Below are 89,307 nucleotides of genomic sequence, written 5' to 3'. Positions count from 1 at the left end.
CTGTTGCCGGTGCCGTTGAGCGCCGAACCGAGCAGCGTCAGGTTCTCGAGGTTGGTGCCCAGGGTGTAATCGATCGAGGCCATGACGGTGTCGATACCGGCGTCTGCCGTTTCGATAACGGTATCGCCGACATTGTCGACGTAATAGGTGTCGTCGCCTTTGCCCCCTGCCATGGTATCGGCGCCTGCCATACCGTTCAGGGTGTTGTTCAGGTCATTACCCGTCAGTATGTCGTTGAACGCCGAGCCGACGGCGTTTTCAATTTTTGCACCGTAGGCAATCGCCAGGCCGTCTCTGATTGCCGTCTGATTGTTCAGGTCAACAAAAGCCTTGCCGATCTCGCTGTACGAACCCTCATTCAGATTGATGGCAACAGAAGCCAACTGGTTGCTGCCATCAATCGTGTCATTGCCACCGGCATCCCAGATGGTTTCGAAAATCGACTGGTTGGCATCCCACTTGTAAACGTTGTTGCCGGTCTGCCACAGCATGTTGGCGCCGTACAGACTCTGCATCGCGATGATGTCCAGAACCATCGGCGTCGTTGGCTGATAGGAGTAGTTACTGTTGTAACTCATCACGGTGAAGTGGACGTCGTCGAGTGTCGGATCAAGCAATAGCTTGTTGGTGTTACTCGCGTCGAAAGGATGTTTGAGACCCAGCGCATGGCCGATTTCGTGGACGAAAGTCAGGTAGTCGTAGCTACCCTTGCCCGGATTGGGATCATTTGTCTGCGGTCCGATCCAGACGTCGCCCGCAGTCGGCGTATCGGCAGGGAAATAGGCCCAGGCTGCCGTTTTGTCATCCATCAACCGGTATGCGCCAAAGCGCAGGTCGCCAACGTTGAACAGGGTATCGGTAGTCAACGTGAAATTCAGGTTGGCGACGGCGCTCCATGCATTGAGCGCGCTGGTCACCGCAGTCTTTTGACCGGCCGTCAACTCATACAGGGCGTTGTATTCATTGTCAGGGCTGTAGTTGGTGATGAAGTACGAAGTCACCGGAGCCATGAAGCTGTAACTGAGGTTGGTCGGCCCTTTGGGCGTCCAGTTGGAACCCAGCCAGAAGGTGCCGGAGATCAGACTGTCGACAAGGGCATTGCCAGTCAGGGTTGCAGTGAAGGTAGGGGAGTACGTCTTGGGCGTCGGCATGGGATTTCCTGAATGCGCTGCGGCCCTTCCTGAATGCGACCGCTACAAAAAAAGCGATTTTGCACCAGATTTTTTACATTTGACATCATTGAGCCATCATTTTCCGATTGATGGCGTCAAATTACTGACCCGGCGATCTGTATCGGCCTGTGGAGTAGAATCCTTAGCCAATGCGTATTGCCGTCTGTCGAGGATTTATATGTCTGCCCCAAGTCCTGCGCTTCTGCGCGAAACCTTCCCCGTCGGCCCCTTGCAGTGCAACTGTACGATCATCGGCGACCCGATCACCAAAAAAGCCATCGTCGTCGATCCGGGCGGCAATCCTGACCTGATCATGGCTCGCCTTGACGCCCTGGGCCTGAAAGTGGTCAGCATCATTCACACCCACGCGCACCTCGATCACTTCCTGGCTTCCGGGCAGATGAAAGAGAAGACCGGCGCGACCCTGCATCTGCATAAAGAGGATCAGTTCCTGTGGGACAACCTCGAGATGCAATGCCAGATGTTCGGCGTGCCCTACACCCCGGTGCCGTCGCCGGATCGCTGGCTGAGCGACGATGAAGAGCTGGCCTGCGGGTGTGGCGTTGCGCTACACACGCCGGGGCATACGCCAGGTTCCATGAGCTTCTGGTTTTCCGAGGCTAAGCTGTTGATTGCCGGCGACACGCTGTTTCGTCGCGGAGTAGGACGCACGGATTTGTGGGGCGGCGATCAGGCGACCATCGTGCGATCGATCAAGCAGCGGCTGTATACCCTGGATGAGGACGCGACTGTTGTGGCCGGGCATGGTCCGGATACGCGTCTGGGGGATGAGATGCGCGAGAACCCGTTTGTGCGTGCCTAAACATTTTGTCACGGGTGTGCAGCGGAATTTTTGTGCATTGTCATGATCCAACGCCCGCACGGGCCAATTGCCAATGGCCGCTGCACCACAGAATGCAAAATGTAGGAGCACTCCATGTTCACCACGCGTCGTTTGATTATTGTCGCTACTGCCGTGGCCGTCTTGTCCGGCTGCGCCTCGCCCAACCCGTATGACAATCAGGGTCAGGCCGACGGTGGCTCCCAGGGCATGAGCAAAACCGCCAAGTACGGTGGCCTCGGAGCACTGGCCGGTGCGCTGGCCGGCGCCGCCATCGACCACAACAACCGCGGCAAGGGTGCGCTGATCGGCGCAGCCGTTGTCGGTGCCTCCGCCGCCGGTTACGGCTACTACGCCGACCAGCAAGAGAAAAAACTGCGCGCCAGCATGGCCAACACCGGCGTTGAAGTGCAGCGTCAGGGCGACCAGATCAAGCTGATCATGCCGGGCAACATCACCTTCGCCACCGATTCGGCGAACATCGCTTCCAGCTTCTATCAGCCGCTGAACAACCTGGCCAACTCGCTCAAAGAATTCAACCAGAACCAGATTGAAATCGTCGGCTACACCGACAGCACCGGCAGCCGTCAGCACAACATGGACCTGTCCCAGCGCCGTGCGCAGAGCGTGGCGACCTACCTGACTTCGCAAGGCGTCAGCGGTGCCAACCTGAGCGCCCGCGGTGCCGGCCCGGACAATCCGATCGCCAGCAACGGTGACGTCAACGGCCGGGCGCAGAACCGCCGCGTCGAGGTCAACCTCAAGGCGATCCCGGGCCAGCAGTACGGTGGTCAGCAACAACCGGGTACGGTTCAGCAGTACCCATAACCGTCAGCCACAAAAAAGCCCCCGGACAAGTGATTGTCCGGGGGCTTTTTGTTGGCACGAAGGCTGATTACTTCTTCAGGCCGTAATGCTCGTCGAGCATCCCCGGCGAGTTCGGGGTCTTCGGCGCGTAGTCACGCGGCGGTTCCTGATCCCGTGGTGGCGTCAGGCGTTCCCGTGGAGCCTGTGCCGCTTCGGAGTGCAGGGAAGCCAGCAGACGCTGACGGGTCTGTTCGTCCAGGGCCAGGCGGTTGGCGCCCTCGGCGAGGTGATCCTGCACTTCCTGATAGCTCTGGGTCAGTTTCTTGACCAGATTGGCGGTGCTGTTGAAGTGGGTCACCACTTCGTTCTGATAACTGTCGAAACGTTCCTGAATATCATCCAGTTGACGCTGCGTGCGGCTGGGCGCGGCGTTCGGCGCAACACGAGCGATCAGGAAACCAATGGCGACACCCACAACCAGGGCAAGAGTCGGTAACAACCAAACTAAGAGCGAGTGTTCCACGAGTCCTTCCTCTATAAACGGCTTTGCTTTACGTTAACGGCTCGAACCTGCGCTGTATACCGCGATTCACTCGCAATAGACTGGCACAGACAATTTGCTAGACGAGTCGACCCGATTCGAGGTCACGGAGTTCCTTCCTTGCTGATGCGTGAAACCCCTGTAGTGATTGATGGCCCGGTGGGGCAACTTGAGTCTTTGTATCTGGACAACGAGCAGCCACGCGGCATCGCGCTGATCTGCCATCCCAACCCGGTGCAGGGCGGCACCATGCTCAACAAGGTCGTCTCGACCCTGCAGCGCACCGCGCGCGACGCAGGCCTGATCACCTTGCGCTTCAACTACCGCGGCGTCGGTGCCAGCGAAGGCTCCCATGACATGGGCACCGGTGAGGTCGACGACGCCCAGGCCGCTGCCGCTTGGTTGCTGGAAAAACACCCGGACCTGCCGCTGACCCTGTTCGGTTTCTCCTTCGGTGGATTTGTTGCCGCAAGTCTCGGCGGCCGTCTCGAAGCCCAAGGCATCACGCTCAAGCACCTGTTCATGGTTGCGCCGGCGGTCATGCGCCTGGGCGATCAGGATCAGTTGCCGCAGCAGGGCGAGTTGACCGTGATCCAGCCGGAAACCGACGAAGTGATCGATCCACAGCTGGTCTACGACTGGTCTGAAAAACTCCAGCGCCCCCATGAGCTGCTGAAAGTGGCAGAATGCGGACACTTTTTTCATGGCAAGCTAACCGATCTCAAGGATCTGATCCTGCCGCGTCTCTCGAATTGATTGCAGTCTGACAAGCGATTACCCATGACGAACCGTACCCGCATCCTCACCGGCATCACCACCACTGGCACGCCGCACCTGGGCAACTACGCCGGCGCCATCCGCCCGGCGATTCTCGCCAGCCGCGACAGCAATGCCGACTCGTTCTACTTCCTGGCCGACTATCACGCCCTGATCAAGTGCGATGACCCGCTGCGCATCCAGCGCTCGCGTCTGGAAATCGCCGCGACCTGGCTGGCCGGTGGCCTGGATGTGGACCGCGTGACCTTCTACCGTCAGTCCGACATCCCGGAAATCCCCGAGCTGACCTGGTTGCTGACCTGCGTCGCCGCCAAGGGCCTGCTCAACCGTGCCCACGCCTACAAGGCTTCGGTGGACAAGAACGTCGAGACCGGCGAAGACCCGGATGCCGGTATCACCATGGGCCTGTACAGCTATCCGGTGCTGATGGCGGCGGACATTCTGATGTTCAACGCGCACAAGGTGCCGGTCGGTCGTGACCAGATCCAGCACGTGGAAATGGCGCGGGACATTGGTCAGCGCTTCAACCACCTGTTCGGCCAGGGCAAGGAGTTCTTCACCATGCCCGAAGCGCTGATCGAGGAAAGCGTGGCCACGTTGCCGGGTCTGGACGGTCGCAAAATGTCCAAGAGCTACGACAACACCATTCCGCTGTTCTCCAGCGCCAAGGAAATGAAGGACGCGATTTCGCGCATCGTCACCGACTCCCGCGCGCCGGGCGAAGCGAAGGATCCGGACAACTCGCACCTGTTCACCCTGTTCCAGGCCTTCTCCACGCCGGCGCAAGCCGACGAGTTCCGCAGTGAACTGCTGGGCGGTCTGGGATGGGGCGAGGCGAAGAACCGTCTGTTCCAGTTGCTCGACAACGAGCTGGGCGAGTCCCGCGAGCGTTATCACCAGTTGATCGAACGTCCGGCAGATCTGGAAGACATCCTGCAACACGGCGCCAAAAAGGCCCGTGCGGTGGCGACGCCGTTCCTCAACGAGCTGCGCGAAGCAGTTGGCCTGCGTTCCTTCGTGAATCAGGTTCAGGTGGCCGCGACCACCAAGAAGAAAGCCGCGAAAGCCGCACGTTTCGTCAGCTTCCGTGAAGACGACGGCAGCTTCCGTTTCCGTCTGCTGGCGGCCGACGGCGAGCAACTGCTGCTGTCACGCAACTTCGCCGACGGTAAAACCGCCGGTCAGGTGACCAAGCAGCTGCAATCGGGTCAGGCGCTGGATGTGCGCAGCGAAGACCTGAGCTTCAGCGTCTGGCTGGAAGGCGAGTGTGTCGGCGGCAGCCCGGCGTTCGCCGACGTGGCTGCGCGGGATGCGGCCGTCGAGGCCCTGCGGATCGCTCTGACACCGGTTCAGGAATAATCAACGGGCCGGCCCGACCAAGGGCCGATTGCCATTCCCACGGGCCATCGCTACAGTGACGGCCCGTTTTTGTTGCCTTGCTAACGAATTATGACGCCCCTAGAACGATATCAAGCTGATCTGAAACGCCCGGACTTCTTCCATGACGCCGCGCAGGAAACTGCCGTTCGTCATCTGCAACGCCTGTACGACGATCTGATCGCGGCGGAGCAGAACAAGCCGGGTTTGCTGGGCAAGCTGTTTGGCAAAAAGGATCAGACGCCGGTCAAGGGCCTGTACTTCTGGGGCGGCGTGGGTCGCGGCAAGACTTACCTGGTGGATACCTTCTTCGAAGCGCTGCCATTCAACGAAAAGACCCGCACTCACTTCCACCGCTTCATGAAGCGTGTGCACGAAGAGATGAAAACCCTCGGCGGCGAGAAAAACCCGCTGACCATCATCGCCAAGCGCTTCGCGACTGAATCGCGGGTCATCTGCTTCGATGAATTCTTCGTTTCCGACATCACCGACGCCATGATTCTCGGCACGCTGATGGAAGAGTTGTTCAAGAATGGCGTGACCCTGGTCGCTACGTCGAACATCGTGCCGGACGGCCTGTACAAGGACGGCCTGCAACGCGCACGCTTCCTGCCGGCCATCGCGCTGATCAAGCAGAACACCGAGATCGTCAACGTCGACAGCGGCGTCGACTACCGTCTGCGCCACCTCGAACAAGCGGAGCTGTTTCACTTTCCGCTCGACGAAGCCGCCCACGAAAGCCTGCGCAAGAGCTTCCGCGCACTGACGCCTGAGTGCACGGCGGCGGTGGAAAACGATGTGCTGATCATCGAGAACCGCGAAATCCGCGCTCTGCGCACTTGCGATGACGTGGCCTGGTTCGACTTCCGCGAGCTGTGCGACGGCCCGCGCAGCCAGAACGACTACATCGAGCTGGGCAAGATCTTCCACGCCGTGCTGCTCAGTGGCGTGGAGCAGATGAGCGTCACCACCGACGACATCGCCCGACGCTTCATCAACATGGTCGACGAGTTCTACGACCGTAACGTCAAACTGATCATTTCTGCCGAAGTCGAGTTGAAAGACCTGTACACCGGCGGGCGCCTGACGTTCGAGTTCCAGCGTACCCTCAGCCGTCTGCTGGAGATGCAATCCCACGAATTCCTGTCCCGGGCACACAAGCCTTAAGCGGATTCGGCAAACAAAAAGGGCCAGCAGATGCAGGCCCTTTTTTGTGTCTGGTCGAATCGTCAGGCAGCTTGCTGGAACTGCTGTCGGTACTGGTTCGGCGACAGTTCGGTGTGCTGGCGGAACAGCCGTGCGAAGAAGCTCGCATCGTCGTAGCCAACTTCGTAGCTGATGGTCTTGATGCTCTTGCGGCTGCCGGACAGCAAGCCCTTGGCGGTCTCGATGCGCAGCCGTTGCAGGTAATGCAGCGGTTTGTCGCCGGTGGCGGTCTGGAAGCGACGCATGAAGTTGCGGATGCTCATGCCGTGCTCGCGAGCGACGTCTTCGAAGCGGAACTTGTCGGCGAAATGCTCTTCGAGCCAGTGCTGGATCTGCAGGATGATCACATCCTGGTGCAGCTTCTGGCCGCCGAAACCGATGCGTCCCGGTGCATAGCTGCGCTGCACTTCATAGAGAATGTCGCGGGCCACCGCCTGGGCCACATTGGCGCCGCAGAAGCGCTCGATGAGGTAAATGTAGAGATCGCAGGCTGAGGTGGTGCCGCCGGCGCAATACAGGTTGTCGGCGTCGGTCAGGTGCTTGTCCTGATTGAGATAGACCTGCGGGAAGCGCTCGGCGAAGGCGTTGAAGAAGCGCCAGTAGGTGGTCGCTTCCTTGCCGTTGAGCAATCCGGCCTCGGCCAGCCAGAACACCCCGGTGGCTTCGCCGCAGAGCACAGCGCCCCGGGCGTGCTGTTCGCGCAGCCACGGCAGGATCTGTGGATAACGCTGGCACAGCGTATCGAAATCGTCCCAGAACGCCGGAAGGATGATGACGTCGGCGTTTTCCAGGCCGCCGTCCACCGGCATGACCACGTCACTGAAGCTGTTCACCGGTTTGCCGTCGGGGCTGACCAGGCGGGTTTCAAACGCCGGAGTCAGGCCGTGGCCCAGTTGTTTGCCATAACGCAGGCTGGCCAGATGGAAGAAATCCTTGGCTTGCATGAGGGTGGAAGCGAAAACCCGGTCGATCGCCAGGATGCTGACGCGCCGCAAAGGCGTGGAGACTTGCTTGGACATAATTCAACTTTTGTTTTTATAAGGGAAAGTGGTCACCAGACGGCTGGATCGTCTTATTTTTTGTCGGATGTGTCCAGTGTCCTGTATCGGAAGCGAGGCTTAGTCTCTGAAGGTCTGATCCCTCCAACAATAAAGAAAAGGTGCCGCATGATTCCCAGAACCTTGTTCAGCTCCGAGCACGAATTGTTCCGCGACAGCGTACGAACATTCCTCGAAAAAGAGGCCGTGCCGTTCCATGGGCAATGGGAAAAACAAGGCTACATCGACCGCAAACTGTGGAACAAGGCGGGGGAGGCGGGGATGCTCTGCTCGCACCTGCCGGAGGAATACGGCGGGTTGGGGGCGGACTTTCTTTACAGCGCAGTCGTGATCGAAGAAGTAGGGCGGCTGGGTCTGACCGGTATAGGTTTTTCACTGCATTCGGACATCGTCGCGCCGTACATCCTGCATTACGGCAGCGAGGCGCTGAAGCAGAAATACCTGCCGAAGCTGGTGTCCGGCGAGATGGTCACCGCGATCGCCATGACCGAACCGGGCGCCGGTTCAGACCTGCAAGGGGTCAAGACCACGGCGGTGCTGGATGGCGACGAATATGTGATCAACGGATCGAAAACCTTTATCACCAATGGCTTCCTGGCGGATCTCGTGATCGTCGTCGCCAAGACCGATCCCAAGGCCGGCGCCAAGGGCACCAGCCTGTTTCTGGTGGAGGCAAACACGCCGGGCTTCGACAAGGGCAAGCGCCTGGAGAAGGTCGGAATGAAGGCCCAGGATACGTCGGAATTGTTCTTCCAGGACGTGCGCGTGCCGAAAGAGAACCTGCTGGGTCAGGCCGGGGCTGGGTTTGCCTATCTGATGCAGGAGCTGCCGCAGGAACGTCTGACCGTGGCGATTGGCGGTCTGGCTTCAGCCGAGGCGGCGCTGCAATGGACGCTGGATTACACCCGTGACCGCAAGGCGTTCGGCAAGTCGATTGCCGACTTCCAGAATACCCGCTTCAAACTGGCGGAAATGGCCACCGAAATTCAGATCGGCCGGGTGTTCGTCGACCGCTGCCTGGAGTTGCACCTGCAAGGCAAACTCGACGTGCCGACGGCGGCGATGGCCAAATATTGGGGCACTGACCTGCAATGCAAGGTGCTCGACGAGTGCGTGCAGCTGCATGGCGGCTACGGTTTCATGTGGGAATACCCGGTGGCCCGGGCCTGGGCGGATGCGCGGGTGCAGCGGATCTATGCCGGCACCAATGAAATCATGAAGGAGATCATTGCGCGGTCGCTTTGAATTTTGTGGTGAATTGACTGGCCCCTTCGCGAGCAGGCTCGCTCCCACAAGGATCACGCTGTACCTGTGGGAGCGAGCCTGCTCGCAAAGCTTTTAGCGGCTGATTACGGTGCCGGGTTCGGATGATCCTTGTGAATCGCTTCGATCCCTTCCAGTACTTCCTTCGACAGTTTCAGCTCGTAGCTGGCGATGTTGCTGTCCAGTTGCTCCAGTGTCGTCGCCCCGATAATGTTGCTGGTGACGAACGGTTGTTGGTTCACAAACGCCAGGGCCATTTGTGCCGGATCCAGACCGTGTTCACGGGCCAGTGCCACGTAACGGCTGCATGCCGCTTCCGATTGCGGGTTGAAATAGCGGCTGAAGCGGCTGTAGAGGCTCAGGCGGCCTTTCGGCGGGCGCGCCCCACCTTCGTACTTGCCCGACAGGAAACCGAACGCCAGCGGCGAATAGGCGAGCAGGCCGCATTGTTCACGGATGGCGATTTCCGCCAGACCGATCTCGAAACTGCGGTTGAGCAGGTTGTACGGGTTCTGGATCGACACGGCGCGCGGCCAGCCACGGGCTTCGGCCAGGGCGAGAAAACGCATGGTGCCCCACGGGGTCTCGTTGGACAGGCCGATGTGGCGGATCTTGCCGGCCTTCACTTGCTCGTCGAGCGCTTCGAGGGTGTCTTCGAGTGGCGTCAGGTTGGCTTCGGTCTGGTGCTTGTAGCCCAGTTGTCCGAAAAAGTTGGTGCTGCGCTCTGGCCAGTGCAATTGATACAGATCGATGTAGTCGGTCTGCAGGCGCTTGAGGCTGGCGTCCACCGCTTCGGTGATGTGCTGGCGGTTGTGGCGCAGGTTCTTGTCGCGGATGTAGTCGATGGTGTTGCCGGGGCCGGCGATCTTGCTGGCGAGGATCCAGTCGGCGCGGTCGCCGCGGCTCTTGAAGTAATTGCCGATGTAGCGCTCGGTGGTGGCGTAGGTTTCGGCTTTCGGCGGTACCGGGTACATCTCGGCGGTGTCGAGGAAATTGATCCCGGCCTCTTTTGCCCGTTCGATCTGGGCGAAGGCTTCAGCTTCAGTGTTTTGCTCGCCCCAGGTCATGGTGCCGAGGCAGATTGCACTCACGTTCAGGTCGGTACGGCCTAGCTGGCGATAGTCCATCGGGTGCTCCTTGGGCAAAACAAGCATAAAAGCAGGTTGAAATTTTTTTCGCAATCTGCATAATTGCCGACCTCTTTCTGCAGTGGAAGTGATGCGCCGCCGCCGAAGAATCTTGCCGTTGAACGGACGCGCCGACCCGAGCCCCCGAAAGCGTCTGTATCCGGCTGCCTTTGACTTGTCAAAGTACGCACTATTCAGTAAGATCCGCCGTCTTATTTACAGGCGGCCCCTGAGGCTATAAAGAATGAAAACTTTTACTGCTAAACCGGAAACAGTAAAGCGCGACTGGTTTGTCGTCGACGCTGCTGGTCAGACCCTGGGTCGTCTGGCCACCGAAATCGCGAGCCGTCTGCGTGGCAAGCACAAGCCTGAGTACACTCCTCACGTTGACACCGGCGACTACATCGTCGTAATCAACGCTGAGCAGATCCGTGTTACCGGTGCTAAAACCACTGACAAAATGTACTACTCCCACTCCGGTTTCCCGGGCGGCATCAAGTCGATCAACTTTGAAAAACTGATCGCCAAGGCCCCTGAGCGCGTGATCGAGACCGCGGTTAAAGGCATGCTGCCTAAAAACCCACTGGGTCGCGACATGTACCGTAAGCTGAAAGTCTATGCGGGCGCTGCACACCCTCATACTGCTCAGCAGCCCCAAGAACTGAAGATTTAACGGAATAGTTCATTATGTCGGCGACTCAAAATTACGGCACTGGCCGTCGCAAGACCGCAACCGCACGCGTTTTCCTGCGTCCGGGTACTGGTAACATCTCCATCAACAACCGCTCCCTGGACGCGTTCTTCGGTCGCGAAACTGCCCGCATGGTAGTTCGTCAGCCGCTGGAACTGACTGAGACTGTCGAGAAGTTCGACATCTACGTCACCGTCATCGGTGGTGGTGTAAGTGGTCAAGCTGGCGCAATCCGCCACGGCATCACTCGCGCTCTGATGGACTACGACGAAACCCTGCGTAGCGCTCTGCGCAAAGCTGGCTTCGTTACTCGCGACGCCCGTGAAGTTGAACGTAAGAAAGTTGGTCTGCGTAAAGCGCGTAAGCGTCCGCAGTACTCGAAGCGTTAATTTCGCTTCCACGTTCAAAAAGAACGCCCGATTCCTCACGGAACCGGGCGTTTTTTTATGCGTGCGATTTCTTGAATAATTGCGCTGTGACAACTTGCCACATTCGTAGACCCCCTATACTACAAGGCTTGAGGGCCAGCCCTCCGGGTAATTACCTTGTCAGAATTGGGGGTTTTCATTACCATTCGGCAAAATTTTTATAAGTACATAGTTTCAATTTAGTAGATGCCTGATTTAACAGGCCACAAAGCTGATGGGAGAGGACTGAATGAGCAATGACGGCGTGAATGCAGGCCGGCGTCGCTTCTTGGTAGCAGCCACATCCGTGGTGGGTGCTGCAGGAGCGGTGGGGGCTGCGGTCCCGTTCGTGGGGTCATGGTTTCCCAGTGCCAAGGCGAAGGCTGCCGGAGCACCGGTGAAAGTGAATGTCAGCAAAATCGAGCCAGGGCAGCAGATGATTGCTGAATGGCGCGGCCAGCCGGTGTTCATTGTCCGCCGTACCGAGGAAATCCTGGGGAATCTCAAGAAGATCGAGGGCCAGCTCTCCGATCCGACCTCCAAAAACTCCACGCAACCCACTTATGTCGACCCTGAAGTGCGTTCGATCAAGCCGGAAATCCTCCTGCTGATCGGGATCTGCACTCACCTGGGTTGCTCACCGACCTTCCGTCCCGAAGTGGCACCCGCGGATCTGGGCAAAGACTGGGTAGGCGGCTATTTCTGCCCTTGCCACGGTTCCCACTACGATCTGGCTGGCCGCGTCTACAAGTCGCAACCTGCGCCTTTGAACCTGCCAGTACCCCCGCATTCCTATGAGACCGATGACCTGATTGTCATTGGCGTCGATACGGAGAAAGCGTGATGAGCAAGTTCATGGATTGGGTTGATGCGCGCTTCCCCGCCACCAAAATGTGGGAAGACCATCTCAGCAAGTATTACGCTCCAAAAAACTTCAACTTCTTCTACTTCTTCGGCTCGCTGGCATTGCTCGTTCTGGTCAACCAGATCGTCACCGGTGTCTGGCTGACCATGAGCTACACCCCGTCGGCGGAAGAAGCGTTCGCTTCCGTCGAATACATCATGCGCGACGTCGAGTACGGTTCGATCCTGCGCCTGCTGCACTCCACCGGCGCTTCGGCGTTCTTCATCGTGGTCTATCTGCACATGTTCCGTGGCCTGCTCTACGGTTCGTACCAGAAGCCGCGTGAGCTGGTGTGGGTCTTCGGCATGCTGATCTACCTGGCGCTGATGGCTGAAGCCTTCATGGGTTACCTGTTGCCGTGGGGCCAGATGTCCTACTGGGGTGCTCAGGTGATCATCTCGCTGTTCGGTGCGATTCCGGTCATCGGCAACGACCTGACCCAGTGGATCCGTGGTGACTACCTGATTTCCGGGATCACCCTGAACCGCTTCTTCGCCCTGCACGTGGTTGCGTTGCCGATCGTGATTCTCGGTCTGGTGGTGCTGCACATCCTGGCGTTGCACGAAGTCGGCTCGAACAACCCGGACGGCGTGGACATCAAGAAGCACAAAGACGAAAACGGTATCCCGCTGGACGGCATCGCCTTCCACCCGTACTACACCGTGAAAGATATCGTCGGCGTCGTGGTGTTCCTGTTTATCTTCTGCTTCATTGTGTTCTTCTTCCCGGAAATGGGCGGTTACTTCCTCGAAAAGCCTAACTTCGAGCAAGCCAACCCGTTCAAGACGCCTGAGCACATTGCACCGGTCTGGTACTTCACACCGTTCTACGCAATCTTGCGTGCGGTCCCTGACAAGCTCATGGGCGTGATCGCCATGGGTGCGGCGATTGCGGTGCTGTTCGTCCTGCCGTGGCTCGACCGCAGCCCGGTCAAGTCGATGCGCTACAAAGGCTGGATGAGCAAGATCTGGCTGGTGGTGTTCTGCATTTCGTTCGTGATCCTCGGCATTCTGGGCGTTCTGGCCCCGACGCCAGGCCGTACGCTGCTGTCGCAGGTCTGCACCTTCCTGTACTTCGCCTACTTCATTCTGATGCCGTTCTACACCAGGCTCGAGAAGACCAAACCGGTTCCGGAAAGGGTGACTGGCTGATGAAAAAGTTATTTTTTGCTCTGATTTTTGCTGCTCTGCCAGTGCTGTCTTTTGCGGCCGAACACGGTGGTCCGGAACTGGAAAAAGTCGACATCGACGTTTCCGACAAGGCTGCCCTGCAGGATGGCGCGCGCACGTTCGCCAACTATTGCATGGGTTGCCACAGTGCCAAGTTCCAGCGTTACGAGCGTGTGGCCGATGATCTCGGTGTTCCGCACGAACTGATGCTGGAAAAACTGGTGTTCACCGGCGCCAAGATCGGCGATCACATGAACATCGGCATGCAGCCGGCTGACGCCAAGACCTGGTTCGGCGCAGCGCCGCCAGACCTGACGCTGGTGGCTCGTGTTCGCGGCACCGACTGGCTCTACGGTTACCTCAAGTCGTTCTACGAAGATCCGGCGCGTCCATGGGGCGTGAACAACAAGGTCTTCCCGAACGTCGGCATGCCTAACGTGCTGGTCGGCCTGCAAGGTCGTCAGGTCGTGGGTTGCAAACAGGTACAGATCGTCGAAGACGGCAAGAAGCAATATGATCCGCTGACCGGTACGCCTCTGACTCATGAAGCGTGCGATCAGCTGACCATCGTGCCGAAAACCGGAACCCTCAACGAAGAGCAGTTCGATGAGAAGGTCAAGAATCTGGTAACCTTCCTGGCTTACTCGGCTAACCCGGTTAAGCTGCAACATCAGCGCATCGGTACCTACGTCTTGCTGTACCTGGCGTTCTTCTTTGTGTTCGCCTACTTGCTCAAGCGTGAATACTGGAAAGACGTGCACTGATAACGCTTCAAGCAATTGCTGTTAATCGCGCGCGCCCAAGGGCGCCTCTGAAAACGCAACGCCTGGTTCGCCAGTTGTTGCGGGAGGCGTCCTCTGGGCGCGCGTGTTTTTCCGGCTCCGACTATTTCAACAAGCGAGGAGGATCGCCATGGGCGTGACCAATCGGTTGGCCTGTTACTCCGACCCCGCCGACCACTATTCCCACCGAGTGCGCATCGTGCTTGCAGAGAAGGGTGTCAGCGCCGAAATCATTTTTGTAGAGGCTGGTCGTCAGCCGCCTAAACTGATTGAAGTGAACCCTTACGGCAGTCTGCCCACGCTGGTCGATCGTGACCTGGCGTTGTGGGAGTCGACCGTGGTGATGGAGTACCTGGATGAGCGTTACCCGCATCCGCCATTGATGCCTGTGTACCCGGTGGCGCGTGCCAATAGCCGTCTGCTGATTCACCGCATTCAGCGTGACTGGTGTGGTCTGGTGGATCTGATTCTGGATTCGCGCACCAAGGAAGCGGCCCGGGCCGTGGCGCGCAAGGAATTGCGCGAAAGCCTGACCGGCGTGTCGCCGCTGTTTGCCGACAAGCCGTTTTTCCTCAGTGAGGAACAAAGTCTGGTGGATTGCTGCCTATTGCCAATACTCTGGCGTTTGCCGATTCTGGGTATAGAACTGCCGCGGCCCGCCAAGCCGCTGCTTGATTATATGGAGCGTCAGTTTGCGCGTGAGGCTTTCCAGGCGAGTCTGTCTGGTGTCGAACGCGACATGCGCTAAGGCTTAAGGAGCCGCTATGAACTCCAGTCGACCTTATCTGGTCCGCGCGCTCTACGAGTGGATTGTGGATAACGATTGCACCCCGCACATGCTGGTCAATTCCGAGTACCCGGCGGTGCAGGTGCCACAGGGATTTGCCAGTGACGGGCAGATTGTCCTGAACATTTCGCCAAGTGCCGTGCGGCACTTGCACATGGACAACGACGTTGTGACCTTCGAAGGTCGCTTCGGTGGCGTTCCGCACAGTCTGTACGTGCCGATTGCTGCAATTCTGGGGATCTACGCCCGGGAAAACGGTCAGGGCATGGTGTTCGATCTGGAGTCGCCGATGGATGACGAAGACGAGATCGAGCAGGATGATGATGTCCCACCACCGGACAGCGAGCCGCCGCGCCCAAGCGGCCGGCCAAGCCTGAAAGTGGTGAAGTAATAAAAAAGGCGATCCGGTTGGATCGCCTTTTTTGTGCCTGCGAGCTGCGAATCAGTCGATGTACTCGAACAGCTTCACAATCTTCTGCACACCGGAAACACCCTGAACCAGGTTGGTTGCCTGGGCGGCTTCCTGTTTGGTCAGCAGGCCCAGCAGATAGACGATGCCGTTCTCGGTCACGACCTTGATGCGCGAGCCGGGAATGCTGGCATCGGCGAGCATCTGGGTCTTGATCTTGGTGGTCAGCCAGGAGTCGTTCTGACGGGCAATGAAGCCTGAAGGAGCGATCACTTGCAGTTCGTTATGGACCTTTTTTACGCGCTGAACATTGGCGGCGGCCTGTTCGGCTTTCTCCTTGAGGTCCGCGCGTGGAGTCTGGCCGGCCAGCAGCACGACGCCGTTAAAGCTGGTGACGACGATGTGCGAGTCGTTGTCCAGGGCCGGATCGGCCTTGGCCACGTTGACGCCGACTTTGGTTTCGATCAGCGAGTCATCGATCTTGCTACCGAAAGTGCGGGTGCCGCGGTCGTCTTCGATCGGCGCTTCGCGGCTGGCATTCACCACCGACGTGCAGCCGCTGATGCCGAGGCACAGGGTCAAGGCCAGAAGGCCAAGGCGATTAGGGGTCATTCTTCACTCCCGAACAGTTGGCTGTCGATCAGATCGCAAAGGCAATGGATCGCCAGCAAGTGGACTTCCTGAATACGTGCGGTGACGTTGGCCGGTACGCGAATCTCGACGTCTTCGGGCAGCAGCAGCGAAGCCATGCCGCCGCCATCGCGTCCGGTCAAAGCTACGACAATCATTTCGCGATCATGTGCGGCCTGGATCGCCTGAATAATGTTCGCCGAGTTGCCACTGGTCGAAATCGCCAGCAATACGTCACCCGGCTGGCCGAGTGCGCGGATCTGCTTGGAGAACACTTCGTTGTAGCTGTAGTCGTTGGCGATCGAGGTGATGGTCGAGCTGTCGGTGGTCAGCGCGATCGCCGGCAGGCTAGGGCGCTCACGTTCGAAACGGTTGAGCAGTTCCGAGGAGAAGTGCTGGGCATCGCCGGCCGAGCCGCCGTTACCGCACGAGAGCATTTTGCCCTCGTTGAGCAGGGCGTTGACCATCACCTGGCTGGCTTGCTCGATGTGCGGTGCAAGTACGTCCATCGCCTGTTGCTTGGTGTCGATGCTGGCCTGGAAAAGCTGGCGAATTCGGGATTGCATGTCCATCTGTGTGACCTTAATTAGCGCGGCTGTCCGGCACGTGAATGTGCAGCCCGCAAAGCAAAGAGCAAAAGTGTTGAGTGAAAGTGTCCGGGTCGGAGCAGGCGGTCAACTGTCGAACGCATTCTGCAACCAGTTCAGCTGACCCTGGTGGCTGTCGATGGCCACCACGTCGAAGCGGCAGGGGGAATTGGCCCAACGCGACTCGCGCTGAAGAAAAAACTGCGCGGCGAAAATCAGTTTCTGCCGTTTGCGCCCATCGATGCTGTCGAGTGCGCCACCCCATTGAGTGTTCTTTCGGTAACGGACTTCGACGAATACTACTGTATCGCCATCAAGCATGACCAGATCAAGCTCACCGCGTTTGCATGACCAGTTCTGCGCCAGCAGGCGCAGACCCTGATGTTGCAGATGCTCGAGCGCTTGGCGCTCGGCATCCTTGCCGCTTTGCAGGTGTGACCTGTCGGGCATCAGCGTGGAGTGTCCGGCAGGCGCTGAACCTGACCGCTGACAAACTGCGCCCATGGCAACTGACGTACGACGCGTTGGGACTGAGTCATGCCCAGGCTGCCCGACTGACCTTCGATGCGGCTGTCCGGCAGAGCCTTGAGCTGGTCCAGGCGTGGCGCCAGGCGATAGGCGTCGACGCCCATTGCGTACAGGCGTCCCAGGCTGCCGGCAGCTTGCGGCCATTGCGCGGTGACCTGCTGGCGCAGCGGATCGCTGGTTTCCAGCAGCCATGGGGTTTCGCAGAAGCGCACGCCGTTCATGTCGTTGTACTGGTTGACGTCACCGCTGGCGCTGAACACGTGGGAAGTCGCGTAGACAGGCACGTCACCGGCGTACTGGAAATTCAGGGTCGGCTTGATCTGCTGCGCCTGTTGCGGGGTGGCGGCGAGGAAGATGAATTCGATGTCCTGGCGACGCGAAGGCTGGGCTGCGACATTGGTGCCGGCAGCATTCTGAAGGCTCTTGGCGCGGGCTTCGCTCTGACGCAGCTGGAACATGTCGGCGATCTGCTGGGCCAGTTGCACCGGCTGATCGACACGTTCGGTGGCGACGATGCTGCCGCCGTTGGCTTGCCAGTCCTGGCTGAAGGCGCGCAGGACGCGGTCGCCCCATTCGCCTTTCGGCACCATGATGGCGGCGCGATGCAGGCCGTCGGCACGGGCGCGGCGGGAAACTTCGCGGGCTTCGTCTTCAGCGGCCAGACCGAACTGGAACAGCTGCGCCGGGCCTTGATCACCTTCGCTGTAGTTGAGGGCGAGGGTGGTGATCGGCAGTTGCGGGCGGGTGCTCAGCTGTTTGACCAGCGGCTTCTCCAGTGGGCCGACGACCAGTTGCACACCATCGGCCTGGGCTTTGCGATAGAACTCGTCGAGATTGGTCAGTTTCGAGCTGTCATAGAACTCGATGGCCGGTGGTTTCTGGCCGGCTTGCTGAGCCTGATAGTGCGCAGCCATGAAACCGTCACGCAGAGCCTTGCCGACCGAGGCCAACTGGCCGTCCTGCGGCAGCAGCAGGGCGATCTTGCTCAAGGGTTGGCTGGCCAGTTCCTTGAGTTTGGTCAGGGGCAGCGGCAGGTTGATTGCAGCTGGGTGTTTCGGATGCTGGTTGCGCCAGTTGTCGATGGCGGCTTGCTGTTGCTCCAGGGTGCCGGCGGTTTTCACGGCCAGAGCCAGGCTCATCCAGCCGCCGAGGTCATCGGTGGTGTTCGCTTGCAGTTGATCGGCCGGCAGCGACGCAATCAGGGTCCAGATCGCTTCATGGTTCTTGCTGGCGGCTTCGCCTTCCAGCATCGGCGCGATGAAGATGCGCTCGCGGGCGGCAGCCAGGGTCTGGCCGTCGGCTTCAAGGGCGCGGGCGCGAACAGTGCCGGCGCGAACTTGCAGAGGTACCGACATTTCGCTCAGGCGTTGCAGGCTTGGATGGCTCAAGGCAGTCAGCGCGGCTTTCGGCTGATTGCGAGTCATGGCCAGTTCAGCGGACAGCGTGCTGGCAAATGCCTGCTGGCCCGGCTGGAGTTGTTCCATTGGCACTTGCTGCAGGATTTGCGCGGACTGCCCGGCATTGCCCTGGCGGTAAGCCATGTCTGCCGCACTCAGGCGCAGCAGCGCAGCCTTGTCCGGCGATTTGGCCTGGGCAGCCTGTTCGAGCAGTTGCTCGATGGTGGCATCCGGGGTCCGTGGAAGTTCGCCAAGGCTGGAGGAAGGGGAGCTGGCGCAAGCCGCCAGCAAGGCAGCGAGGCAGAGGGCAGTGAACAGCCGCAGGCAAGCGATCATGTAAGTGTTCCTGATACTCGATCAAATTAGCGTCGAATTGTACCCAAGCACTGGCCGGGGCGCGATGTTACTGGCGTGAAACCGTCAATTTAGCTGATACAAACAGTGCGCAGCCTCACAATGGTGCGACAAACCGTGTCCGACCCGGACGCATCGTCCGGCGCGCGACGCGCTACAATGGCGGCTTTTACCGATCATGAGGTGTGCGCTTTGACTGCTCCAGGTCCTTTGAATTCCGCTGCGGGCTCGCTTTATGTGGTGGCGACGCCCATCGGCAACCTGGATGACATCAGCGCCCGGGCGTTGAAGATCCTGCGCGAGGTGGCGCTGATCGCCGCCGAAGACACACGCCATTCCCAGCGCCTGATGCAGCACTTTGGCATCTCCACGCCGCTGGCAGCCTGTCATGAACACAACGAGCGGGACGAAGGCAGTCGCTTCATTACCCGTCTGCTGGCGGGCGACAACGTCGCACTGATTTCCGACGCCGGTACGCCGCTGATTTCCGATCCGGGTTATCACCTGGTGCGTCAGGCGCGTGCCGCCGGGATCAATGTGGTGCCGGTGCCGGGTGCGTGCGCGTTGATCGCGGCGTTGTCGGCTGCAGGTTTGCCGTCCGACCGTTTTATCTTCGAAGGCTTTCTGCCGGCGAAGGCCGTGGGACGCAAGGCGCGCCTGGACGCTATCAAGGAAGAGCCGCGCACGCTGATTTTCTATGAGGCTCCGCATCGCATTCTGGAATGTCTGCAGGATATGGAAGAGGTGTTCGGCGCTGATCGTCCTGCATTGCTCGCTCGTGAAATCACCAAGACCTTTGAAACACTCAAGGGATTGCCGCTCAGTGAGTTGCGGGCATTCGTCGAGGCCGACAGCAATCAGCAGCGTGGCGAATGCGTTGTGGTGGTGGCGGGCTGGACTGCGCCGGAATCCGAAGACGCCGTCAGCAGCGAGGCGATGCGCATCCTCAATCTGTTGCTGGAAGAGATGCCGCTCAAGCGTGCGGCGGCCCTGGCGGCGCAAATCACCGGTGAGCGCAAAAACGTGCTTTATCAGGTGGCGCTGGATCAGCAAAAAGACGCGTAACCCGTCGCGCAGACCGGTTTGCGGGCTATTAGCGCTTGTTCTTCGGCCGCTCTGCCGTTAACCTGCGCGGCGGAGAGTCGATCGGACAGTCGCTGCCCTCTATGAAAATTAGGGGGGGGAGGAAAGTCCGGGCTCCATAGGGCGAAGTGCCAGGTAATGCCTGGGAGGCGTGAGCCTACGGAAAGTGCCACAGAAAATAACCGCCTAAGCGCTTCGGCGCCGGTAAGGGTGAAAAGGTGCGGTAAGAGCGCACCGCACGTCTGGCAACAGTTCGTGGCTAGGTAAACCCCACTTGGAGCAAGACCAAATAGGGTCCCAAGGCGTGGCCCGCGCTGGGACCGGGTAGGTTGCTAAAGATGTCCAGTGATGGCCATCGTAGACGAATGACTGTTCAAGACAGAACCCGGCTTACAGATCGACTCTCCACCTTTTTCTTTTCCCTGCTTGAATTAAAGGCGACAGGGCTGTTTATTATCAGCAGGCCTGCGCTGGAAATCCGGCAGCGGCAAACGCAGTAATAGCCATTTCCCACCTTGCTTCAATCAACAGCAGAAGCGCTTTTGTAATACCGAAAAAATCTTACTCTTAACAAATTACTTTAACTTTCGAGCGCAGCTTTCAGTGCTGCTTCAAGTTATTGGATAAAAGCATCCGCCAGATTCTCGTTGCTCCTCCTTTTATGCTCCTAAATCTCCGTTCTGTAAGGGTTTTCCTTTAATCCGCGCCTTGACGGTGTGGTGGGCGCATTCCTATAGTGTGCGCAAGTGGCGGAAAGTGGCATGAAGTGGGTTTTTTGAGCTCAAAACGATAAGAATTGGAGAAACGCAGACGTGTTTCGCGGAGCTAACGCTATCAGTCTCGACGCAAAGGGCCGTCTCGCCATGCCGAGCCGGTACCGTGACGAGCTCGATTCGCGCAGTTCCGGCCAGTTGATCGTGACCATTGATGCCGTTGATCCATGTTTGTGTGTCTACCCGCTCGATGAGTGGGAAATTATTGAAACCAAGTTGCGCGCGCTTCCTTCGCTTCGCGAAGAGAACCGTCGTCTGCAACGTTTATTGATTGGTAATGCCGTTGACCTCGAGCTCGACGGCAGTGGTCGTTTCCTGGTGCCGCCGCGCCTGCGCGAATACGCGAAGCTCGACAAGCGCGCGATGCTGGTGGGCCAACTGAACAAGTTCCAACTGTGGGACGAAGATGCCTGGAACGCGGTTTCTGCCGCTGACCTGGCTGCCATACAACAACCGGGCGCCATGCCTGACGAACTGCGTGATCTGATCCTGTGACTATTGATAGCGGCTTTAACCACATCACCGTACTGCTTGACGAAGCCGTCGAGGCTCTCGCCGTACGTCCTGATGGCTGCTATCTGGACGGCACGTTCGGGCGCGGCGGGCACAGCCGGTTGATCCTGAGTAAGCTCGGGCCGGATGGTCGGCTCATCGGATTTGACAAGGATCCTCAAGCGATTGCCACCGGGCAAACGCTAGCGGCCGAAGACGGCCGCTTTGTCGTTGTGCAGCGCAGCTTTGCCGAGCTCGGTTCGGTCGTTGCCGAACAGGGTCTGGCCGGCAAGGTCAGCGGCATTCTGCTGGATCTGGGTGTGTCTTCGCCGCAGCTCGATGATGCCGAGCGCGGCTTCAGCTTCCTCAACGACGGCCCGCTGGACATGCGCATGGATCCGTCCCGTGGCATCAGCGCAGCCGAGTTCGTCAACACCGCGCCGGTGGAAGAAATTGCCCGTGTTTTCAAGGAGTACGGCGAAGAGCGTTTCTCCGGTCGCATGGCCCGTGCCGTGGCCGAACGCCGTGACATCACGCCGTTCGAGCGCACCGCCGATCTGGCCGAAGTCCTGAAAGTCGCCAACCCGGCGTGGGAAAAGGGCAAGAACCCGGCAACCCGCGCATTCCAGGGCCTGCGCATTCACGTCAACAACGAACTGGGCGATCTGGAAGCGGGTCTTGAAGCCGCGCTCGAATGCCTGGAAGTGGGCGGTCGCCTGGTCGTGATCAGCTTCCACTCGCTGGAAGACCGTATCGTCAAACTGTTCATGCGCAAGCTGGTGAAAGGCGAAGCTGACAACCTGCCGCGTAACCTGCCGGTTCGCCACGTTGCGTTCGAACCGAAAATCAAAGTCCATGGCAAAGCGCAGACGGCCTCCGACGCCGAACTCAAAGCCAACCCACGTTCCCGTAGCGCCGTCATGCGCGTCGCGGAGAAGCTGCGGTGAGCAAGCTTTTCGCCAAGCCATTGCCCGGCGGCAGCTTTTTCATGCTGCTGCTGTTCATCGGCGTGCTCGTGTCGGCCATCGGCGTGTCTTACAGCGCCCACTGGAACCGGCAGTTGCTCAACACCCTGTACAACGAACTGAGCGTGCGCGACAAGGCGCAGGCCGAATGGGGGCGCCTGATCCTGGAGCAAAGCACCTGGACCGCCCACAGCCGGATTGAAGTGCTGGCCACCGAACAACTGAAGATGCACATCCCCGGCGCGGCTGACGTGAAGATGGTGGCGCCATGATGAAACTCGAAGGGGCACTCTTCCCGTGGCGCTTCCGTCTGGTGGTCGGTCTGCTGGGCATGATGGTGGCTGCCATCTGCTGGCGCATCATCGACCTGCAAGTGGTCGACCGCGACTTCCTTAAAGGTCAGGGCGATGCGCGCAGCGTTCGTCATATTCCGATTCCGGCGCACCGGGGTCTGATCACCGACCGTAACGGCGAGCCGCTGGCCGTCAGTACGCCGGTGACCACCCTGTGGGCCAACGCCAAGGAAATGCAGCTGGCCAAAGAGAAGTGGCCGGCACTGGCTGCCGCGCTGGGGCAGGATCCAAAAGCCCTGGCCGAACGTCTCGAAGCCCAGGCCAACAAAGAATTCATTTATCTGGTGCGCGGGTTGACCCCCGAGCAGGGCCAGTCCGTGCTCGACCTTAAAGTGCCGGGCGTCTACGGCATCGAAGAGTTCCGTCGGTTCTATCCGGCCGGTGAAGTGACGGCGCACATGGTCGGGTTCACCGACATCGATGACCATGGTCGTGAAGGCGTCGAACTGGCCTACGATGAATGGCTGGCCGGCGTGCCCGGCAAGCGGCAAGTCATCAAGGATCGGCGCGGACGGCTGATCAAGGATGTCCAGGTCACCAAAAACGCCAAGGCCGGCAAGCCCTTGGCGTTGTCGATTGACCTGCGTCTGCAATACCTGGCCAACCGCGAGCTGCGTAACGCGATCATCGAGAACGGCGCCAAGGCCGGCAGTCTGGTGATCATGGACGTGAAGACCGGCGAGATCCTCGCCATGGTCAACCAGCCGACCTACAACCCGAACAACCGTCGCAACCTGCAACCGGCGATGATGCGTAACCGCGCGATGATCGACGTGTTCGAACCTGGTTCGACCATGAAAGCGATCTCGATGAGCGCGGCGATCGAAACCGGCCGCTGGAAACCGAGCGACACCGTCGAGGTGTATCCGGGCTCCCTGCAGATCGGCAAATACACGATCAAGGACGTATCGAAGACCGAAGGTCCGGTACTCGACCTGACCGGTATTCTGATCAATTCCAGTAACGTCGGCATGAGTAAGGTCGCGTTCGATATCGGCGGAGAAACCATTTTCCGCCTCGCACAGAAAGTCGGCCTCGGCCAGGACACCGGCCTCGGCTTTCCGGGCGAACGTGTCGGCAACCTGCCGAATTACCGCGAGTGGCGCAAGGCCGAGACCGCCACGCTGTCGTACGGCTACGGTATTTCGGTGACCGCGATCCAGCTGGTGCACGCGTTCTCGGCCCTGGCCAACAACGGTCGTCTGGCACCGCTGACCCTGATCAAAACCGACAAGGCGCCGCAGACCACCCAGGTGCTGCCGGAAGCCGTCGCGAAAACCATGCAAGGCATGCTGCAACAAGTGATCGAAGCCCCGCGCGGTGTATTCCGTGCGCAGGTGCCGGCGTATCACGTAGGCGGCAAGTCCGGTACTGCGCGTAAAACGTCGGTCGGCACCAAGGGCTACGCCGAAAACTCTTATCGTTCGCTGTTCGCCGGTTTCGGCCCGATGAGCGATCCACGTTATGCAATCGTCGTGGTGATCGATGAACCGACCAAGGCCGGTTACTTCGGTGGTCTGGTCTCGGCGCCGGTGTTCAGCCGTGTGATGTCGGGCACCCTGCGCCTGATGAACGTCACCCCGGACAACCTGCCGACCACACAACAGGCCAACGCCACCCCGGCCGTTCCGCTGAAAGCCAATGGAGGGCGCGGCTGATGTCTCTGAGTCTGAACAAGATTTTCCCCCACGCCGGCCACGATCTGTTGATCCGTGAACTGGCGCTCGACAGTCGCAACGTACGCGCGGGTGACTTGTTCCTCGCCGTGCCCGGCGGCAAGTTCGACGGGCGTGCGCACATTGCCGACGCCTTGCAGCGCGGTGCTGCTGCCGTAGCTTATGAAGTGGAAGGCGCCACCGTGCTGCCGATCACCGAAGTGCCGCTGATTCCGGTCAAGGGCTTGGCGGCGCAGTTGTCGGACATCGCCGGGCGTTTTTACGGTGAGCCTAGTCATCACCTGAACCTGATCGGCGTGACCGGCACCAACGGCAAGACCAGCGTGACCCAACTGGTGGCGCAGGCGCTGGACCTGCTCGGTCAGCATTGCGGCATCGTCGGCACCCTCGGCTCCGGTTTCCACGGCTCGCTGCAAAGCGGCCTGCACACCACGCCGAATCCGATTGCCATGCAAGCGACCCTGGGCGACCTGAAGAAGGCCGGCGCCAAAGCCGTGGCCATGGAAGTTTCGTCCCACGGTCTGGATCAGGGCCGGGTCACCGCGCTGGCGTTCGACGTGGCGGTGATGACCAACCTGTCCCGCGATCACCTCGATTACCACGGCACCATGGAGGCCTACGCCGAAGCGAAGGCCAAGCTGTTTGCCTGGAATGACTTGAAGTGCCGCGTGGTCAACCTCGACGACGATTTCGGCCGGCAACTGGCCGCTGAAAAGCGTGAGTCGCGTCTGATCACTTACAGCCTGCTCGACAGCAGCGCCTATCTCTATGTGCGTGAAGCGCAGTTCGATGACCATGGCGTGCGCGCCACGCTGGTCACGCCGCAGGGCGAACATCATCTGCGCAGCACATTGCTGGGCCGTTTCAACCTGAGCAACGTACTGGCCGCCGTCGGTGCCTTGCTGGGGCTGGACTACGCCCTCGACGAAATCCTCAAGGTGCTGCCGAAACTCGAAGGCCCGGCCGGACGCATGCAGCGTCTCGGCGGCGGCACTCAGCCGCTGGTGGTGGTCGATTACGCCCACACCCCGGATGCGCTGGAAAAAGTTCTGACTGCGCTTCGCCCGCACGTCAAAGGCCAACTGCTGTGCCTGTTCGGCTGTGGCGGTGACCGTGATCGCGGCAAGCGTCCGCTGATGGCCGAAGTGGTCGAGCGTCTGGCCGACCGCGTGCTGGTCACCGATGACAACCCGCGCACCGAAGACCCAGCGGTGATTTTCGATGACATCCGCGCCGGTTTCACGGCTGTGGATAAAGTGACGTTCGTGGCCGGTCGCGGCCAGGCCATCGCGCAACTGATTGCCGGCGCTTCGGCGGATGACGTGATCGTTCTGGCCGGTAAAGGTCACGAGGACTATCAGGAAATCAACGGCGAGCGCCATGCGTTTTCCGATCTGGTCGAGGCTGATCACGCCCTGACCGCGTGGGAGGTGGCCCATGCTTAAGGCCCTGAAACTCAGCGAACTGACCAACGCGCTCGACGCCCGTCTGATCAGTGCCGACGCCAGTTTTGACGGCGTGAGCATCGACAGCCGCGCGATCAAGGCCGGCCAATTGTTTATTGCCCTGACCGGCCCGCGTTTCGACGGTCATGACTATCTGAATGAAGTCGCTGCCAAAGGCGCCGTCGCGGCATTGGTCGAGCGCGAAGTCGCCGACAGCACGCTGCCGCAATTGCTGGTCAAGGACACCCGTCAGGCCCTCGGCCAGCTGGGTGCGTTGAACCGTGCCGCATTCACCAAACCGGTCGCGGCCGTTACCGGTTCCAGCGGCAAGACCACGGTCAAGGAAATGCTCGCGAGCATCCTGCGCACGCGCGGCTCGGTACACGCGACCCGTGGCAACCTGAACAACGACCTCGGCGTACCGCTGACCCTGCTCGAACTTGCCCCGGAACACAGCGCGGCGGTGATCGAACTGGGCGCCTCGCGTCTGGGTGAAATCGCTTACACCGTAGGGCTGACCAAGCCGCACGTGGCGATCCTCAACAACGCCGGGACCGCCCACGTCGGTGAGTTCGGCGGGCCGGAGAAAATCGTCGAAGCCAAAGGCGAAATCATCGAAGGGCTGGCGGCCGATGGCGTCGCCGTGCTGAACCTCGATGACAAGGCGTTTGGCATCTGGAAGACCCGCGCCGGCGCGCGCAAGGTGCTGACGTTTGCCCTGAGCAACACTCAGGCGGATTTTTACGCCAGCGACTTGGCCACCGATGCCCGTGGCTGCCCGGCGTTCAACCTGCACAGTCCTGAAGGTGTGGAACGGGTTCAACTGAACCTGCTCGGCACCCATAACGTCGCCAACGCCATGGCTGCCGCCGCTGCCGCTCACGCTTTGGGCGTGTCGCTGTTCGGCATTGCCACCGGGCTTGGCGCGGTACAACCGGTCAAGGGTCGCACCGTCGCGCAACTGGCGAAAAACGGCATGCGCGTGATCGATGACACTTACAACGCGAACCCCACCTCGATGTGCGCGGCCGTTGATATACTCGCCGGCTTTTCCGGCCGCACCGTTCTGGTGCTCGGGGATATCGGCGAGTTGGGCGACTGGGCGGAGCAGGGGCACCGCGACGTGGGCGAATACGCCCGGGGCAAGGTTTCCGCGCTTTACGCCGTCGGGCCGAACATGGTCCACGCCGTGAACGCATTCGGTAACGAGGCGCATCACTTCGGCACACAAGCCGAACTGATCCAGGCCCTCGGCGCCGAGCAGGACACAAACACCACCATTTTGATCAAGGGTTCGCGCAGCGCAGCGATGGAAAACATCGTTGCGGCCCTGTGCGGGTCCAGTCTGGAGAAACATTAATGCTGCTGCTGCTAGCGGAGTATCTGCAACAGTTCTACAAAGGCTTCGCGGTCTTCCAGTACCTGACCCTGCGCGGGATCCTCGGTGTGCTGACCGCGCTGGTCTTGTCGCTGTGCTACGGCCCGTGGATGATCCGCACCCTGCAGAACCGTCAGATCGGTCAGTCCGTTCGTAACGACGGCCCGCAATCGCACCTGTCCAAATCCGGTACGCCGACCATGGGTGGCGCGCTGATTCTGTCTTCGATCGGCGTCAGCACTTTGCTGTGGGCTGACCTCAGCAACCGTTATGTGTGGGTCGTGCTGCTGGTGACCCTGCTGTTCGGCGCCATCGGCTGGGTCGACGACTACCGCAAGGTGATCGAGAAGAACTCCCGTGGCCTGCCGAGTCGCTGGAAGTATTTCTGGCAATCGGTGTTCGGCCTCGGCGCGGCGATCTTTCTTTATATGACCGCCTCCACGCCGGTGGAAACCACCCTGATCCTGCCGATGCTCAAGGACTACAGCATTCCGCTGGGCGCGGGTTTCATCGTGCTGACGTACTTCGTGATCGTCGGTTCGAGCAACGCGGTCAACCTCACCGACGGCCTCGACGGTCTGGCGATCATGCCGACGGTGATGGTCGGCGGTGGCCTGGGGATCTTCTGCTACCTGTCGGGTAACGTGAAATTCGCTGAATACCTGCTGATCCCGTACGTACCGGGCGCAGGTGAGCTGATCGTGTTCTGCGGCGCATTGATCGGCGCCGGCCTGGGCTTCCTGTGGTTCAACACCTACCCTGCGCAAGTTTTTATGGGCGACGTCGGCGCACTGGCGCTGGGCGCGGCCCTGGGCACCATCGCGGTGATCGTCCGTCAGGAAATCGTCCTGTTCATCATGGGCGGCGTGTTCGTGATGGAAACCCTGTCAGTCGTCATTCAGGTTGCGTCCTTTAAGCTGACCGGTCGCCGTGTGTTCCGCATGGCACCGATTCACCACCACTTTGAACTCAAGGGCTGGCCCGAGCCGCGCGTGATCGTCCGTTTCTGGATCATCACCGTGATTCTCGTGCTGATCGGCCTTGCCACCCTGAAGCTGAGGTAGAACGAGTGTCTCTGATCGCTTCTGACCACTTCCGCATCGTTGTCGGCCTCGGCAAGAGCGGCATGTCCCTGGTTCGCTTCCTGGCGAACCGGGGCGTGGCGTTTGCCGTGGCCGACACGCGGGAAAATCCACCGGAACTGGCCACGCTCCAGCGTGACTATCCGCACGTGGAAGTGCGTTGTGGCGAGCTGGACGTCGAATTCCTGTGCCGTGCCGACGAGCTCTACGTGAGCCCCGGCCTGGCGCTGGCGACCCCGGCCCTGCAAGCCGCCGCGGCCCGTGGCGTGAAGCTGTCCGGCGATATCGAGCTGTTCGCGCGTAACGCGAAGGCGCCGATCGTGGCCATCAGCGGTTCCAACGCAAAAAGCACCGTCACCACCCTGGTCGGCGAGATGGCGGCTGCGGCCGGCAAACGCGTGGCCGTGGGCGGCAACCTCGGTACGCCGGCGCTGGATCTGCTCAGCGATGACGTCGAGCTGTACGTGATGGAACTGTCGAGCTTCCAGCTGGAAACCACCGACCAGCTCAACGCCGAAGTGGCGACTGTGCTCAATATCAGCGAAGACCACATGGACCGCTACAGCGGTCTGCCGGCCTATCACCTGGCCAAGCACCGGATCTTCCGCGGTGCGAAGCAGTTCGTGGTCAACCGTCAGGACGCCTTGACCCGTCCGCTGATGGGCGAAGGCCAGCCATGCTGGACCTTCGGCCTGACCAAACCCGATTTCAAGGCATTCGGCCTGCGCGAAGAGAATGGCGAGAAATACCTGGCCTTCGAATTCCAGAACCTGATGCCGGTGCGCGAATTGAAGATTCGCGGCGCCCACAACCAGTCCAATGCCCTGGCGGCGCTGGCGCTCGGCCACGCGGTCGGGCTGCCGTTCGACGCCATGCTGGCAGCACTGCGCACCTTCGCCGGTCTCGAACACCGTTGCCAGTGGGTGCGTGATCTGGACGGCGTCGGTTACTACAACGATTCCAAAGCCACCAACGTCGGCGCCGCACTGGCCGCCATCGAAGGCCTGGGTGCGGACATCACCGGCAAGGTCGTGCTGATCGCCGGTGGCGACGGCAAGGGTGCCGAGTTCAAGGACATGCGAGATCCGGTCGCCGCTCATTGCCACGCCGTGATCCTGATGGGCCGCGACTCCGACAAGATCGGCGAAGCCATCGGCGACGCCGTGCCGTTGATCCGCGCCACCACACTGATCGACGCCGTCGAGAAATGCCGCGCCGCCGCCCAACCGGGTGACGTGGTGCTGCTGTCGCCGGCCTGCGCCAGTTTCGACATGTTCAAGAATTACGAAGACCGTGGTCACCAGTTCGTCCGCGCCGTGGAGGATCTGGCATGAGCTTGAGAAACATCATCAAGCCATACCCGTCGCCGCTGATCACCGGACGCGGAATCGACCTCGACTTCCCGATGCTCGCCGGTTGCCTGGCGCTGCTCGGCCTGGGTCTGATCATGATCGCCTCGGCCTCCACCGAAGTGGCGGCCGTGCAATCGGGCAGCCCACTGTATTACATGATTCGCCACCTTATTTATGTGGTGCTGGGCCTGGGTGCGTGCATCGTCACGATGATGATCCCGATTGCCACCTGGCAACGACTGGGCTGGATGATGCTGATCGGCGCGTTCGGATTACTGGTGATGGTGATCATCCCGGGTATCGGACGTGAGGTGAACGGTTCGATGCGCTGGATCGGTTTCAGCTTCTTTAACGTCCAGCCTTCCGAGATCGCCAAGGTGTTCGTGGTGATCTACCTCGCCGGTTACCTGGTGCGTCGCCAGAAAGAAGTGCGCGAGAGCTGGATGGGCTTCTTCAAGCCGTTCATCGTGCTGCTGCCGATGGCGGGCCTGCTGCTGATGGAGCCGGACTTCGGTGCCACCGTCGTGATGATGGGCGCTGCGGCGGCGATGCTGTTCCTCGGCGGGGTCGGGCTGTTCCGGTTCTCGCTGATGGTGGTGCTGGCCGTCGGTGCGGTGGTGTTGCTGATTCAGATGCAGCCGTACCGGATGGCGCGTCTGACCAACTTCGCCGACCCGTGGGCCGACCAGTTCGGCGCCGGTTATCAGTTGTCCCAAGCCTTGATCGCATTCGGTCGCGGTGAATGGCTGGGCGTTGGCCTGGGCAACAGCGTGCAGAAGCAGTTCTACCTGCCGGAAGCGCACACCGACTTCGTGTTCTCGGTCCTGGCCGAAGAGCTCGGCGCCGTGGGCTCGCTGTGCACCGTAGCGCTGTTCGTGTTCGTGTGTATTCGCGGCATGTACATCGGTCTGTGGGCCGAGAAAGCCAAACAGTTTTTTGCCGCTTATGTTGCCTACGGCCTGTCGTTCCTGTGGATCGGCCAGTTCCTGATCAACATCGGCGTGAACGTCGGCCTGCTGCCGACCAAGGGCCTGACCCTGCCGTTCCTCAGTTATGGCGGCAGTTCCCTGGTGATCTGCTGCGCCTGCCTTGGCCTGTTGCTGAGGATCGAGTGGGAGAGCCGGACCCACCTGGGCAGTGAAGAGATGGAATTCCATGAGAGCGACTTCGCCGAGGAGCCGAACCATGGGCGCTAACGTATTGATCATGGCCGGCGGTACCGGTGGCCACGTGTTCCCGGCGCTGGCCTGTGCCCGCGAATTCCAGGCGCGCGGCTACACCGTGCACTGGCTCGGCACACCGCGTGGGATCGAGAACGATCTGGTGCCGGCGGCGGGTCTTGAATTGCACCGCATCAACGCCACTGGCCTGCGCGGCAAGGGCAAGCTGTCGCTGCTCAAGGCGCCGTTCATGCTGCTGAAATCGGTGTGGCAGGCGCGGGCGATCATTCGCCGCCTGCGTCCGGTATGCGTGGTCGGATTCGGCGGTTATGTGACCGGCCCTGGTGGTCTTGCCGCCAAACTGGCCGGCGTGCCGGTGATCGTTCATGAGCAGAACGCCGTGGCCGGCACCGCCAATCGGTTGCTGGTGCCGTTCGCCGCCCGGGTGTGTGAAGCCTTCCCCGACACCTTTACCCTGTCGGACAGCCGCCGTACCACCGGCAATCCGGTGCGCAGCGAGCTGTTCCTCGAAACACCGCGCCCGGCCCTGGCCGGACGCAAGGCGCGTTTGCTGATCCTGGGCGGAAGCCTGGGCGCAGAGCCGTTGAACAAGTTGCTGCCTGAAGCCCTGGCACAAGTCGCTGCCGACTTGCGTCCGGAAGTGTTCCATCAGGCTGGCAGAAACCACGATGAAGTGACTGCAGAGCGCTACCGCGCCGCCGGCGTGGATGCGCAGGTGCAGCCGTTCATCAAAGACATGGCCCAGGCCTATGGCTGGGCTGACCTGGTGGTGTGCCGCGCCGGCGCATTGACCATCAGCGAACTGGCCGCCGCCGGTCTGCCCTCGATGCTGGTGCCCTTGCCCCACGCGATCGACGATCACCAGACCCGCAACGCCGATTATTTGGCCCGCGAAGGCGCTGCCTTCCTGATGCCGCAAAGAACGACTGGCGCCGCGGACCTTGCCGCGCGCCTGACAGAGGTCTTGATGCAACCGCAACGACTCGAACAAATGGCCCAAGCGGCCCGCCGTCTGGCGAAACCCGAAGCCACCCGTAGCGTGGTCGATACCTGTCTGGAGGTGGCCCATGGTTGAGAATCAGAAAGCCATGCCGCAACCGGAAATGCGCCGCATCCGTCGCATCCACTTCGTCGGGATCGGCGGCGTGGGCATGTGCGGTATTGCCGAAGTGCTGCTGAACCTGGGCTATGAAGTGTCGGGCTCCGACCTGAAAGCTTCGCCAGTGACCGAGCGCCTGGAATCCTTCGGTGCGCAGATCTTCATCGGCCACCGTGCCGAGAACGCCGCTGCCGCCGATGTGCTGGTGGTGTCGAGCGCCGTCAATACCTCCAACCCGGAAGTGGCGACCGCTTTGGAACGCCGCATCCCGGTGGTGCCGCGTGCCGAGATGCTCGCCGAACTGATGCGCTATCGCCACGGCATCGCCGTTGCCGGTACCCACGGCAAGACCACCACCACCAGCCTGATCGCTTCGGTGTTCGCGGCCGGTGGCCTGGATCCGACCTTCGTCATCGGTGGCCGTCTGAACGCCGCGGGCACCAATGCCCAGCTCGGCACCAGCCGTTACCTGATCGCCGAAGCCGATGAAAGCGACGCCAGCTTCCTGCACCTGCAACCGCTGGTGGCCGTGGTCACCAACATCGACGCCGACCACATGGCAACCTACGACGGTGACTTCAACAAACTGAAGAAAACCTTCGTCGAGTTCCTGCACAACCTGCCGTTCTATGGTCTGGCGGTGATGTGCCTGGACGATCCGGTGGTGCGTGAAATCCTGCCGCTGGTCAAGCGTCCGACCGTGACTTATGGCTTCAGCGAAGACGCCGACGTGCGCGCGATCAATGTTCGCCAGCAGGGCATGCAGACCTTCTTCACCGTGCTGCGCCCTGATCGCGAGCCGCTGGAAGTCTCGGTGAACATGCCCGGCAACCATAACGTGCTCAACTCTCTGGCAACCATCTGCATCGCCACCGACGAAGGTGTCAGCGACGAAGCCATCGTCCAGGGCCTGTCCGGGTTCCAGGGTGTCGGCCGACGCTTCCAGGTCTACGGCGAACTGCCGGTGGACGACGGCAATGTGATGCTGGTCGACGACTACGGTCACCACCCGACCGAAGTCGCGGCCGTGATCAAAGCCGTGCGCGGTGGCTGGCCGGAGCGCCGTCTGGTGATGGTCTACCAGCCGCACCGCTACAGCCGCACCCGCGACCTGTACGACGATTTCGTCAATGTACTGGCCGACGCCAACGTGCTGCTGCTGATGGAAGTCTATCCAGCCGGCGAAGAGCCGATCCCGGGCGCTGACAGCCGCAAGCTGTGCAACAGCATCCGTCAGCGCGGTCAGCTCGATCCGATCTACATCGAGCGCGGCGTCGACCTGGCACCGGTGGTCAAGCCGCTGTTGCGTGCCGGGGACATTCTGCTGTGCCAGGGCGCCGGTGATATCGGCGGTCTCGCACCGAAACTGTTGAAAAGCGAGTTGTTCGCCGGTGCCGTAGCGGCATCGGTCGAGGGGAAGTTGAAATGACTGCTGCCTACGCCAATCTGTTCTCCACCATCGCCCCAAAAGACTTCGGCCGTGTGGCCGTGCTGTTCGGTGGCCTGAGTGCCGAGCGTGAAGTCTCGCTGAAGTCCGGCAATGCCGTGCTCACTGCGCTGCAAAGCGCGGGTGTGGATGCGTTCGGCATCGACGTCGGCGCCGACATTCTGCAACGTCTGCTGAGCGAGAAGATCGACCGCGCGTTCATCATCCTCCACGGTCGCGGCGGTGAAGACGGCAGCATGCAGGGCCTGCTCGAAGTGGCCGGCATCCCGTACACCGGCAGCGGCATCCTGGCTTCGGCGCTGGCGATGGACAAGCTGCGCACCAAGCAGGTCTGGCACACGCTCGGAATTCCGACGCCGCGTCACGCCGTGCTGCGCAGCGAGGCCGATTGTATTTCGGCAGCGACGGAACTGGGCTTCCCTTTGATCGTCAAACCGGCGCATGAAGGTTCAAGTATCGGGATGGCCAAAGTGAGTTCTGCGTCCGAGTTGATCGACGCATGGAAAGCGGCCAGTACCTACGATTCGCAAGTGTTGGTCGAGCAATGGATCCACGGTCCGGAGTTCACCATCGCCACCCTGCGTGACCAGGTGTTGCCTCCTATCGCCCTGGGTACGCCACACACGTTCTACGACTACGACGCCAAGTACATCGCCAACGATACCCAGTATCGGATTCCGTGCGGGCTCGATGCCGCCAAGGAAAAAGAACTCATGGACCTCACGGCGCAAGCCTGCGAGGCGCTGGGTATTGCCGGTTGGGGCAGGGCGGACGTGATGCAGGACGCCGACGGCAAGTTCTGGTTCCTGGAAGTCAACACCGCTCCCGGCATGACCGATCACAGCCTGGTACCGATGGCGGCGAAAGCGGCCGGTCTGGATTTCCAGCAACTGGTCCTGGCCATTCTGGCCGCCAGTGTCGATGCCGATGGCAAGAAAGAGGCGCGAGGTTAAGACCATGCAAGGCGCACAGCTCAGACATCAGCCACCCGCACCCGGCCGCAAGCCGGTGCCGCGGGGTGCCAGCCGAATGGTGGCCAAAGAGCCGATGTCCGCGCGCCTGCCAAAAGCCAACTTCGGCTTTTTGAAAGGTCTGTTCTGGCCGGTGCTGCTGGTGGCCCTGGGGTTCGGCACTTACGAAGGTGCACAGCGTTTGTTGCCGTACGCTGACCGGCCGATCACCAAGATCGCGGTGCAGGGCGACCTGAGTTACATCAGCCAGCAAGCGGTGCAGCAGCGGATCGCCCCGTACGTGGCGTCGAGCTTCTTCACCATCGACCTGGCGAGCATGCGCACCGAGCTGGAACAGATGCCGTGGATCGCCCACGCCGAAGTACGCAGGGTGTGGCCGGACCAGGTGGTGATCCGCCTTGAAGAACAACTGCCGGTGGCCCGCTGGGGTGACGAGTCGTTGCTCAACAACCAGGGCCAGGCGTTCACGCCCAAGGAACTGGCGAACTACGAACACCTGCCGCAGCTGTTCGGTCCGCAGCGGGCCCAGCAGCAAGTGATGCAGCAATATCAGGTGCTGAGCCAGATGCTCCGGCCATTGGGCTTCTCGATTGCACGGCTCGAGCTGCGTGAACGCGGTAGCTGGTTCCTGACCACCGGTGCCGGCAGTTCCGGCCCCGGGATCGAGCTGCTGCTGGGGCGCGGCAACCTGGTGGAAAAGATGCGCCGCTTCATTGCCATCTATGACAAGACGCTCAAAGAACAGATTACGAACATTGCGCGCATCGATCTGCGCTATGCCAACGGCCTCGCTGTTGGCTGGCGGGAACCAGTAGCGCCGACGACAGCCCAACCCGCTGTCGCAAAGAATTAAGAAGAGGCAGGACCCATGGCAAACGTGCAAAGCGGCAAAATGATCGTCGGTCTCGATATCGGCACCTCCAAAGTGGTGGCGCTGGTCGGCGAGGTTGCGGACGACGGCACGCTCGATATCGTCGGGATCGGCACTCATCCGTCCCGTGGCCTGAAAAAAGGCGTGGTGGTCAACATCGAGTCCACCGTGCAGTCGATCCAGCGTGCGATCGAAGAAGCCCAACTGATGGCGGGCTGCCGCATTCACTCGGCGTTCGTCGGCGTGGCGGGCAATCACATCCGCAGCCTGAACTCCCACGGCATCGTCGCGATCCGCGATCGCGAAGTCAGCTCGGCGGATCTGGAGCGCGTACTCGACGCCGCCCAGGCTGTTGCGATCCCGGCCGACCAGCGTGTGCTGCACACCCTGCCGCAGGATTACGTGATCGATAACCAGGAAGGCGTGCGCGAGCCGCTGGGCATGTCCGGCGTGCGTCTGGAAGCCAAGGTTCACGTGGTCACCTGCGCCGTCAACGCCGCACAGAACATTGAAAAATGCGTGCGTCGCTGCGGTCTGGAAATCGACGACATCATTCTCGAGCAACTGGCCTCGGCCTACTCGGTTCTGACCGACGACGAGAAAGAGCTGGGCGTGTGCCTGGTCGACATCGGCGGCGGCACCACCGACATCGCGATCTTCACCGAAGGCGCGATCCGCCACACGGCCGTGATCCCGATCGCGGGCGATCAGGTGACCAACGACATCGCCATGGCGTTGCGCACCCCGACCCAGTACGCCGAAGAGATCAAGATCCGCTACGCCTGCGCCCTGGCCAAACTGGCCGGTGCCGGCGAAACCATCAAGGTGCCGAGCGTCGGCGACCGTCCCCCGCGCGAACTGTCCCGTCAGGCCCTGGCCGAAGTGGTCGAGCCGCGTTACGACGAACTGTTCACCCTGATCCAGGCCGAGCTGCGCCGCAGCGGCTACGAAGACCTGATCCCGGCCGGCATCGTGCTGACCGGTGGTACCTCGAAGATGGAAGGCGCTACCGAACTTGCCGAAGAAATCTTCCACATGCCGGTCCGCCTGGGCGTGCCGCATGGCGTGAAAGGTCTGGATGACGTGGTACGCAACCCGATTTATTCCACTGGCGTTGGCTTGTTGATGTACGGCCTGCAGAAGCAGTCCGACGGGATCTCGTTCTCGGGCATCGGCAGCCGCGACAGCTACAGCAACGATGAGCCGCAGGCGCCGTTGCTGGACCGTTTGAAGAAGTGGGTTCAAGGCAACTTCTAAAGCTTTACCGCAGCACCGCAACAAACAGCAGTAGGCGAAAAAACTAGAGAATGTAAGGAGAGGGAAAATGTTCGAACTCGTAGACAACATCCCCGCAAGCCCGGTAATCAAAGTTATCGGTGTTGGCGGTGGCGGCGGCAACGCTGTCAACCACATGGTCAAGAGCAACATCGAAGGCGTGGAATTCATCTGCGCCAACACCGATGCTCAAGCGCTGAAAAACATCGGCGCTCGCACCATTCTGCAACTGGGCACCGGCGTGACCAAAGGCCTGGGCGCCGGCGCCAACCCGGAAGTCGGCCGTCAGGCTGCGCTGGAAGATCGCGAGCGCATCGCTGAAGTGCTGGCCGGCACCAACATGGTGTTCATCACCACCGGCATGGGCGGCGGTACCGGTACCGGTGCTGCGCCGATCATCGCCGAAGTGGCCAAGGAAATGGGCATCCTGACCGTTGCGGTCGTGACCCGTCCGTTCCCGTTCGAAGGCCGCAAGCGTATGCAGATCGCCGACGAAGGCATCCGCATGCTCTCGGAAAGCGTCGACTCGCTGATCACCATTCCGAACGAAAAACTGCTGACCATCCTCGGCAAGGACGCAAGCCTGCTGTCGGCTTTCGCCAAGGCTGACGATGTACTGGCCGGTGCCGTTCGCGGTATCTCCGACATCATCAAGCGTCCGGGCATGATCAACGTCGACTTCGCCGACGTACGCACCGTGATGAGCGAAATGGGCATGGCGATGATGGGCACTGGCTGCGCCAGCGGTCCGAACCGTGCACGTGAAGCGACCGAAGCGGCCATCCGCAACCCGTTGCTGGAAGACGTGAACCTGCAAGGTGCACGCGGCATCCTGGTGAACATCACTGCCGGTCCTGATCTGTCCCTGGGTGAGTACTCCGACGTGGGTTCGATCATCGAAGCCTTCGCTTCCGAGCACGCGATGGTCAAGGTCGGTACCGTTATCGATCCGGACATGCGCGACGAACTGCACGTGACTGTGGTTGCCACCGGTCTGGGCGCGAAAATCGAGAAACCTGTGAAGGTGATCGACAACACCGTTCACACCTCGATGGCTGCCGCTCAGGTACAACAACCGGCGCCCGCTCGTCAGGAACAGCCATCGGTGAACTACCGTGACCTGGACCGTCCGACCGTCATGCGCAACCAGGCTCAGGCCGGTGCTGCGACTGCCGCGAAGATGAATCCGCAAGATGACCTGGACTACCTGGACATCCCGGCTTTCCTGCGTCGTCAGGCCGATTGATGAAATGTATCAGGGGTATTCAGGTGATTGGTGTTCAGCAAAGGCTCGGTCTGCTATCATCGCCAGCCTTTGTTGATACCAGTTCGCAATTTGCGCTGAAGCGGCCCATGCCATGATTAAACAACGCACACTGAAAAATATTATCCGTGCCACCGGTGTAGGTCTGCACTCCGGGGAGAAGGTTTACCTGACCCTCAAGCCTGCACCAGTCGACACCGGGATCGTCTTTCGCCGTGCCGACCTCGATCCGGTTGTCGAGATCCCGGCTCGCGCGGCCAATGTCGGCGAGACAACCATGTCGACGACGCTGGTCAACGGTGACGTGAAGGTAGACACGGTGGAGCACTTGCTCTCGGCCATGGCTGGCCTGGGCATCGATAACGCCTACGTCGAGCTCTCCGCGTCTGAAGTCCCGATCATGGATGGCAGCGCTGGACCTTTCGTATTCCTGATTCAATCGGCTGGCCTGGAAGAACAGGACGCTGCCAAGAAATTCATCCGCATCCTGCGTGAAGTGACAGTGGAAGACGGCGACAAGCGCGCCACTTTCGTCCCTTTCGACGGATTCAAGGTGAGCTTCGAGATCGATTTCGATCACCCGGTTTTCCGGGACCGCACCCAAAGTGCAAGCGTGGACTTTTCCAGCACTTCGTTTGTTAAAGAAGTCAGCCGCGCCCGTACTTTCGGTTTCATGAGTGACATCGAGTACCTGCGCAAGCACAACCTCGCACTCGGCGGCAGCGTGGAAAACGCGATCGTGGTCGATGCCGATGGCGTACTGAACGAAGACGGCCTTCGCTACGAAGACGAATTCGTGAAGCACAAGATCCTCGATGCAATTGGCGATCTGTACCTGCTGGGTAACAGCCTGATTGGTGAGTTCAAGGGCTTCAAGTCCGGCCACGCACTGAACAACCAGCTACTGCGCAAGTTGATTGAGCAGAAAGATGCGTGGGAAGTCGTGACGTTCGAAGACGCCAGCACTGCACCAATCTCTTACATGCGCCCGGTTGCGGCGGTGTAAGTAAAAAACCTCTCTAGTTTTTTGAAGGCCACCTTTGGGTGGCCTTTTTTTATGCCTGTTTTCAGGCCACGACGACTCGGTTCCGGCCACCTTCCTTGGCCTGGTACAACGCCCTGTCCGCCGCGAACAACAACTGCTCCAGGCTGATCTCGCTCGTCGCCGTCCAGGTGCTGATGCCGATGCTTACAGTCATTGGCGACTGGCCTTCGTTCACGCTCGGCAGTTGCTCCACCGCCGCACGAATGTGCTCGGCGATCTGCTGCGCCCCGACGCCATCGGTTTCCGCGAGGATCACCGAAAATTCCTCACCGCCATAACGTGCCACCAGGTCCGCCGGCCGCCGCACATTGGCGGTGATCACCCTCGCCAGTTCACGCAGCGCCTGATCTCCGGCCTGATGGCCATGCCGGTCGTTGAATGCCTTGAAGTGATCGGCATCGACCATCAGCAACGACAACGGTTTGCCCGAGCGCTGGGCACGAAACCATTCGTGCCGCAGCGACTGATCGAGCATCCGCCGGTTGGCGACACCGGTCAGGGCATCGGTCGCTGCCAGTTGCGCCAGTTCACGTTCGGCGCGATGACGCAAACGCAGCTCCCGGGCCAGCAGCCAGGTCAACCACAGCAGGCCGATACAGAGCACACCTGTGGCGCCGCTGATCAGAATCGCCGTGCGTTTCCACGCGCCGAACACTTCATCGCTGGACAGGGCAACGATCACTGTCAGCGGCAGATTGCCGACCCGGGAATAGGTGTACAGCCGTTGCTGGTAGTCCATGCTCGAGATGCTGCTGAAACTGCCGTTGCCGCCGCTGTCGCGCAGAATCCGCACCACATTGGGACGGGCAGCGAAGCTCTTGCCGATCGAATCGCTTTGCAGATAAGGCTTCTGGGCCAGCAGGATGCCGTCGTTGTTGATGATGTTCAGGGTGCTGTCGATGCCGATGTCGAGGCTGTTGAACAGTTGATCGAAGTAATCGAGTTTCATCGACGCCACGGCCACGCCCAGAAACTCGCCGGTGTCCGAGGAAATCCGCCGACTGAAACTGATTCTCCACTGGTTCGCATCATCGCAGTCGCAGCGGGGTTTGAACGGACGGCTGATGAACATGCCGGTATCGCGGTTGAAGGCATGGGCGAGGAAATAATCACGGTCGGCGAAGTTGCCGGGCAGCGGTTCGACCCGTGAGGAGTCGGCGATCACCTCGCCATGCTTGTCGAGCAACAGAATGTCACCCTTGAAGCGCGCGGTGGTGGAGCGGTCGAACAGCGCCAGGTGGCGGATCTGAGGCGACACGCTTTTCAGGTCGTCACGCTGGGCGGCGGCGATCAGACCTTGCAGTGTCAGGTCATAGAGTTCGACGGTGCGCAACACATCGGCGTCGATCAGTTGGGCGATAGTCGTGGCGCTGCGGGTGGCTGCTTCCTGAGCATTGGCATGCTCGCGAATCAGCAGAAAAGTGACGATGCACACAATCGCGACCACACTCAGCAGGCTGCCGAGGATCAACAGCAGCTCTGGACGTCCGGTCTTGCCCGAGGCGGGTGGGGTGCGGCTCGCGATCATGGTTGGCTATCGGTGATGGATTCTTCTAAGAGTAGGCCTGTGGATAACAATGTGGGAGCGAGCTTGCTCGCGATAGCGGTGAATCAGTCAGCATTCCTGTTACTGACACTCCGTTATCGCGAGCAGGCTCGCTCCCACAGTGTAAGTGGCCTGCCTGTTCAGGGAGGCCGCCCTCAGCTTAGCGCCGATCTTAGAAGACGTTGATCGGGTAGTCGATGATCACACGGTATTCATCGGTGTCCGTATCCAGCGCGCCATAGCCGTTGCCGCCACGGTTGGTCGCCCATTGCAGGCGTACTGCCAGGTCTTTGGCCTGACCGCTTTGCACCACGTACTTGAGGTCGATGTCGCGTTCCCAATGTTTGGCGTTACGGCCTTCGGCGCTGTACCACGAGGCGTAACCCTTACTGTCCGGATCGACCTTGGTCAGGTCCAGCGTGCCGCGCGAGTAGGACAGCGCCGAGGTCAGGCCTGGCAGACCGAGGCCGGCGAAGTCGTAGGCGTACTTGAGTTTCCACGAGCGCTCGTTCGGGCCGTTGAAGTCCGAATATTGCTGCGAGTTGTCGAGGTAAACGCTGTCACCCTGGCTGATGTAGTCGAACGGCGTGTTGCCGTTGACCCGCTGATACGCGGCGGTGACGCTGTGGCTGCCGATGCCGACGGTGAAATGCAGGCTATAGGTGTTGTTGTCGATGTTGCCCAGCAGCGCGTCGCCGGTGTCCTGCGTGTGATAGAAGTGCAGACCCGGGTTGAGGGTCACCAGGTCATTCAGCGCCCAGGTGTAGTCGAGGTCGTAGTAGTACTGGTTCCAGATGTCCTTCAGTTCGGAAGCATACAGGCTGCTGGTCAGGCCTTCGACGCCGCTCCAGGCCACGCCGGCCCAGTTCAGGTGCTGGCTCTTGTCGCCATCCGCGAGGCTGCCGTACGAGGTGCCGATGCGTTTGTGGCCGCTCTGGTTGTAGGGCTTGGTGAAACTGGCCTGGCCGCCTTCGATCATCCAGCCGTCGAAGCTGTGGTTGGTCAGGCTGAGGCCACGAAATGTCTGCGGCAGCATGCGCGTCTCGCCACCGGCGATCACCGGGTTGGCGAGGAACAGATCACCTGCCTTCAACTCGGTATCGAATGCACGCATTTTCAGGGTGCCGCCCGCCGTGGAGAACGAGCCCGGCGCTTTGCCGCTGCCGTCACTGACCGGCAGGATGCTGGAGTTGTCCGTGCCGCCACCACCGTCGAGCTTCAGACCGAGCATGGCGTGGGCATCGATGCCGAAGCCGACCGTGCCTTCGGTGTAGCCCGACTCGAATTTGCCGAGGAAACCCTGACCCCACTCGATGTTGTCGTCCGCGTTCTGTAAGCGGTTGCGATTCATGTAGTAGTTGCGGGCGTTGAGGTTGAGGCTCGCGCCTTCGACGAAACCTTGTTTCTCGGCTTCGGCAGCATGGGCGGCGGGGGCAATCGTTGCGGCAATTGCAATGAACAACAGGGTGAAGCGAACTGGGTAACGCACGTGCGGTAAAGCTCCTTGGGTCAACTGACACTTCAATGTCTTGAAGTGCGGGATGATTCTAATTGTTAAAGACGAACCGGACAGCTCTCAGACCACAACGAAAAAAGGCCGCTGAAAATCAGCGGCCTGGAATGACGACGGTTGAACGGGAAGAGCCAAACAACCGCGTCGAGGGAAACGTTTCGCGGTGTGCGACTCAGCTGTCTTTCTCGGCGGCTTGAGCCCGTGACGTTGCGGCCTGAGGGGCTTGCGTGGCGTCTTGAGCCTTGGCCATCACTTCTGCCTGATGCTGTTCGAATGCGTGAGCGCGAGCGGCGTTTTGCGCTACGAACGACTGCGATTCTTCAGCCATCGCCATTGGCGACAGGATCAATGAGGACAAAACGAAAGCGCTGGCAATACCCATACTGTTGGACATCTTGAAAACCTTCTTGCTTGGCAAGTGCTGTTTGGTGCGGGCAAAGATAAGGTTGCCGGGCGTTGGGAAACAGCGTGATTTTCATAAATGACTGTTGCGGGAATGGCAATGATCGTGGTTCTCAGACCGGCAAATGAATCCCGAAGGTATTCATCCCGCGATCACTGCGCACAAAGACATCACCGCCATGCATCAGCGCAATCGCCTTGACGATCGCCAGCCCCAATCCGTGGTTGTTACCGCTGTTGCTGCGCGAAGCATCCACCCGGTAGAAACGCTCGAACAGCCGAGGCAAATGCTCGCTGGCAATCGGTGACCCGGGGTTGGCCACGCCGATGCTGACCTGATGTTCCTCGACCGCGATCTGCACTTCGATCACCTGACCCGGCGCAGTGTGTTGCACTGCGTTGCTCAGCAGATTGATCAGTGCCCGACGCAGATGAGCGATCTCGATCTGCACTTGGGCGTCGCCGCTTACCCGAACCTGGACTTGCGCGTCTTCAAGGATGTAATCGAGGTATTCGAGGGTGGTCGCTACTTCGTCCGCCAGTGACGTCGACGTCAGTTTGGTGGCCTTGCTGCCCTGGTCGGCGCTGGCCAGGAACAGCATGTCGTTGATGATCGAGCGCAGGCGTTCCAGCTCTTCGAGGTTGGATTGCAGCACTTCGAAATAATGCTCGGCGGAGCGCCCGCGAGTGAGGGCGACCTGGGTCTGGCCGATCAGGTTGGTCAACGGCGAGCGCAGCTCATGGGCCACGTCGGCGTTGAACGATTCCAGCCGCGAATAGGCCTGCTCGACCCGTTCCAGTGTCGAGTTGAACGAGTCGACGAACTGCTCCAGTTCCGGCGGCAGCGGCGACAGGCGCAGGCGCCCGGCCCGCAGCGGCGGCGCCAGACGCTGAGCTTCGTGGGACAGTCTGATCAGCGGTTTGAGGCCGATCCGCGCCACCCAGTAACCCAATGCCGAGGCCAGTAGCACGCCAATCACCGCCAGACTCACCAGTGCGATCAGCAACTGATGCTGGGTCTGGTGAAAGGTCTCGGTATCGATGCCGATCATGAAGCGCAGCGGCGGGCGCTGATCCTTGGCCGGCAGTTCGGTGAGCAGCACTTTCAGCGGATAAGGATGGTCGGGCAGTTGCAGATCACGCATGCCCAGCGGGCCTTGGGCAAACGCGCGGATCAAGGCATCTGGCTCGCCAAACTCGTAGCCCGGATTGCCGCTGACCACCCAGAAGCGGATGCGTTTGTCCTCTTCACCGAGCAACTTGAGCTTGGCGTTGATTTTCACCCAGTGTTCGGGGGTGCCATAGCGGTTAAGCGCGGATTCGAGCACGCTGTAACGCGCATCGAGTTCCGCTTCCGGCAGCAGGCCGAGGCCTTTGTCCACTTGTTGATAGAGCGCGCCGCCGATCAACAGGAACACCAGCAGCGCCACCAGCGTGAACATCCCGCTCAGGCGCAGGGCGATGGAATTACTGGACACCACGGCTCTCCAGCACATAACCCATGCCCCGGATCGTGTGCAGCAGTTTCTCGTCGAACGGCCCGTCGAGCTTTGCCCGCAGACGTTTGATCGCGACTTCGACCACGTTGGCGTCGCTGTCGAAATTGATGTCCCAGACCATCTCAGCAATCGCGGTTTTCGAGAGGATTTCGCCCTGACGCCGGGCCAGTACGCTGAGCAGCGAAAACTCCTTCGCCGTCAGGTCCAGCCGGGTGCCGGCGCGGGTGGCCTTGCGGCTGATCAGATCGATCCACAGGTCGGCGATGCTCACCTGCACCGGTTCATGGCCGCCGCTGCGTCGGGTCAGCGCTTGCAGGCGCGCCACCAGTTCAAGGAAGGAAAACGGTTTGCCGAGGTAATCGTCGGCGCCGTCGCGCAGGCCCCGGATCCGGTCTTCGACCCGTTCGCGGGCGGTGAGCATGATCACCGGCGTCTGCTTGCGCGCACGCAATGCGCGCAATACGCCGAAGCCGTCGAGGCCCGGCAGCATCACGTCGAGGACGATCACCGCGTAGTCGCTTTCCAGCGCCAGGTGCAGGCCCTCGACACCGTCGCGGGCCAGATCCACGGTGTAACCCTGTTCCGTCAGGCCGCGGTGCAGGTAGTCCGCGGTTTTCTCTTCGTCTTCGATAATCAGAACGCGCATGACCCGCCTCAGTCTGTCGTTGCCAGCGCCGCGATGGGCGCAGGTTTGGGCTTGTGGAACAGCCGCTCAAGCCACAAGTATATGACCGGCGTGGTGAACAGCGTCAGCATCTGGCTGACCAGCAATCCGCCCACCACCGCGATCCCCAGCGGCTGGCGCAGTTCGGCGCCGGTGCCGTAACCGAGCATCAGCGGCAGGGCGCCAAGCAGCGCGGCGAGGGTGGTCATGATGATCGGCCGGAACCGCGTGATACACGCTTCGAAAATCGCATCCTGCGGCGACAGCCCGCGATGGCGCTGCGCTTCCAGGGCGAAGTCGATCATCAGGATGCCGTTCTTCTTCACGATACCGATCAGCAGCACCAGTCCGATCAGCGCCATGATCGAAAAGTCCTGACCGCAGATCCACAGCATGATTACTGCGCCAAGACCCGCCGCCGGCAAAGTCGAGATGATCGTCAGCGGATGGACGAAGCTCTCGTAGAGCACACCAAGGATGATGTACACCGCGACCAGCGCCGCGAGAATCAGCCACGGCTGACTTTTCAGCGAGCTCTGGAAGGCCTGGGCCGCGCCCTGGAAGTTGCCGCTGATTGCGGTCGGCATGCCGATTTCGGCCTTGGCCTGATTGAGCAGGATGACCGCGTCACCCAGCGCGACGCCGGGCGCCAGGTTGAACGACAGGTTGGCGGCCGGGAACATGCCGTCGTGGGCGATGGACAGCGGGCCGATAGTCGGCGCATCGAATCGGGCTAGCGCCGACAGCGGCACCATCTCTCCGCTCAGCGGCGAGCGCAGGTAGAAATAGTTGAGGCTTTCAGCCTTGCCGCGCTGCTTGGTGTCCAGTTCCAGGATCACGTTGTACTGGTTGACCTGGGTCTGGAACTCGTTGATCTGCCGCTGGCCGAAGGCGTCGTACAGCGCCTCGTCGACATCACTCGCCGTCAGGCCGAAACGCGCGGCGGCGCTGCGGTCGATGCTGATGTGAGTGATGCTGCCGCCCAGTTGCAGGTCGTTGGAAATGTCACGGAACGCCGGAATGCTGCGCAGTTTGTCGGTGAGTTTCTGGGTCCAGGTGGCGAGGGTCGGCCCGTCGTTGCTCTTGAGCACGTATTGATACTGCGCACGGCTCGGACCGGAACTGAGGTTGATGTCCTGGCCGGCGCGCAGGTAAAGCACGATGCCGGGGACTTTCATCAGTTGCGGACGGATGCGGTCGATGAACTGGCTGGCTGAAACATCTCGGTCACCGCGAGGTTTCAGGGCGATCCAGAAGCGGCCGTTGGCGATGGTCTGGTTGCTGCCGGACACGCCGACCGAGTGGGAAAACGCTTGCACGGCCGGGTCGGCGGCGACGATTTCGGCCATTGCCAGGTGTTTTTTCACCATGTCGCTGTAGGAAATATCGGCAGCGGCTTCGGTAGTGCCGAGGACGAAACCGGTGTCCTGCACCGGGAAGAAACCCTTGGGGATAAATACGTAGCCGCCAATCGCCAGCGCGACGGAAATGCCGAACACGCCGATCATCAGTTTCTGGTGGGCGAGGGCGCGGCGCAGGCCTTTTTCGTACCAGCCGAGCAGGCGTTCGCTGAAGCCCGGTTTGTCATGGGCGTGATGCACCGGTTTACGCATGAACAGCGCTGCCAGCGTCGGCGCGAGTGTCAGGGACACCACCACGGAAATCATGATGGTCGAGGTGGCCGTCAGGGCGAATTCCTTGAACAAACGCCCGACCACGCCGCCCATGAACAGCAGCGGAATGAACGCCGCCACCAGCGAGAAACTGATCGACACCACGGTGAAGCCGATCTCGCCGGCCCCCTTGATCGCAGCGTCGCGCATGCTGTCGCCGGCCTCGAGGTGACGGTGGATGTTTTCCACCACCACGATCGCATCGTCGACCACAAACCCTACCGCCACCACGATGGCGACGAGGGTCAGGTTGTTCAGGCTGAAACCGAGCAGGTACATCAGCGCGAAACTGGCGGTCAACGACACGCCGAGCACCGCCGAGACAATCATCGTCGCCGACAGCTGGCGCAGGAACAGCGCCATTACCGCCACCACCAGCAGGATCGCGATCAGCAGAGTGATTTCCACTTCATGCAGCGAGGCGCGGATGGTCTGGGTGCGGTCGATCAGGGTTTTGACCTGCACTGAGGCCGGCAGCATGGCTTCGAGGCCGGGCAGGGCGGCCTGAATCCGGTCCACGGTTTCGACGATGTTGGCGCCGGGCTGGCGGGAGATCACCAGGTTCACCCCCGGTCGATCGCCGGCCCAGGCTTGCACGTAGGCATCTTCCGAACCGTTGACGACTTTCGCGACATCCTTGAGGTGAACCGGGGCGCCGTCCTTGTAGGAAACGATGAGCTGGCTGTATTCCTCGGGGTGGAACAACTGGTCGTTGGTCGACAGCGTGGAAATGCTCGAATCGCCGTACAGCGCGCCTTTGGCGAGGTTGAGGCTGGTCTGCTGGATAGCCAGACGAATATCGGCGAGGGTCAGGCCGATGGCCGCCAGTTTGTCGGCCGAGGCCTGTACGCGGATTGCCGGACGTTGCTGACCGGTGATGTTGATCTGGCCTACGCCGTCGATCTGACTGATCTGACGCGCGAGCAGGGTTTCCACCAGATCGCTGAGTTCAGTACCGGGCATTTGCGTGGAGCTGACGCTGAGGATCAGCACCGGGCTGTCGGCCGGGTTGACCTTCTTCCAGGTCGGCAGGGTCGGCATGTCTTTCGGCAGCTTGCCGGCGGCGGTGTTGATCGCGGCTTGCACTTCCTGGGCGGCGGTGTCGATGCTCTTGTCGAGGGTGAATTGCAGAGTCAGCAGGCTGGAGCCCAGCGCACTGCTGGATGTCATCTGGGTCATGCCGGGGATGGCGCTGAATTGCACCTCCAGCGGGGTGGCCACGGATGACGCCATGGTGTCCGGACTGGCACCGGGCAATTGGGCGGAGACCTGGATCGTCGGAAATTCCGCTTCCGGCAGTGGGGCAATCGGCAGACGCGGGAAGGCAATTACCCCGACCAGCACCAGCGCGATGGTCAGCAGAATCGTCGCCACCGGGTGATCGATGCACCAGGTCGAAACGCCTTTGTGCTGCTTCATGGCTTGGGCTCCGCTTGCACCACCTGCGGCGGTTCGCTCATGACCTGCACGGTCGAACCGGGCTTGAGCCGTGACTGGCCGTCACTGACCAATACGTCGCCGGGCTTCACGCCCTTGATGATGTCCTGACCGCTGCCCTGATAAACCATTTGCACCTGCACCGCTTCAACCTTGTCGCCGTTGACCCGGTACACGAAGTGTTGATCGAGGCCGCGTTGTACGACGGTAGGCGGAACCACCAGCGCATCTTTATCCAGTGCTGTCTGAATCTTTACCGTCACCAGCAGGCCGGGCCAGAGCTTCTGGTTGGGGTTGTCGAACTCGGCCTTGGCGCGGATGGTGCCGGTGTTGGCGTTGATCTGGTTGTCGATGAGGGTCAGGTGGCCTTCGCCGAGCAGGTTGCCGGTTTCGCCGTCGGTATCGGCACCGATGTAGGCCTTGACCTGCGCGCGCTGTGGATCGCTGATCAGGCCTTGCAGGGTCGGCAGCATTTGTTGCGGCAGGGAGAACTCGACGGCGATCGGGTCGATCTGGGTCACGGTGAACAGACCCTGAGTGTCGGTCATGCGCAGGAAGTTGCCTTCGTCGACCGTGCGAATCCCGACGCGGCCGGTAACCGGGGAGCGAATCTGGGTGTAGGAAAGCTGAACCTGCGCTGCGTCGATAGAGGCTTGATTGCCCTGGGCGGTGGCCTTGAGTTGGTTGACCAGTGCCTGTTGCTGGTCGTAGGTCTGCTTGGACACGCCGTCGTCGACGCTGAGCAGTTTGTAGCGTTTCAGGTTGACCAGCGCGACTTGCAGTTGCGCCTGGCTTTCGCCCAGTTGCGCCCGGGCCTGGTCGAGGCTGGCGCGGATCGAGCGGTCGTCGATGGTGGCGAGCAGGTCGCCTTGCTTCACCAGTTGGCCTTCCTTGACCAAAAGCTTGGTGAGGATGCCGTCGATCTGTGGGCGCACCACGACGCTGTGCAACGAGAGGACCGAGCCGATGCCGCTGGTGTAGCGGGGGACGTCTTTTTCGCTGACGGCGACGACCCTGACCGGGATGGCAGTGGGGGCGGCGAGTTTGGCTGGGGCGGGTTTCAGGGTGAACCACAGGGCCCCGACTGCGAAGGCGATCAGCAGGATAGCGAGCAGGGCTTTTTTCTTCTGGGTTTGCATGCTTTGGGGCGCCAGGGGACGGAGGTTGGGCAGGTTGGTTCTTTATAAACTTGTTTGGGGGTCAGGAGGGTGACGGCTAGCTGACGGCGCTGTCAGTTTCGGCTTTGGCTTGGCGGCCTTTGGGCCGACCATGTTGTGGGTGTTCTTTGTGAATATCCGTTTCTGCGGGTGTTGCTGCTGGCGGTTTCGCCCTTACGGCGAGTCCCTTTTTCAAACGCCAAAAAGTAAGCAAAAGGCTTGGCCCCGGCGTTCGGCACCTCGCTTTGGCTCGGCGTTCCTTCGTTCCGGGATTCATCCGGGGGCATCGCCTACGGTTTGCTTCGCTGCACCTCCTCTCGATGCATGCGGCTTCGCCGCACGGTCGCTGCGCTCCCACCCCCGGATAAATCCCTCCACTCAGCCTTCCGACGGGGCCGGCACGTCAAAAGCTTTACTCGAGCTAACGCTCATCGTGTTGAGTGGTGGGAAGCGAGAAGCGAACTGCTTTTCTGTGGGAGCCAGCCTGCTGGCGATGGCGGCCTGATAGCCGACCAGATCTTGTGGGGATTGATCGTTCCCACGCTCCGCGTGGGAATGCAGCCCGGGACGCTCCGCGTTCCATTTTTGAATGTTTAAAGATGTGTGGGGTTTACTGAACCTTCCCACAACGTTTTCAGGTTGTCCGTCGGAAGTGCGCTCTCTAGTCTTTGGCTGTCGCTGCCAATTCAGCGAACAGGTGTGGAAACCTGATTTCAAGTAGTTGCAAAGCATCTCCCCGTAATCGTTGCCGATGTCTTCTTTCGTCTGCAAACTGCGTCGCGGCGGCTGTGCGCAGGCAGACTTCGGTCTGGCCGGTTGCCTACTTATCGGTTTTCCACCCTGCGTACAGCTGCCACCTTTTGTCGTGTGGAAACGACAAGGGATGGCTCCATAGCCAAGTAGGAGTTTTCATGGACAAACTGATACCCGACCCACCCCTCGAATCACCCACCCCGCTCGAAGAGGCCATGCGCGCCGAAGACCTGGCCCGTAACCGCGAAGCCATCAAACGCGCCCTCGACTACTACCTGTGCCCCAACCCTTCCAAGCCTAGCCCGAGCACGATGTATATGGTCACTCCCAACGTCGACACCGAAAGCCTGCTGGCCAATGCCTGCGAATCCCTGGCCTCGGCCAGTACCATCGCCAGCAATTTCGCCAATGAACTCAGCGGCCCGCAGCGCAGTACGGCGTTGGGAATCCAGCAGATCATCATGCTGGCGGAGCTTGCTGTGAACCGGGCGCTGGATCGGGTTGATCCGCCAACGTGATCCGCTAGTCGAAGAGTCCTGAAAAGGCACCTGTCATGCCCTTTCGGGGGCTCTTTAAAGTCCGCGCGCGCAGGTATACTGCGCGCCTTCGCGGCTCATTCACCGGGCCGGACTTTTTGCTTCCCGGAGCTTTCATGACTTCCCCAATCGACAACGCTGTGAGCGATGTCCCGGCAGAGCTGGCCGAGGCCGGCGAAACCAAGCCGACCATTCCTGCGTTCAAGTTTCCGTTCAAGCCAGGTGAGCTGGCGGCTGCCAAAGCGGCCAAGCAGCCGCAGTTCAAGGGCAAGGACGGTGATCGTCACGCCAAGATTCCGGGTGTGGCTCCGTCGGGTACTCGCCGTTCGATGGGCAAACGCTGAGTTTTCCTTCTCGTCAGGAATAATTTCGCGATCCAACTCGGATTCTTCCCACGCAGGCGAGAGAATCATCCTCTGGGAACAATGGCAGCCACTCGACAAGAATTCGCTCCTCTGAATACTTGAAGTAGGCTGCCGCAATGTCTCTGGCAAAAAAACTGACTGTCCTTTCGCTGGTGCTTCTCACGACCGGATGTGTTTCTTCCATTCCTGATCGCACTGTCCGCATCGGTGTCGAGGCGTTGGTTCCCCCCTTTGAAAGCCGCAACGACAAAGGTGAGCTGGTCGGGTTGAACATCGAACTCGGCAACGCGCTGTGCGCCGAGTTGCAGACTCAATGCATCTGGGTCGATCAGGACTACGCGACCAATATTGCGGCGCTGCAGGCCGGCCAGTTTGACGTGATCATGCCAATGAGCCCCACCCCGGCGCGGCGTGAGCGGGTCGACTTTACCGATATCCTTTACCCGCTGAGCAGCCGGTTGGTCGCTCGCACGGGTTCGAACCTGACGCAGGATGTGCAGTCGCTCAAGGGGAAGCGCATCGGTGTTCTGGCCGGTACCAGCCGCGAGGCGTTCGCCAGGGAGCGGTGGGGGACTTCGGGTGTGACGGTGCGCAGTTTCCAGTTCAACGATCATTTGATTGCCGCCCTGTTGTCAGGGGAAATCGACGCGACCCTGCAAGATACCATCGAGATTACGCAAGCACTGCTGAGCCAGCCGCAAGGGCTGGATTTCGCTTTTGCAGGTCGGGAGCTACAGGATCCGATGCTCGGCTCGGGCGTCGCGATGGCGGTCCGTAAAACCGATAACGCTTTACGTGATGACCTGAACGCGGCTCTCGAACGCCTGAAGTCGAGCGGGCAATATCAGGCGATCACCGAGCGTTATCTGCCCGACGTTGCCAATGAAGCCTTGAACTATCGACCCAACGCTGAAGGATTACCGTTTTCGGATTCCGTGCAGGCCGGTCAAACCGTCTACCTGTCTGGTGTATTGGGACTGGATGCCGAGGGGCAACTGGTCAAGGGCGGTATCGGCCCGCAGACGGTCCAGGCCCTGGAAAACCTGCGCATTGCCCTGAAGGAAAGCGGATCATCCCCGTCGCACGTGGCCAAATGCACAGTGATCCTGACCGACGTCAAGGATTTCTCCGGGATGAACCAGGCCTACCGCCAGTTCTTCCCGAGCGATCGTTTACCGGCACGTACAACGTTCGCCGGTAAACAGTTGGTGGTGCCGGGTGCGAAGGTAGAGATCGAATGCCTGGCGGTTGCATGTTGATTCGTGATCATTGATGGCTAAATGCCCGGAACCTGAGCCAGATCAACGTTTAACCAGTTAGTGCGCTTAGAGTCAGCAGCCCTGCCGACTCTTTCCAATAAAACGAGCGCGCTTCCCATGAAGATCAATCACCCGGTGACCGGGCGCAATGTCGATGTTGCGCCGGATGCGAACATTCTCTCGACCACCGATCTGACCAGCGCGATCACCTACGCCAACGACGACTTCATAAAGATCAGCGGTTACAGCCGCGACGAGCTGCTGGGTGCGCCGCACAATTTGCTGCGCCATCCGGACATGCCGGCGCAGGCGTTTGCCCATATGTGGCAGACGCTCAAGCGCGGGCGGTCGTGGATGGGGCTGGTGAAGAATCGTTGCAAGAACGGTGATCACTATTGGGTCAGTGCCTATGTCACGCCGGTCACGCAGAACGGTGCGGCGGTGGAGTATCAATCGGTGCGCACGCGGCCGGATGCGCGGCAGATTGCGGCGGCGGAGCGGGCGTATGCGCAGTTGCGCGAGGGGCGGGTGGCGCGATGGCAATGGCTGCCGAGCCTGAGTTTGCGGGCGAAGCTCATGGCGTTGACCAGTTCGGTGCTGGCGGTGGTGCTGGGGATTGAAGCCTGGTTGCGGCCGGAGTCCATTGGCATCGAAGCTGCTGCGCTGGTGGCCGGTATTGGCGCGTGTAGCTTGGGCGTTAGTTGGTTATTGCGGCCGCTGGAGCGGCTGACCGAGCGTGCGCGGCTGATTGCCGACAACCCGTTGAGTCAGGGTATTTATACCGGGCAGCGGGATCAGTTCGGGCAGATCGAGTTTGCGTTGCAGATGCTCGAAGCCCAAGTTGGTGCGGTGGTCGGGCGGATCGGCGATGCCTCGCAGCGATTGGCCGGGCATGCGGCGCAATTGGTGGATCATCTGCATAGCAGTCACACCAGCACATTAGCGCAGCAGGCGGAAACCGATCAGGTGGCGGCGGCGATTCATCAAATGGCAGCCAGTGTGGCCGAGGTCGCCAGCCATGCGCAGCAGGCGTCGGTGGCGGCGGATATGGCGGGGACGGAAACCCGTGAAGGTCATCTGTTGGTGGGCGAGAGTCGCAGTGCGGTGTTGCGGCTGGCCGAGGAGTTGGGGCGGGCGACCGAGGTGATTCATCAACTCGAAGGCCACAGCAGCGAGATTTCCGGGGTGCTGGAGGTGATCCGCAGCATCGCTGAGCAGACCAATCTGCTGGCGCTCAACGCCGCGATCGAAGCGGCGCGGGCCGGGGATGCCGGGCGTGGGTTTGCGGTGGTGGCCGATGAGGTGCGGGGTCTGGCCCAGCGTACCCAGCAGTCGACCAACGAGATTCAGCGGATGATCAGCACCCTGCAAAACGGCGCGCGGGATGCGGTGCTGGTCATGCAGCAGAGCAGCGAGCATGTGGATAACAGCGTCGAACAGGCCCAGCGTGCGGCCCGGGCATTGGACGGAATCAGCGGGCGGGTCGAGCAGATCACCGAGATGAGTCTGCAGATTGCAGCGGCGGTCGAAGAGCAGAGCGCGGTGAGTGAGGACATCAACCGCAACATCGTCAGCATCCGCACGGCGTGCGAGCTGACGGTGGATGAGGGGCGCCAGAGCCAGCTCAACTCACAGGATGTGGCGGGGCTGGCGGGGGATTTGCGTTCGTTGGCGCGGGAATTCTGGGGGCGGCGGCAGGTTCGGGATTGAGGTTGCCTGGGCCGGCCTCTTCGCGAGCAAGCTCGCTCCCACAGAGGATTGCATTTCAAATGTGGGAGCGAGCCTGCTCGCGAAGGGGCCATTAGCCTTGGCGAAAACTCCGGATCAAGCCGCCCGCAACGAAATAAACGCATACGTCTGCGGCGGTTCGGTCACCACCTGTGCGCCTGCCGCCCGCACCTGCCCGGCCACATCATCACCGGACAGATGAAACAGCCATTCACTGGATATTTCGCTCAATGGCTGCGCGGTGACCTGATCGATCACTGAGGCAAACGCGCCCATGTCCGGCAAATACGCGGTAAACCCGTCGCCCTTGAGCGCGGTGGTGCGGATGCCGAGCAAGCCACAGATCGCATCCTTGATCCGGATGTCATCGCGATCCGCCTGACGGGAGCGCTGGATCAGCGTCACCAGTTCCTGATCGACCAGTTCACCACCGACGATCAGCTCCGGGCCCTGTTCCCATGACTCCGGAGGGCAGTCCTTGGCCGCAGGATTCAACGGAATGTGCGGATTGATTTCGGCAGGATAGATGCGACACACCAGCGGACGGCGCTCGTAGATGCGGCACAGCTTGTCTTCGTCAAGATTCCGGCAGGGGCCGACGTTGTAGGCGGCGAAAGTGATTGCCACATGGGCGTCGGACATTCCGCTGCGCACCACCGCCGAACGCCGTTGTGCATGTTCGCGCTGCTGTTCCGGCAGGCCCAGGCCGTTGGCCAGAAACGCCTCCACCAGCACGATCACCTGACCGCCATCGGCCGCCCACATGCGGGCTTCGGCCAGGGTCAGGGGCACGTGGTGATCGGTGCAGCACTTGCCGCAGCCTACGCAGGAAAAGGTCGTATTCATTGAGCGAGCAATCTTCAATCAGGGTATGAATCGGCGACGTAAAGCCGCCGTACAGGCCCGGAGTGAAGCAAGTTGTGCGCCATTCGCTCAGGGTTTGGCGGTCGGGCGGATCGAGTCCCATTCGGTGACGAACGCGGTTTTCGACTTTTTGTTGTACAGGCACAGCTCGGTGCCTTGCTGGCCCTTCATGTGTTTTTGCGGGTACTGGCCTTGCAGCAACAGGGCGGTGTAGCCGACGCGGTCATCGAATTGCGCGGCGTTGCCGACCGGTTTGGCGTTTTTCAGACCGCTGGCCTTGGTGCAACTGGCGAGCACGGTTTTGTCGTAGGTAGCCCAGGCGTCGGGGCTGGAGGCGTGGGCTTGGAAAGTGAGGGCGCTAAGGCAGAGAAGGCTTAGTGTAATGGCTTTCATGGTGTAGGCATCCTTGGTCTGTATGGCCGGACTTTGGAGTGCGGTTGAGGCGTTAAGTTGCTTGTGCCGACCTCATCGCCAGCAGGCTGGCTCCCACTTTGGAGTGCATTTCAGACTGTGGGAGCTGGCTTGCCAGCGATGGCGGTCTGTCAGTCCGGCACCAATTCCCGGCGAACCACATACATTCCAGACATTTCATACAAGCGCTGCGCTCGCCGGTTGTCTTCCAGCACCTTCAGATCAACAAACCCTTCGCGGCGATCCTGAAACGCCTTGAACGCATGAAGCAACAACGCCCGACCCAATCCACGTCCTTGGGCCCGAGGATGCACTACCAGATTCTTGATGTAGGAACTGGTCCAGCATTGCGCCACGCCAATGACGCCTTGGGTATCGCTGGCGATGAAACACAGTGCCGGATCGTATTCCGGATCGTTTTCAAACTGCCGTTGCCAGACATCCAGCGCCGGCACCCGACCGCCGCCTTCGCGGTAGCCGATTTGCATCAGTTCATGTACGGCGGATGCGCGTTCGGCGCCGTAGGTAGTGAGTTCAATACCGTTCGGCCATTCGATGGCCGGCACGTCCTGGCTCAGGTCGCGCCGCATCAGAAAACAGAACGCCTCGCTCAAGTCTCAGTAGCCGTGAGCGGCGACATGCTTGGCCGCTTCGATCAGGCAGTGGGTCAGCTCGGGCGAGGAGAACTTGGTCAGCACGCCGTTTGCCCCGGCGAGGCGGGCCTTTTCACTGTTCATCGCGCTGTCCAGCGAGGTGTGCAGCAGCACGTAGAGGTGGGCGAAGTCCGGGGTTTCGCGCAGGGTGCGGGTGAAGGCGTAACCGTCCATCTCGGACATTTCGATGTCGGAGACGATCAGGTTGATCTGTTGCGCTGTGCCTTGCAGGTCCAGCAGGCAGTCGATGGCTTCCTTGGCACTGCGCGCGGTGTGGCATTGCAGGCCGAGGTTACGCAGGGTATGCACCGATTGCTGCAACGCCACCTGACTGTCGTCGACCACCAGGATTCGCGCGTTGCCCAGCACTTCGGCGTCTTCCATGCTCAGCTCGGTCGGGGCCATTTCGATCTGCGCCGGGGCGATGCCGTGGATGACTTTTTCGATGTCCAGCACCTGCACCAGCGTGCCGTCCACCGAGGTCACGCCGGTGATGTAGGCGCGGGAACCGCCGGAACCGAACGGCGGCGGTTTGATGTCGGTGGTCAGGCAATGCACGATCTTGCTCACCGCCTGTACGTGCAGGCCCTGTTTCGAACGGCTGACGTCGGTGACGATCAAGCAGCCGCCATTCGGGTCTTCCAGCGGCCGCTCGCCGATGGCGCGGCTCAGGTCGATCACCGACAACGAAGCGCCGCGCAGGGTGGCGATGCCTTTGACGTGCGGGTGCGACTCCGGCAGCTTGGTCAGCGGCGGGCAGGGGATGATTTCACTGACCTTCAGCAGGTTGATCGCCATCAGCTTGCCGCTGCGCAAGGTAAACAGCAGAAGCGAAAGTGAATCTGCGCGGGCTTTGTTGGAAGACATAAAAACCTTCTGTGGAAAAAGGTGAGCGGCGATCGCACGGATCGCCAGCAGGTATCGATGCCGGGTTATCGACTTGTAACCGGCAGGCTTTAGGGATTCTGGCGCCAATCCGACGGCGGGACTTTTATTTCATCCCCAAGCGCTTCGCCATTCGCCCCAGATTCGCCCGGTCCAGCCCCAGCTCCCGCGCCGCGCTCGCCCAGTTATCGTGATTGCGTTCCAGCGCCGCAGCAATCAATTGCCGCTGATATTGCTCCGTGGCCAGGCGCAAATCGCCGCTGATCAGTGGCACAGGTGTCGCAGTACCAGAGACCGGCTCCGTGGAGTTATCCACAACCTCGCGCGGCAGATCCAGGTCCATCGCGCTCAAGCTGAGAATCTTCGGCCGCACCTTGCAGTTGCCCAACGCCTTCAGCGCACTGCGTCCAATCAAATGCTCCAGCTCCCGCACGTTGCCCGGCCAGGTGTAAGCCAGCAGCGCCTCCTGGGCGTCGCTGTTCAGGCGCAGGCTGTTGAGGCCCATGCGCGAGCGGTTCTGTTCCAGGAAATAACCGCTGAGCAGCAGCACATCGCGGCCCCGGTCACGCAGCGCCGGCACCCGCAACGGGTACACGCTGAGGCGATGGTAGAAGTCGGCGCGATAGCGACCGCTGCGCACTTCTTCGGCCAGGTCGCGGTTGGTCGCGGCGATCAGGCGCACATCGACCTGATGCTCCTTGTCCGAACCCAGACGCTGCAACTGGCCACTTTGCAAAACCCGCAACAGCTTGGCCTGGACGGTCAGCGACAACTCGCCGACCTCATCGAGAAACAGCGTGCCGCCATTGGCCAGTTCGAATTTGCCGCGCCGGTCGCTGGTAGCGCCGGTGAAAGCGCCGCGCACGTGGCCGAACAGTTCGCTTTCCACCAGCGTGTCCGGCAGGGCCGCGCAGTTGAGGCTGATGATCGGTTTGTCGGCGCGCTTGGAAGCTGCGTGAATGGCCTGGGCCACCAGCTCTTTGCCGACCCCGGTTTCCCCGGTGATCAGCACGGTCAGGTCGCTGCCGCCGACCAGATTGATTTCTTCCACCAGCCTTTTATGCGCCTTGCTCTGGCCGATCATTTCGCGATTCTGCTGACCGCTGGCCTGACGATAGACCTCGGCGCGCTGGTGTTCGTCCTCGGCACGAATCGCCAGACGTTCGATGCGTTCGGCGGCGTTGACCGTGGCGGAGGCGAGGCTGGCGAAGGCTTGCAGGGCATCGAGTTCGATCGGCTCAAAGCGCTCCGGATCGAGTGCGTCGAGGGTGATCAGCCCCCAAAGTTTTTCATCGACGAACAACGGGCAACCGAGGCAATCGTGAACTTCGAGGTGATCGTCGAGACCGTCGACCAGTCCGTCATACGGATCGGGCAAATCGCTGTCGGCGGCGAAACGGGTCGGCCCTTCGCCGGCCAGCAGCACTTCAAAGCGCGGGTGTTCGCTGACCTTGAAGCGGCGGCCGAGGGTGTCGGTGCTCAAGCCGTCCACGGCCAGCGGCACCAGCCATTCGCCGTCGAGACGCAACAGTGCGGCGGCATCGCAGGGCAGCAGGGCGCGCATGGCTTCGAGCAGGCGTCGGTAGCGCTCGCCTTCGGGCAATTCGCGGGACAGGTCGGAGACCAGTGGGAGCAGGGCAGTGAGCAATGATTTGGCGGACATAGTCTGGTAGTCAAAGAGACACGTTGTAGTCGAAGCGACTATAGAGGTGCTTGTGTCGATCTGACTACATAAATTTCAACCTATTGATTTATATAGAAAAAATAGTTGGCACGATTACTGGAATAAATAAGGCACTTTTAGAGAAAGCTCAGGAGTCACCCTTATGCTTAGCGTCCAGGATCGTGCAATCATCAAGTCCACTGTGCCTCTGCTGGAAAGCGGCGGTGAAGCGCTGATCACTCACTTCTATCGCATGATGCTCTCCGAATATCCGGAAGTCCGCCCGCTGTTCAACCAGGCCCACCAGGCCAGCGGTGACCAGCCCCGCGCGCTGGCAAACGGCGTGTTGATGTACGCCCGTCATATCGATCAACTCGACCAGTTGGGCGATCTGGTGGCGAAGATCATCAACAAGCACGTGGCCCTGCAAATCCTGCCGGAACACTACCCGATCGTCGGCACCTGCCTGCTGCGCGCGATCTCCGAAGTGCTCGGCGAAGAAATCGCAACCCCGCAAGTGATGAGTGCCTGGGGCGCAGCCTACGGACAGTTGGCCGATATCCTGATCGGCGCCGAAACCGCCATCTATGACCAGAAAGAACAGGCCGTCGGTGGTTGGCGCGGCGCGCGGGAGTTCATCGTGGCGGCCAAGGTCGAGGAGAGCGCGGAAATTACCTCGTTCTACTTCGAACCGGCGGACAAGGGCCCGATCCTCGCAGCCGAGCCAGGCCAGTACATCGGCATGAAGTTGATCCTCGACGGCGAAGAAATCCGCCGCAATTACTCGCTGTCGGCCCTGGCCAACAAAGGCCAGTACCGCATCAGTGTCAAACGCGAACCGGGCGGTCGCGCCTCCAATCACCTTCACGATCAACTGCACGTCGGCGCCAGCATCCAGTTGTTCCCGCCATCGGGTGAATTCACCCTGACTGCCAGCGACAAACCGCTGGTGCTGATCAGCGGCGGCGTCGGCATCACTCCGACCCTGGCGATGCTGGAAGCGGCGCTGGAAACCGAGCGTCCGGTGTACTTCATCCACAGCGCGCGCAATGGCAGCGTGCATGCGTTTCGTGACTGGATCGATGGTCTGGCCGAGCGTCATCCGCAGCTCAAGCGCTTCTATTGCTACGCCGAAGATGACGGCGTGAGCCCGGCGGCGGACAAGGTCGGGTTGTTGAGTGAAGAACAACTGGGCGAGTGGCTGCCGGCGGAGCGTGATGTGGACGCCTACTTCCTTGGACCGAAAGGTTTCATGGGGGCGATCAAGCGTCACCTGAAGGCGCTGGGTGTGCCGGAGAAGCAGAGCCGGTATGAGTTCTTCGGGCCGGCTGCTGCTCTGGAATAATCCGGAACCGAGTTGCCTTCATTCGCGAGCAAGCTCGCTCCCACAGGTTCGGCGTCGTTCACAGAATGTGTATACGACATCGATTCTTGTGGGAGCGAGCTTGCTCGCGATTGGCCGTTACACGGTCTTGATTCTTAAATTCTGTTTAAAGGTTAATCGTTTCTTAACCGGTTTATCGTTTATTCCCCGATGCTGATGATAGGCGCTCGTTCGTTTACATGATCAGGATCGCCCCATGTCGCACTTCGCCTCTTCCCGTCGTTTCAGCCTGGCCGCGTTGGGCCTGTCGGTTGCCTTGCTGTCCAGTCCGTTCGTGTTCGCCGAATCCGCCTTGATAGAACCACAGACCTTGATCGTCGATCAGAGCCTGCCCAAGGCCCAGCGTGATGCGATGGAGCTGGCGGCGCGGCGTTACGGCAGTTTCTGGAACACGGGTGAAGAGGCGTTGGCCACTGCAGCCCTGTCGCCGCAGTTCGCCGACAAGACTCCACCGGAAGGCCGGGTGCAGGGGCCGACCGGGCCGTTGCTGGCGTCGAAGTTTTTTCGCACGGCGGTGCCGGACTTGAGTTGCGAGATCGAGCAAATGATCGTCGCCGGGGATCGCGTGGTGGTGCATCTGCACTTTCGCGGGCATTTCACCGGCACGTTCAAGGCTCTCAAAGGGCAGGGCCAGCGTGTAGACTTCCGGGCAACCGATATCTATCAGATCGACAACGGTCGCATCGCGGCCAATTGGCATATCGAAGACAACATCAGCCTGATGGCGCAACTGCAAGCGCAGCCGCCGGCCAGCTGAACCATGGACATGAAAGGGAAACGCGATGAGCGAGGAAACGATTCGATTGGGACGTGAGCGGCGCTATCTGGTGTTGCTGGGCATCATCTGCCTGGCGCTGATCGGCGGCGCGCTGTACATGCAGATCGTGCTGGGCGAGGCGCCGTGCCCACTGTGCATTCTGCAGCGTTATGCGTTACTGCTGATCGCGTTGTTCGCGTTCATCGGCGCGGCCATGCGCACCCGACGCAGCATCACAGTGTTCGAGGTGCTGGTGGTGATTTGTGCCATCGCCGGAGCCGGTGTCGCCGGGCATCACGTGTACACCCAGTTCTATCCGGCGGTGAGCTGCGGCATCGATGTGCTGCAGCCGATCGTCGATGACCTGCCGCTGGCGAAGATCTTCCCGCTGGGCTTCCAGGTCGACGGTTTCTGCTCGACGCCGTACCCGCCGATCCTCGGCCTGTCGCTCGCGCAATGGGCACTGGTGGCCTTCGTGCTGGTGGTGATCCTGGTGCCGCTGCTGACCTCGCGTAACCGAAAAGCGCTGCGCTGAATCAACTTTTCGGCGCCTGCGCCGATAAAACAAACGCCTCGATTTGCGGTGACGCGAATCGAGGCGTTCTGCATTTCAGGGTCTGTGTGAAAACACCGTGACGAACGGCAAGGAAGGGTGCGACAGGTGTGCGACATGTTGTCACACAGGCCGTGTCGCAGCGCGTTTCACAGGCCCGGATTGGAGTGCTGTTACAAAAAAGGATTGGTCTGTTTCAGCGTTTGTCGGTTTTTGCACGCGTGTGCCGGATCAGGCAGTTTTAACAGACTCCGGCAGATGGCCAAAAGCCTTGGCATATCGGGCTTTGCGCGGATCGCGCCGTGGGAAAAAGCCTTCGGAGCTGTCTGAACTGAGGCCGATAGACCTACATTTTTTGGTGTTTTTGTTGAGAATCGATTTCGATAACATGCGGAACTTTTGCAAAAACGGTGATGGATTGTTGCTCTGAGCGATAAAAATTATTTCGGGATAAGACATGGTGTATAGGGCGCTACCTATCTACAATCGCCCGCACTGAATTCCCGGCACTGTTCAGCCTTTATTAAGGAGGCGAGCAGGAAGTCGGGTGTCGAGCAGCCGAGAGGCTCGCAAGACACCCAGGTGTCGGTGCCTTCCAACTTTCCGCACCAAATGGAATTGGTCTGTAACAAGGCCTTTGACCACGAATTCGAATAAGAACTGACCGCTGTCCCAGGTTTTGTCGAGCGTCTGACGCGCGACGGGCGGCCCTTATTCAATCCAAAGAAAATGCCAACCCTTGGCAGGGTGAAGTGTTGGCGATCAAAACCCAACTGCATTGCGCAAGCTGCTTTAGAGGTCGTGAGATGAGTAAAAACAGGTACCCCAGATTACTAGGCCTAGTGCCGCTGCTCGGCACGTTGTTGCTGGGAGGCTGCAACATGACCCTGCTCAATCCAACGGGCCAGGTCGGCCTGGAACAGCGCAACCTGATCATCACCGCCACGCTGCTGATGCTGTTGGTCGTTGTGCCGGTCATCGTCATGACCTTCCTGTTCGCCTGGAAGTACCGCGCGTCCAACAAGAACGCCGTCTACACCCCGAAATGGTCGCACTCGACCAAAATCGAAGTGGCTGTATGGACCATCCCGGTCCTGATCATCATTGCCTTGGGTTACATCACCTACAAGTCGACCCACTCGCTGGATCCGTATCGTCCGATCGAATCCGACGTCAAGCCTGTGACCATCGAAGTGGTCGCGCTGGACTGGAAGTGGCTGTTCATCTACCCGGAACAAGGTATCGCCACGGTCAACAAGATCGTGTTCCCGGCGCACACGCCAGTTAACTTCCGGATTACTTCGGACGCGGTGATGAACTCGTTCTTCATCCCGGGCCTGGGCGGCCAGATCTACGCGATGGCGGGCATGACCACCAAGCTGCACCTGATCGCTGACCGCAACGCTGAAATGGACGGTATCTCCGCCAACTACAGCGGCGCTGGTTTCACCGGTATGAAATTCAAGGCTATCGCAACTTCTCAGGAAGATTTCGACGCCTGGGTAAGTGAAGTCAAAAAGGCACCTAAACAGCTTGAACCAGCTGAATACGCAGCCCTTGCCAAGCCAAGCCAGAACAATCCAGTCGAGCTCTACTCCTCGGTCACGCCGAACCTGTTCCAGACCATCGTCGACAAGTACGAAGGCATGAAACCGGGTAAGCCGCTGAAGCACGAGAAGAAAGAGAAAGAAGTGGCGGCAACGGATATGGACTCGAATTCGCATTCAGCTGCCGGGGCAGAGGAGTAAACGATGTTTGGTAAATTAAGTTGGGAAGCGATCCCTTTCCACGAGCCGATCGTGATGGTCACCATCTCGATGATCGCGCTCGGTGGTCTGGCGCTGTTCGCTGCAATCACTTACTTCAAGAAGTGGACTTACCTGTGGACCGAGTGGCTGACGTCGGTCGACCACAAGAAAATCGGCGTGATGTACATCATCGTCGCCATGGTCATGCTGCTGCGCGGTTTTGCCGACGCCATCATGATGCGTACCCAGCTGGCCATGGCCACCGAGGGTTCGCCTGGCTACCTGCCACCTGAACACTATGACCAGATCTTCACCGCTCACGGTGTGATCATGATCATCTTCATGGCGATGCCATTCTTCACCGGCCTGATGAACCTTGCAGTGCCGCTGCAGATCGGCGCGCGTGACGTTGCGTTCCCGTTCCTGAACTCCCTGAGCTTCTGGCTGCTGGTGTCCGGCGTCGTGCTGATCAACCTGTCCCTGGGCGTCGGCGAATTCGCCAAGACCGGCTGGGTTGCCTATCCACCGCTGTCGGGTCTGCAATACAGCCCTGGCGTGGGGATGGACTACTACATCTGGGCGCTACAGCTATCGGGTCTGGGTACAACGCTAACGGGGGTTAACTTCCTCGCGACCGTGCTGAAAATGCGTACCCCTGGCATGAAACTGATGGACATGCCGATCTTCACCTGGACCTGCACCTGGGCAAACGTTCTGATCGTGGCTTCGTTCCCGATCCTGACCGCTACCCTGGCACTGCTGACCCTTGACCGTTACATGGATTTCCACATTTTCACCAATGAACTTGGTGGCAATCCAATGATGTACGTCAACCTGTTCTGGGCATGGGGCCACCCTGAGGTTTACATCCTGATCCTGCCGGCATTCGGCATTTTCTCGGAAGTCATCTCGGCCTTCACCGGCAAGAAACTGTTCGGCCACCACTCGATGATCTACGCCTCGGGCGCGATCTCGGTACTGGGCTTCATGGTTTGGCTGCACCACTTCTTCACCATGGGTTCGGGTGCCAGCGTCAACGCCTTCTTCGGTCTGGCGACGATGCTGATTTCCATCCCGACGGGTGTGAAACTGTTCAACTGGCTGTTCACCATCTACCAGGGCCGTCTGCGCTTCACCAGCCAGGTTCTGTGGACCCTGGGCTTCATGGTGACCTTCGCCATCGGCGGCATGACCGGCGTACTGCTGGCCATCCCGGGTGCTGACTTCGTTCTGCACAACAGCCTGTTCGTGATCGCTCACTTCCACAACGTGATCATCGGCGGCGCGGTATTCGGCTACATCGCAGGCTTCGCCTTCTACTTCCCGAAAGCGTTCGGCTTCAAGCTGCACGAAGGCTGGGGTAAAGCAGCGTTCTGGTTCTGGATCTCGGGCTTCTTCGTCGCGTTCATGCCGCTCTATGCACTGGGCTTCATGGGCATGACCCGTCGTCTGAATGCCACCACCAACCCTGAGTGGGTACCGTACCTGTACGTTGCCATGTTCGGTGCGGTGATGATCGCTGTGGGTATCGCCTGCCAGCTGATCCAGCTGTACGTGTCGGTGCGTGACCGCAACAAGCCGGAAAACATGTGCGAACACGGTGACCCGTGGAATGCCCATACCCTGGAATGGTCGACCTCGTCGCCACCTCCGTTCTACAACTTCGCTGTACTGCCAAAAGCAGACTGCATCGATCCGTTCACCGAGGCCAAGGAAAACGGTACTGCGTACAAGGCTCCAGCCAAGTACGAACCGATCCACATGCCGAACAACACCGCCACTGGCGTGGTGATGGGCGCACTGCTGACCGTGTTCGGTTTCGCGATGATCTGGCACATCTGGTGGTTGGCGATCGCCAGCCTGGCCGGCACTGTCATCTACTTCGTGATCCACGCAGCACGTGACGATCAGGGCTACATGGTGCCGGTTGAAACAATCGAGCGCATCGAAGCCGAGCAGCACAAGCGTCTGGTAGCGGCCGGGAAGATCCCTGCTTCCGCAACCCGTGTTGAAACCAAGTTGGAACAGGCTTAAACAATGTCGAACTTAGTGACCAATGCTGGACACGCCCATGGTCATGACCATGGGCACGATGACCATCACCACGACTCGGGCGAGATGACCGTATACGGTTTCTGGCTCTACCTGATGACCGACTGCATTCTGTTTGCGTCGATCTTCGCGGTGTACGCGGTACTGGTAAACAACGTCGCCGGTGGCCCGTCGGGCCACGACATCTTCGAACTGCCATACGTGCTGGGCGAAACCGCTCTGCTGTTGTTCAGTTCGATCACCTACGGCTTCGCCATGCTGGCGTTGTACAAAGGTAAGAAGCAGCAGGTTCTGGGCTGGTTGTTCATGACCTTCCTGCTCGGCGCAGGCTTCATCGCCATGGAGATCAACGAGTTCCACCTGCTGATCTCCGAGGGCTTCGGTCCTAGCCGTTCGGGCTTCCTGTCGGCGTTCTTCACGCTGGTCGGTACCCACGGTCTGCACGTGTCCGCCGGTCTGATCTGGATGGGCATCATGATGTACCAGGTCAACAAGCACGGCCTGACGGCGACCAACAAGACCCGTCTGAGCTGCCTGAGCCTGTTCTGGCACTTCCTGGACGTGGTGTGGATCTGCGTATTCACCGTTGTTTACCTGATGGGGACCCTGTAATGGCTAATGCACACTCCCATGACAGCCATGATGCTGGCCACGGCAGCGTAAAGTCGTACGCCATCGGCTTCATCCTGTCGGTAATCCTGACCGTCATCCCGTTCGGCCTGGTGATGTTCCCGACCCTGCCGAAGTCGACGACGCTGGCAATCGTCCTGCTGTTCGCGGTGATCCAGGTGATCGTTCACCTGTATTACTTCCTGCACCTGGACCGTTCCATCGCTCAGCGTAACAACGTGATTGCGTTCGTCTTTACGGCCATCGTGATCGTGCTGCTGGTCGGTCTGTCGCTGTGGATCATGTTCAGCATCCACACCTACATGATGGCGAAGTGAGGTAAACCCGATGTCGCTCAAGCACTTTATCCAAATCACCAAACCGGGGATCATTTTCGGTAACGTGCTTTCTGTGGCAGGCGGGTTCTTCCTGGCCTCGAAAGGGCATGTCGATCTGGCGGTGTTTCTGGCAGCCATGATCGGCACTTCCCTGGTCGTGGCCTCCGGTTGCGTGTTCAACAACTGCATCGACCGCGACATCGACATCAAGATGGAACGCACCAAGAACCGGGTGCTGGTTCAGGGCCTGATCTCCCTGAAACTGGCCCTGGCCTATGCGACCGTCCTGGGTGTTCTCGGCGTTGCGTTGTTGTACAAGGTGGCCAACCCGTTGGCTGCATTGTTCGCCGTAATCGGCTTCATCATCTACGTCGGCTTCTACAGCCTGTACCTCAAGCGCAAGTCGGTCCACGGCACGCTGGTGGGCAGTCTGTCGGGCGCCATGCCGCCGGTGATCGGTTACGTGGCTGTGAGCAACAGCTTCGACATGGCCGCGCTGACCCTGCTGGTGATGTTCAGCCTGTGGCAGATGCCGCATTCCTACGCCATCGCGATCTTCCGCTTCAACGATTACCTGGCCGCATCGATTCCGGTGCTGCCAGTGAAGCGCGGGATTGAAGTGGCCAAGAAGCACATCCTCTACTACATCCTGGCGTTCCTCGTGGCGACCTTGATGCTGACCTTCAGCGGCTATGCCGGCGTGAGCTATCTCGCCGTCGCCGCGGCCATGGGCATGTACTGGTTGTACATGGCCTGGACCGGCTACAAGGCGGTGGACGACAAGGTCTGGGCACGCAAGCTGTTCGTGTTCTCGATCTTCACCATCACCGCGTTGAGCGTCATGATGTCCGTGGACTTCAAAGTGCCGGGCGATCTGCTGATGACGTATGCGCCGTAAGGTTTGAACGTTGTACGAGAAACCCCGTTCATCGAGAGATGAGCGGGGTTTTTTGTTGGGGAGAATTTGAGGGCGCTTAGACCGTCGGAAGATCGTTAAATGTTCTATTGATCAACACGGTCTCGGGGTTGGTAGTTTGCAGCCTGCGTCTTTCAACCCGTCTCTCTGAAGATCTTTAGGATTGCAATGTAAGCCGGGCTTGTAGTTGCTTTGAATGTAGTTAAGGAAGCGTTCAGCCCTGTCAGGTTGCGTCCGATAGCCGTGCCTTGCTTGGCCTTTGGGTATCTTGGGCCGGCATGAGGAAGGAATGGTTAACGGAGACGCGCCGAAGTAATAAAAGATATCTGCGATTAGCACGAACTGCCCAGAAACGTCTTCTCTCAGGTGATCCAGATCGGGACCGCATCCAGCCCAATGATTAATGTTTTTTAGTTGTTCAAAGTGGAAGAACTCGGTTGCACCGGGTACGAGTGGGCGATAGATATTATCTCCAGCTTTCAAGATGGGGTCGTTCAGGTGAGGTAGTGGAATTTTGTCTCTAAAACGCGGGTCGCTGAAGTAATCACGTAGGTGGCATTTCTCTCCAATGCGCATCAAAAAAACCAGCCGCTCCTCACCTACAGGATCATGATTCAGCGTGGATGACGTGAATCCCGCTATCCATTCGCCCACTTTCTTTTTTTCACGAATAGCTGGTTTGCATGTAGCAAGGGTGAGCGTGTGTCCGAAGGGATTAGGAGCAAAGCCTGTGTCGTGAGTCATCTTGTAGGTGAATAATTTCATCAACGTCTCCTCCCTGATCGAATATTTAGGTTATTACGCCTTCTGGGAAAAAGCTGTCCGGAAATAGAGATACCTCCTACTGCACGCATACTTTTTCGGCTTTATGCTCGGTTCAATTGCTATACAACCGTTCAGGATTGCTGGGGTAGCGGAATGAGCAAACGCAATCTTTTCGAAGAGTTGATGCAAGGTGTAGAAGAGATGGCTATTAGTCGCGGCATGCCTGCTCTGGCGCCCGTGGAGGCTGGTTGCTATCAGTTGCCAAAAGACCTAGATTTGGATCCACTCAGATCGACGACGCTACGTACTACCATTGTCAGCGAACCTCGATCTCAATCTGCGTTTCTTCATGCACTGATCAAAAGGCTGGGCGAAATGACTGAGAGGATGACCTGCGACGAGCGCTTCATTGCCCTGGCAAAAGAGCTGAACTACGACATCAATGGCGAGAACACGGTGGGTGGCAATTACGCGCCGTTGATCCGTTATCACGATGAGATTTACATCAGCGGCATGGTGCCGCGCACCGAGGGCAAGATTCAGTATCCGGGGCGGGTGGGGCAGGAGTTGACGCTCAAGGATGCGCAGGCCGCGGCGAGCATCAGCGCGATGCGCTGCCTGGCCTTTATCGTCGATGCGGTCGGTTCGCTGGATAAAGTCAGATCGTTGTTGCGGGTCACGGTATACGTGAAGTCCACGCCGGATTTCGTCGACCTCAGCGAAGTCGCCAACGGCGCGTCGGATGTATTCAGTTATGTGTTGGGCGATGTCGGGCGTCACACCCGCACCACCGTCGGCGTCTATCAGCTGCCGAAAAACGCGGCCATCGAAGTCGACATGATCGCAGCGGTACATCCGTCGGCATAATCGCTGAAAGTCGCTCAACAAAAAGCCCCGCCTGAAATTCAGAGCGGGGCTTTTTCGTCAGCGCCGGTATTACTGGGCGGCGATGCTGTAACCGTCGAACGCGGTCTGCTGTTGCAGCGCGGTAATGATGTTCTTGCGGTTGATGGCGTGCTCGGTGCCGGCGTTGTCGACGAAGGTTTCGCCTTCGACTTCGGCTTCGTCGCCTTCACCCACAAAGCTGAAACCGAGGAATTCCAGCGCCTCGCGATCCACACTCAGACGCGAACGCGGTGTGCGCATCGGCAGGGTCACGCTGATGCCGTCCTTGCTGATGCTGAACACTTCGACGTCTTTCTTGGCGCGTGCGGCCTTGCTCTTGCCGCCGCTCGGGTTGCTGATGGCCTGGTGGGTCTGGTTCAGCACCTTGAGGGCCAGGCCGTAGACGATTTCCTGAAACGCCGGATCGTCCTTGAAGCTGGACAGGATGCGGCTGATCGGGAATTTGCTGCTCAGGTCTTCGAGCGCGGCGGTGTCAGCGGCCTCGGCGTCCTTCAGCGCTTTGAGCTGACCCATCAGTTCGTAAGCCTGATCGTCATCGAAGCGATCATGGGCCTGACGGATCGCGGCGCGCAGTTCGCGGATCTGATCGCTCTCGCGGCTGGACTGGAATGCGTCCAGCACCATCTCGCTGATGATCTTCGCCTGTGGGATGTGTTGTGAAAGATTGATGGAGTTTTCGTATTCCGCTTTGGACGACAGAGTGACTACGGATTCAGCGGTGTTGAAATCGGACATTGAAATTTCACTACTTTTTAACTTGAGATGAGACGAGAAAGCGCAGGGGGCTTTTTCAGGCCGACTAATTTAGGGGAGCGCGGCAGCGTTGTCACGGAGCAAGGGGCCGGCGGTGCCGATTATTTATCCGGATGATTTGTGTTGAACAACCAGGCACCGTGAGCGCTCTTCACTATTCATTGGCGACTGCGCTCAACGGTGGCTGGCGTGAGGCCAGGTCACGCAGTATCCAATAGAGCTTCAACGAGCGGGTGCCGATCAGGCCGCACATGAAACCCGCAATGCCGGCCTTGAACAGCAGCATGTCCGGCGACGCAGAACGCTCCGGATGCACGTCATGCTGGTAATTGAAGTAGTAGTTCGCGAAAAAGAACATCAAATACATGATCAGGGTCTTTACCGTGCCGGGCATGATCAGCCCTGTCGCGGAGTCGTCGAGCACCACACCCCGGCGGGAGAACACCAGCCAGGCCGAGATTCCACCTAACATCAGCGAGCCGAACCAGGTGCTCAAAAACAAGACCGGGTTGATCGTCAGATTCACGGAGTACAGCGACCACGCCAAAAACACCGGAGGGGTTATGAGCATCGAGGCGCGGCTCTCCCGACGGGGAGAAAATGCCTTGATACCGAAACAGACCACCAGCAGAAGAATCAGGTAAACCCGTATCGGAGTGTTTTGCAGAATCGTGAGCATTGCGCAGCATCCATGCTGGAAAGGAGGAGGGTGGAGCATAGACGGGGTCACAGTAACCGTCGGCTATTTCAGCCGCAAACGCTCCATCGCGATCACCGACGTTTCAAACCCCAGGCTGGCGAAAAACGCTTCCGCGCCTTCGCGCCCGGCACGCAGGACCCAGGTAATGTCGGTGTTGTCGCCCATTACATGTTCAACCAGCGCCCGCCCGATGCCCGCGCGCCGATGTTGCCCGTCGACCACGACCATCGACAGATAACCGCTGGACAAGCCATCGGTGATGCCACGGGCGAAACCGATAATCTGCTGGCCGCTCAATGCCACGGCGGTGCACTGAGAGTTCTGAACAAGCTGTGCGAAATGTTCTGCTGTGCCGGTGCGATGGCCCCAGCCGTGCCGCTCGAGAAACTGCCTTGCTGCCTCCACTTCCGTGGGCATGAGGTCGCGTATTGAAATGTCTTTGTTCATTCGTTGATCCCTTCCCTGGTGTATTTCCAACAGTAGTCGCGTTGTTTACGGTCTGCCCCACGTCTGCATGGCGAACTCGACGAAGCGGCGCAGTTTCGGCAACCGATAGCGATCAGGCGCGTAGAGCAGATGCATCGGGCGGTTCGGCGGCTGGTATTGCGGCATCACGACAACCAGTCGGCCGTCGCGCAGATCCTGTTCCACCAATGCGTCCGGCAACATCACGATCCCCATGCCGGTGCGCGCGGCCTGATGCAGGCCGGCGGAACTGTTGATCAGCATCGGGCCTTTGACATCGACCATGATTTCGCCGTCCGGGCCGCTGAGGCGCCACTGCTTTTCCACCGATTGCCAGTCGTCACCGGCGGGATAGGCGAAGGACAGGCAGTCGTGCTGGCGCAGTTCCTCAGGCGTGAGCGGCATGCCGCGTCGGGCCACGTATTCCGGGGAGGCGCAGACGGTCAGTGTGTAGTCGATCAGCGGGCGGACGATCAGGTTGGACTGGTCGAAGTGGCCCAGCCGGAAGGCCACATCGAGACCACTTTCCAGCAGATCCGGACGGCGGTTGGTCAGGATCACGTCGAGTTTGACCTGCGGGTATTGCAGGGAAAACTCACTGAGCGCCGGGGCCAGGCGTTCGACGCCAAAGGTCAGCGGCGCGGTAACCCGCAGGATGCCGCGCGGTTCATCGAGCGTCTGCTCGGCGAGCCGCTCGGAGTCGGCGACCAGGCCGAGCACTTCCAGGCAGCGCTGGTAGTAAACGCTGCCGAACTCGGTCAGTCGCTGGCGGCGGGTGGTGCGTTGCAACAGTTGTACGCCGAGCCGTTGCTCCAGCGCCCGCAGGTGGTTGCCCACCATGGTCGTGGACATTTCGCACTGCAGCGCGGCCGCCGTCATGCTGCCGGATTCCACAACCTTGACGTACACGCTCATCGACTGGAACAAATCCATTATCAAGCCCGGCTTTTAAATGATTGAAGTTTTGCCGAGTTTATCCAGTTCAGGTGGATAACCATACTGCCAGCACCTCTCACCTTGCTGGAGTTTGCCGACATGACTGCCGCCCTGATGAATACCTATCAACCGCTGGACTTGAGCTTCATCAAAGGCCTGGGCACCCGACTTTGGGATCAGGCGGGCCGCGAATACCTGGATGCGGTGGCGGGCGTGGCGGTGACCAATGTCGGCCATTCGCACCCGCGCATCGTCTCGGCGATCAGCGAGCAGGCGGGATTGCTGCTGCACACCTCCAATCTCTACAGCATCGACTGGCAACAATCGCTGGCGCAGAAGCTGACGCGGCTGGCGGGGGTGGAGCGGGCGTTCTTCAACAACTCCGGTGCCGAGGCCAACGAAACCGCGCTGAAACTGGCGCGTCTGTACGGCTGGCGCAAAGGTATCGAACAGCCGCTGGTGGTGGTGATGGCCAACGCGTTTCATGGCCGTACCCTCGGCACCCTGTCCGCCAGCGATGGCCCGGCGGTGCGCCTGGGTTTCAACGACTTGCCCGGGGATTTCGTCAAAGTGCCGTTCGGCGATCTTGAGGCACTGGAGCAAGTGCAGCGCAAGCATGGCCAGCGGATCGTGGCGATTCTGGTCGAGCCGATCCAGGGGGAAAGCGGCGTGCAACTGGCGCCGCCCGGCTACCTCAAGGCCCTGCGTGAATTGTGCAACCGTCACGCCTGGCTGCTGATGCTCGACGAAATCCAGACCGGCATCGGCCGCACCGGCCGCTGGTTCGCGTTCCAGCACGAAGGCATCGTTCCCGACGTCATGACCCTCGCCAAGGGCCTGGGCAACGGCGTGCCGATTGGCGCCTGTCTGGCACGGGGCCGGGCGGCGGATCTGTTCACCCCCGGCAGCCACGGCAGCACCTTCGGCGGTAATCCACTGGCGTGCCGGGTAGGATGCACCGTGCTCGAGATCATCGAAGAACAAGGTCTGCTGGAAAATGCCAGGATTCAAGGCGAGCGCCTGTTGACCCGCTTGCGTGCGGAGCTGGCGGACAATCCGAATGTGCTGGCGATTCGCGGGCAAGGGCTGATGATCGGCATCGAACTCAAACAGCCGATCCGCGACCTGACACTGATTGCCGCGCGGGATCATGGACTGCTGATCAACGTCACGCGCGGCAAGACGATCCGGCTGCTGCCGCCGCTGACGATTGATGAGCGGGAGGTGGGGATGATTGTCAGAGGGGTTGGCCGTTCCCTGAGCCCTGTCTGATCCCTCGGTCAGTAGTGAAATCTGCAAGTGATGACGCAGATTTCGCCGTCTACGATCGCATAGACCAGGCGATGCTCGGCAGTTATCCGCCGTGACCAGAAGCCGCTCATGTTGTGCTTGAGCGGCTCCGGTTTACCCAAGCCTTCAAAGGGTTGGCGCTGGATCGCTTTGATCAGAAGATTGATTCGTTTGAGGCCGGCCTTATCGTTTTGTTGAAACCATAAGTAGTCTTCCCAGCCCGTTGGCGTGAACTGGATTTTCATTCTTCAATCAGTTGCCTGACTTTGGCTTTTCCAGCGCGCATTTCGCCAATTGATTTGATCAAGCGCTCGGCATTGGCCGGAGAACGCAGCAGATAAGCCGTTTCTTCCAGCGCGTTGTATTCCGCCAGAGACATCATCACTACAGGCTCGCCTTTTTGGCGGGTTACCAGAAGTGGGGCGCAGTCCTCATTCACGCGATCCATGGTTTCAGCCAAGTGCGCACGAGCTGTGGTGTAGTTGATAGTGTCCATGTTGTAGTCCTCGCTTGATGCAAAGAACGTACAGAAATGAGTACAGGATGACAAGGCGATACCTATCAGTGGTTGTGCCACAGACGGGCTGCCTGCGGTGTGCTGAGTATCACCGAAGTCTCATCGAGACGTTTCTGGGTCTTCTGTAAGCTGATTCCGGCGAGCCTGCCATCCTTCTCACTGTCTACGTGAGATTTTTCTAATCAGGGGTGTCCGACAAATCCGGCGCCAGCATCCGGGTCTTCGGTGCGCCATTCGAGTTGTGCTGGATGATGTCTTTCGGTTGTCCCTGTTGATTGAAAAACACCTGGCCGATCCCCGCCGAATTCCACAGCCGTTCACCCGCTTCGGCGTGTTCCGGAACGTATGGGACGATGCGCATGCGTCGGCGTTTGGTCAGCCAGTTGAGCGGTGAGCGCGGTGAGTAGAGCCAGCGGTTGAGGCGGTCGAACCATTCCAGCAGGGTCGGCGGGAATTCGTTTTTGATGCCGCTGCTGGTGATCTGCCAGATGCGCGGGCCGGCTTTGCGGTGTCGGATCAGGACTTCGTAGACGAAGGAATAATGCACGTCGCCTGACAGCACCACGTAGCTGCCAGGTGTACGCGAGTGTCGGAAAATGTTCAGGATCACCTGAGCCGCGCCGCGATGGGCCATCCAGTTTTCCGCGTCCACCAGCAGTGGATAACCGCACCAGCTGAATACTCGCTGCACGGTTTCGATCAGCTTCACGCCGAAGATCGGTGCCGGCGAAACGATGATCGCCGAAGGATGGTCGAGCAGTTCCTGCTGCAGTTCGCTCAAGGCTTCCCAGTCCAGCAAACCCGAAGGTTGCTTGAGCGCCATTTCGCTGCGCCAGCGTCGGGTGCGAGTGTCGAGCACCACCAGCGCCGGGCTGGTCGGCAATACGAAATGCCACTGCTGAAAGCGCAGTAGTTCATCAATCAGTTCGTCCTGCACGGGAGCGTCGAGATAGTGGTCGTCACCGCTGGCGCTGAGGCCTCGGGTTTTCTCCAGTACAGCGCTGAATGCATCCGGATTGTTGCCCCAGCCCTGACACAACATGTAGGCGATCAGCGCGTTGCCGATGATGCGTTTGGAGAACGGATGGCCGTAGGCCGTTTCCTCCCATTGCGCGGACAGGTTCCAGTCGTCGGTGATGTCGTGGTCATCGAAGATCATCAGGCTCGGCAAGTGCGCCAATGCCCGGGCCACCTGGTCGAGGCCGGCCTTGAACCCGTCGATGCGGGTCTGTTCGAGGGCATAGCGCTTGAGGCGTTCCGGCGTCAGTACGGGCGGTTGCGGATTGACCAGTGCCCAGGGCGTTGGCGACCACACAAGCAAATACATGGCCATGACTTCGGCGAACGTCACGAGGTGATTGTCAGCGCTGCTGCTGGTGAAAATCGGCTTGCGCGCACCACCGAAGAAACGCTCGCGCAGTGTCTCGTTGCTTTCCAGTGCCGGCAGCAAATCCGCACGATGGTAGTAGCTGGCGGGGTGCTCGTAGAGTTTCGCGCTGTCGCTGACCACCGCGCCTTCGAGGTGCTCACCGAACAGGCCTAGACGCTCGATCAAGGCATGAATCGCCCGCAGCATTGGACCGGCCACATCGTCGGCGTAGACCTGATCGCCGCTCATCATCAACAGGGCGGGGCGTTGCTGCGGATCGGTTTCGGCGGCCAGCAACCGATCAACACAGATCAGGCCGTCGGCGGCCGGATGATGGGGCTTGCGGCAGGAACCGTGGAGCAACTGGTCGATGCGCGAGCGCAGGACGAAGTTCGGGCCGCTGGTGTTGTCGTAGACCAGGTGCGGCGCCCAGTCGGCGATGGGCTGCTGGCCATCGATCAACAGGTCGTAGTCGATGCGGGTGTCGCAGGGCAGGGCCGTCTCGAGGGGGACATCGATCAGGTGAACAAATGCCCGGTTGCCTACCGGAATGACCGTGCATTTCCCTGCATCGAGTGGAATGTCCCCTACGCCTTGCAGGCGCAAGGTCAACGACAGCTCGCGGCTGCCGACCAGCCAAAACGCTGCGCGCGTCGGTTCCAGTCGGCGCAGCAGCGGCCCGGCCAGAACAGCAGGCAACGGGCTCAGGTCATCAGGTGTTGGAGGCATCGGGGGAAAAGCTCAAGGCGCACAGACCGGCGATCATAGCGCAGCCGGCGCCTCGAACCCTTAAACGAGGCTTAAGAGCCCGTTTTTTCCAGTTTCAGTGCCAGCAGGCGCCATTCGGCAGGTGTCGCGTCGACTCTTGGTTTTTCCTGTACGGAGCAGTCGAAGCGGTACGTCACATCGTCGCCATTCATGTTCCGCGCGGTGACGGTGTTGCTGAAAGAGTAAACCTGATCCTTGAAGCGTTGCGGTGTCAGGCTTTTGCTGTCGGCAAACCGGGCAGAGGCTGGGAAGCGCAAAGTGCTGGTCACGAACGGGCTGCACATCACATACGCGAGCATCGACTTGTCGCCCTGCGCATCGGCGCGCAATTTTTTGCTTAGCGCCGTCAGGGCCTTGCGCCCCTCATCGTCACTCTGGTCGATCACGGTTTGCACCGACATCGTCTTCGGCGCGCGACTGGCGTAGTTCGGCAGCAATGCGGAGTCCGCTGGAGAGGGCTTGCTGTCCGGCTCGATAGCGGCAAACACCGGCGCGTCTTTCAGCGCAGCAGGACTTGCAACCGCCTCGGCTTCCGGCAGCAACGAGGTCGGCTCGGCTTCCTGCTGTGCCACGACGTTTTCAGTCTGCGCGGCGTCGTAGCGATGCGCCGACGGGAACAATGAAAAAGTGATCGCCAGCACCACCATCGAAACAATGAAACCGCCTGCTACACCGACCAGGTTGGCGTAAAACAGATTCCAGCTGCCGCGGTTTTTCACCACCCAGCGCCACATGAAACCCCAGGCCGCTACAAATGCCAGAAAACGCAGAAACTCCATTCGATCCTTTCCTTAAACCTGAAAACAGTGCGTCGCGCAGAGTGAGTCGTGACGATGGACGGCAAGATAACAAAATAGTAGCTTCGCGCCACTTTCCTGATTCCTGTAATGGACTACTCATGTCAAAAATCGCCCCTGCTGTGCGCTTGCTGTGTGCAATTACTTTCGCCAGCGCGATGACCCCGGCATTCGCCGCGTGGACAGAGCACCCGGAAAACAGCTGGAAGTATTACCTCGCCAATTGTCAGCGCATGCAGGAAAAAATGGCCGACGTCCAGAGCGGTCGCGTGCCCGGCGCCGTTGAGGTGATGGGCGATCTGGAGAGCAGCCAGCGGATCATGAATGAACATCGCTCGAACCTGCCTCCCCAATACCTCGCCTCCGGGGAATTCGCTCAATGCGAAAACGTGGCGGCCGAGGCCGATGCGATGATTGCCCGTGGCAAAGCCGAGTTCGCCGACAGAATGAATCAGGCCGCCGAGCAAGGCCGCATCGCCCACCAGAACTCCCCCGAATACCAACGCGCCCGTTCACTCGGCTACAGCGATGTCGGCGAAATTTCCTTCCTCAAACTCCACGAAGACATGGACGGCGCAGCCCGCCTGAAAACCATGCTGATTACCGTCGATGAAGTCTGCGGCCAATACTTTCGCGCCACTCAATATGTGAAGCCGTATGTGATCTACACCGTTCGGCCGTCGGATGGCGGGTGTGGTGAGGAAAAGCGCGTGGCGATCGTTGGCGGCAGGTCGGTGGAGAAGGGCGATTACATCGATGAGCGGGGCGAGTTTCAGTATGTGGGCTGGAAGAAGATTGTCGGTGCAGACGGGTTCGCGACGGATATCCGGGTGTTGAAGGCGCGGCGCTGACTGCAAAACAGCCACGCCGTCCAGTCACGAGTGAGGGAAGTAATTCACCGCGAGAAACATCAGGGTCGCCATGCCGGCAACCAGGCCACACACCGCGCCGAGCAACTGACGTGCGACCGGGTGTTCGGGTTGACGGCGATTGGCAATCCACAGCCATACCCCCGCCAGAACGCCCGCGCTGGTGATGAACACCACCAGACTGCGATTCAGGTTGGGTGTCGCCATTGACGTACCAATGACTGCGTCGTAAATCAGCGTGAACACGATACCGGTAACCACGCCACTTCCCGCGCCGGCAAGGTTGGCAAGCAACAGGTTCCACTCACCCCGTTGCTTCACCACCCAGAGCCAGGTTCCAGCCATCACCAGCAAGCACAACACAGCATCCATTTTGGTCTATTCCCGAGTGCGCGATATCAGAGGCGGTTGACAGGCCTCTGGCGAGTGGGCGGCAAGATATCAAAATAGAAGCTTCGCGCCACTTTCTTCATCTGCGTAGCTTAAAGAATGTCCTTCAAATAACCCTTGAGCGCGAGGAGCGGCTGATCCAGCTGCTCCAGCGACTGCGCCTGACTGAAGTCCGTCGACAACTTGTGCAGTTCCCGCCCCAACGGTTTCTCGACGCCACCCAAGGCATCCATCGCCAGCGCCAGGCACTCGTTCATCTTGAACTGGATCGTCTCGACATCACCCCGGCGCACCAGCAGTTCGAACACGTCTTTCTGATAGTCGCCCATGACCATGTCATCGCGCAGAATCGGGCTCAGGCCTTCTTCCTCGTACGCGAGTTTGAGAGAGAACAGGGCGACGGTTTCCAGTGACGTTTCCATGCGGTGAACCTGTGTGAGATCTCGCCGGAGGGCCAGCGGCACTTTCCGACAGACGAAAAAAAAGGCCTTGCTAAGCAAGACCTTTCTTGATTTTGGTGCCCGAGGGAGACTGTCGGGTTCCATATAATTCGTGGCTTGCAGGCTGATTATACATTTTGGGATACAAGTAGGGATACACGCTCTGGCTCGCTGGCCCGCCTATCGTTCTGCCTGTGCCAAGCGATAGGTGTAAAAAGCGGTGCCGCCCATGACAATCGCACCCATCGTGCAGAAAAGAATAATACCTTGGATGCTGAGTAGAAATTTCAGGGTGTCATTGAGTTTTGGCTTTTTCTTTATTGCGCGCTCCATAACGCTCGCACGAAGCTTGGCCCCCAACTCAACCTTCATCGCACTATAGGCAGCACGTCGGATGTTTTCTTCAACCCTGTTGTTGGGTAAGTCGGTAATGGCGTCCTTGTAGAATGCAGTAGCATCCTGGCAGTAGTAGTCCTTGTTCGGGTCATTGCTTTTCTGGGCATCTATGCAGATCTCGATGTAGTCCAGGGCTCGCTGATCAAAGGTATCCTGTTGCTGTATCAAATATTCGGCAAAGAATTCGTCTGTGTTCTTGCCGAACTCATCGACTAGCAACGTCATGTAGAAAGAAGTAGACCCCATCACAAGCACACCGACCGCCGCCATCAGCATCACCCTGGTCCAAGGGCGTTTTGCTGCCTTCAGAGCAATTGTTTTCGCCAGCCCGACGCCTTCGTTGAGGGTATCCATTGCTTCTTTAACCTGGCCCATCACTCCGTCTCCACTTAGGTAACGCCTGCTGAATCACCAGACACTGGTGTGTTTGGGCAGGCAAATGACAGAGAAAGTATCGGCCGCTCCTACCGTTACCTGATGTTCATGTGCATCGAGTTGAGCTTGGTGAGGCGTAGCTGAGACGCGCCGGGGACCCTGAGGTATTCCTTCTGGCACGGGGTCGGAAACCCGCGGGATCTTGTTAGCAGCACGACTTCGAGCTTATTGAATTTCAATCATTGAAATCGAAAGGATTTCGTTGAAAAAAGGCCATCGTTACCGCCTCGGTAACGATGGCCTGTAGTGTCGATGATTCCGCACGTCTTCGGTCGTCAACCGTGTCAACCTGTCAACCAATGCAAAAAATTCAGCCAGTCTCAAGATCCCGCGGGTTTTGTGCCCCGTGTCCTTCAGAAATGCTCAGGGTCCCCGGCGACCTCCCAATACCTTGTGCAAATGCACTGTTGAACTGCGTGTTCACTAAGTTCACCTGTTCACTAAGCTGGGCATTTTTCAGCTAACACAGTCCCGCGGGTTTCCGACCCCGTGTCTCGAAGAAAACCTCAGGGGCCCCGGCACACTGCGGGAGATACGCCCGACGTTCGCTGGTGGGATTGATGCTTACGGGGTGTGGGGGTATGTACCCCTCAAAAATGCGGTGTAACTCGTGTAGCTGGTGTAACGATGGTTGGTAAGTATCTGTATTTATTGAATATTTTTGATGTTACATCGGCTTCGTACGCAAACCTTTAGGCGTGTAACTCTGCCATCTGGTGTAACGCTCCGATGCTTGAAAAGAGGGACGGAGGAGGTCATGTCCATGCGCAGGAGACCAGGTACTTCCCCACTCCCAGTCTGCCCAAGAGATGCGATTTACGGGATGTAATCATCAGTTTGGCCGCTCTGCCAGCGATCTGTCAGCAGTCGTAACGGGCCGCTTTCGGCCATTAGCGGACACCCAAGACGGAGCGGCTTTCGGTCAGTTGCTGTCTATCTCCATGAAGAGTTTGGCTATGCGGACTTACTAGTAGGCGATAACAACGCGGGGAAGAACTCAGCAGTTAACCTCACTGTCGCAGGATGAAGAAGAGCCGCCGCATAACGCCCGGACTGTACGAATATGGCGGTATACTGCAGATGGCTTATTTATTATCGACAGAGGCTACTGATCGGTACCCGCCAGCGTCGAGCGCTGTATGTACCGCATGTCAACCGAGCTATCGTTTCAATCCTATGGGTAGGGCTGCTTAACACCCATTGCACATCTGGTGGTTTTGCCTGCTCAATCCGTGACGTCATAGATGACCAAGCGAGTGTTAATCCTTTCCAACAGGCGCTGAAATCAATGGACCACTGGTTACCCATTACAAATGCCGCTTTCGATCGTCTTCGTCAGCACGATTGGTCGAACTCGCCTTTGGGACCGTTGGAAGGTTGGCCGGACGTCCTGCGAACGACGGTGTCCTTGGCGTTGGCATCTCATTTCCCCCAGGCAATAGTCTGGGGCCCCGAGCTGATTACACTCTATAACGAAGCGTTTTTGCCCATACTGGGAGAAAAACCCGAGGCGATGGGCCGGCCCTTCAACGAAGTTTGGGAAGAAGCATGGGAGCACATCAAGCCCATCGCCGAGGCGGCATACGCTGGCCAACCCACCTTCATTGAAAACTTCCCCCTAATAATCAGGCGCTCTCACAGCTTAGAGCAGGCTTACTTCACTTTTTGTTACGCCCCAATTCGCGACAGCACAGGGAAGGTGGTCGGGCTGCTGGATACCGTGGTCGAGACTACAAAAACGGTGCTGGCCACGCACAGACTGGAAATTTTGGAAGGTATTACTAGCGCGGTCTCCAACGCTACCGACCCGCTGTCTATCATGGAGTCCACGTGCCGCAGACTGGTCGAACATTTGCACCTTTCCAGCTGCGCATATGCAGATATGGACGCGGATGGAGACGGGTTTACCATTCGTGGAGATTGGGCTGATAAGCAGGCGCCCAGCATCTCGGGTCATTACCGACTCGCTGATTTTGGAGTTCTAGCCGTACGAGCGCTTAACGCCGGAAAGCCATTGATAATCAATGATAATAGAGACGAAATTGCTCCAGAGGAGGCAGCCACTTTTCAAGCCATAGGTATTACCGCAACTGTATGTGTGCCTCTGATTAAAGATGGACGGCTAACGGCTTTGATGGCTATCCACGATAACGTACCTCGCGGGTGGTCATCTTATGAAGTGGAATTATTGCTGCTGGTAGCTGACCGTTGCTGGGCCCATATTGAGCGCGCTCGTGCACATGCATCCGTCCGGGATGGGCTAGCTGCACTGGCTGCTTTGAATGCCACCCTTGAGAAACGCGTGGAAGAGCGATCAGGCCTTTTGGCACAAGCGGAAGCAGCGTTACGCCAATCTCAGAAGCTCGAGGCCATAGGGCAGCTCACCGGAGGTGTGGCTCATGACTTTAACAATCTGCTGACAATCATTCGTTCTTCAATTGATTTTCTCCAACAGCCTGGCCTGTCGAATGAGCGTAAGGCCAAATATGTCAAAGCCATTTCTGACACCGTCGATCGAGCCTCAAAGTTGACCGGGCAACTGCTCGCTTTCGCACGTAGGCAGCCTCTAAAGCCCATGGTGTTTGACGCTTGTGAGCGTGCCGAAGAATTGGGCGATATGCTCAGTAACGTAACGGGGGCGCTTATTAAGGTCGAGGTGGTGTTGTGTGACGAAGAGTGTTATGTACTCGCTGACGTGAATCAGTTCGATACTGCCATCGTCAACATGGCGTTGAATGCCCGAGACGCCATGGAGGGTCAAGGCACACTTTTGTTAAGCGTTAAGCTATGTGAACCATTGCCGGCACTAGGAGCACAGTCGCGAGCCGATCATGAGTTTGTGGGCATTTCACTCACTGACACAGGGGGAGGAATTCCTCCTTCGATACTGGAGAAAATCTTTGAACCGTTCTTCACAACGAAGGACGTGAGCAAAGGAACGGGCCTCGGGCTATCCCAAGTTTATGGTTTCGCCAAGCAATCAGGCGGAGACGTAGATGTTCAAACGGTTCTGGGAAAAGGATCTGTATTTACTTTGTATTTGCCTCGAACAGACAGGCCGCTGACTCAGGCGCATAATGAAATAATAACAACGTATAGTACGATGCTCCCTTATTCCAAGCGGGTATTGGTGGTAGAGGACAACATAGAGATTGGCTACATCGCTGTTCAGATTCTCGAATCGCTGGACTATATCGTCGGCAGAGCGCATGACTCAAAGGAAGCGCTAATGATGATGGAGGGAGATGCGAGACAATTTGATGCAGTTTTTTCGGACGTCGTGATGCCTGGGGAAAGCGGCATTTCTCTTGCCCGAGAGTTGCGACGCCGACGTGGTGATCTGCCCATCGTACTTACATCCGGCTATAGCCTCGAACTCGCAGAAATGGATGGAATGGAGTTTGAATTTGTGGCTAAGCCTTATTCTGCTGAACAAATCAAATTAGCTCTTCGCAAACTGTTACCCGGTTAGCCTGAATGGTAACGACTAAATGGTCGATAGTAGCCGGGCGCGGGTGAACGTTTCCGGCCAACTGCATCCGCTGAGCTTCCAGCAGAAACACAGCCATCTTGCCTAACGAATAGTGGTCACTGGATCACTCACTCGCAAATTCTGCAAAAAAACAGGCGCCACTGCATCCAATCCGAACGCCGCCGCGTATATCAAGCACGGACAGACTTTCCTGGCCGATTTTCCTCACAAAGGATCATCACGATGAAACGCATTTCGATCAAAACGCCATTGATTGCGGGCCTTCTGACTTTGGCGGCCGGTACCGGCTTAATGCTCAATGTTGCCCAGGCTGCATCGATGAGTCACGACAGCGTCATGGTCGGCGGTCAAAGCATGTTGCCGAGCAAGGACATTGTCGACAACGCAGTGAACTCGGCCGATCACACCACCCTGGTCGCCGCTGTGAAAGCTGCCGGTCTCGTCGAAACCCTCAAGGGAAAAGGACCCTTTACTGTTTTCGCACCGGTCAATTCAGCCTTTACTGCTTTGCCTGCAGGAACAGTTGATACATTGCTCAAGCCGGAAAACAAGGCAACCCTCACCAAGATCCTTACTTACCACGTTGTCAGCGGCAAACTGGACATGGCCACGCTTGCCGAAAAGATCAAGGCCGGTGGTGGCAAGACCGAACTGACCACCGTCTCGGGCGGAAAACTGTGGGCAATGATGAATGGCCCGCACAACATCACCATCAAGGACGAGAAGGGCGACGTCGCCGACATCAGCACTTATGACGTATACCAGTCGAACGGTGTGATACAGGTCATCGACAAGGTCCTGATGCCGAAAAGTTGACCGGAGTCGCCGGTTGATTTCAGCAGGACCGGCGAGATCTCTGAGGAGCCCACCCGTGAATGGAACAACCGCGCGCCGTGGGCTAACCTCTGGCTGCAATCGAATTGTAGGACATCACGACCCAATCGCATGGAGAAAGGCTATTCCCATCGCCGACACTGACCAACTCAAACACCTTCTAGCCCAGTGTTCCCTCGGCGATCGAGGTGCTTTTGAAGCGCTGTATCGTAGCGTGAGTCCGCGTCTGCATGGCGTGGCTCTGCGGTTCATGGGACGCGCGGATTTGGCTGAAGAGGTGCTGCAGGAAAGTTTTGTGCGTATTTGGAACAATGCTTCACGTTACCAATCGCACCTGTCAGCGCCGATGACCTGGATGATCAACATCACGCGAAACCAGGCCATCGACCAATTGCGAAAGCATCGCGAACGTCCGCTGAGTGATCTCGACGCGCAGGTGCTGGTCGACGACAGCCCCTCGGCACATGATCAGTTGAACAGCCTCCGTGAGACCGCTTCATTGAATCGGTGCCTAGATAGGCTCGAAGGGATGCAACGCCAATCGATCACCATTGCTTATTTTGAGGGACTTTCCTGTTCAGAGCTGGCGGAGCAACTGTCGGCGCCGCTTGGGACGGTAAAGTCTTGGATCCGCCGAGGCATGGAGCGTTTGCGTAGGTGCCTTGAGTCATGAACTACCAAACTCCAAGTCTGCGTCGTGCACTTGCTGCCGATTATGCGATCGGTTTAATGCCGCCAACCGCGTGCCGGCGCTTTGAGCAGCTGTTACTCGAAGACGCGGAACTTCGCGCGGAGCTTGCGCAATGGCAGGACAGCCTCATGAGCCTTACTGAGCCTCTGGCTGAACAACCTGTACCGGATCGAGTATGGCGTGGAGTCACTGCGCGTATAGATCCGCAAACACCGCAGCTCACTCTGAGGCAGCCATTCTGGAGCTGGCTCCGGGTGACGATTGCACTATGTTCTTTGGTAGCAGCAGTAACCCTGGGTGTTATCTACAACCATGACGAAGTGCGCTACGGCGCCACGTTGCGTAGTGCTGACGCACAGTCGTGGATGAGCATCGAAGCTCACGAGAATTACCTGAAAATTAAACTGTTGGCGTCGGCGAAGGTTGAAAAGGAACGCAGCCTGGAGATGTGGGTTATTCCGCTAGATGGCAAACCTGTTTCCCTCGGAGTTATACCGCCAGGCGGAGATGGGGAGATCAAGTTGGGCAGCGCGCAGAAAGCTCTCATTGGTGAATCCATCACTTTGGCCGTGAGTCTTGAGCCCGAGGGCGGATCGCCAACAGGACAGCCGACTGGTCCGGTGCTTTATCAGGGCGTGCTGACTGCGCTATAACTCAGGTACAGCAAGTTTTGATCTTTTTCGTGAATAAAAAGGCTCACTGATCGTCCTTGCAGAGTCCGAAGCCAGCGCAACTTACTCATGAACATAAACGGCAGCTTCTGGCCGTCAGCGGTCGGTTGCGAATGTCCGCTTATGGCCGTTAGCGGTCGCGTGTGAGCGTCCGCTTTTGGCCGAAAGCAGACGTCCGTGAGCGGCGCTAGTGGGCAGAAGCGGTCGTTAAGAAAAAATCGTGGAGGACCGCTAGGGGCAGCTCTTTTCTACCAGGTTGGGAGGGCTGAGCAATACTTCGCGGAAGGCTGCAGCGAGCTATAGGGAAGCAGTCGAGGGCGTTGGGCAAGGCACCTAGCGTTAGCCCAAGTTTGTAGACCGGCGAGAGATGATCATCTCTTCGAGGATCTCTCGAAGCAGGCGGTTAATTCCCGCTTCTCCGTGGTACCTGGAGCGATCAATGTTGGCAATCGTGAATTGTCGTTGGTCGGGGCCGACCACTTCGATAAACAGGCTACGGTCGGCATTTATCGAGCAGGTGATGGTGCATTGTGGAAGGCGCCGAGACAACAGGCCACCAATTTCAAGTCTGCTCATTGTGTCCACAACGTTGACTCCTTTTGCAGATGATGATTCTTAGAGGGTGAGGTCGCAGGCGCGAAGGATGTGATCAACAAAAGAAAAGGCCTCTGAGAGGCCTTTTATTCAAGCTGCGTTATTTGCGAACCCAGCTTTCAACTTCGTCGGAACCGTGCTTGGTTTTCCACTCTTTGAGCGTCTTGTGGTTCCCGCCTTTGGTTTCAACCACTTCACCGGTATGCGGATTCTTGTAGGCCTTCAGTTCGCGAGGCTTGCGTTTACCAGGTGTCGCCGCCGGTGCTGCAGCGCGTTTCGTGCTCTGCGGATCGAGCAGGTTGATGATGTGCTTGAGGCTGAAGCCGTACTGGTCCAGCAGCTCGCGCAGTTTGGTCTCGAATTCAATCTCTTTTTTCAGCGCGCCGTCGCTTTTCAGCGCTTCCAGCGCCTGCATTTGCTCGGCCAGGTGTTTTTCCAGCTGACGGTATTCGGCAAGTTTGGACATGGTTTTTCCTATGTTTGTTTGATGACAGTTTGAATGTTCGGGTGGCTCACAAGTTCAGCACTATTCTGACAGCTTCAGAAACTCTCGGATGCTAATGATCTCGGCGTTGATCAATTTTACCGTGAGAATCTCGAATTCCGTTTTTATGCGGGGTTTGTCCACGAATTCCATCATTTCTTGTAAGGACACTATTCGTGCTTTCAGTATTTCTTTCCAGTTGGGGGTGTTTCTAAGGTCAAATTGAATGATCATTTTGTAGCCTGTGTGGGTTAAACAGCCCACCTGCGCAGGCTGTTTCGGTGGTTCAGCGCGTTACAGCGAGAGAATGTCTTGCACGTTGTAATTGCCGGATCGATCCGACAACTCACGCCAGGTCCAGTTGTAGAAGTCTTCGCCTTTGGTTGGAATCACCAGCTTCATCAACGTGAGGTGTTCCCCACCAAGCATTCCTTCGGCCGCCCACAGCTTGGCGCCCTTATCCATAAGCGCTTGTGCTTGTTCGTTCCACTGTTCTTCCAGCACTGTCCGGGCCAGCGACATGGCTGTTCTCTGGATGGTTTGATATTCCCTTTGCGCTTCGGCAATGTGCTGGTCGACGATGGCCAGTTCCTGTTCCAACGCAGTGATGATCAGGTGTTGGCGCCGATTATGTTCGGTCGCCGTAGCGAGATTTTTCGCGGCTTTCTGCGCGTCGGCATTGGCGTTCTTTTCGCCCTCGGTGTCGCCCCAGGCGACGGCCTGCGCATAGGCGGTCGCTGCATCGGTTTCGGCTTGCCGGGCCTTGGCCATGTCCTCTTCCGCTTGCTGCTGGATCTGTGTCAGGCGGGTGCTGAGGCTGTCGCGTTTCTCGTTGAGCTCTTGCTCATCAGCTTTCCAGTTATCCATCGACTCGGTGTAACCCGCCATCAGGGCTTCGTGATTGACCAGCTGCTCACGGCGTCGAATTCGAACATCGGCGTTGTCAGCGCGTGTCTTGCAGGAGTCGTAAGGAATTTTGAGAGTGTTGTACTGTTTTCGAATTTCATACAGCCGATCTGCATCGAGTTCTTCCTCGTTTTCCAAGAGTGCTTCCAAAGGAGCTATCTGCACGTATTGCTCTGCTGCCTCCTTCAGGAGGCCGTCTCGACGGATCTTCAGGTCTGCGATTTCGTCCAGTAATACCCGCTTCTTCTCGCATATGCTGTTCACTTCGCCGGTGGTTGCTACGGGCAGTGAAAGCCCTGTCCCATGGCTATCTGGATCGCTGGTCAGCAGTTCGTGTTGTTCGGTGTTGGCTTGGAATTCGTTCATCTGTCTTGTTCCTTCAAAAAGGGTTTGGGTTGAATGAGCGGCTGGCGAGGCCGGGAATCAGCCGGCGCTACCTCGATCAGCGGAGTTGCCCTCAGGCAGCCCGAGCCTCGCTGTCATCCGTTCCCGGAATCGCTTTCACGATGTAGCAGCGTTGCTGGCCGAGGCCGGGCAGGCGGACCAGACTCGACGCCTTGCCGTCGCTGCTCGGTTCCAGCACACCGCGTTGCAGCAGTTCCTTGTTCACGGCGTTGATGTTCATGCCCCGGAAGATCTCGGAGCGCCACGCCTCGGTCAGCACGTAGTAGGTGTTGGTGGTGTGCATGGTGTCGCCCATGCCGTGCTCCAGCGTCTTGCGAAAGCCGAGGCGGTCGATGGTGCGCGGACCGTGTTCGTCAATCTTCGCTGCCGCCGATTCCCAGCGGGTGAAACGGCTTTCGCCGAAGCGTTCAATGACCTGGCGCAGCCGCGCCAAGATCGCATCGCCTTCGAAGTTACCGGCGCCGCCGCGCTCGTGGAGCCATGCGTTCAAGCACACGCGAGCGGCGGTGGTGGCCGTGCCGTCCGGCCAACCGGTGATGCCCATCGCAGTGGCCAGCTCGCCTGCTGCGGCGGCGAGGCCGAAGCGAGCAGCGGCACGGTGTGCCTGTCCACTCGCGGACGCAGGGAGCGACTTGGCAATGAAGCCTTCCAGCGTGCGGCGCAGGATTGCCGCCCAGCCGTGGCGCTTGCCGGGTTCGCACAGCGCTGTCAGGAAGGCGGTCAGCGGAGTGCCGTAGTAGTTCGCTACCCGCGCCTTCAACGCATCCGACAGTGATGCCGCATCTTCGAATCCATTGAGCGTGTCGAACATGCCAAGGCCTTTGCTGGCATCGGCCGGGACGGCGAGCATGCGCACCTCCATACCGGCTTTCAGCTCCTTGTTCGCTTCGGCCATGTGCTGGGCCAAGGTCTTCTCGCCGGTAGAGAGAAACAGCAGGCGCCATTCCTGCACCTGTCGGCCCGCTTGGCCTCGATCATTGGCGCGGGCCTTGCCGGTGCCGTTGCCGAGCATGTACACGGTCTCGCCGATGATGCGGGCATCACACATGCCGATTTCATCGAGCACCAGAAGTCCATCCGAATGCGCGGCAGCGATCGATTCCAGCGCGTTGTCGGTCGACCGCCACGAGCGCACCAGACGCGGCCCGCCGTAGATCGAAGCGGCAACTTGCAGGTGGGTGGTCTTGCCGCCGGAGCTGTCGCCGTACAGGTGAAAGCCACCCGATTCATGGCCGAGCATGTGCAGCAGCGGACCGGCAAAAGCCACGCCGACGACAAACGCCAAGCGATGGTTGCCGATGCAGAGCGCGCCGATCTGCTGTTGCCACTGTTCCAATGTGCCCGCTTCGCTGATCGGCGGAAGTTGCGCGCCGGCCTCGTAGAAGTGCAGGTGTTCCGCGTGCATGCCGACCTGCTGCTCAGGCAACAGAAAGGCGTTGTCATGCCAGCCCAAACGGGTGACCAGTCGCGCACGTTGAGCACTGTCGAAGCCGCCCAGGTAACTCTGCAAATCGTTGCGAGCGTTGCGCCCCGAACGACTACCGGCGAGACGCAGCCCCATGTCCACCAACGGGCCGAGCACGTCCTTACCAAAGTCGCCGGTCATGGTGCGCGCCGGGATGTTCCAGCGTTTTTTGGTGCCGTCGGGGTCGTCGAACTCGACCAGCAAACCCCAGTTATGGCCCTTCTCGTCACGAGTACGCGCAAGGATTGCCAGTGGCGAACACACCGGACGTGCTTCACCGTCGTCGCCTGCGTAGAACACTCCCTCGGGCGTCAGGCGAAAGCCTCCCGGCATCAGGTCGTTTTTCGATTTTGCCGGGCGCTTGGCTGCTGTTTTGGGTTTCGCTTCCGGCTCTGGTTCCGGCGTGTGTTCTACCGAGGCAACTACCGGTTTTTCTTCGATCACGCCGAATAGCTCGCCGCTGCTTTCCAGCTCGGTAAAGTGCGCAGCGGTCCAGCCTTTGCCGAGTGCATCGGCGGCATCGTCGCCGTCATCCCATTGACCACCCTTGGCAAACACGGCGCGGTCGCTCTTCAGCGTCGGCTTGCGTTTGAACACCTCCAGCGCGATGACCCGGACCGAAGCGGCGCCGATTTCGCGCAGCTTCTCGGCGACGGTGGCCATGCAGGCTTTACCGCTGTCATCGTTGTCCGGCCACAATAAAACGTCGCGTCCCTTGAGCGGCGTCAGGTCAGCTTTGTGCCAGGAGTTGGAGCCGTTCGGCCAGCAGGTGGCCACGTAGGTCGGCAACAGCTCGGCGGCGGCATCGGCCGCTTTCTCGCCTTCGCACAGAATCACCGGTGCGTCAGCGCGCTGGGCCAGTTCATCAAGGCGCAGCAGCGGGCGCGGATCCGGCAGACCCTGCCAGCGCCATTGCTTGGTTTGGCTATCGGCACGCTGACACCACGTCAGCGGCGCAAAGACCTTCTTCGGCTTGCCGTCTTCATCCGGGCCGAGGTCGAAGCGGTACAGCGCCATGAGGGGCTGACCCTGCGCGTCGCGATAGATCCACACCTTCGACGGTACGCCGTGATCACGGTGCTTGGCCGGGCACTTGTTCATGGCCTCGGTCGGGATCGGCTGGATGGCGGTCCATGTCGACGCCTTGGGCTTAGTCGAGGCGACCGTGATCTTTGCGGCGCCGGGCGCAACGTTTAGCCAATCAGCCAGCTTGCTGCACGCTTCGACGTCGGTGCCGCCGTCCAGATAGCGCACCAGATCAATCAGGTCGCCGCCTTTGTCGCCGGTTGCGAAGTCGGCCCAGGTGCCCTTGCTCAAGTTGACCTTGAGCGAACCGGCGCGCTTGTCGCTGCGGGTCGGATTAGGAGCGGTGTATTCCTTGCCGCCATCCACGCGCTTGCCGTTAGGCAACCAATGCGACAAGACACGATCAATGTCTTTCAGCGCGGCGGCTTTCACGTCGGCGAAGCTTGGACGTTTTGCGGTGCTGTTCGGGCGCTGGCTCATGCGTCAGCCCTCGGCAAAAACAGCGCATCGTTAATGTCGTCGATCAACGCTTTTGCCATTTCGCCCAGGTACAGGGCCGGCCAGCTGAATCGCTCGCCGTGGTCGCTCATGGCGGTGGCAAGGGTCAGTTGGTTGGCGTGATGCTGTAGCTGAGAAACCATGTCGAGCGCATCCTCAACCGGCACTCCGGCGTTCACTCGAAACAGCTTCAAGTCGGTGGCGTTGACGCGAGAAAAAGTGGCGTGACCCAGTGTGGTGGAAGTGCTCATAGCGCACCGCCTTTTTGCACGGCAGGTGTTGAAGTGTTGTCACCGTGCATGGCCAGCGTTTTGATCAACCCAAGGGTGCCACGCACGTCCCAGAGGACGGCGGCAATGACGTGATTGGCGAGGCGTGAGGATTCGTTTTCGAAGTGATCCTCCAGCAGCGTCAGTACCGAGTCAGCACGGTCAATCGCGCAGGTGATGGCGTCGATGGGCAAACCGGCTTCTGCGCTCGGATTCACGCAGAGCAGATCTTCGGGCAGGGCAA

Annotated in this window: 86 protein-coding genes, 1 other RNA gene and 1 pseudogene (1 of these 88 only partly in view); 51 read left to right on the top strand and 37 right to left on the bottom strand. The window is 59.4% G+C overall.

Annotated features, from left to right (window positions below):
- The coding region (locus tag N8H71_RS28775) for a M10 family metallopeptidase (RefSeq protein ID WP_279309659.1) at positions 1-1,151 on the bottom strand (1,151 nt) is incomplete at its 3' end.
- A 199-nt stretch (positions 1,152-1,350) separates the two neighbouring features.
- Here N8H71_RS28775 and N8H71_RS20215 point away from each other — a divergent pair.
- Together N8H71_RS20215 and N8H71_RS20210 are read left to right on the top strand one after the other, a co-directional pair.
- The gene (locus tag N8H71_RS20215; protein ID WP_115079165.1) at positions 1,351-1,995 is read left to right on the top strand and encodes an MBL fold metallo-hydrolase; all 645 of its coding nucleotides are present in this window, start codon (positions 1,351-1,353) and stop codon (positions 1,993-1,995) included.
- Positions 1,996-2,109: 114 nt separating this feature from the next.
- Positions 2,110-2,841, top strand: a complete 732-nt coding sequence (locus tag N8H71_RS20210; protein WP_007956806.1) for an OmpA family lipoprotein — start codon at positions 2,110-2,112, stop codon at positions 2,839-2,841.
- A gap of 67 nt (positions 2,842-2,908) precedes the next feature.
- Here the strand turns inward: N8H71_RS20210 and N8H71_RS20205 are convergent, their stop codons facing one another.
- Positions 2,909-3,343 (bottom strand): YhcB family protein, encoded by a 435-nt coding sequence (locus tag N8H71_RS20205; RefSeq protein ID WP_039766275.1) that lies wholly within the window; start codon positions 3,341-3,343, stop codon positions 2,909-2,911.
- A 144-nt stretch (positions 3,344-3,487) separates the two neighbouring features.
- On the opposite strand from N8H71_RS20205, the gene N8H71_RS20200 reads away from it, so the two are divergent.
- The 3 genes from N8H71_RS20200 (at position 3,488) to zapE (ending at position 6,682) form a co-directional block, all read left to right on the top strand.
- Positions 3,488-4,117 (top strand): alpha/beta hydrolase, encoded by a 630-nt coding sequence (locus tag N8H71_RS20200; RefSeq protein ID WP_262195372.1) that lies wholly within the window; start codon positions 3,488-3,490, stop codon positions 4,115-4,117.
- 24 nt (positions 4,118-4,141) lie between these two features.
- Positions 4,142-5,497: a tryptophan--tRNA ligase gene (locus N8H71_RS20195; RefSeq protein WP_262195362.1), complete on the top strand. Its 1,356-nt coding sequence runs from the start codon at positions 4,142-4,144 to the stop codon at positions 5,495-5,497.
- Positions 5,498-5,587: 90 nt separating this feature from the next.
- On the top strand, positions 5,588-6,682 hold the full coding sequence (zapE, locus tag N8H71_RS20190; protein ID WP_262195360.1) for a cell division protein ZapE: 1,095 nt from the start codon (positions 5,588-5,590) through the stop codon (positions 6,680-6,682).
- A 62-nt stretch (positions 6,683-6,744) separates the two neighbouring features.
- Here zapE and N8H71_RS20185 read toward each other — a convergent pair whose 3' ends face one another.
- Positions 6,745-7,641, bottom strand: a complete 897-nt coding sequence (locus N8H71_RS20185) for a GlxA family transcriptional regulator (RefSeq protein ID WP_170929381.1) — start codon at positions 7,639-7,641, stop codon at positions 6,745-6,747.
- A gap of 246 nt (positions 7,642-7,887) precedes the next feature.
- Between N8H71_RS20185 and N8H71_RS20180 the strand changes: the two genes are divergently transcribed.
- Positions 7,888-9,024 carry an acyl-CoA dehydrogenase family protein gene (locus N8H71_RS20180; RefSeq protein ID WP_207983896.1) on the top strand — a complete coding sequence of 379 codons (1,137 nt, stop codon included), beginning with the start codon at positions 7,888-7,890 and terminating at the stop codon, positions 9,022-9,024.
- 104 nt (positions 9,025-9,128) lie between these two features.
- Here the strand turns inward: N8H71_RS20180 and N8H71_RS20175 are convergent, their stop codons facing one another.
- Positions 9,129-10,169 (bottom strand): NADP(H)-dependent aldo-keto reductase, encoded by a 1,041-nt coding sequence (locus tag N8H71_RS20175; protein ID WP_115079161.1) that lies wholly within the window; start codon positions 10,167-10,169, stop codon positions 9,129-9,131.
- Positions 10,170-10,413: 244 nt separating this feature from the next.
- Between N8H71_RS20175 and rplM the strand changes: the two genes are divergently transcribed.
- The 7 genes from rplM to N8H71_RS20140 all read left to right on the top strand — a co-directional run bounded on the left by rplM (position 10,414) and on the right by N8H71_RS20140 (position 15,300).
- Positions 10,414-10,842 carry a 50S ribosomal protein L13 gene (gene rplM / locus N8H71_RS20170; protein WP_003228062.1) on the top strand — a complete coding sequence of 143 codons (429 nt, stop codon included), beginning with the start codon at positions 10,414-10,416 and terminating at the stop codon, positions 10,840-10,842.
- Positions 10,843-10,856: 14 nt separating this feature from the next.
- Positions 10,857-11,249 carry a 30S ribosomal protein S9 gene (rpsI, locus tag N8H71_RS20165; protein ID WP_262195359.1) on the top strand — a complete coding sequence of 131 codons (393 nt, stop codon included), beginning with the start codon at positions 10,857-10,859 and terminating at the stop codon, positions 11,247-11,249.
- 268 nt (positions 11,250-11,517) lie between these two features.
- Positions 11,518-12,111 (top strand): ubiquinol-cytochrome c reductase iron-sulfur subunit, encoded by a 594-nt coding sequence (petA, locus tag N8H71_RS20160; protein ID WP_007917031.1) that lies wholly within the window; start codon positions 11,518-11,520, stop codon positions 12,109-12,111.
- Complete coding sequence (locus N8H71_RS20155) at positions 12,111-13,322, top strand: cytochrome b (protein ID WP_007956792.1); 1,212 nt, start codon at positions 12,111-12,113, stop codon at positions 13,320-13,322. The genes petA and N8H71_RS20155 overlap by 1 nt, the downstream gene beginning before the upstream one ends.
- On the top strand, positions 13,322-14,104 hold the full coding sequence (locus N8H71_RS20150) for a cytochrome c1 (protein WP_007956790.1): 783 nt from the start codon (positions 13,322-13,324) through the stop codon (positions 14,102-14,104). The genes N8H71_RS20155 and N8H71_RS20150 overlap by 1 nt, the downstream gene beginning before the upstream one ends.
- Before the next feature lie 148 nt (positions 14,105-14,252).
- Positions 14,253-14,870, top strand: a complete 618-nt coding sequence (locus N8H71_RS20145) for a glutathione S-transferase N-terminal domain-containing protein (RefSeq protein ID WP_011335872.1) — start codon at positions 14,253-14,255, stop codon at positions 14,868-14,870.
- Positions 14,871-14,886: 16 nt separating this feature from the next.
- On the top strand, positions 14,887-15,300 hold the full coding sequence (locus tag N8H71_RS20140; protein WP_007956787.1) for a ClpXP protease specificity-enhancing factor: 414 nt from the start codon (positions 14,887-14,889) through the stop codon (positions 15,298-15,300).
- 51 nt (positions 15,301-15,351) lie between these two features.
- Here the strand turns inward: N8H71_RS20140 and N8H71_RS20135 are convergent, their stop codons facing one another.
- The 4 genes from N8H71_RS20135 to N8H71_RS20120 form a co-directional block, all read right to left on the bottom strand.
- Positions 15,352-15,930 (bottom strand): BON domain-containing protein, encoded by a 579-nt coding sequence (locus tag N8H71_RS20135; RefSeq protein WP_085606924.1) that lies wholly within the window; start codon positions 15,928-15,930, stop codon positions 15,352-15,354.
- Entirely contained in the window at positions 15,927-16,520 is a 594-nt protein-coding gene (locus N8H71_RS20130) for a phosphoheptose isomerase (RefSeq protein WP_007928463.1), read from the bottom strand. The genes N8H71_RS20135 and N8H71_RS20130 overlap by 4 nt, the downstream gene beginning before the upstream one ends.
- A gap of 102 nt (positions 16,521-16,622) precedes the next feature.
- Positions 16,623-16,985, bottom strand: a complete 363-nt coding sequence (locus tag N8H71_RS20125; RefSeq protein ID WP_115079159.1) for a YraN family protein — start codon at positions 16,983-16,985, stop codon at positions 16,623-16,625.
- On the bottom strand, positions 16,985-18,796 hold the full coding sequence (locus N8H71_RS20120; protein ID WP_262195357.1) for a penicillin-binding protein activator: 1,812 nt from the start codon (positions 18,794-18,796) through the stop codon (positions 16,985-16,987). The genes N8H71_RS20125 and N8H71_RS20120 overlap by 1 nt, the downstream gene beginning before the upstream one ends.
- A gap of 177 nt (positions 18,797-18,973) precedes the next feature.
- On the opposite strand from N8H71_RS20120, the gene rsmI reads away from it, so the two are divergent.
- From rsmI to lpxC, 18 genes are all read left to right on the top strand, one after another.
- Entirely contained in the window at positions 18,974-19,879 is a 906-nt protein-coding gene (rsmI, locus tag N8H71_RS20115; RefSeq protein ID WP_085684705.1) for a 16S rRNA (cytidine(1402)-2'-O)-methyltransferase, read from the top strand.
- A 73-nt stretch (positions 19,880-19,952) separates the two neighbouring features.
- An RNA gene (gene rnpB / locus N8H71_RS20110) (RNase P RNA component class A) lies at positions 19,953-20,306 on the top strand.
- A 403-nt stretch (positions 20,307-20,709) separates the two neighbouring features.
- Positions 20,710-21,165: a division/cell wall cluster transcriptional repressor MraZ gene (mraZ, locus tag N8H71_RS20105; RefSeq protein WP_007917012.1), complete on the top strand. Its 456-nt coding sequence runs from the start codon at positions 20,710-20,712 to the stop codon at positions 21,163-21,165.
- Complete coding sequence (rsmH, locus tag N8H71_RS20100) at positions 21,162-22,109, top strand: 16S rRNA (cytosine(1402)-N(4))-methyltransferase RsmH (protein WP_039766256.1); 948 nt, start codon at positions 21,162-21,164, stop codon at positions 22,107-22,109. Before mraZ ends, rsmH begins: the two co-directional genes overlap by 4 nt.
- On the top strand, positions 22,106-22,399 hold the full coding sequence (gene ftsL / locus N8H71_RS20095) for a cell division protein FtsL (protein WP_007956777.1): 294 nt from the start codon (positions 22,106-22,108) through the stop codon (positions 22,397-22,399). Before rsmH ends, ftsL begins: the two co-directional genes overlap by 4 nt.
- The gene (locus N8H71_RS20090) at positions 22,399-24,138 is read left to right on the top strand and encodes a peptidoglycan D,D-transpeptidase FtsI family protein (protein WP_262195370.1); all 1,740 of its coding nucleotides are present in this window, start codon (positions 22,399-22,401) and stop codon (positions 24,136-24,138) included. The genes ftsL and N8H71_RS20090 overlap by 1 nt, the downstream gene beginning before the upstream one ends.
- Complete coding sequence (locus N8H71_RS20085; RefSeq protein ID WP_262195354.1) at positions 24,138-25,601, top strand: UDP-N-acetylmuramoyl-L-alanyl-D-glutamate--2,6-diaminopimelate ligase; 1,464 nt, start codon at positions 24,138-24,140, stop codon at positions 25,599-25,601. The genes N8H71_RS20090 and N8H71_RS20085 overlap by 1 nt, the downstream gene beginning before the upstream one ends.
- Entirely contained in the window at positions 25,594-26,961 is a 1,368-nt protein-coding gene (locus tag N8H71_RS20080; protein ID WP_007956771.1) for a UDP-N-acetylmuramoyl-tripeptide--D-alanyl-D-alanine ligase, read from the top strand. The genes N8H71_RS20085 and N8H71_RS20080 overlap by 8 nt, the downstream gene beginning before the upstream one ends.
- Positions 26,961-28,043, top strand: coding sequence for a phospho-N-acetylmuramoyl-pentapeptide-transferase (gene mraY / locus N8H71_RS20075; protein WP_007956769.1), 1,083 nt, complete (start codon positions 26,961-26,963; stop codon positions 28,041-28,043). The genes N8H71_RS20080 and mraY overlap by 1 nt, the downstream gene beginning before the upstream one ends.
- A gap of 5 nt (positions 28,044-28,048) precedes the next feature.
- Positions 28,049-29,395 (top strand): UDP-N-acetylmuramoyl-L-alanine--D-glutamate ligase, encoded by a 1,347-nt coding sequence (murD, locus tag N8H71_RS20070; protein WP_262195353.1) that lies wholly within the window; start codon positions 28,049-28,051, stop codon positions 29,393-29,395.
- Positions 29,392-30,609 (top strand): putative lipid II flippase FtsW, encoded by a 1,218-nt coding sequence (ftsW, locus tag N8H71_RS20065; protein ID WP_064383958.1) that lies wholly within the window; start codon positions 29,392-29,394, stop codon positions 30,607-30,609. The genes murD and ftsW overlap by 4 nt, the downstream gene beginning before the upstream one ends.
- On the top strand, positions 30,599-31,669 hold the full coding sequence (gene murG, locus N8H71_RS20060) for an undecaprenyldiphospho-muramoylpentapeptide beta-N-acetylglucosaminyltransferase (RefSeq protein ID WP_011335863.1): 1,071 nt from the start codon (positions 30,599-30,601) through the stop codon (positions 31,667-31,669). Before ftsW ends, murG begins: the two co-directional genes overlap by 11 nt.
- Positions 31,662-33,122: a UDP-N-acetylmuramate--L-alanine ligase gene (gene murC, locus N8H71_RS20055; protein ID WP_262195351.1), complete on the top strand. Its 1,461-nt coding sequence runs from the start codon at positions 31,662-31,664 to the stop codon at positions 33,120-33,122. Before murG ends, murC begins: the two co-directional genes overlap by 8 nt.
- Positions 33,119-34,093: a D-alanine--D-alanine ligase gene (locus N8H71_RS20050; protein WP_007956758.1), complete on the top strand. Its 975-nt coding sequence runs from the start codon at positions 33,119-33,121 to the stop codon at positions 34,091-34,093. The genes murC and N8H71_RS20050 overlap by 4 nt, the downstream gene beginning before the upstream one ends.
- 4 nt (positions 34,094-34,097) lie before the next feature.
- Complete coding sequence (locus tag N8H71_RS20045; RefSeq protein WP_007956757.1) at positions 34,098-34,964, top strand: cell division protein FtsQ/DivIB; 867 nt, start codon at positions 34,098-34,100, stop codon at positions 34,962-34,964.
- A 15-nt stretch (positions 34,965-34,979) separates the two neighbouring features.
- Positions 34,980-36,239, top strand: coding sequence for a cell division protein FtsA (gene ftsA / locus N8H71_RS20040; RefSeq protein ID WP_065261511.1), 1,260 nt, complete (start codon positions 34,980-34,982; stop codon positions 36,237-36,239).
- Positions 36,240-36,306: 67 nt separating this feature from the next.
- Complete coding sequence (gene ftsZ / locus N8H71_RS20035) at positions 36,307-37,503, top strand: cell division protein FtsZ (RefSeq protein ID WP_262195349.1); 1,197 nt, start codon at positions 36,307-36,309, stop codon at positions 37,501-37,503.
- Positions 37,504-37,615: 112 nt separating this feature from the next.
- Positions 37,616-38,527 carry a UDP-3-O-acyl-N-acetylglucosamine deacetylase gene (lpxC, locus tag N8H71_RS20030; RefSeq protein ID WP_262195348.1) on the top strand — a complete coding sequence of 304 codons (912 nt, stop codon included), beginning with the start codon at positions 37,616-37,618 and terminating at the stop codon, positions 38,525-38,527.
- 61 nt (positions 38,528-38,588) lie between these two features.
- On the opposite strand, the gene N8H71_RS20025 is transcribed toward lpxC, so the two are convergent.
- From N8H71_RS20025 to N8H71_RS19995, 7 genes are all read right to left on the bottom strand, one after another.
- Positions 38,589-40,094 (bottom strand): sensor domain-containing diguanylate cyclase, encoded by a 1,506-nt coding sequence (locus N8H71_RS20025; protein WP_262195346.1) that lies wholly within the window; start codon positions 40,092-40,094, stop codon positions 38,589-38,591.
- 190 nt (positions 40,095-40,284) lie between these two features.
- Positions 40,285-41,601, bottom strand: coding sequence for an OprD family porin (locus N8H71_RS20020; protein ID WP_262195345.1), 1,317 nt, complete (start codon positions 41,599-41,601; stop codon positions 40,285-40,287).
- Positions 41,602-41,797: 196 nt separating this feature from the next.
- Positions 41,798-42,019, bottom strand: a complete 222-nt coding sequence (locus N8H71_RS20015; protein WP_262195343.1) for a hypothetical protein — start codon at positions 42,017-42,019, stop codon at positions 41,798-41,800.
- 121 nt (positions 42,020-42,140) lie between these two features.
- Positions 42,141-43,505: a heavy metal sensor histidine kinase gene (locus tag N8H71_RS20010; protein WP_262195342.1), complete on the bottom strand. Its 1,365-nt coding sequence runs from the start codon at positions 43,503-43,505 to the stop codon at positions 42,141-42,143.
- Positions 43,495-44,172: a heavy metal response regulator transcription factor gene (locus tag N8H71_RS20005; RefSeq protein WP_003228008.1), complete on the bottom strand. Its 678-nt coding sequence runs from the start codon at positions 44,170-44,172 to the stop codon at positions 43,495-43,497. The genes N8H71_RS20010 and N8H71_RS20005 overlap by 11 nt, the downstream gene beginning before the upstream one ends.
- 8 nt (positions 44,173-44,180) lie before the next feature.
- Positions 44,181-47,282: a multidrug efflux RND transporter permease subunit gene (locus N8H71_RS20000; RefSeq protein WP_262195341.1), complete on the bottom strand. Its 3,102-nt coding sequence runs from the start codon at positions 47,280-47,282 to the stop codon at positions 44,181-44,183.
- Positions 47,279-48,439: an efflux RND transporter periplasmic adaptor subunit gene (locus tag N8H71_RS19995; protein ID WP_262195340.1), complete on the bottom strand. Its 1,161-nt coding sequence runs from the start codon at positions 48,437-48,439 to the stop codon at positions 47,279-47,281. The genes N8H71_RS20000 and N8H71_RS19995 overlap by 4 nt, the downstream gene beginning before the upstream one ends.
- Before the next feature lie 929 nt (positions 48,440-49,368).
- On the opposite strand from N8H71_RS19995, the gene N8H71_RS19990 reads away from it, so the two are divergent.
- From N8H71_RS19990 to N8H71_RS19975, 5 genes and pseudogenes are all read left to right on the top strand, one after another.
- Positions 49,369-49,728, top strand: coding sequence for a DUF6124 family protein (locus N8H71_RS19990; protein ID WP_262195339.1), 360 nt, complete (start codon positions 49,369-49,371; stop codon positions 49,726-49,728).
- A 134-nt stretch (positions 49,729-49,862) separates the two neighbouring features.
- Entirely contained in the window at positions 49,863-50,090 is a 228-nt protein-coding gene (locus N8H71_RS19985; protein ID WP_115079144.1) for a hypothetical protein, read from the top strand.
- Positions 50,091-50,227: 137 nt separating this feature from the next.
- Positions 50,228-51,370 carry a transporter substrate-binding domain-containing protein gene (locus N8H71_RS19980; protein ID WP_262195338.1) on the top strand — a complete coding sequence of 381 codons (1,143 nt, stop codon included), beginning with the start codon at positions 50,228-50,230 and terminating at the stop codon, positions 51,368-51,370.
- Between the two features lie 117 nt (positions 51,371-51,487).
- Positions 51,488-51,769: pseudogene (locus N8H71_RS28945) on the top strand (PAS domain-containing protein); the annotation flags it as partial.
- Positions 51,770-51,973: 204 nt separating this feature from the next.
- Positions 51,974-53,080, top strand: a complete 1,107-nt coding sequence (locus tag N8H71_RS19975) for a methyl-accepting chemotaxis protein (RefSeq protein WP_431768318.1) — start codon at positions 51,974-51,976, stop codon at positions 53,078-53,080.
- 114 nt (positions 53,081-53,194) lie between these two features.
- Here N8H71_RS19975 and N8H71_RS19970 read toward each other — a convergent pair whose 3' ends face one another.
- From N8H71_RS19970 to norR, 5 genes are all read right to left on the bottom strand, one after another.
- Positions 53,195-53,944 (bottom strand): YkgJ family cysteine cluster protein, encoded by a 750-nt coding sequence (locus N8H71_RS19970; RefSeq protein ID WP_262195336.1) that lies wholly within the window; start codon positions 53,942-53,944, stop codon positions 53,195-53,197.
- Between the two features lie 87 nt (positions 53,945-54,031).
- On the bottom strand, positions 54,032-54,355 hold the full coding sequence (locus tag N8H71_RS19965; RefSeq protein ID WP_262195335.1) for a hypothetical protein: 324 nt from the start codon (positions 54,353-54,355) through the stop codon (positions 54,032-54,034).
- Positions 54,356-54,504: 149 nt separating this feature from the next.
- A complete protein-coding gene (locus N8H71_RS19960; protein ID WP_262195334.1) occupies positions 54,505-54,963 on the bottom strand; it encodes a GNAT family N-acetyltransferase in 459 nt (152 codons plus the stop codon).
- Between the two features lie 27 nt (positions 54,964-54,990).
- The gene (locus tag N8H71_RS19955; RefSeq protein ID WP_192562342.1) at positions 54,991-55,893 is read right to left on the bottom strand and encodes a chemotaxis protein CheV; all 903 of its coding nucleotides are present in this window, start codon (positions 55,891-55,893) and stop codon (positions 54,991-54,993) included.
- Between the two features lie 124 nt (positions 55,894-56,017).
- On the bottom strand, positions 56,018-57,574 hold the full coding sequence (gene norR / locus N8H71_RS19950; RefSeq protein WP_262195331.1) for a nitric oxide reductase transcriptional regulator NorR: 1,557 nt from the start codon (positions 57,572-57,574) through the stop codon (positions 56,018-56,020).
- 163 nt (positions 57,575-57,737) lie between these two features.
- On the opposite strand from norR, the gene hmpA reads away from it, so the two are divergent.
- The 8 genes from hmpA to cyoE all read left to right on the top strand — a co-directional run bounded on the left by hmpA (position 57,738) and on the right by cyoE (position 65,913).
- Positions 57,738-58,919, top strand: coding sequence for an NO-inducible flavohemoprotein (gene hmpA / locus N8H71_RS19945; protein WP_262195330.1), 1,182 nt, complete (start codon positions 57,738-57,740; stop codon positions 58,917-58,919).
- Positions 58,920-59,154: 235 nt separating this feature from the next.
- Complete coding sequence (locus N8H71_RS19940; protein WP_262195329.1) at positions 59,155-59,715, top strand: ester cyclase; 561 nt, start codon at positions 59,155-59,157, stop codon at positions 59,713-59,715.
- A gap of 25 nt (positions 59,716-59,740) precedes the next feature.
- Positions 59,741-60,250 (top strand): disulfide bond formation protein B, encoded by a 510-nt coding sequence (locus tag N8H71_RS19935; RefSeq protein ID WP_007956723.1) that lies wholly within the window; start codon positions 59,741-59,743, stop codon positions 60,248-60,250.
- 824 nt (positions 60,251-61,074) lie between these two features.
- Positions 61,075-62,016 (top strand): ubiquinol oxidase subunit II, encoded by a 942-nt coding sequence (gene cyoA, locus N8H71_RS19930; RefSeq protein WP_085606895.1) that lies wholly within the window; start codon positions 61,075-61,077, stop codon positions 62,014-62,016.
- A gap of 3 nt (positions 62,017-62,019) precedes the next feature.
- Positions 62,020-64,050, top strand: a complete 2,031-nt coding sequence (gene cyoB, locus N8H71_RS19925) for a cytochrome o ubiquinol oxidase subunit I (protein WP_262195327.1) — start codon at positions 62,020-62,022, stop codon at positions 64,048-64,050.
- A 3-nt stretch (positions 64,051-64,053) separates the two neighbouring features.
- The gene (locus N8H71_RS19920) at positions 64,054-64,680 is read left to right on the top strand and encodes a cytochrome o ubiquinol oxidase subunit III (protein ID WP_007956720.1); all 627 of its coding nucleotides are present in this window, start codon (positions 64,054-64,056) and stop codon (positions 64,678-64,680) included.
- The gene (gene cyoD / locus N8H71_RS19915) at positions 64,680-65,015 is read left to right on the top strand and encodes a cytochrome o ubiquinol oxidase subunit IV (protein ID WP_007956718.1); all 336 of its coding nucleotides are present in this window, start codon (positions 64,680-64,682) and stop codon (positions 65,013-65,015) included. The genes N8H71_RS19920 and cyoD overlap by 1 nt, the downstream gene beginning before the upstream one ends.
- 10 nt (positions 65,016-65,025) lie before the next feature.
- On the top strand, positions 65,026-65,913 hold the full coding sequence (gene cyoE, locus N8H71_RS19910) for a heme o synthase (RefSeq protein WP_085684653.1): 888 nt from the start codon (positions 65,026-65,028) through the stop codon (positions 65,911-65,913).
- A 111-nt stretch (positions 65,914-66,024) separates the two neighbouring features.
- Here the strand turns inward: cyoE and N8H71_RS19905 are convergent, their stop codons facing one another.
- Positions 66,025-66,696, bottom strand: a complete 672-nt coding sequence (locus N8H71_RS19905; protein WP_262195324.1) for a hypothetical protein — start codon at positions 66,694-66,696, stop codon at positions 66,025-66,027.
- A 375-nt stretch (positions 66,697-67,071) separates the two neighbouring features.
- Between N8H71_RS19905 and N8H71_RS19900 the strand changes: the two genes are divergently transcribed.
- Complete coding sequence (locus N8H71_RS19900; protein ID WP_262195322.1) at positions 67,072-67,563, top strand: RidA family protein; 492 nt, start codon at positions 67,072-67,074, stop codon at positions 67,561-67,563.
- A 69-nt stretch (positions 67,564-67,632) separates the two neighbouring features.
- Here the strand turns inward: N8H71_RS19900 and N8H71_RS19895 are convergent, their stop codons facing one another.
- The 4 genes from N8H71_RS19895 to N8H71_RS19880 form a co-directional block, all read right to left on the bottom strand.
- On the bottom strand, positions 67,633-68,337 hold the full coding sequence (locus N8H71_RS19895) for a hypothetical protein (RefSeq protein ID WP_262195321.1): 705 nt from the start codon (positions 68,335-68,337) through the stop codon (positions 67,633-67,635).
- Between the two features lie 172 nt (positions 68,338-68,509).
- On the bottom strand, positions 68,510-69,034 hold the full coding sequence (locus N8H71_RS19890; protein WP_262195319.1) for a hypothetical protein: 525 nt from the start codon (positions 69,032-69,034) through the stop codon (positions 68,510-68,512).
- 63 nt (positions 69,035-69,097) lie between these two features.
- Entirely contained in the window at positions 69,098-69,502 is a 405-nt protein-coding gene (locus tag N8H71_RS19885) for a GNAT family N-acetyltransferase (protein WP_262195317.1), read from the bottom strand.
- A 45-nt stretch (positions 69,503-69,547) separates the two neighbouring features.
- A complete protein-coding gene (locus tag N8H71_RS19880) occupies positions 69,548-70,453 on the bottom strand; it encodes a LysR family transcriptional regulator (protein ID WP_262195316.1) in 906 nt (301 codons plus the stop codon).
- A gap of 102 nt (positions 70,454-70,555) precedes the next feature.
- On the opposite strand from N8H71_RS19880, the gene N8H71_RS19875 reads away from it, so the two are divergent.
- Positions 70,556-71,728, top strand: coding sequence for an aspartate aminotransferase family protein (locus tag N8H71_RS19875; RefSeq protein WP_262195314.1), 1,173 nt, complete (start codon positions 70,556-70,558; stop codon positions 71,726-71,728).
- 8 nt (positions 71,729-71,736) lie between these two features.
- Here N8H71_RS19875 and N8H71_RS19870 read toward each other — a convergent pair whose 3' ends face one another.
- The 4 genes from N8H71_RS19870 to N8H71_RS19855 form a co-directional block, all read right to left on the bottom strand.
- On the bottom strand, positions 71,737-71,991 hold the full coding sequence (locus N8H71_RS19870; protein ID WP_011335833.1) for a Txe/YoeB family addiction module toxin: 255 nt from the start codon (positions 71,989-71,991) through the stop codon (positions 71,737-71,739).
- Positions 71,988-72,242 (bottom strand): type II toxin-antitoxin system Phd/YefM family antitoxin, encoded by a 255-nt coding sequence (locus N8H71_RS19865; protein WP_039765667.1) that lies wholly within the window; start codon positions 72,240-72,242, stop codon positions 71,988-71,990. The genes N8H71_RS19870 and N8H71_RS19865 overlap by 4 nt, the downstream gene beginning before the upstream one ends.
- 199 nt (positions 72,243-72,441) lie before the next feature.
- On the bottom strand, positions 72,442-74,361 hold the full coding sequence (locus tag N8H71_RS19860; RefSeq protein ID WP_262195312.1) for an alkaline phosphatase D family protein: 1,920 nt from the start codon (positions 74,359-74,361) through the stop codon (positions 72,442-72,444).
- Between the two features lie 71 nt (positions 74,362-74,432).
- Complete coding sequence (locus tag N8H71_RS19855; RefSeq protein ID WP_262195311.1) at positions 74,433-75,179, bottom strand: hypothetical protein; 747 nt, start codon at positions 75,177-75,179, stop codon at positions 74,433-74,435.
- A gap of 119 nt (positions 75,180-75,298) precedes the next feature.
- Here N8H71_RS19855 and N8H71_RS19850 point away from each other — a divergent pair, with 119 nt between their 5' ends.
- Positions 75,299-76,048 carry a hypothetical protein gene (locus N8H71_RS19850; RefSeq protein ID WP_262195310.1) on the top strand — a complete coding sequence of 250 codons (750 nt, stop codon included), beginning with the start codon at positions 75,299-75,301 and terminating at the stop codon, positions 76,046-76,048.
- Between the two features lie 24 nt (positions 76,049-76,072).
- Here N8H71_RS19850 and N8H71_RS19845 read toward each other — a convergent pair whose 3' ends face one another.
- The 3 genes from N8H71_RS19845 to N8H71_RS19835 form a co-directional block, all read right to left on the bottom strand.
- Positions 76,073-76,438, bottom strand: a complete 366-nt coding sequence (locus N8H71_RS19845) for a hypothetical protein (protein WP_262195308.1) — start codon at positions 76,436-76,438, stop codon at positions 76,073-76,075.
- Positions 76,439-76,548: 110 nt separating this feature from the next.
- Complete coding sequence (locus tag N8H71_RS19840) at positions 76,549-76,878, bottom strand: hypothetical protein (protein WP_007956700.1); 330 nt, start codon at positions 76,876-76,878, stop codon at positions 76,549-76,551.
- Between the two features lie 198 nt (positions 76,879-77,076).
- Positions 77,077-77,667: a hypothetical protein gene (locus N8H71_RS19835; RefSeq protein ID WP_262195307.1), complete on the bottom strand. Its 591-nt coding sequence runs from the start codon at positions 77,665-77,667 to the stop codon at positions 77,077-77,079.
- Between the two features lie 1,348 nt (positions 77,668-79,015).
- On the opposite strand from N8H71_RS19835, the gene N8H71_RS19830 reads away from it, so the two are divergent.
- The 4 genes from N8H71_RS19830 (at position 79,016) to N8H71_RS19815 (ending at position 83,398) form a co-directional block, all read left to right on the top strand.
- Positions 79,016-81,199 (top strand): GAF domain-containing hybrid sensor histidine kinase/response regulator, encoded by a 2,184-nt coding sequence (locus tag N8H71_RS19830; protein WP_262195368.1) that lies wholly within the window; start codon positions 79,016-79,018, stop codon positions 81,197-81,199.
- A gap of 243 nt (positions 81,200-81,442) precedes the next feature.
- Complete coding sequence (locus N8H71_RS19825; RefSeq protein WP_262195305.1) at positions 81,443-82,036, top strand: fasciclin domain-containing protein; 594 nt, start codon at positions 81,443-81,445, stop codon at positions 82,034-82,036.
- A gap of 55 nt (positions 82,037-82,091) precedes the next feature.
- A complete protein-coding gene (locus N8H71_RS19820) occupies positions 82,092-82,727 on the top strand; it encodes a sigma-70 family RNA polymerase sigma factor (protein ID WP_262195304.1) in 636 nt (211 codons plus the stop codon).
- Positions 82,724-83,398, top strand: a complete 675-nt coding sequence (locus N8H71_RS19815) for an anti-sigma factor (RefSeq protein WP_262195302.1) — start codon at positions 82,724-82,726, stop codon at positions 83,396-83,398. Before N8H71_RS19820 ends, N8H71_RS19815 begins: the two co-directional genes overlap by 4 nt.
- A 712-nt stretch (positions 83,399-84,110) precedes the next feature.
- Here the strand turns inward: N8H71_RS19815 and N8H71_RS19805 are convergent.
- From N8H71_RS19805 to N8H71_RS19785, 5 genes are all read right to left on the bottom strand, one after another.
- Complete coding sequence (locus tag N8H71_RS19805) at positions 84,111-84,476, bottom strand: histone-like nucleoid-structuring protein, MvaT/MvaU family (protein WP_262195300.1); 366 nt, start codon at positions 84,474-84,476, stop codon at positions 84,111-84,113.
- 312 nt (positions 84,477-84,788) lie between these two features.
- Positions 84,789-85,631: a chromosome segregation protein SMC gene (locus N8H71_RS19800; protein ID WP_262195366.1), complete on the bottom strand. Its 843-nt coding sequence runs from the start codon at positions 85,629-85,631 to the stop codon at positions 84,789-84,791.
- A 226-nt stretch (positions 85,632-85,857) separates the two neighbouring features.
- On the bottom strand, positions 85,858-88,776 hold the full coding sequence (locus N8H71_RS19795) for a DUF927 domain-containing protein (RefSeq protein WP_262195299.1): 2,919 nt from the start codon (positions 88,774-88,776) through the stop codon (positions 85,858-85,860).
- Entirely contained in the window at positions 88,773-89,045 is a 273-nt protein-coding gene (locus N8H71_RS19790; protein WP_262195298.1) for a DUF3077 domain-containing protein, read from the bottom strand. The genes N8H71_RS19795 and N8H71_RS19790 overlap by 4 nt, the downstream gene beginning before the upstream one ends.
- A protein-coding gene (locus N8H71_RS19785) for a hypothetical protein (RefSeq protein WP_262195296.1) crosses the window boundary here: on the bottom strand, positions 89,042-89,307 show its 3' portion. 19 nt of this gene lie beyond the right edge of the window; 266 of the gene's 285 nt are visible here — the last part of the coding sequence; the start codon falls outside the window, past its right edge; the stop codon is at positions 89,042-89,044. The genes N8H71_RS19790 and N8H71_RS19785 overlap by 4 nt, the downstream gene beginning before the upstream one ends.

This window comes from Pseudomonas koreensis, assembly GCF_025447595.1.
Taxonomy (GTDB): domain Bacteria; phylum Pseudomonadota; class Gammaproteobacteria; order Pseudomonadales; family Pseudomonadaceae; genus Aquipseudomonas; species Aquipseudomonas koreensis_H.
Note: the sequence above shows the minus strand (reverse complement) of the source record. Positions and strands in the feature narration are given on the sequence as shown.

Coding starts and splice junctions, on each gene's coding strand:
- N8H71_RS20145 (WP_011335872.1), top strand. CDS start 14,253: ATGGGCGTGACCAATCGGTTGGCCTGTTACTCCGACCCCGCCGACCAC.
- zapE (WP_262195360.1), top strand. CDS start 5,588: ATGACGCCCCTAGAACGATATCAAGCTGATCTGAAACGCCCGGACTTC.
- N8H71_RS19805 (WP_262195300.1), bottom strand. CDS start 84,476: ATGTCCAAACTTGCCGAATACCGTCAGCTGGAAAAACACCTGGCCGAG.
- N8H71_RS20125 (WP_115079159.1), bottom strand. CDS start 16,985: ATGCCCGACAGGTCACACCTGCAAAGCGGCAAGGATGCCGAGCGCCAA.
- N8H71_RS20080 (WP_007956771.1), top strand. CDS start 25,594: ATGCTTAAGGCCCTGAAACTCAGCGAACTGACCAACGCGCTCGACGCC.
- N8H71_RS20175 (WP_115079161.1), bottom strand. CDS start 10,169: ATGGACTATCGCCAGCTAGGCCGTACCGACCTGAACGTGAGTGCAATC.
- N8H71_RS19980 (WP_262195338.1), top strand. CDS start 50,228: ATGTCTCTGGCAAAAAAACTGACTGTCCTTTCGCTGGTGCTTCTCACG.
- petA (WP_007917031.1), top strand. CDS start 11,518: ATGAGCAATGACGGCGTGAATGCAGGCCGGCGTCGCTTCTTGGTAGCA.
- rsmI (WP_085684705.1), top strand. CDS start 18,974: ATGGCGGCTTTTACCGATCATGAGGTGTGCGCTTTGACTGCTCCAGGT.
- N8H71_RS19895 (WP_262195321.1), bottom strand. CDS start 68,337: ATGTCCGATTTCAACACCGCTGAATCCGTAGTCACTCTGTCGTCCAAA.
- N8H71_RS19825 (WP_262195305.1), top strand. CDS start 81,443: ATGAAACGCATTTCGATCAAAACGCCATTGATTGCGGGCCTTCTGACT.
- N8H71_RS19840 (WP_007956700.1), bottom strand. CDS start 76,878: ATGGAAACGTCACTGGAAACCGTCGCCCTGTTCTCTCTCAAACTCGCG.
- N8H71_RS19990 (WP_262195339.1), top strand. CDS start 49,369: ATGGACAAACTGATACCCGACCCACCCCTCGAATCACCCACCCCGCTC.
- N8H71_RS20140 (WP_007956787.1), top strand. CDS start 14,887: ATGAACTCCAGTCGACCTTATCTGGTCCGCGCGCTCTACGAGTGGATT.
- murG (WP_011335863.1), top strand. CDS start 30,599: ATGGGCGCTAACGTATTGATCATGGCCGGCGGTACCGGTGGCCACGTG.
- N8H71_RS19880 (WP_262195316.1), bottom strand. CDS start 70,453: ATGGATTTGTTCCAGTCGATGAGCGTGTACGTCAAGGTTGTGGAATCC.
- ftsW (WP_064383958.1), top strand. CDS start 29,392: ATGAGCTTGAGAAACATCATCAAGCCATACCCGTCGCCGCTGATCACC.
- ftsA (WP_065261511.1), top strand. CDS start 34,980: ATGGCAAACGTGCAAAGCGGCAAAATGATCGTCGGTCTCGATATCGGC.
- N8H71_RS20120 (WP_262195357.1), bottom strand. CDS start 18,796: ATGATCGCTTGCCTGCGGCTGTTCACTGCCCTCTGCCTCGCTGCCTTG.
- N8H71_RS19865 (WP_039765667.1), bottom strand. CDS start 72,242: ATGGACACTATCAACTACACCACAGCTCGTGCGCACTTGGCTGAAACC.
- mraY (WP_007956769.1), top strand. CDS start 26,961: ATGCTGCTGCTGCTAGCGGAGTATCTGCAACAGTTCTACAAAGGCTTC.
- N8H71_RS20210 (WP_007956806.1), top strand. CDS start 2,110: ATGTTCACCACGCGTCGTTTGATTATTGTCGCTACTGCCGTGGCCGTC.
- N8H71_RS20200 (WP_262195372.1), top strand. CDS start 3,488: ATGCGTGAAACCCCTGTAGTGATTGATGGCCCGGTGGGGCAACTTGAG.
- N8H71_RS20150 (WP_007956790.1), top strand. CDS start 13,322: ATGAAAAAGTTATTTTTTGCTCTGATTTTTGCTGCTCTGCCAGTGCTG.
- N8H71_RS20130 (WP_007928463.1), bottom strand. CDS start 16,520: ATGGACATGCAATCCCGAATTCGCCAGCTTTTCCAGGCCAGCATCGAC.
- N8H71_RS20025 (WP_262195346.1), bottom strand. CDS start 40,094: ATGATCGCGAGCCGCACCCCACCCGCCTCGGGCAAGACCGGACGTCCA.
- N8H71_RS20195 (WP_262195362.1), top strand. CDS start 4,142: ATGACGAACCGTACCCGCATCCTCACCGGCATCACCACCACTGGCACG.
- cyoE (WP_085684653.1), top strand. CDS start 65,026: ATGTCGCTCAAGCACTTTATCCAAATCACCAAACCGGGGATCATTTTC.
- N8H71_RS19835 (WP_262195307.1), bottom strand. CDS start 77,667: ATGGGCCAGGTTAAAGAAGCAATGGATACCCTCAACGAAGGCGTCGGG.
- N8H71_RS19965 (WP_262195335.1), bottom strand. CDS start 54,355: ATGAAAGCCATTACACTAAGCCTTCTCTGCCTTAGCGCCCTCACTTTC.
- N8H71_RS19900 (WP_262195322.1), top strand. CDS start 67,072: ATGACTGAGAGGATGACCTGCGACGAGCGCTTCATTGCCCTGGCAAAA.
- N8H71_RS19850 (WP_262195310.1), top strand. CDS start 75,299: ATGTCAAAAATCGCCCCTGCTGTGCGCTTGCTGTGTGCAATTACTTTC.
- N8H71_RS19795 (WP_262195299.1), bottom strand. CDS start 88,776: ATGAGCCAGCGCCCGAACAGCACCGCAAAACGTCCAAGCTTCGCCGAC.
- N8H71_RS20015 (WP_262195343.1), bottom strand. CDS start 42,019: ATGTCCAACAGTATGGGTATTGCCAGCGCTTTCGTTTTGTCCTCATTG.
- N8H71_RS19870 (WP_011335833.1), bottom strand. CDS start 71,991: ATGAAAATCCAGTTCACGCCAACGGGCTGGGAAGACTACTTATGGTTT.
- cyoB (WP_262195327.1), top strand. CDS start 62,020: ATGTTTGGTAAATTAAGTTGGGAAGCGATCCCTTTCCACGAGCCGATC.
- murC (WP_262195351.1), top strand. CDS start 31,662: ATGGTTGAGAATCAGAAAGCCATGCCGCAACCGGAAATGCGCCGCATC.
- N8H71_RS19875 (WP_262195314.1), top strand. CDS start 70,556: ATGACTGCCGCCCTGATGAATACCTATCAACCGCTGGACTTGAGCTTC.
- N8H71_RS20050 (WP_007956758.1), top strand. CDS start 33,119: ATGACTGCTGCCTACGCCAATCTGTTCTCCACCATCGCCCCAAAAGAC.
- N8H71_RS20135 (WP_085606924.1), bottom strand. CDS start 15,930: ATGACCCCTAATCGCCTTGGCCTTCTGGCCTTGACCCTGTGCCTCGGC.
- N8H71_RS19855 (WP_262195311.1), bottom strand. CDS start 75,179: ATGGAGTTTCTGCGTTTTCTGGCATTTGTAGCGGCCTGGGGTTTCATG.
- N8H71_RS19815 (WP_262195302.1), top strand. CDS start 82,724: ATGAACTACCAAACTCCAAGTCTGCGTCGTGCACTTGCTGCCGATTAT.
- N8H71_RS19935 (WP_007956723.1), top strand. CDS start 59,741: ATGAGCGAGGAAACGATTCGATTGGGACGTGAGCGGCGCTATCTGGTG.
- rpsI (WP_262195359.1), top strand. CDS start 10,857: ATGTCGGCGACTCAAAATTACGGCACTGGCCGTCGCAAGACCGCAACC.
- N8H71_RS20005 (WP_003228008.1), bottom strand. CDS start 44,172: ATGCGCGTTCTGATTATCGAAGACGAAGAGAAAACCGCGGACTACCTG.
- N8H71_RS19890 (WP_262195319.1), bottom strand. CDS start 69,034: ATGCTCACGATTCTGCAAAACACTCCGATACGGGTTTACCTGATTCTT.
- N8H71_RS19885 (WP_262195317.1), bottom strand. CDS start 69,502: ATGAACAAAGACATTTCAATACGCGACCTCATGCCCACGGAAGTGGAG.
- N8H71_RS19970 (WP_262195336.1), bottom strand. CDS start 53,944: ATGAATACGACCTTTTCCTGCGTAGGCTGCGGCAAGTGCTGCACCGAT.
- N8H71_RS19985 (WP_115079144.1), top strand. CDS start 49,863: ATGACTTCCCCAATCGACAACGCTGTGAGCGATGTCCCGGCAGAGCTG.
- N8H71_RS20085 (WP_262195354.1), top strand. CDS start 24,138: ATGTCTCTGAGTCTGAACAAGATTTTCCCCCACGCCGGCCACGATCTG.
- N8H71_RS19940 (WP_262195329.1), top strand. CDS start 59,155: ATGTCGCACTTCGCCTCTTCCCGTCGTTTCAGCCTGGCCGCGTTGGGC.
- rplM (WP_003228062.1), top strand. CDS start 10,414: ATGAAAACTTTTACTGCTAAACCGGAAACAGTAAAGCGCGACTGGTTT.
- N8H71_RS19955 (WP_192562342.1), bottom strand. CDS start 55,893: ATGTCTTCCAACAAAGCCCGCGCAGATTCACTTTCGCTTCTGCTGTTT.
- N8H71_RS19860 (WP_262195312.1), bottom strand. CDS start 74,361: ATGCCTCCAACACCTGATGACCTGAGCCCGTTGCCTGCTGTTCTGGCC.
- cyoA (WP_085606895.1), top strand. CDS start 61,075: ATGAGTAAAAACAGGTACCCCAGATTACTAGGCCTAGTGCCGCTGCTC.
- N8H71_RS19830 (WP_262195368.1), top strand. CDS start 79,016: ATGGACCACTGGTTACCCATTACAAATGCCGCTTTCGATCGTCTTCGT.
- N8H71_RS19920 (WP_007956720.1), top strand. CDS start 64,054: ATGTCGAACTTAGTGACCAATGCTGGACACGCCCATGGTCATGACCAT.
- N8H71_RS19960 (WP_262195334.1), bottom strand. CDS start 54,963: ATGCGGCGCGACCTGAGCCAGGACGTGCCGGCCATCGAATGGCCGAAC.
- N8H71_RS20155 (WP_007956792.1), top strand. CDS start 12,111: ATGAGCAAGTTCATGGATTGGGTTGATGCGCGCTTCCCCGCCACCAAA.
- norR (WP_262195331.1), bottom strand. CDS start 57,574: ATGTCCGCCAAATCATTGCTCACTGCCCTGCTCCCACTGGTCTCCGAC.
- N8H71_RS19905 (WP_262195324.1), bottom strand. CDS start 66,696: ATGAAATTATTCACCTACAAGATGACTCACGACACAGGCTTTGCTCCT.
- N8H71_RS19995 (WP_262195340.1), bottom strand. CDS start 48,439: ATGCAAACCCAGAAGAAAAAAGCCCTGCTCGCTATCCTGCTGATCGCC.
- hmpA (WP_262195330.1), top strand. CDS start 57,738: ATGCTTAGCGTCCAGGATCGTGCAATCATCAAGTCCACTGTGCCTCTG.
- cyoD (WP_007956718.1), top strand. CDS start 64,680: ATGGCTAATGCACACTCCCATGACAGCCATGATGCTGGCCACGGCAGC.
- N8H71_RS20000 (WP_262195341.1), bottom strand. CDS start 47,282: ATGAAGCAGCACAAAGGCGTTTCGACCTGGTGCATCGATCACCCGGTG.
- ftsZ (WP_262195349.1), top strand. CDS start 36,307: ATGTTCGAACTCGTAGACAACATCCCCGCAAGCCCGGTAATCAAAGTT.
- lpxC (WP_262195348.1), top strand. CDS start 37,616: ATGATTAAACAACGCACACTGAAAAATATTATCCGTGCCACCGGTGTA.
- N8H71_RS20180 (WP_207983896.1), top strand. CDS start 7,888: ATGATTCCCAGAACCTTGTTCAGCTCCGAGCACGAATTGTTCCGCGAC.
- N8H71_RS19790 (WP_262195298.1), bottom strand. CDS start 89,045: ATGAGCACTTCCACCACACTGGGTCACGCCACTTTTTCTCGCGTCAAC.
- N8H71_RS19845 (WP_262195308.1), bottom strand. CDS start 76,438: ATGGATGCTGTGTTGTGCTTGCTGGTGATGGCTGGAACCTGGCTCTGG.
- N8H71_RS20045 (WP_007956757.1), top strand. CDS start 34,098: ATGCAAGGCGCACAGCTCAGACATCAGCCACCCGCACCCGGCCGCAAG.
- N8H71_RS20215 (WP_115079165.1), top strand. CDS start 1,351: ATGTCTGCCCCAAGTCCTGCGCTTCTGCGCGAAACCTTCCCCGTCGGC.
- N8H71_RS20090 (WP_262195370.1), top strand. CDS start 22,399: ATGAAACTCGAAGGGGCACTCTTCCCGTGGCGCTTCCGTCTGGTGGTC.